Origin of the sequence: Pseudoalteromonas sp. SCQQ13, from assembly GCF_015864415.1 — a bacterium.
GTDB classification, from domain to species: Bacteria; Pseudomonadota; Gammaproteobacteria; order Enterobacterales; family Alteromonadaceae; genus Pseudoalteromonas; species Pseudoalteromonas nigrifaciens.
Window position 1 is genome coordinate 1 of record NZ_JADYXG010000013.1, and the last position, 115,343, is coordinate 115,343.

Consider the following 115,343-nt stretch of genomic DNA (forward strand, 5'->3'; position numbering starts at 1 on the left):
TGTGAAAGTAGGACATTGCCAGGCTCCAAATTGTAGAAAGCCCGACTAGAAATAGTCGGGCTTTTTTACGTCTGCAGGAAAGTGAAGTTCGTACAATTAATGCACACTCACATCCCCTAACACGTAAGTCGGGCGAGCGTAGCGACACCCGACACTCAAATCATAAAAACATCACCACTAGCCAATGAATGTGGTGCATTTGCACTGTGACTCTCCACCGCTGTGGGCACTTACGACATTCTACTGCGTTGTCGCTACGAAGTAGCGCGCCGACTCCAAATCGAGATAGCCCGATTGAAAATAATCGGTTTTTTTACGTCTGCAGAAAAGTAAAATTCAAGTCATTAATAAGTAAAACTCAAAGATAAAAAAATACTATGCTGATAAACTCAAAGTACATTTATTTTAGACTTGTATGAGCATGACAGCATTTTCTAGCCGAGTTTATTTACTGCGACATGGTGAGCTTACGACTAAAGATGTTTTAGCGGGGCATACCGATTTTATATTGAGTAAAAAAGGGTTTGAGCAGTTAAATATCGCCTGTGGCAGGTTAGCAAATATTGATTTAGTTACCTCATCGTCTTTAAAGCGCTGTAGTGAGTTTGCTCGGCAATTTTGTGATTTTAATAAAATACCACTGAATATAACCGACGATATTAAAGAGTTTAACTTTGGTGATTGGGATGGCCAAAGCTATGATGAACTGTGGCAGCATACTAAAACACCGACAATTGGTGACTTTTGGCAAAGCCCTTGGCTCGTGACGCCACCTAACGGTGAAAGCATGGCTCATTTTTATCAGCGCATAACAACGTGGTGGCAGCAATTATTAGTTAATACTATTTGCCAAGGTGCTCGCTCACAACTTGTAATTACGCATGCAGGAGTAATAAAGCAATTACTCGCTATTATTTGTCAGGTGCCAAAACAGTTAAATTATCAAAATATATTTACTGTGGGTTATGGCAAGGTTATTTGTATCGATATATTTTTTGATGAAAATGGCCAAGCTTGGCCTAAAATTATTTTTTAAAAACGCCTGATCCTCTTTTATCACAACGATATCAGTTGTGGGATTTAGCAGTTATCTTTTTACTTTTTTGAAAACGTGAGTTGCTACACAATGTTTAAAATAGCCCCTTTGAATAATCAATTTGACCACCTTATTCACAATAAAATAAATAATAAAACCAAACCCTTAGGGGCACTAGGTCAGCTTGAACTGATTGCATTACAGTTAGTAAAAATACTATCTCAAACGATAAAGAGTGACGTTGAATTTACTGCATTTAAAGCTGAGATTTGTAACCCTACTTTAGTTGTTTTTGCTGGAGATCATGGGATTGCAGCGCAAGGAGTATCAATTGCACCGAGTGAAGTAACTGCACAAATGGTCGCTAACTTTGTCGCTGGCGGCGCTGCTATAAATATATTTTGTCAGCAACTTGGCTGGCAACTTGAGGTTGTTGATTGCGGTATATTAGAAAAAAGCCCTGCTAGCAAGGTACATGATTGCCGACTTGGTAATATAACCGCCCCGCTTAACTTACACATGGCCATGAGCACTGCGCAAGTAAAGCAAGGGTTTAGTAATGCTAAGTCACTGGTTTTACAGCTTAAACAACAAGGCTGTAATACATTGGCTATGGGGGAGATGGGAATTGGCAATACCACGAGTGCCGCAGCTATTATGGCAGCAATATTAAATTTACCTGTGACGCAATGTGTGGGTAGAGGCACTGGCGTGAGTGACGAATTAATTGCGCGTAAAATCAATGTTGTTGAGCAAGCATTACAACTGCATAAAGCACACTTGGCTGATCCAATAGCGCTGCTTGCTGCAGTGGGTGGCTTTGAAATTGTGCATATTACCGGTGCAATGCTAGCGGCGGCAGAGCAAGGTATGGCCGTTATTGTTGATGGCTTTATTTGTAGTGCTGCGGCTATGGTTGCGATTAAAATTAACCCTATAGTAAAAGAGTATTTAATTTTTGCTCATTGTTCTAATGAACAAGGCCATCAACAAATGTTAAGCAAGCTTGAAGTTAAACCCTTGCTACAATTAGATTTACGCTTAGGTGAAGGCACTGGCGCAGCATTGAGCTTACCTTTGCTACAAGCCGCTCTTGGCTTTTATAACCACATGGCAAGCTTTGCAGATGCCGGTGTTGAGCAGGTTGTATAATATGAGTGACAGTTCACTTTTAGATACCCCAAATAATAAATTACAAACCAAGGTCACGCAGTGGCAGTTAGTATTATTGGCGATTAGCTTTTTAACCCGCATTCCGGTTGCTTTGCGTTTTAATGTTACTAATACTCACCTTAATCAAGCCAGTCGCTATTTTGCATTAGTAGGTTTGTTACTTGGTGGGTTGTTGGCACTTAGTTACTGTGTTTTTCAGCTGTTGTTACCGCCGTCTTTAAGTGTGTTATTAATGATGGCTTTTGGCTTGCTATTAACTGGCGCGTTTCATGAAGATGGCTGGGCTGATGTGTGGGATGGCTTTGGCGGCGGTTGGCAGGTAGAGCAAAAATTAACTATCATGAAAGATAGCCGTTTGGGTACTTATGGAGCTGCGGCATTATTTATAATATTACTGATTAAGTTTCAGAGTCTAGTATTACTTAGTACTTCGCTCACAGCCATTATAACTGCGATATTGCTGGGTCAGTGTTTAAGTCGGGTAATAGCAACCAGTTTAATTGTGAGCATGGATTACGTGAGTGAGGATGCCACCTCAAAAGTTAAGCCTATCGCTATGCATTTGTCGTTTAACAGCTTAGCTATTTTAACGCTCACTGCAGTAATTTTATTACTGAGTTTAATTTTCTTAAATATTATTGTATGGCAAACAGCGGTGATTATTATTGCCGTGTTGCTCATTTTACGCAGTGTATTAGTACGCTGGTTTAAGCGCCAGCTAGGTGGTTATACTGGAGATTGTTTAGGCGCGGCGCAGCAGTTATCTGAGGTGATTATTTACTTAACCTTAGTGGGCTTATTATGAGCAACAACCATGCACTTATTTTAGGTGGTGCCCGCAGTGGTAAAAGTCGTTTTGCAGAACAGTTAGCGATTAAGAGTAATAAATCGGTGATTTATCTGGCCACTGCACAGCCTAATGACGATGAAATGCAAGTACGTATAACGCGCCATCAAAAAGACCGCCCAGCAAACTGGCAATTAGTTGAAGAGCCCATAGCGCTTGCCAAACTACTTAAAGCCCATAGTAAAGCTGATAACTGTATATTGGTAGATTGTTTAACGCTATGGCTTACAAACTGTTTATGCCATAGCGACAAGCATTGCTGGCAAACGCAAAAAGCTGAGTTATTAGCTCAACTTAAAAGCTTACCAGGGCAAGTTATTTTTGTAAGTAACGAAGTGGGGCACGGTATAGTTCCGCTTGGCGAATTAAGCCGTACATTTGTAGACGAATCTGGCTGGTTACACCAAGCATTAGCTGCGCAGGTTTCCCAAGTTGAGTTTATTATGGCGGGTTTAGCGCTTACATTAAAAAATAAACAATAAACCCCTCCCTTAGAAACACACTGCTTAGTTATATATTGTACAACCTGCAGAGTAGGCTTTGTAGGTTGTTTTTAACGAATTACTGCTTCAAATATCTTTAACTTTAACCGCAGGATTTCCAACCACCACGGTGTTGGCTGCCACATTTTTTGTTACTATCGAGCCCGCTCCAATAACGGCGTTATCGCCAATAGTTATTCCAGCTAAAATGATTACGCCTGCACCAACCCATACATTATTACCTATACTAATTGGCTGGCTAAAGTTTTCTTTACTTAATCTTTGCTGCGGATCTAGCGCGTGAGATACAGCTAGCAATTGTACATTAGGGCCTATTAAACAGTCGTTACCAATACTAATGGCCGACTCAGGTAGCGGAGAATCTAAAATGGTGCAGTTAATATTTATAAAGGTACGATCACCAATAATAAGTGTACTACCATAATCGCAGTGAAACCCTGCTTCAATAATTACCTCTTCACCGCAATCAAAAAATAAGCTTTTAATACGCTTTAAATTGCCCTTACTGGGGCTTTTATTAAATAAACGGCAGATATCGCCGGCGAGCTTACGCTGAGTTAAATATTCTTTACTGATACTATTAAATAATTGCATATACTTTACTTTATTCGGCTATTACCCCTAGCTTACCGTATTTTAAGTTTTATTATAATTTGATTAAATTGCTTTATTTTTGCTCGTTCACTTGCCATTTAACTAGTTTCGTTTAAAATTGCGCATCTTTCGAAACGAAACTTAATTGCATATCACTTATGACCAAACGAAACACCCAGCAACGACGTCACAATATATTGGCTCAGGTTAATGAGCTTGGTGAAGTGGTCGTGGAAAAATTAGCTGAGCAGTTTCAAACCTCAGAAGTGACCATTCGAAAAGATTTAACTGCGCTTGAAAAAAGTGGCCTGTTACTGCGCCGTTATGGTGGAGCTATTGCATTACCAAAAGAGATAGTAAGCGATGAGATTGATTCTAAGCGTAAAGTGGCTATAGCCAAGGCTGCAGCCGCACTGATAAAAGATCATAACCGCATTATTATTGATAGCGGGCGCACTACAGCAGCAATGATCCCAGAGCTTGCAAGTAAACAAGGCCTAGTTGTAATGACGAATGCTATTAAAGTTGCTAATCGCTTGCTAGCGCTCGAAAACGAGCCAACATTATTGATGACCGGTGGGACATGGGATCCGCATTCAGAATCGTTTCAGGGGCAAGTTGCAGAAAGCGTACTATGCTCTTACGACTTTGATCAGCTATTTATTGGTGCCGATGGCATAGACGTAAAGCGCGGTACTACTACCTTTAACGAACTAGTTGGCTTAAGCCAAGTAATGGCAAAAGCAGCACGTGAAGTTATAGTGATGGTTGAATCAGATAAAATTGGCCGAAAAATCCCAAATTTAGAATTACCGTGGCAAATAGTAACCACCTTAATAACCGACAATGGCTTAGCAGACGATAAACGCAAAGCAATTGAGGCATGTGGTGTAAAACTAATTTGTGCAGAGATTATGGAATAGCCCGTTAACTTGAATTCAGGTTATAAGCGGGCAAATATTTAAAAAATTAATGGAGACACTATGTGTGGAATAGTTGGGGCAGTTGCAGAACGTCCAGTAAATAAAATTTTAGTTGAAGGCCTTAAACGCCTTGAGTACCGTGGTTACGATTCAGCAGGCGTAGCACTGCTTGATGGCAACACCCTTAAAACTGTAAAAGCAGTTGGTAAAGTAGTAAACCTAGAATCAGCACTTGAGCAATCAGGTGTTAGCGGCCATACAGGTATTGCACACACTCGCTGGGCTACTCACGGTAGTGTAACTGAAGCCAATGCACATCCACATGTTTCAAGCGGCCAGCTAGCACTAGTACACAATGGCATCATCGAAAATCACGTAAGCTTGCGCGCCGCATTAAAAGGCGACGGTTACGAATTTTTATCAGACACTGACACCGAAGTTATGGTGCACTTAATTCACCAACTTCGTCAGCAACACAAAACCTTACTCGCATCAGTACAAGCTGCCGTTAAGCAATTTGAAGGTGCATTTGGTACAGTTGTATTTGATAAAGACAACAGCAACGAAATTATTGTAGCGCGCTCAGGCAGCCCACTTGTTATAGGTTTAGGGCTTGGCGAAAACTTTATTGCCTCTGATCAATTGGCACTACTACCGGTTACTCGCAGCTTTATATTTTTAGAAGAAGGCGACGTAGCACGTATTACACGTGACACAGTAGAAATTTTTGATGCCGATGGCAACGCTGTAGAGCGTGAAGTGGTTGAATCAAACATCACTCAAGATGCATCAGGCAAAGGCGATTACCGCCATTACATGCTAAAAGAAATTTACGAGCAGCCACTTGCTGTACGTAATACCCTTGAAGGGCGTTTAAACAACGACCGAGTAGCAATTGACGCTTTTGGCGACAGTGCACAACAAATATTTAAAGATGTAAAACACGTACAAATTATTGCCTGTGGTACGTCTTACCATTCGGGTATGGTTGCACGTTACTGGCTTGAGCAATTTGCAGGCGTAAGCTGTAATGTAGAAATTGCCTCAGAATTTCGCTACCGCCAGTCGTTTGTACACGAAAAAAGCCTACTAGTAACTATTTCACAATCAGGCGAAACAGCCGATACACTTGCTGCACTGCGTTTAGCAAAGCAACAAGGTTACATGGCGTCAATGACCATTTGTAACGTACCTGGCTCATCACTTGTACGCGAATCAGACCTTGCCTTTATGACCAAAGCCGGCGCCGAAATTGGCGTAGCATCTACTAAAGCGTTTACTACGCAATTAGTTGGTTTGTTAATGCTTACTGCGTCTATAGCGCAAGAAAAAGGCCTTGATCAAAGCGCAATTGTTAATGCAATTAAAGTACTACCTGCAAAATTAGAAGAAACTTTACAGCTTGCAGATAGCATTGCCGAGTTAGCAGAAGAGTTTGCCGACAAGCAACATTCACTATTTTTAGGTCGTGGTTCGCAATACCCAATTGCAATGGAAGGCGCGCTTAAGCTTAAAGAAATTTCGTACATTCACGCAGAAGCCTACGCTGCAGGCGAGCTTAAACATGGTCCACTAGCACTAATTGACGCCGACATGCCGATTATTGTTGTAGCACCTAATAACGAACTGCTAGAAAAACTTAAATCAAACGTAGAAGAAGTACGTGCTCGTGGTGGTATTATTTACGTATTCGCAGATAAAGATTCTCACTTTGAATCTGACAACACCATGCGTGTTATCAACGTAAATCACACTGACGATATTATTGCGCCAATTGTTTACACCTTACCATTACAGCTACTGTCGTACTACGTAGCGGTAATTAAAGGCACAGACGTTGACCAACCACGTAACTTAGCTAAATCTGTTACTGTTGAATAACAAGAAGTTAGTGTTATAAGATAAAAAAGACGCGAAAGCGTCTTTTTTTTGCCAGTAACTAAATGCGATTTAAATCACTAACCCCTACTTAATAAGCGTTAAATACGCTAAAATTGCAGGCTAATTTTTAGCAATGAGCCCACACCTTTATGACCTCAGCCACAAGCCCTAGCACTTTTAACGAACTTGGCCTTATTCCAGAGCTATTAGCTCGTTTAACCGACTTGGAATATACCCAACCTACTCCAATTCAAGCTAAGGCTATACCTAGTGTGCTTGCAGGCAGTGACTTAATTGCTGGGGCAAATACAGGCTCAGGTAAAACAGCAACGTTTGCGCTGCCAATACTACAAAAAATGTTCCTTGAACAAGGTAGTAAAAGCGCAGCCAGCAAAGGTAACTTTGTAACGGGGCTTATTTTAGTACCTACTCGTGAGCTTGCTACTCAAGTAGCCGATAGCGTTAAATCGTATTCTGCTAACTTTAATGGCGCAATTAAAACGATTGCTGTGTTTGGTGGTGTATCGGTTAATACACAAATGCAGGCACTTCGTGGTGGCGCTGATATTATAGTGGCAACACCAGGGCGCTTACTCGATTTAATCTCAAGCAATGCTATTAAGCTCGATAAACTAAATACACTCGTGCTTGATGAAGCCGACCGTATGCTAAGCCTTGGCTTTACCGAAGAGCTTGCTGAGTTATTAGCGTTAATGCCTGCTAAAAAACAAACTATGTTATTTTCAGCAACTTTCCCAGAGCAAGTTAAGCTATTAACACAAGATTTATTAAACGACCCTGTTGAAATACAAGTTCAAAGCAAAGACGAAAGCACTTTAGTACAGCGTGTATTTAGCGTTAATAAAGGCGAGAAAACCACTGTTTTAGCGCATTTAATTAAAACCCATAAATGGCGCCAAGCACTGATTTTTGTTAATGCTAAAAAAGATTGTGAACACTTAGCGCAAAAGCTTGAAAAGCGCGGTGTTAATGCACAAGTTTTTCATGGCGATAAAGGTCAAAGTGAACGTACCCGCGTAATAGAAAAGTTTAAAGCAGGCGAAATTGAAGTGCTAATAGCAACTGATATTGCAGCACGTGGTTTAGATATTGAAAAGCTGCCAGTGGTTATTAACTTTAATCTACCACGCAGCCCTGCTGATTATATGCACCGTATTGGCCGCAGCGGCCGTGCAGGTGAAGTGGGTTTAGCGCTTTCATTAGTTGATTATGAAGATTTACATCACTTTAAAATAATTGAGAAGAAAAACAAACTACGTCTTGAGCGCGAGCAAGTGGCAGGCTTTGCAGTGAACCAAGCGAATGTTGATGCCGCACAGGCGCTTAAAAACGAAAAGCCAATGGCAAAACCCGAAGGCACGGGCAAGAAAAAGAACAAAAAAGCAGATCTTGAAGACGATGTTTGGGCTGGTTGGCGAGGTAAATCTAAGTAACCGGAGTTCAAGTTAAGTAATTAGAATAAACATTGATCTAAAAAGCCGACGTTACGTCGGCTTCTTTGTGCTGCATCAGTATTTTATTTATAAAATACGTCTACAGTACCTTTTACTTTTATAAGTAATGGTTGGCCACGACGATCTAGCGCTTTAGGTGCGGCAACTTTGATCCAGCTTTCGCTGATGCAGTATTCTTCAACGTCAAAACGCTCTTTGCCGTTCAGAGTTACACCAATTTCATGTTCGAATACTTCTTCTACATAAAACTTGCTGCGTGGATTAATCGAAAGTTGGTCTGGTAACTCTGGTTTATTTGTATCAGTCATAATTGTGATCTGCATTGAATAGATAGTGCGCTATTGTAGGCAATACAGGTGTTATGCTCAAGCACGACAACAATAAATGCTAATAAAGTTAGCTATTAAATTTCACAGTTAAGCGCGGCGGTTTAAATTAATAACTAACAGTGCAGCTTGTCTGCAATTAATGAAACGTTAAACTAGCCAGTGAAAAGCTCATTTTACGTTGGCGTAAGTCAATACTTTTTAAGGTCACATTCACACGCTCACCAATAGTAAATTTTTGTTTGCTGTTGCTCCACTGTTGTTTGGCAGCATTAAATACAAACTCACCTTGGCTGAAGCTACTCACCGCTACTAAACCCTCAACGCCTGTGCAGTCTAGCTCAACAAAAAAGCCAGCGCTTGATACACCACTAATAGTGGCGGTAAATGTATCGCCAAGGTATTTTTCCATATAGCTACATTTTAAGGCGCTTTCTACTTCACGGCTAATATCGTTGGCTTTGCGCGATTGTGCTGAGCAATGCAAGCTTAATGTTTCTATACTTTCAAGGTTATAAGGGTATGCCTTTTTAGCTAACTTGCTAACGTTAGACGCTTTATTAGCAAACACATTTAAGAAGCTTATCGCCCGCTGTAAACCATTTTGCTGCTTAGCCTGAATTTTGGCGCGAATTGCACGATGGGTTACTAAATCTGCATAGCGACGAATTGGCGAGGTAAAGTGAGCGTAAGCATCGTATGCTAGGCCAAAGTGACCTTGGTTATTAGCCGAGTATTCGGCTTGCGATTGTGAGCGCAGTAATAAAGTACGGATCACGCTGGCATCGCTGCGCTGACTAATGTTATTTAGTAGTTTATTGTAATCGGCTGGCGTTGGCTTATCACCGCCGCCAAGCTGCAGTCTTTTTTCGGCCAGTAGCGCCCGTAGCGTTTGTAGCTTTTTCTGTTGTGGCCCTGCATGTACTCTAAATAATCCGGGGATTTGGTGTTTATCTAAAAACTGTGCGGTACACACGTTAGCGCACAGCATAAATTCTTCAATCATGCGGTGTGCGTCATTGCGCTCTATTGGCTCAATACTGGTAATTTTTTGATTTTTATTCAGATTAAGCTTGAGCTCTTGCGTATCAAAGTCAATAGCGCCGCGAAGTTTGCGCGCTGCGCTTAAATCTAAATAAAGATAATGCAAATTTTTAATCAGTGGCGACACATCAGCATTCAATTCGGCTAATTGTTTAGCTGAGCTAGAACTAGGTTTAGCGATGACAGCATGTGCTTGTGTGTAGGTTAGCCTTGCATGTGAGTGGATCAGCCCCTCTGTAAAATTAGCTTGAGTCACTTGACCATCTTGGCTAATGGTCATATCACACACTAATACTAGGCGATCTTCATGTGGGTTTAACGAGCACAGGCCATTTGATAATGCTTCTGGCAGCATAGGAACAACTTGTCCCGGGCAATAAATAGAGGTGGCACGTTGCTGCGCTTCTATATCTAACACATCATTGGGTTTTACATAATGCGACACATCGGCAATAGCGACCAGTAAACGCCAGTTTCCTTGCTCTGTTCTTTCGCAGTATACGGCGTCGTCAAAATCTTTTGCGTCTTCGCCATCAATAGTAACAAACGGAAACAAGCGGTAATCTACACGCGCTAATTTATCTTGCTCGGTTACTTCATTACCAAGTGAACTTGCTTGTGCTAGTAAATCCTTGCTCCAGCTATCTGCAACACCATGACGACGCAGCGCAAGCTTTGTTTCCATACCTGCAGAGTGAGGCAGACCAAGTACTTCGGTTATTTGCACTTGAGTTGCATGGCGAAAAGTAGGGTACTGGGTAATTTTAGTGTTTACATACTGGCCCACACTGGTGTTTGCTAATTGGCACTGCGCTACTTGCACTTTTTGTGGGCATTTTGTGTTATCGGCTACTAGCACGTAGTCTGTGCCTTGGCGCTTTAATATACCGGCTAAATGGGTGGTTTTATGCTCAATAATTTTTATTAATTTATTGTTTGAGCGTTTATGACTAGCGGCTTCTTGTAGTATTTGCACTATATCGCCTTCAAATACGTGAGCTAACTGGTTCTTAGCGATAAATAAATCTTTTTCGCTGGCGCTATAATTAACGAAACCAAAGCCATCTGCATGTAGGGTAATTACACCACTCACAAGTAAGGCTTGATCAATAACTTGGTAACCTTTGTGTTGGCTAAACATAAGTTGGCCATCGCGTTCCATGGCGCGTAAACGCCTTCTGAGGGCTTCTTTTTGCTCAGCATTTTTTAGCTCTAAGGCATGCGCGATTTGTTCACGGTTAAGGTTTTTTTTCATTTTGCCAAAAAGGCTTAAAATAAATTCACGACCCGGGATCGGGTTGTCATAAATTGGTGATGATAATGGTGCGGTTGGGTTCAAATTCATAAAACTCTCTTAAATTCGCCCAGCGCTTTTACTGTGTATCTACAAACTAGGAATATAAAAGACTTAAGATTGATAAAGATAAGGTGGAATAAAGCATAAGGCGAGACTGACTCGAACAGTGAGTCGAAAATAAATTAAGCTGCATAGTACATACTCAATTTTAAATGTTTAGTAATACCAATTACTTAATGTAAGTGGTAAAAAATTAGCTCACAGACAAATTAATTATATGTGAGCTGTTAATACACTAAAGCGTATTATTTAACAGTGTTTATATACAAACAATGTTTTCGGCTTGTGGGCCTTTTTGACCTTGAGTAACAGTAAACTGTACACGTTGGCCTTCAGCTAAAGTTTTGAAACCGTCGCTAACAATAGCACTAAAGTGTGCAAACACGTCTGCGCCAGATTCTTGCTCGATAAAGCCAAAACCTTTTGCTTCGTTAAACCATTTTACTGAACCAGTAGTTGTATTAGACATAATATGTATCCTAAAAAATTAATATAAGTGTGCCTGAAAAGAGGCGATTGAGCCGGAAAAAATAGTTAACTTGAGGATAACGCGTAGGATTATTACTAAAACAACTCGGTACTAACAAATAAAACAGAACTTCTTTCAAACTAGTATTCTAAATGGGTTATTGCTAACCCATTAAATTGTTATGCAATTAGATGCAAACAATGTTTTCGGCTTGTGGGCCTTTTTGACCTTGAGTAACAGTAAACTGTACACGTTGGCCTTCAGCTAAAGTTTTGAAACCGTCGCCTGAAATTGCACTGAAATGTGCAAACACGTCTGCGCCAGATTCTTGCTCGATAAAGCCAAAACCTTTTGCTTCGTTAAACCATTTTACTGAACCAGTAGTTGTATTAGACATAATATGTATCCTAAAAAATTAATATAAGTGTGCCTGAAAAGAGGCGATTGAGCCGGGAAAAATAGTTAACTTGAGGATAACGCGTAGGATTATTGCTAAAACAACTCGGTACTAACAAATAAAACAGAACTTCTTTCAAACTAGTATTCTAAATGGGTTATTGCTAACCCATTAAATTGTTATGCAATTAGATGCAAACAATGTTTTCGGCTTGTGGGCCTTTTTGACCTTGAGTAACAGTAAACTGTACACGTTGGCCTTCAGCTAAAGTTTTGAAACCGTCGCCAGAGATTGCACTGAAATGTGCAAACACGTCTGCGCCAGATTCTTGCTCGATAAAGCCAAAACCTTTTGCTTCGTTAAAAAATTTTACTGTACCAGTTGTAGTATTAGACATAATAGTATCCTAAGAATTAATAAAAGTGTGCCTTAAAATAGGCAATTTAACAGGGAGAAAACAAGCATATAACTGAGGATAACGCGCAGGATTATTACTAATAACAACGTGGTACTTACAAATAAGCTGGGTTTTCAATCAACCCGATGCAGGCATGTTAGAGTAAGTTAAAACATGTAGCAAGCTTTATATAATTAAAAGTTATATAAAACGGCATGATTATTTTATATCCTTTTGTAAATTAAGGGTTTTATTTTTTCACTTTGTTTTGTGTTTTTAATGCGTTTTGATTTTATAGTAGTTACATTCATAAATTTAGTCATTTAACTTTCATAAAAATTACCTTTATTAGTCATATCTATTTTTTATAGTGCAGCGGTTGATCTTTTTGTGGTCACACATTTTTTAAAAAATAATCACTAAATAATGGGAATTATGGATGAAAATTAAAAAAGTTGCTGCGGCAATAGCGCTAACATTTGCGTTTAACGCAGCTAGTTATGCCAATGTATTACCGCAAAGCCAAAAAGACAGCAGTTGGTATAGTGCTGCGCAAACAAAATTAACAACAAAAACTACCCAAGCGCAGAGTGTTAAAGCCACCAAAGCTAAAAACGTAATTTTATTTGTTGGTGATGGTATGGGGGTATCAACGCTAACCGCCGCACGTATTTTACAAGGACAACGCAATAACCAATCGGGGGAAGAGGGTTACTTAAGCTTTGAGACATTTCCGTATTCCGCACAAGTTAAAACCTATAACGTAGATGCACAAACTCCCGATTCTGCGGGCACTATGACCGCGATGATCTCGGGTGTAAAAACCGATGTTGGCGTAATAGGTGTTGACGAAAATATAGAGCGTGGGGTGTGTTCAACAGTTGCGGGCAACGAGTTACTAACAGCAACAGAGCTGGCAGAAATTAAAGGCCTAGCAACTGGGGTTATTTCAACAGCGCGAATTACCCATGCAACGCCTGCAGCAACGTATGCTAAATCGGCCGATCGTAACTGGGAAGACATTTCAGACATGCCAGAGGATGCAATTGCAGCTGGCTGTGAAGATATTGCCTCGCAACTAATTAACTTTGAAAAAAACCTAGAGGCGCGTTTTGTTGGTACTGATATAGATGGCCTTGATGTTGTTATGGGCGGCGGACGTCGGCACTTTTTACCCAAAAACGTAGCAGCTAATTCAACAGACGCAGTAAGCGCAATAGAAGGGGATCGTACCGATAATCGTAATTTGATTAGTGAATGGCAAGCGCAATACCCTACTGCAACGTATGTTATGGACCAAACCGGCTTTGATAATATTGCCGATGACGCTACTAAAGTATTTGGCTTATTTAACGAATCCCACATGCAATACGAAGCAGACCGCGCAAACGATATTGCTGGCGAGCCTTCACTTACCGATATGACTACTAAAGCAATTGAAGTGCTGGGCAAAAACGACAAAGGCTTTTTCTTAACCGTTGAATCGGGTCGTATTGATCACGCGCACCATGCGGGCAATGCCTATAATGCACTTAACGACACAATAGAGTTGGCCAAAGCGGTACAAGCTGCGGTTGATAACACCAATCCAGAAGAAACCCTCATTTTAGTCACTGCCGATCACAGTCATGTATTTACTATTGCGGGCTATCCCAAACGCGGCAACCCTATTTTAGGTCAAGTTGTGGCCGTGGGCGAAACAGCCCCCAGCCTAGCTGCCGATAACAAGCCCTATACCACAGTTGGTTACGCCAATGGTTTAGGGTTTAGAAACTTAGGTGATGAAACAGATGCCGATGCAAGCTATGCAAGTGCTGCTGTGGCAGGGCGCGTTGAGTTACAAGGGATTGATACAACAACCCCTGGTTTTCATCAAGAAACAACAGTGCCATTGGCCTCGGAAACACACGCAGGTGAAGACATTTCATTGCATGCAACAGGCCCCGGTGCTCAGCTTGCACAAGGCGTAATTGAGCAAAATGTAGTGTTTCATATAATTAATCAAGCTCTTGAACTAACTCAGCAATAATGGCGGCTAACATGAAAAAATTAACGGTACTTTCTTTAGCAGTAACTCTTGCACTAACGGGTTGCTCAAGTGACAGCGATAAAAACCAAAATAGTATATTAACTGTCAATAACGTAATTGCTGTCGGGTCTGAGCAATGTGTTAACGGCGGAGTAACAACACAAACAGGCGAAGATACCAACGGTAATGGAATATTAGAAAGCAGTGAGGCTACATCAAGTAACTTAGTATGTAATGCACCAGCTACGTCGCTTAGCAGCGAGCAGTTAGCATCGCTTACTAGTAATGCTTGGTTTAGCGATGCACAAACCAAGTTAGCAACCACAAAAACAGCAAATGCGAGCATAGTGACTGAGTCAGGCAAGGCTAAAAATGTTATTTTATTTGTTGGCGATGGTATGGGAATTTCGACAATAACTGCAGCGCGTATTTTAGCCGGGCAGTTAGAAGGTGAAATGGGTGAGGAGCATCAATTAAGCTTTGAAACTATGCCGTATTCAGGTTTTGTAAAAACCTATAACGTAGATGCACAAACGCCCGATTCGGCCGGCACTATGACCGCAATGGCCTCAGGGGTTAAAACCGATGTGGGTGTTATTGGTATTGATGAAGCGGTTGAGCGTGGTAATTGTGTGTCGGGCAAAGGACATGAGCTAGTTACCTCACTAGAGCTTGCTGAAATTGCGGGTAAAGCGACCGGTATTATTTCAACTGCCCGCATTACTCATGCAACACCTGCGGCTATGTACGCAAAATCGGCCGATCGTAACTGGGAAGATATTTCTGATATGCCCGCGAGCGAGTCAGCTAATTGTGAAGATATTGCATCGCAACTGGTTAACTTTGAGGCCAACCTAAAAGCGCGCTTTAATGGTGTTGATGTAGATGGCATTGATGTTGTTATGGGTGGCGGGCGTCGTCATTTTTTACCAAAAGATGCTGCGTTTAATTCAGCCGATGCAGTAAGTGCAGTTGAAGGGGATCGTACTGATAATCGTAATTTAATTAGTGAATGGAAAACGCAATATCCAAATGGTACTTACGTAATGGATCAAACCGGTTTTGATGCAATTAGCGATGATGCTACTAAAGTATTTGGGCTGTTTAACGAATCTCACATGCAGTACGAAGCAGACCGCGCAAATGATATTGCTGGCGAGCCTTCGCTTTCGCAAATGACCGAAAAAGCCATAAATGTACTGGGCAAAAACGACAAAGGGTTTTTCTTAACCGTTGAGTCGGGTCGTATTGATCACGCGCACCATGCGGGTAATGCATATAACGCTTTAAACGACACCATTGAATTGGCAAAAGCAGTTAAAGTTGCGGTTGATAACACCAATCCAGAGGAAACGCTTATTGTTGTAACAGCCGATCACAGCCATGTATTTACCATTGCGGGTTACCCTAAACGCGGTAATCCTATTTTAGGTAAAGTGGTGGGCGTAGGCGAAACAACGCCAAGCCTAGCGGCCGATGATATGCCATATACAACGCTAGGTTATACCAATGGTGGTGGTTTTAGAAACCTCGGTAGCGAAACAGATGCTGACGTAGGTTATAACTTTGCACCAGTAACAGGGCGGGTTGATTTAACCAATGTTGATACTACTACCCCTGGTTTTCATCAAGAAGCGCTGGTACCAATGAGCTCAGAAACACACGCAGGTGAAGATGTTGGCGTATATGCTATAGGCCCTGGTGCGCACTTAGTGACAGGCACTAATGAGCAAAGCTTTTTATTTCATGTAATGGACTTTGCCGCAGATTTAGTTAAAACAGCAAACGACAAAGTGGCGCAGTAGTAAGTTTATAAATTGTGTGTGCAAAACAACTCGTACTCTGTGCGGGTTGTTTTTATATTATATTTTGTCATAAAACAGCCATTATTTTTAGCTATGTTAAAAGCATAAGTTAGAGCCATTTAAAAAGAGTACCCAATGAAAAAAGCATTATTAATGATGACCGTATTATTCAGTAGCAGCGCTTTTTCCCAGCAATGCAATGTTAACCCAGCGCTATTAAAAGCAACTTACACTGTAACCAACAATAAAAATAACGAGCCAACAACTCAAGCGCTAACCCTGTGGCGAAACCAGCAACAAGTAGCGCATCAAAACGAAATAACGACCGAACTGTGGCAGCATTTAACTAATAAGCAAATACGGCCAATTCGTTACTTTAATGCTCAGCAGCGGGGTATTGAATACCAACCGTCAGAAGTACGTGGAGTACAAAACTGGAGTGCAAAAAACCAGCTGGTGGATGCGCATTTAATAGCAAAAATGACGTTAGTAAATACTCAGGGTACAGGTTGTGATGAAGTAAAAAACTATGTGTTAAACGAAGCTGAAACTGAGTATAAGCTGGCTTTATTTACACAGTCAAAGTTGGTTAAAACATTTAGTGTCAGCAGTAAAAAAGGCCAAGTAAGCACCTTACTCAGCCTTAATAATGTAAGCAGTAACGAGCAAGCGATAGTTGCTCAGTTTGCTAAATGGGATAACTTTCAAACTACTGACTATGCCGATATAGGCGACAACGAAAACGATCCCTTTTTAGCTAAAATGATTAACCTTGGTTTTATTGAGCATAGCGCCACTGGCTTTTATAACCAGCAGGGGCAAGCTATCCAAGGTGAGCATTATCATTAGATTTTTTGGGCTTGGCAGCGTCCTCTGTTAAGCCCGCAATATAGTCGTTGTCGTCGCAGGTATTTAAATCTTCTTGTGCTTGTTTGTCTTGTTGTAGTACTTGTTTTAAATCTTCCATACGCTGGCGTACAGCTACACCGTAGCTAATATCGTCGCCCCATAATTTTGCTAACTGTAATACACTGGCGCGGTCGTGATCTCTAAATAGCTTACCAGCTCGCTCGGCATCGGGTTTATTGTTACCTAATAACTCGAGCGCTTTAACTGCAAGGCTGATGGCAGAATCAACAGTTTCACGATTAAAGGCATCTACTTTTAAACTAAGTAATTGATAAGCGTGACGACGGTCGATAGCACGTGCAACAATTTTTAACTGCGGGTAGTTTTTTTGCGCAAGCTTAATAATTTCTAATGTTTTATCGGGGTTATCTATAGCCACTACCAGCATTTGTGCTGTTTTTGCACCTGCGGCTTCAAGTAGCTCCTGACGCCCAGCATCACCATAAAATACCGTTTTACCAAAGCGGCGTAATAATTCAATTTGCGTAGGGCTATGATCAAGTACTGTTATTTCGTAACCCTGGGCATGCAGTAAACGCCCCATTACTTGGCCAAAGCGACCGTAGCCCGCAATAATGACATGTTTAGCGCTGCTAATATGCTCGGGTTTATCAAATTCAGGCTTTACGCTGCTATCGCGTTTTTGCAGTTGCTCGTAAAACATTAATAATAAAGGGGCTATTAACATAGAAATAGCCACCACTAAGGTTGTTAATGCGGTTTGTTCGGGCGTTAAAATGCTTAGCGTACTAGTTACACTTAATAATACAAAAGCAAATTCGCCTCCTTGTGCCAAAGCCAGTGTAAATAATAGTTGCTGCTTTTTATTTATTTTAAAGGTAAAAGCCAGCGCAAATAAAATACAGGCTTTAATTACTATCAATAAAACAACTAAGCTAATCACAGTGCTAAATTGATTAAAAAACAGTTCAAAGTTAATCGACGCGCCCACAGTAATAAAAAACAGCCCTAATAGCAGACCTTTAAAAGGCTCTATGTCGGCCTCTAACTCGTGCCTAAATTCACTTTCGGCAAGTACTACGCCAGCTAAAAAGGTACCCAGCGCAGGTGATAAGCCAATACTTTGCATAACCAATGCAATGGCAACCACTAAAAAAAGCGCAAAAATGGTAAATATTTCACGTATATGTGTTTGCGCTATATATCTAAAAATGGGGGCCGATATATATTTACCGCAAGCAATAATGGCGGCAATAACAGCAATCGATGCACCTACTTGTTGCCAAACCGGCCAGTTGGCAATAATTGAATCACTAACCTCGGCGTTGCCACTCAGTGGTGCAAATGCGAGTAAGGGTAATAACGCTAAAATAGGAATAATAGCGATATCTTGAAATAGCAGTACAGAAAAAGCATTTTGCCCAGCTTCTTGTTTTAGCCAGCCTTTTTCTTCTAGGCTTTGCAGTACAATAGCGGTAGAGGAAAGCGCCAGCATTAAACCAATGGCAAGGGCTGTTTGCCAATGCATGGCAAACAGCCAATAACAAGATGCAAAAATAACGGCTGCGGTTAACACTACTTGTAAACCACCTAACCCTAAAATTGAGTGGCGTAATGTCCATAAACGTGAAGGTTGCAGCTCTAAACCAACTAAAAATAGCATCATTACTACGCCAAATTCGGCAAAGTGCATTACATCGGTTTGATCGCCAACCATAGCTAAGGCATAAGGGCCAATAAGTATGCCTGCGATTAAATAACCCAGCACCGATCCGAGTCCTACTCGTTTGGCAATAGGCACAGCTACAATTGCTGCCGCTAAGTAAATTAAAGCTATTTCTAACACGTGTTTTTCCTAGGTGAGTTTTTAAACCCAAGTGGTTTGCGTATAAATAGAATGACTGACACGCTTATAAAATACAATAATTTAAGTGGCTAAAAATGCTGTTTTTTTTAAAATTTTACAGCCTTCAAAGTATTATTAACGCTGACATACCCTAGCTCTGCTTTAATCATAATGAGATTTTTTTCAGGATTAACGCGAATGTTACTTAGATCAATCGTTAAGCAGCAAAAAAAGGATGCGTAATGCATCCTTTATAACTTTCAACTTTTAGCTAGCACTTTTATTAAAAGCGGTAAGTAATATTACCGTATAAAAAGCGGCCATCTAAACTGTATGGCACGTAGGGGGTGTACGGGAATATTTGACCAAAGTTAGAGTAACCAATGTTATCTACAGTTGCTTGTGGGTACTGATCAAACAGGTTGTTAGCGCCTACGGCAAATTTCCATTCATCGTTAGGGCTATAAGCCACTTCAAGATCGGTTATCCATTTTGCATCTAGGTATTCATCTCGGTCGCTGCTTGTAGAAATATCAGCAACTTCGCCATAACGCGTGGCACGCAGTGTAGTTTGCCATTCGTTAAAACTCCAAACAGCCGATAAGTTTAGTTTGCTATCTGGTGTGCCTTCTTCAAAACGGCCCACTTCACGCCGAGCAAATACAACATAGTCATCACCTAACGAATTGAGTTCTTCAGGGTTGTCGTCTATATGGGTGACTTTAGTGTCGTTAAAGTTAACCGCTGCGTTTAAGCGTACGTCGCCTAGGTTATCTAGTTCCAGTAAATAAGTTGCAACTATGTCTACACCTTGCGTACGTGAGTCTATTGCATTGGTAAAGTAGCGTACGCTTTCGGTGTTTAGCTCACCAGCGTTTGCTAAAATTTGCGCAACTGCTGCACCGGCTAGGTTTTCAGAGAGTACAATCCGGTCATCAATATCAATACGATATGCATCAACCGTTAGGCTAAAATTACCTTGAGTGTAGACAAAGCCAGCGGTTAAGTTTACAGAGTCTTCAGCGTCTAGTTTTTTAGCGCCTAATGCTTGTGCTGCTGGAGAGTCACTTGGAAATAAACCTACTTCAAACGCTTGGTTGTTTTCAAGTATGGTTGATATTTGACGATACGAGCTTTGTGCTAGCGATGGCGCGCGAAAGCCGGTACTTGCTGCACCACGTAACGATAAGTTATCGGTAATACTGTAACGCGTTGCTATTTTTGAGGTGAATGTGTCGCCAAAGTCGCTGTAATCTTCATAACGGCTGGCTAAAACCACATTCCACTTTTCTGTTAGGTAGGTATCAAATTCAACAAAAAGTGCTACGTTGTGGCGGCTTTCGTCGGTAACACTTTGCGGACCAAAACCAGATAGTACCTGTGCACCACCTGCTGCAATTGGGTTGCCGTTACTATCAAGCGCGGTAATATAAGAAGCTTCTTCGCCTTGTTCTATTTTGTAGCTTTCGTGGCGGTATTCAGCACCTATAGTAAAAAATACGTCATCTGGTAAACCTAAATCAAATGCTGTGCTGGCATCTCCATTAACAATAAATTGGTCATAAACCAATGCGCCGTTATCAAATTCGGTTTGGCTGGTGGCACCTAAAGATGTATTTAAGCTATTTACTACGCCTAATGCAAAGTCGTTGCGGCCGTAGTTGGTACTTACATCCCATGTCCAGTCGCCTGTTTCACCTTGTAAACCAAGAGCGAGAGAGTAATCTTCTACGTCGGTTTCAATTTGTGGCAAAAAGCCATTAGGGTAAACGTCTAAAATGTTATTTTTATCTACAGCTCGGCGATAAAATCCGCCTGAGTTGCCTTCACGCTTAGAGTAGCTACCAAAAGAGTATAAGTTTAAGCCGTTATCAAAGTCGTAGCCCATGTTGTAAAACAGTGCATAGTCTTCAAGCTCTGCTTTACCAAAGCGGTGATTGTAACGATCGATAGTGAACTCGCGTGGATCTAGGCTACCATCATCAAGGCGGCTATATTGCTCCCGAGGGTCAAAACCAGAGCGCTGGGTAGAGTCGTTATCACGATATTCAATAGACACGTTTACAAAACCGTTATCAGCTAACGAAAAACCAGAATTAGCACTAATAGTACGCGTTGCGCCATCGCTCATTTTACGATCGTCGCCAGTATTAAATGCTAAGTTGCCGTTTGCATCTGCGTACACGCTTTCAAGCTGAGGTACTCCAGCCATTTGAGTATCATATTGTCCGTAAGTTACGCTTACACTGCCGCCCTGCGCTGCATCTTTAAGAATTATATTAATAACCCCTGCAATAGCATCTGAGCCGTATTGCGCTGCGGCACCGTCGCGTAATACTTCTACGCGCTTAATTGCCGATGTTGGGATCATATTTAAATCAACAGCTGTTGAACCACGCCCAACTACGCCAGCTAAGTTTAATAGCGCACCTGAATGACGACGCTTACCATTAATAAGCACTAGGGTGTGATCGGGGGCTAAACCACGCAAAACTGCAGGTTTAGCATGGTCTGTACCATCGCCCATTGTTGCGCTTGGGTAGTTAAAGCTTGGCACTTGGTTTGCAAGTACTTGGCTGATTTCAAGCTGGCCTGTACTGGCCATATCGCGACTGGTAATAATATCAACAGGTACTGAACTTTCAGCAATACTGCGTAAGCTGCGACGAGTACCCGTTACCGAAATTACTTCGATATTTTCTTGTGCTTGACTATCTGGCTCTGCGGCTACAGCTACTGAATAAGGCGTGCTCAATGCAGTAGTAACGGCCAAGCTAAGTGCTAATTTTTTCGCTGAAAAGCGCTGTATGGTCATGTGATCCCCCAAGGGCTGCTATTGTTGAGTCTAAAAGCGCCGCATCTTAAAGAAGCTAATAGGATAGTGCAAAGATCAAAACAAACTAAGTTATGCAAATAGCTAAGGCTGGTGTTTACTTTGCGCTGAACGTACTAATTTAAATAGGTGTGCTTGTGTTGAGTAGTTGCAACCACAGGGTGAATTGAGGTGTTTTTTAATACAATTAATTTAGTAAATGTAAATAAAAAAGGCCAAGTAAATTACTTGGCCTCTTTATTGTTTTTAATGTTTTAATTCAAGAGTTAAGTATTACTCTGGCGCAACGTCTAATGTAGTAAATAACGAGTAACGCACGTTATCTATGCCTTTTTCAGACGACTCTTCGCTCACGCTTGCTTCAATTAAGTATAAACCCGGGTGCTGCCACGTTGTGCTAAAAAAGCCGTTTTTGTCAGTGGTTACTTTAACTTCGCCACGTTCGTTACGGTAGCGTGTATCACCTTTTAATATTGCCAGCTCAACGTTTGCTGCCGGCTTACCAGCTTTGAGCAACTGAAAACGCGCTTGTTCACCAACAAATAAATCGTTAGGGTGAGTTGGGCCGCTAATCTCTAAACCTTTACCAAGTAGTGCAGGCTTAGATGTGCCGTTACGACTTACAAACGTATCAACGGTAGAAAATGCTTTGGTTGTTTTAATATCTGTAGCGTCTGCTGGAATATCTTTACTGTTTTTGCCACCAAAAACACGACGACGCTCACCTTTTGCATCTTTATAAAAGGTCATTAAACGTGGTTCACGTTTCATTGCAATATGGTAAGTCCCTTCGTTGGTTAATTTAACTGCCGCAGAGTTTTTACGCTGTAAAAAGTAAGCGCGAATATTATCGCTAATAGGTTTGCCGTCAGGGCCGATAGCCATCAGTAAATTGTCGTCGTATTGTGCGTCTTTCTCAGTTGGGCGGTATGCTTTGTCGGGAGCAAAAATCTCATTAGAAATACTCGCGTCAATCATTACATAATGCGCTTTATCGCCAGATAAAGAAGTATGCGATGGTACTAACCATTGTGCATGGGCGTTAGCATAGCTTGATGCAAGTGCAGTGACTGTAAGTGCAGTGACTGTAAGTGCGCCAATTAATGCACTTTTAAGTAAATTGATTTTCATAATCGTTCCTTTTTAAATGGTTTTAGCGGATGCTTTATTTGCTGCTATGTATTACTTGGCAATAATAGTGACGAAGCTTTGTGAAAATTCATTGGTACCATCAATCGTGATTTTACCCTCTTGTGTTAGGTCTATTTCGACACGGCTGTAATCTCGGCCGCCTTCTTCGCGTACCACTTCAATATTAAGTAAGTATTTACCCGGTTTTACTGGGTTACCGTCTAAATCATTGCCCTGCCAATTAATGGTGTAAGATCCAGCTCGTTTGGTTGCGCCGCTTATGCCATCGAAGTTAAGGTTACTTTTACCGGCTTTACGCCACCATTGGCGTAAGTCTTTAAACCATTCGGCTTTTTGTACCCAAAGTGCCAGCGTAGTAACGTGTTTGCGCTCGCTTGTTTCTAGCCAAACTGCAACATAAGGGCGGTGATACGGTTGTACGTCTAATTCGGGTAGGTTTAATTCAATTTCTAATTGTGCAGTTTGTGCATGCGCAGTCGCTTGAAAAAACGTCGCAACTAGCAGTAATGCTGCGCTTATAAACACTTTAAATTTAATCATTAATACACTCCTTTTAATTGTGGAACCCAACATAAATAAATAACGACAGGCGTTGCTATGCCTAACACCGTTATCCATATTCCTGCTAAGCGTTTTTTTCTGTTTTGAAATAAAATAATCATGCCGGTAATAGCAAATAAGATCATTAATACAGCTGAGATATCTATTACCCAACTCCATGCTTCGCCACTATGTCGGCCTTTATGTAGATCGCCAATTAGGCTTAAAAAACCACCTGTTTGGTAATCAAGGTTTAGTGTGCCACTTATAAAGTCGAGCTCGGCGTAGGCAAACCCCGCGGGTAATGGGTAGTCGAGCATTACCAGTGCGTCCTCTTTTTCCCATTCAATGCTTTTTACGTTAGTGAGCGCATATTGCTTGGCTAAGTAAGCTTCTATTTCGGGGTAGAGTGTAGGTAAGGTACTTAACTGCGCATTTGCTTTGGCAGCCAATGCACTTGGAATTGGAGTTGATATTTGGCCATTATTTTTATCATTTTTAAGCCAGTCAACATGGTTAAGTACTATGCCGCTAACACAAAATAAAATAAGCAAAAAAAATAGCGCTGTAGAAATATAAATGTGTAAAGCCCGGCTGGTGCTATATAAAGCTCGTTTGTTAATAAACGCCATAATAACTGTAAACTAATTAATATTTACCACATGATAATGATTTGTATTAGCTATTACAAATATACTTACTAAACTTTACATTAAGTTTTTATAAACAGCGGGTATTTACGTTGTTAAAGCGGGATATTCAACTTTTTGGTATGGAAGAGGGTCTTAAAATTAAATAAATCATTACAGCCACTTCAATTATGGCAACTAAAAAAATAACCCAAACAGCAGGAGATGAAGCCAGTAAAAATATAAAACCAACCAGCATACCCAAAGCGGCGCAATATTTGGCTTTAACAGGCACTACTTTATGTGCTTGCCACTGGTGCAGGGTAGTGCCGTATCGTGGATGATTTAAAAGCCAATGCTCAAGTGCAGGCGATGAGCGAGTAAAGCAGGCCAGAGCTAAAATAAAAAAGATGGTGGTGGGCATAACCGGTAGTACTATACCTATAATTCCAAGTACAACTAGCATTAAGCCAAGTACTTTAAACCATACCTTTTTGTAATATATATAGGTTGTTTTTATATTCACTTAGGTTAGTTTTATTAAATTATAGTTAGTTTGATTATAGAGTAATTAATGCCGTAATTTAAGCGCAATTGCAGTTACTTAATACGTGGACATAAAGGAATAAGTAAAATTAGCGCAGCAAAAAGGGCAAACAAAGTTGCCCTTTATAAGTAACTAATTAACTAGCTAATTAACTTACTTGGCTTAAAAGTAATAACCAAGGTTAATATTAAAGCGGCTTTCTGTTTCGCCGTTACCCGCGATAGAACCGCCTACAAATGGCTGATTACGCGCATGTACATAATCGATGTAAGTAAATAGTCCACCGGCGGCAATCGATACACCCGTTACGTTCATCCAGGTATTTGCGCTGTTGTCTGATTTATTGTAAATAATACCGTAGTCGTTATAAAACTGTAGGTTGCTTACCGGCCCCCACTGTACTGGTACGCTATATGCTACGTTAAAGGTGCTGGTAGTAGCATCGGCGGCAATTGAATCATAAAACCCGTATGCGCCTACAGCCATGCGATCTATATTATCAACATTGTAGTTATACTCACCGTGTTGTAGTTGAATATTCCAGTTATTAATATGGCTATTTAAGTGCAGTGCCCAAGCATTGTAATCACCCGCACGATCGGTCCCATCATGTAAGCCACCCGCAAGTGCTGAAATACCTACTTCAGTGGTTATGCCTTCACCGTGTTCAAAATGGTATGCATAACGACCTGTAAAGGTATTGTATTCGCCAAGCTGTTTTGCAGGCTCTGCGTAAATACCTTCACCGACAGGGCGGCTTCCAACAATATCGTACGAATAACGATGGCTACGATCTTCTACATAACCGTCAACACCACCAAGTTCATCATTTTTGAAAAAGCCAAGGTCTAGTTGCCAGTTATCGCTAACTTTACGTTTAAACATAATACCTAGATCGTGATCATCCTCTAGGCCAATATAATAGTTAGTACTAAAAAAGTAATTATGTGAGTTATACGGGTCGTTACCAAATGGTACTTTAGTAATACCTGCTTGTACTTGCCACTCATCATTAAGTTGATAACCAGCCCACGCCGACTTTATAACGGTCATGTAATCAAAAAAGCGAATTTCACCGCCTAAAAGTACACCACCAACTTCACCTGAGAGGTTTAAACGAAAAATATCAAAATCAAAGTCACCAAGGCGGTCTTCATTACCTTCACTATACGAGGTAACACTGTAGTTAGTACGAATAGCACCACCTACGGTTATACCAGCAGATTCTTTCTCTTCAGCTTTAGTGGCAGCAACCACAGTTGTTTGTTCCGCTTTTTTACTTATTTGAGCAACTTGTTGTTCGTGTTGCTCATTAATTTTCTGTTGTTTGGTTTTTTCAGCTGCTAATTGCTGCTCTAGCATCTGCATTTGCTGTTTAAGTTGCTTAAGCTGAGTTTGAAGCGTGTCTAGATCTGCGGCGAATACATTGCTCGACGCACCAGCTAGCATGAGGGCAAGTGTTAATTTCGAAAGTTTAGTCATAAATTGCTGCTCAGATTTTGATTGAAAATTTAAGATGTAAAAGCACATCCTGTGTAAATTTATTATTTAGGAGCTTGAGTAAGCGCACCCACTTCTAACAGAGGCGATGCATCAAGTTTATCTGCATCCATCATTGCGGCAATGCGCTGCATTGACGACAGTAATAGGCTCTGCTCCCACTCTGCAAGTGCCGAAAACTTAGCAATAAAATGCTCTTGTAGTGGTTGCGGTGCTTTATCAAGTAACTCCTTTCCTTTATCGGTGAGGTATAAACTCACTCGACGCTTATCCATTTGGCTACGTACCCGAGTTACTAAGTCTCTACCTTCTATCCTATCAAGAATATTAGTAACGGTTGCCGGGCTTAAATTTACATTTTGAGCTATACGGCTTGCTGTTATCCCATCTGTATGGGAAACCTCTTGCATTATAAGCAGTTGTGGCCCAGTTAAGCCTGAAGTTTTATTCAGTTGCTTAGAGTGTAAATCGATCGCACGAATCACTTTACGTAAAGAAACCAATAACTCGTTATGTTTTTGCATTTAGCTAATCTCGTTAAAAGGGCGCAATGGTTTGCCATAATCGCGAAATGTTACACATCAAGTAAATTGAATTCAAATGATATATTGCATTTTAGCCTGCTTTTTGTGGTTTTTATTAGTTTGAGCAGTAATTAAAATTTGTGTTTTTTAATTTTTAATCTATGTCTGTAGTGTTTTATTCGCTAATGGCTGTAGTATACCTTTAAGCCTATAGAGTATAGATAATGAGTTTTTTTTATCAATTTATAAGTATTGCTAATTTACTGAGGGTGACATTTATAAATAAGTATTAGTACAAAGTAATTATTTATAAATACCTCGCAGGTATTACCGAGTGAAAATAAAGCGATCGATATTTAAATTATTTCGCTTATCATGTAGATGATTTATAAGCTTACTTGACTATTTAGGTGCACATTTAACACTACGTGCCAGCATTATAGGAAATAATATGAAGTTATCACCTTCCGTTAGTATTTGTCATACTGACACCGGTTTAGAATTTATTAATATAAATAGCAGCCATTGCGATGCAAAAATATTTTTGCAAGGCGGGCAAATTACCGAGTTTACCCCAAAAGGTAAGCAGCCATTGTTATGGGTATCTCAAGAAGAAACATTCCAAGAAAATGCCAGTATTCGCGGCGGTATCCCAATTTGTTGGCCTTGGTTTGGAGCACACGATAACAATGATTTTCCGGCGCATGGTTTTGCTCGAACGAGTTTGTGGCAGGCCGATGAAGTGCATGAAACCGAATACGAAGTTATTGTTAGCCTTAAATTACCCATGAAACTAGTTAATCTTGATTATTGGCCGCATCAATCAAGCTTACGAGTTGAGTTTGTACTAAACGAGCAGTTACAAGTGCGCTTAACAACCACAAATTTAAGCAATACACCGTTTAGCTTTTCGCAAGCGCTGCATACTTATTTTCCAACATCAGATATTAACAATACCAGCGTTGATGGTTTGCAAGGTGCGCAATATACTGAATTTGGCGAAGCTCCAGTAATGCAAAGTGATGTGGTTAGTTTTGCCCGCGAAACCGACATGGTTTATACCCAAGCAGCGCCAGTGCAAACCATTAATACTCCCGAGGGTATAATTAGTGTGGGCCGAGAAAATTCCAGCTCTTGCGTATTGTGGAATCCATGGATAGAAAAATCAAAGCGTTTATCTAACTTTGCTAATACTGAATATAACAACATGCTTTGCCTTGAAGCAGCCAACGTATTAAATGATGCCGTTACGCTCGCGCCAAAACAAAGCCATACCTTAATTACCATCATTAAATGGCTGAGTTGAGCCTTGTATTTATATAAGTAATAGTGAGTTTAAACAATAATATGGTGTTTAATAATCAACAAATAACCAACTTACCACAACATAGTAATATTGAGTTTAAGCCATTGGCGGCTAACGCTTTGCTGCATGTGCAACTTAATTGGCTGGCGTTTTATATTCCTTTAATAACCGGCTTAGTGGTGGCGTGTTACTTAAATGCTGCTTTTGCTAATCTAGCGCAAACGTATTTGTTGATTGGCATGCCAATAATTATCATATTATCAATGTTTTATAATGTAGTGAGTATAAATCTGCAAGGGGTAGCAATGCGCACCCACGATATCGCGTTTAAAAAGGGAATTATTTGGCAGCAAATAGTTATTTTGCCGCTAGCGCGAGTACAGCATATTGAGGTGCACCGCGGGCCAATTGAGCGCAAACTCGGCTTAGCGAGTTTAAAGCTATACAGCGCTGGTGGCATGAGCGCCGACCTGCAAATTAGCGGCTTAACTCACGACGATTGTAAAAATATGCGCCAGTTTGTACAAAACTACCGCAACGACGATAATATCGCACAAGCAACCCCTGCAGATGAGTAACGCTGGTAGCGCAAGTAGTTTACATTGGCAAGCTGTATCGCCTTGGGCGTTAGTGTATTTTGTTGTCCATTTTATGGTGCGAGTTATAAGAGATGGCATATTTAATTTGCTACCTATTGCGATTGTGTTTGTAACTCAAGTTGAAAACAAACTATTTTGGGGACAAATTGCCGGAGCCGTCGCGCTTGTTGCTTTGCTTATTTACTCTTTTTTATATTATAAAAGCTTTCGTTTTTGTATTTCTGAAGAACACGAAATTTTACTCAAAAAAGGCGTATTTAAAAAAGAGCGTTTAACCCTTAAATTTGCTCGCGTACAAAACGTAAATATTGCTGAGCCGTTTTATTTTACCCCTATTAACTTAGTAAATTGTATTTTTGATGCCGCAGGTAGCGTAGCGCAAGAAGTGGTACTGCCGGGAATAACCAAAGAACACGCACAACAAATGCGTAAACAAATTTTTGCTTACAAAGCCCAGCAGCAAGATACTGTAACTGACAATGTAGATCACCAAGTAACAGCACAAAGCAGTCTATTTATTAGCAATAAAGAAATTGCTAAGTTTGGTTTAATATCAAATATGGCTATTTTAGCCTTTGCAGCTATTGCGCCATTTATAAATGTTGTTATCGATTTTTTAGAGCAAAAGCTGATTGCTAAAATGGAGGGCTTTTACCAGCAAGAGCTAGGTATAGTGGCCAATGCTGCCATGTTTGCGGTGATCACCTTAATTGTTTTGTTGGTGATTATTGCGGTGTTGTTATCGGTTGGCATGTCGTTGATTCGGTTTTATAACTACGAGCTGTATTTTAAAGGACAAAAGTTTAAACGCATTGCTGGCTTATTAGAGCGCCATCAGTTATCTATGAGCTTAGATAAGGTGCAATCAATTGTTATAAAACAAAACTTAGTTGCCCGACTATTAAAACGCTTTACCGTTGAATGCTTGCAAGCGAGCAGTGGTGGTATGGTAGCAGGCGTTGCTGCTAAAAATAATAAACAAACCTTGCTCTTACCGGTATTAAACGCGGCACAAGTAAACAGTGTTTGCCAATGGATTTATCCTTGGTTTAATAGCAAAAACCTCGCATTTACAGGCGCAGAGCGCGCACTACTATATAAAAACTTAGTTTTTTATGCGCTTTTACCGAGCATATTAGTATTTGTTTTTTGCTTAGTAGCTGAGTTTAATATGTGGCTTAGTTTAGGTGTATTTGTTGCATTTGCTGGTTTAGTTACCTTGTCGTATCAGCGTTATGGCTATTACTTACATGAAGATAATGGCCGGTATTATATGGTGGTGCGCAAAGGCTTGATTGGCGTACATTATCGGGTGTTTGAACTGTATAAAACACAAAGTGCCCGTAGTATAAGTACCTACTTAATGCGTCGCTCAGGGTTAAAAAGTGTGTATATACAACTCGCCTCAGGTTACGCTTTTATGCCCTATATAAAGCAGCAAGATGCTGACTTTATAATTGATTTTACACTTATGCAGGTTGAATCTGATCCCCGTAGCTGGATGTAGCTCTACTAAAAGCATGTGTAGTTTATAGTTGCACATGTTTTATTACACTTTATTACTGCCAACTAAAAGTAATTAGTAATAACCTAGGTGCAGTTAAGGGATCATCTAAGGGACTATAATGAAAAAAACACTTATCGCAGCGGCTTTATTACTTACCGCGCCGAGCTATGGCAACGACTGGCAAACCATTCATACCGAGCACTTTAATGTGCATTACAGTATTGAGCATACCGACTTTGCCAAATCGACTGCTGTAGAGCTCGAAATAGTACGTACCAAAGTGCTTGAGCAACAAAACCGCGCACTCGATAAAACTGTAGATGTAGTGGTGTTTGATCCCTTAAATGCAGCGAATGGTTTTGCGCTACCTACCTCAAATAACCCGATAATGGCACTTTTTACCACGCCGCCACAATCAGATACTGTTATATCAAATACCTCAGGTTGGCAGCAGTTATTGGTATTGCACGAGTACATTCACTTAGTGCATTTAGCACAGCCAACACGTAATAACTGGCAGCAAAAAATACGCAGTCTATGGGATCTATACGATCTAACTTACAGCAATACCCCTCGTTGGGTTGCCGAAGGTTATGCCACGTTAATTGAATCTAAAATGACCGGTCGTGGGCGCTTATTTGATAACTACTCAGAAGCAATATTAGTAGAGTTTGCCCAGCAAGGAGCGTTGCCCAGCTACTCACAGTTAAATAGTACCGAAGGTGGCTTTATGGCCAGCTCCATGGCGTATTTAATTGGTAGCCGTTTTTTAAATTGGTTAGAGCAAAACTATTCAGAGCAAACGCTCGATAGCGTTTGGACACGCATGCAAAGCGTAAAAGTGCGTGATTTTGATCAAGCATTTAGCGGCGTGTTTGGGCAAAGTGCCGCTAAGCTGTACCGCCGTTTTTTAGCTGAATACACTTACAAAGCTATGGCCAAAGAGCAATTAGAACCTAAGCTTAATAGTGAGCTGTGGCTACAGCTTAGTTTATATGCAAGTAACCCTGCGCTTGCAAAAGATGGCAGTAAGCTGGCAATTGTAGAGCGTGATAAAAACGATAACACTAAGCTTATTGTGTACAGCACAGAGCAAAATACTAAAGCCGAAAATAGCTTTAATAAAGCACAAAAAAAGCTATTAGAAAATGATCCCCTAGATATTGCTGACACTGCACCTGGTGTATTTAAGCGTGAGCAAAAACAAGTGCTTAACCAAATTAACCGAGCCGGCATAGCTAACCCTCAATGGATTAATAATACCACGCTTTACTTTAGTGCTTTTAGTACAGAGGAATCGGGGAGTTATAATCGTGTTTCTGATGTTTTTAGCTACAACACTGAAACCGGCAATATAGAGCAGCTTACCGAGCTTGCAGGTATTCGCCGTTTTAGCGTAACCAGCGATGGTGAAACCTTATATGCTGAGCAAGTAAGAGGTGGTTACTCAGAATTAGTGAAAGTAAATTTAACCACTAAAGTCGTCACTGAGTTATTTAGTAAAAGTTTAAAAACGGCGTATGACTACCCAATATTAAACCCTGATGAAACTAAATTAGCTTACTTATCAGCATCTTTAAACGAAAATTGGCAATTATATATACAAAATACGGATGGTGAGCACCGTCAATCAGTGGCTATGCCAAACGGGTATCAATATTTAAGCCAACCAAGTTTTAGCCAAAATGGAGAGTCGCTTTACTTTATTGCTGGCTTAAATAGCGCTACCGATATTTATAGTTATCATATTGCAAGCAAAACACTCACTAAACTAACTCAAGGGCAAGAAGCGGTTGCACATCCCGTTGAAATGGCTGATGGCTCATTACTTTATTTCTCGATTAGCGCAGATGGCCCCAATGTAAAACAACTAGCGAAAACACACCAAGGGAATATGGTTAGTGATATTGCAACCACTAAACATGCGCCACTGCTTATGGTTAATCAACACACACTTCCAAAAGCTAACATTTACACTAACCAAGTAGGCACACAAAGTAGCTACAATGCACTTGAGCAACAAGCCACTTTTGCACTAGGCGCGCAGTATTATTCGGCTGCAACCAGTTTGTTGAATTTAGGGGTTAAAAGTAGCGATTTATTAAAACAGCTCGACTTACAGGCAGGGTATAGCGCCGACTTGCACAATGGTGCTTTGCATGGTGGTTTTGTGCAGGCAAAATACAGTGCATTACCAGTAAAATTCAAACTTAGCGTGTTTGATTATAATTTAAATACAGCACGCCAATATAAATCCTTAAATCAAACAAGCTTAAGCGCCGATATTACTGCGCGCGGTGGTTTTGCTGCAATAAGTTACCCTCTTAAATTTGGGCAGTTAAACTTAACGCCAGAGCTTGCTTATAATTACACTGACTACAAACAAAACCATAAAAGCTGGACGCGCTTAGGCGTTACTCAAAGCTGGCAATATGACCGCCAAGACTTTGTTATAGGCCAAAGTACTTATGCGAGCTGGTACGATGGCAGCAGCAAAAGTAATAATTGGCAAGGTTACGATTTAGCCGCCAAAATTTTTGGTAAAGCATTTGGTATTCCTCTTTATGCAAGCCTTGAGCAAAAGCAACGTGATGATGGCAGCCTTGCATTAGGTGGCTTTGGTTCAAACCTGATTAATCAGCAACAAAGTAGCGAATTTGTACTTTCATCTGAGCTGCCTTTTTACAGTGCAACTGCAAAGCGTTATCAAGGTTATGGTGCTGGGTTTAGCTTTAAAGAGGGGTTACCTTGGCTTTATTACAAGCAACACCAACTTGATAGCATGGTATATGCACAAAGTTACGGCTTAAAATATCAAGGTGATATTAGCTTTGGGATGGGGCCTGCAGGTATAAATGATTTAACGTTTAATTTGGGCTTATCGCGCGTAGAAGGCGATAGCTTTGCAGATGAAATGCGCGCGTGGTTAAGTTTTTATTATTCGCTTTAGCGTTTTTAAAAGCAAAGGTAAAAATAATTAATAACGGGGTTTGAGCGGCGATTTAAGTGCCGTAAAACCCACATTTACTTTGTCATACTTAACGACAGTAACTTAGCTTGATACACATTAAGCTTTTGTTTGTCGCGTTCAAGTTCGATGGCTTTTTCAAGTAAGCTTTGTGTTTGTTGAGTTTTACCTTGCTGAAAGCGTATTTTCGCCAGCTCTAAATACAGATCGGCTATATACGGTGCTTTTACTATTGCTTGCTCAACATGTTTGTTAGCGCTATAAATATTTCCTGTTTGTAACTCATTTTTAGCCAGTACTAATAACTCATAAGGATCTTTTTCTATATTTATTAGTTGTAAAGATAACTGCTGCGCAAGCTGAGTATCACCAAGCTTTTGAGCTAATAATTGATAGTTACTAATTAAATTTATGCTCGCATAATTGTTATTTAATGCTGCTTGATAAATATTTTTCGCGCTTTGTAAGTCGCCAGCATGGCGGTGTAATATGCCTGCTAAGTTAAATAGCTCAGGATCTTTAGGGGTGTAGTTATTAGCTTGCAAAATAAGAGAATATGCCATGTTTAATTGTTTGTTTGCTAATGCGCTAGCGGCTAAATTGCTATAAAACTTAGCGAGTAAGTCATTATGGTTAGCACTACCTGAGTAAATACTGTCTCGAGTTGGGAAGTAGTCGATTAACGTACCTGCGCGGGTTGTTATTGTGCTTATTGGATTTATGTTTTTAGCGGTACCTATTTCTTTAGGGGCATAAACCATAGTTCTAAAATGGTTAGCTACATACACTAAGTTACTTTCTTTTGCGTAAACAGGCTCGCTGGTCATTTCTTGAAAACTCGTATCTAAACCAAGAATGCGAGCATAGCTTTGGGTAAGCACCGCTAGGCTAATACAGTTTCCTTGCGCTCGATTAACTGTTTGTGTAGAAGTGAGTGTATCGCCGTGATATGTAAAGTTAGTTAGTTGGTTTTCAAGGTAATTATAAACAACTCTATCGGTACGAATCCCAGATAATAGCTGTTTTTTGGCATACGCTAAAAACTGCTCTGTCTCGACCTCAGACAGCTCAAAAATAGCTTGTTCAGATAAAGTGGGTTGCTGGCTAAATAAAGCATGATTAATTACTTGTGTAAGCGGTATAGTTTGCAGTATTTGCTTTTGATTGTTAGTACTGCTGCAGCCGGTTATTAATGAAAAAATAGTAATTATCACAAGCGTATAAAATTTCATAAACTCACTCCATTGATACAAAAGTAAGTAGCTTAAATAGAGTTAATTACTACTTTACCTAACATTATAATGAGTTTGTTTTTTAATCAAGGGTTTGCTGTGCGGCGTTTATTTAAACGGTTTTGTCGTGACTGCTTTTTGCGTGCACGTCGGGTAAGCCATAAATAAAAGCCAGTACCTGCAAGCCATACAGGGCTTAAGCCAATAACAGCCCACAGCACCTTACTTACAAGCCCTGCAAAGTAGCCAAAGTGGAGCTTTCTAAAGCTATCAATTACTTGCCAGCCAATTCCTACTTCGCGAATATCCCAGTTAGCCATGTGCTCGCCAGTTAGCTTACTGTAAGTAATTGTATTGGCGTATTCACTAGCCAGCGGATTGGTTGTGCTTACTTCACCAAATAAGGTAATGTTTTCGTCTGGCTCTAATGGCAAAACTAAAAAAGTACCGTTAAAAGTAGAGATTTGTTTTTTGCTGTCATCGAGTATTTGCTGCAACGAAATGTCGTGACTGTATAAGGGGTTGGTTAGTACATAATGCTCTTCTTGTGCGTGTTCTATCACTTCGTGATACCACACAGCCCAGTTAAAGTAGCCGCCAGTAATGGCTAAAATAATAATAATGGGTGAGCCTAACACGCCGGTCATTTTATGAATGTCGCTAAGCACTATTTGTAGTGTTGCACGCCAGCGTACGCTAAATAAGCGTCGCCAAAATTTGCGATAAATAATCAGGCCGCTAATACCCAATACGAGTAAAAACACCGCAAAAAAGAACCCTAATACAGTGCCCGTTTGCCCTGGTAAATTTTTAAAATCGTTAAGTAAAAAGGTGTAATGCAGCTCTAAAAACCAATCGGTGAAATAATGGCTGGTACCCACAGGCTCTGACAAAATATCACCTGTGTATTGGTTTAAATGTAACTTAGCCCATTGCTCTGTACCGCGCTTTATTAAGTAAACCCGATCAGCAGTATCATCGTTAAATATTTCCCAACTAGCTACTATATAATTAGGGTAAGTACGCTCTGTTTTAGCGATTAACTTATCAATAGGTAGTCGCTCAGGTAATGCTTTTACCACAAAGTGGCTATTTGGCATTAGCAGGCCATCTATTTCACTTTTAAATACTAAAACACTCCCTGTAATGCTAATAACAATAAGGGGGATGATAGCAATAAGGGCAACCCAGCTATGAATTTTAAACAGTGTTTTTCGCATATATAAAGCAAGAAAAGATGACAAGTATTGCGCATGATAACAATTATCAATTGCAATTCAAGTTTTGCAGATGGTTATGCTAAAAACAGCAAAAGCGTGAACTTAAGCTAACGATTTTTGTATAGCTAAGTTGCCAGTTGCTAAAAAAATATTTTCAATTTAGTTGAGTAAAATCTAGTCGCCACTACAATGCCGCTATAATATAAAATCCTTTAAAAACATATGTTTATTATATGTTTCCATTTTAATTCCTATTAACACTTACGTAACGAGCGAGGTTGCTTTGGCACATTTTCTGCCTGTATTGTCTTCATTTATTTTAGTCTTTAGTTTTTTACCACTGCTAAATAAAATTCGTAAAAATCGCAGCGTGTCGGGTTTATCGCTGTTGATGATGACCTTTGGTGTTGCACAAAGTACGTACTTTATTGCCTTTAATCTGTATTTTGAGCGCTTTTATATGGCGCTGCCATTTATAGTAACAGGTATATTAAGTGGTTCTATTTTATACTATTTTGCGCGTTATAATGCTGAACGAAAAGAGCGTGTTCAGTTACTGTGTATGTTGGCTTTTTCGCTTATTCCATTTACGTTATTAGCTAACCCAGTACTTGATACAGCTAAGGTACTAACGTGGTTAACCTTTGTTGGTTTGGTAATGAGCTCGGTGCGTGTAATGCCACAAACGTATAAAACTATTCGCAGTGGTGATATTAGTAATTTAAGTGCACGTTATTTTAGTTTGCAGTTTGTGGCGGGTATTTGTGGTTTATTTGCCGAGTTTGCTATGGCTACGCAAAGTATTGCGCATATTTTAACGTTTGTGATGATTTTACTCACCAACGCTGCGCAGCTTGGTTGCATTCAATATTATAAAATGCGCCCTAATACGGTATAACGTTTAAAATAGTAGTGATAATTTAATTTAACTGTGGCAGGTTTAAGCTATTCGTAATTATAAAGTTTAAACCATGCAATTAACTATTCATCAAATAGATGCGTTTACTAATGAATTATTTAAAGGCAATTATGCCGCAGTGATCCCCCTTGATACGTGGTTAAGCGACGATTTAATGCTAAAAATTGGCGCAGAAAACAACGTGTCCGAAACCGCTTTTACTTGCCAGCAAAGCGATGGCAGCTTTGCTATTCGCTGGTTCTCACCTTTGATGGAAATTGACTTTTGTGGCCATGCCACACTGGCAGCTGCTTATGTGCTTTGTGAGCAGCATAATTTAGCGCAAGTGCGTTTTTATGCTGCTGCCGTGGGCGAGTTAGTCGTTAATAAAAATAGCGATGGTAGCTTTGCCATGACCTTTCCAAAACAAGCACCGGTTGTTGTATTAAATGCCCCTTCTGCACTGCTAAATGGTTTATCAAAAGCACCCACAAAAGTGCTAAAAAACCGCCAAGCTTATTTTGCTATTTACGATAATGAGCAAGATGTAACTCAGCTTAAAACCGATTCGCAGTTACTAAAAACATTATTTCCGCTCGATGTGGTTGCCAGCGCACCTGGAGATGAATACGACTTTGTGTCTCGCTACTTTTGGCCTGCAAGCGGTGGCGATGAAGATTATGTAACAGGCTCTATTCATACCGGCCTTGCCCCTTATTGGGCTCAGCAATTGGGTAAAACTACGTTAAGCGCTTATCAGGCTTCGAGCCGCGGCGGGCAGTTACTATGCGATGTTGGTGATACATATGTAACGATCACAGGGCATGCGGTAAGGTATTTAACCGGCACTATTTTTATTTAGCAAAGCGCTACATACTTTCTAAATTGTGTATAAATAAACCATGCTATTACTCTTGCGCTGCGAATAAAACGCTTTTATTTAAAAATATAATTTTTGAAAGTTAGCACAGGCGACGCAGCCGCCACTATATACTTATTACTCCAAACCGCGCCTCTATTATTTATTCTTGTTTAAAGTTATTGATTTATAAACTTAAAAATTACAGCTTTAATTTCTCTATAGTATTACTTGTTATTCTTTTTATTAATTGAGAGTTATTTTAGAAATAGTTACTTACAAATGCGTCGTTAATATTTGGTTAAGCTCTGTTATTATGTTGTTAGTGAGTTTTTGAGGTAATTAAGTTATGCAAACAAGAATACTTAAATGGGTTTTTCCTTTTGTTGCACTTGCCATTGGCATAGTGAGCTTTATGGGAATTAACGCTATTGCAGAAGAATCAGCAGAAAAAAAACCAGTAGATACACGCCCTACCGTTAAAGTGGAAAGTGCTTTGGCAAATAATCATCAGGTTATTATTAATAGTTACGGTGAAGTAAAGCCGCTTGAAAATACCCAATTGTCGGCGCAGGTGTCGGGTGAGGTATTAAGTTGGCATCCTAACTTTATTGCCGGTGGTGTAGTTGGCCGTGGCGAAACCCTATTTACTATTGAAAAAGATAATTACCAAGCAGCCGTTTTAATGGCTGAAGCTGAGCTTGCACGCGCACAAGCAGGCTTAATTGAAGAACAAGCACAAGCGCAAGTAGCAGCAGACGAAGCAACACGCTTTCCTGGTAAGGCCCGTACAGATTTATTTTTACGTAAACCACAAGTTTTGAGTGCACAAGCGTCGGTTAAATCGGCGCAAGCTGCCTTAAAGCGTGCGCAACGTGACTTAGAAAATTGCGAAATAACTGCGCCATACGATGCGCTCGTTATTAGTCGTAATATTGGTGTGGGTCAGTTTGTATCTATGGGTTCGCAAGTGGCCGAAATTAATAACATAGAAACCGCAGAGGTGATCATTCCTATTGCCGGCTTTGATAGTATTTTTTTACCAGAGCGTATTAAAGGTATTACTGCAACTGTGATTCAAAAAGGACTAAATAGCTTTACTCGTGAAGCAGTAATAGACCGCGATTTAGGTATTGTAGATAGTGCTACCCGCATGAGTAGTTTAGTGGTGCGAATTGACGACCCTTACGGTTTAAAAAGCAAACAACCAGCAATTAAATTTGGCAGCTACGTACAGGTAAGGTTTGCAGGCGCTATGCTCAGTAACATTTACCGTTTACCGCAAGCATTAGTGAATAATCAAACGGTATGGATAGTAAATGAGCAGCAGCAACTTGAGCCGCGCAAAGTAACGGTTATTAGAGAAGAAGGTGAGTTTTTTTATATTAACAGCGGTTTAAATGCAGACGATAAACTCGTTGTTACCTTGCCAGAGTATCCGCAAAAGGGCATGGAAGTAAAAGTGGCTGGTACTAGTACTAACAGCGCAACTGAAAGCTCAGAGACAAGCAACTCTAATACTCAGCAGTTGTAAGGTAGCAAAATATGAATGAACCAATAGAGCAAAAACAAACGGGTATTATTGCCTACTTTGCAAAGAATTCGGTAGCTGCCAATTTAATGATGTTTTTTATCATTGTAATGGGGATTATTAGTTACTTTACTATTCAGCGCCAAATGTTTCCTAATGTAGAAATTAACTACATTAATATTGAAGCTAACTATCCAGGTGCATCGCCACAAGAAATAGAAGAAAGCATTCTCATAAAAATAGAAGAGTCGCTTAAGGATGTAACCGAAATTAAAAAAGGCGTGTATCGTGCGTTTCGTAATGGTGGCCGTGCGAGCTTAGAAATAAATACTGACGTTAAACTTACCGACGTGCTCGATAAAGTAAAACTTCGCGTAGATGGTATAGCCACGTTTCCTGGCGGTATGGAGCCGGTAACAATTAGCCAAGTAGAGTTTAGACAAGACGTAATAGGCATGACCTTAGTAGCCGACCTGCCACTGAGCGAGCTTAAGCCAATTGCAAACCAAATAGAGAGTGAGTTATTGCAGCTTTCTAATGTATCGCTAGTTGTTAACGATGTGCCACTTGATGAAATAGCCATTGAAATTGAACCCGATACGCTGCGCCAATATAACTTAACCTTAAGCGATGTAATGACTGCAGTACGCAGATATTCAGCTAACTTTTCGGCAGGGCAGCTAAAAACTGACTCGGGAGTTATTTCGGTACGCGTAGAAAATCAATTTTATAGCGGCGAAGAGTTTCGAAAAATACCGGTAAAAATTGGCGAATACGGTGCAAAAGTATTGTTGCAAGATATTGCCGTAATTAAAGACCAATTTACCGAAGGTGAGCGCTACTTTAAGTTTAATGGGCAAAATGCGGTGTATCTTTCGGTTAAAGCAACCCAAGAGCAAAACATGATCCCGGTTGCCGAGTCGGTTAAAGCATTTATAGAACAAAAAAATAATCAGCTGCCGCCCAGTATACGGTTAGAGCCATTAATGGATATGACTTACTATCTAAATGCTCGCCTTGATATGATGAAAGCTAACTTGTTTCAGGGCGCTATTTTAGTGGCAATTATGTTGTCGTTATTTTTGCGTTTTAAACTGGCGTTGTGGGTAATGCTAGGGCTGCCAGTGTGCTTTTTAGGTGCAATGATGATGATGCCGGTATTTGGTATTAGTATTAATATTATTTCGTTATTTGCGTTTATTATGGTGCTGGGAATAGTGGTGGACGACGCCATAGTCATAGGAGAGAGCGCCTACACCGAAATAGAAAGAAGTGGTGGTGGTGTTGAAAGCGTAGTGCGCGGCGCTAATCGTGTTGCAACGCCTGCGACCTTTGGCGTATTAACCACAATTGCAGTGTTTGCACCATTTACCTTATCGAGCGGCCCAGAAAGCGCGTTTTTTTACGGTATAGCGGTAGTGGTAATGCTGTGCTTAGTATTTAGTTTGGTTGAATCAAAACTAATTTTACCGGCGCATATTGCTCATACGCACTTTGCACCTATTAAAAAAGGCAGTTGGCGCGATCGCTTTAATACCCGTTTTTTTGGCTTTGTAAATGGCCCGTATAAACGCTTTATTGTGCGCTGCGTAGAATGGCGCTGGACGGTGATGTTTGCATTTATAGCAATGCTTATTCTTAGCGTTGGGTTAATTACCTCAAACAAAGTACGTACTGTACCCACCCCTAAAGTACCGCACGACTTTCCACAAATACGCGTAGAAATGAATGACAATGTTTCAGACATACAAACCATTGCAGCTATTCGCGACATTGAAGCTATGGTGCTGCAAGTTGATGAAGCAACAGAGCGTGAATTTGGTAAAAAAATGATCCGCGATATCTTGGTATTTAACCAAGGTAGAACAGAGTCACAGTTATTAGCGCCATTAGTTGATGAAGACTTGCGTCCGTATAACGCCTTTGAGTTATCGCGTCGTTGGCGTGAGGCTATGCCAACCATAGCTGGCGTTAAGTCGTTAACTATTCAAGATGATGCTGGCGGCGGCGGTGCCAACGGTAATGGTGAGTTTGGCTATTTATTGTATGGCTCAGACATAGACACGCTAAATAATGCAGGGCGTCGTTTTATTCAATTACTGCAGCAACAAAAAGGTTTGTTTGATATTAGCTCGACCATTGATCCTGCTAGTAAAGAAGTGCAAATGAGCTTAAAACCGGTTGCTTACGACTTAGGTTTAGATCTTTCGAGTGTTGCCACCCAAGTAGGTGCTAGCTTTTATGGTGGTGAAGCGCAGCGCGTGATCAGAAACGGCGAAGAAGTACGTGTAATGGTTCGTTACCCTAAGCTTACTCGCGAAGCATTTTCATCACTTAAACATGCAGTGATCACCACACCACAAGGGCGTGAGGTATTACTCGGTGATGTAGTTGAGCTAACCGAAACACCAGGCATTAGTTATATTCGCCGTGAAGGAGGCTATCGTACAGTTTATGTATATGGCAGTATCGACGAAGAACAAATAGAGCCAGGCGAAGTAGTTAAACAAGTTAAAGAGAACTTATTACCGCAGCTTAAAGATGAGTTCCCTACAGTTAAATCTGAGCTTGGTGGCGCAATAGAGGAACAACAAGCGCAAGCAAGTGAGCAAATGATGTTTTTTATTGGCGGCATGATCCTCGTTTATATTTTACTGGCTGTGCCATTAAAAAGTTACTCGCAACCGCTTATTGTTATGTCGGTTATTCCGTTTAGCTTAACGGGGGCTATTTGGGGGCATTATTGGTTTGGTTTAGATATTAGTTTAATGTCGGGCTTTGGTTTAATAGCCGCCGCAGGGGTAGTAATAAACGACTCCCTAGTTATGACCGATTATGTAAACCAAGTGCGCCGTAACGGCGTAAGTATTAAAGATGCCGTTATTGAGGCAGGCTGTGCGCGTTTTAGAGCTATATTACTCACCTCAATTACTACTTTTGCAGGGGTATTACCTATTATGTTTGAAACCAGCCTACAAGCTAAATTTGTTACCCCAATGGCAGTGGCGCTGGGCTTTGCTGTTATGTTTGCTACTTTAATAACACTGATATTAGTACCGTGTTTATATATTATTTTAACGGATATAGGCGCGTTATTTAAACGACCGTTTAGTAAAAAAACCACTAAAGCTACAATTTAAAATAGCATTGTAAGTAAGCAGCAAAGTAAAAAGCCAACCGTAATCAGGTTGGCTTTTTTGTTTTATATAGAGCTTAAGCATTAGATTTAAATTCTGGTTACATTCTTTTGTTTGATTGTTGCAAGCTTGCGAATTATAATCTTCATCTTATTAATAAACTGAGCTAATATTTAGTTTGCATTTGTTTGTTTATTGCTCTAAATGTCTTGGCTGTGTATTTGTGTATTACCAATGCAAGGTTTGGATTTTAAGGTGTTGCTGTGTTTATGCATACGTCATTGGTCTGTGGAAAATGGACACCAATAGGTTGCTTAAATCAGGATGTCCAATTATCTATTGGCGATTCTGTGGTAGTAACCTTTTATGACATGCAAGGAGAGCTAGTCGATTTATCATTTAGTTATGAAGTGACGGTATCTGAGCAGGGAGGGCCTAATGCGTGGCCGCGCCTAATAGCAGAATATATTAATGTGCATGTTCCCTTAGTTAGCGCAGGGCGCATGACCGATACAGGGCTAGTAGTTGCTTATCGTTATAATCAAATATTTGCACTAGAATCAAGCGGTATTTGTAAAGCGGATGTTAGTTTTAATTGTTTGACTAAACGCAATGTGTCGGTAATAAAAAATAGCGCAGAATACGATAGCGTTTATCCCGCTGGTGGCGATAACTATAATGCGGGCATAAAAGTATTGCAGCCCAAAACAGGGCATATTTATCAGTGTAAAGCATGGCCATTTAGTGAATATTGCCGTGTTAATGGTGAGCAAAGTGCCATGTTTGAACCCGGTGTGGGTAAAAGCTGGGCTATGGCTTGGCAGCAAGTAAAATAAATAGCTTGTATACAGTTTTGAATTGGAATTATTTCTCAAGGTGTTTTTCTTAAGATATTCTTCTTGAGGTACTCTCTTCCCAAGGTGCTCTCTTCCCAAGGTATAAAGACAACAATAAAAATTGCAGAAATTTTAGTAATTGTACTTATACCGTTTAGCCCGCTCAGCAATGAGTGGGCTTTTTTATTTTTATGTTAAACTGGCAAATATTGTTATTTTTTAATCGGTTTATTTGTGTCTACTTCTGATTTTTCTTTGGCCTTGCTGCCAAGCTTCCCTATTGCTGAAAAGCAAGCCTATACCCTTAACACACACGATAAAACACGTATCGATAATTACTATTGGATGCGTGATGACGAACGTCAAAATAAAGATGTATTAGCGCATTTACATGCTGAAAACAGCTATTGTGAAGCGCAATTAGCGCCAATGCAGCCATTGCAAAACATTCTTTTTGAAGAGCTAAAGGGCCGTATTGTAAAAGACGACAATACAGTACCGGTTAAAGATGGCAAATACTGGTATCACTCTGAAGTGCGTGGCGATGACGAATATTCTCGTCATTATCGCAGTAGTGATATGAGTACTAGCGATAAGCAAATTTTATTAGATGTAAATAAGCTAGCGGCCGGATTTGAATTTTTTGAGCTAGGCGAAGTAGCACTGAGCCCGTGTGAGCAATTAATGGCGTACTCAGAAGATACTGAAGGGCGTCGTATTTATACCGTGCACTTTAAAAATATAACCACTGACGAAATGCTCACCGATAAGTTAGAAAACACCGAAGGCCAAGTGGTTTGGGCTAACGACAATAAAACGGTTTTTTACGTTAAAAAAGATCTAAAAACATTATTAGGTTACCAAGTATTTAGGCACGTGCTGGGTACAGAGCAAAGCCAAGATGTAATGGTGTACGAAGAGCAAGACAGCAGCTTTTTTATGGGGCTGGGCAAAAGTCGCGACGAAAGCCTTATTATTATTGATTTAGCCAGCACCGAAACTAACGACACTTGGGTACTTGATGCTGACCAGCCAAACGGCGAGTTCAACGCATTAATGCCACGCGAAGAAGGCCATGAATTTGACGTTGATAAGCTTGGCGATACTTTTTACATAGTGACGAATTGGCAAGCCAAAAACTTTCGCTTAATGACCGCAACCATTCAAACTATTGCCGACAAAACCCAGTGGCAGCAGCACACAGCTCATCGCGATGATGTACTGCTTGAAGGTGTTGAATTATTTAACGACTTTTTAGTATTAAGTGAGCGCGAGCAAGGGCAAGCCCGTTTTGTGGTTGTTAATAAACAAGGTGAACGCATGACATTAGCGTTTGAAGATCCTTGCTACTACGCCGCCATAGCAATGAATCCAGAGCCAGAATCACGCAGTGCCCGTATTTACTACTCAAGCTTAACTACGCCTGGCTCGCTATACGATGTTGATTTAACTACAGGCGAAAAAACCTTACTAAAACAACAGCAAATATTAGGAGACTTTAACGCCGATAATTATCAGTCAGAACGCCTAATGATAACTGCACGCGATGGCGTAAAAGTACCTGTATCTGTTGTTTACCGTAAAGAGAGTTTTAAAAAGGACGGTACTAATCCGTTGTTTCAATATGGCTATGGTGCTTATGGCTATACTATTGATCCTAGTTTTTCGAGTACATCATTAAGCTTACTCGATCGCGGCTTTGTGTATGTTATTGCGCATGTGCGCGGCTCAGAAATGTTAGGCAGGCAGTGGTACGAGCAAGGTAAAAAACAACATAAACAAAACAGTTTTAACGACTTTATAGACGTTACTAAAGCGCTGGTTGAGCAAGGTTACGGCGATAAAAATAAAGTATTTGCATCGGGTGGCAGTGCGGGTGGTTTATTAATGGGAGCCGTGGTAAACCAAGCACCTGAGCTTTATTGTGGCGTTGGTTGTCATGTGCCATTTTTAGATGTGCTAACCACTATGTTAGATGAAAGTATTCCGCTAACCACCAACGAATACGACGAGTGGGGTAACCCTAACGATGCGCAATTTTATGATGTAATTGCAGCCTATTCGCCGTACGATAATATTTGCGCGCAAGAGTATCCGCATATGCTAATAACCACTGGGCTGCACGACTCACAGGTACAATATTGGGAGCCGATGAAGTGGGTAGCTAAAATGCGCGAGCTAAAAACCGATAATAATATTTTAGTATTTAAAACCGATATGGATGCCGGACACGGTGGCGCATCTGGGCGTTTTAAAAGCTTAGAAGAAAGAGCGCTCGAAATGGCCTTTTTTATCGCCTTACTAAATAATTAGGCAACAATTAAAAAGTGCACAAATAAAAACATCGCCACTGTAAAGTAGGCGATGTTTTTATTTTATAGCTGCTTAAATACAGCGGTTAATGCATTTAACTTTTATTAATCTAAGTAAGCTTTTAACATCCAAACAAGTTTTTCTTGCTCTGAAATATAATCACTCATTAGCGCGGCTGTACCTTCGTCGTTTGCATCGGCTGCTTGGCTTAAAATTTCGCGCTGCATTTTAATCAACACACTGTAACCTGCAAGTAAGTTCTCTACTGCAGCTACACCGTCGCTAATACCTTTAGCTTCTTTAATTTTACTTACTTCTAGGTAATCTGAAAACGCATGCAGTGGCGCACCATCTAGCGTTAAAATACGCTCAGCAACTTCATCTACTTTTAAAAGCAATAAGTTATAAATTTCTTCAAACTTAATGTGTAGTTCAAAAAAGTTACGGCCTTTAATATTCCAATGAAACCCACGTGCGTTCATGTACTGAATTTGATAGCTGCTCAGTAGCGAGTTTAATGACTTAATAATGTCTTCACTTTTTGCACTGTTTAAACCAATAGCATTTACCTGTGACATAGCTTGTTCCTTAAATAACCGTTAATAACGTTAACTGCTAATGAGTATTGCCTATCATCAGCCGTTAGTAAAATAATTTAAATAGATGGGATTAATAGCTTAAATAAATCGTGTACTTACATTACTTATAAAAATAATAAATAGATCATTAATAGTAATGGGTCGGATTAATTAAAATACCACCCCTGAAGGGAAAATATATTTTCAACACTACAAATCATGATCCAAAACAAGCTTTAAACAAGTTAAGTGCGCCGCTGTCGCATTAATTGATTTAGGTCAAAAATCATTCGACTTGATAACGCATAATAAGGAGGTAGCAATCATTAGGAGAAATAAAGTGAGCACAAAAACAGCTAAACAACATAAAGCTGAATTGATCGTAACGGGTATCGCCGTGGTAGTGTTTTTAATTGGCGTAATAGCGCATTTAGCCAGTGCCAGCTTTGCTAACTTTGATACTTTTGGTTATATAGCCGCACCTATACCACTAGTATTAGGTATTATATTTTTAATTAGTTATAAAATTGCAGCAGCGGCAGAAGATTAATCGTCTTCGTTTAAGCGCTCTAAAATATAATCGAGTACTTGGCGAGAGTAAATCATACTGGTATGGCTTAAATGAAACACTTTATGTTCGGCCATACCTTTGAGCTTGGTTTCATCAAGTAATACAGTGCCATCAGAGCAACTGCCTTTAACAATAAGCGGCATAAGCCCTATGGGTAAATCACCAGCAATACTGTAAAGTTTGGCTTTAAAAGGCCAATTACCGTTTTTAGAAAGTAAAAACTCTACGCTATTTTTTAAAAAAGATTCAAACCCTTTTTGCTGCATTTTTTGCGCAATATGGCTGCCTTTATGTGGGGTGCCTAAAGTAATTACTTTTTCAACATGTTGGCTTGCAGGCGAGTTCGCCTCAAGATACGCACGAGCAACAAGCCCGCCCATAGAATGGCAAACAAAAGCCGAAGGCTGATCGCCTATAAACTCATCTATTTGCGCAAAAATAGCATCGCGATTAGGAGTGAGCGTATTGTAAGTTAGGTTTAACACTTTTACGCCAGAACTTTTTAAGCGAGAGCACAACGGGCGCATCACAAAGCCAGACATATATAAGCCGTGTAAAACAATAACCTGCTTAACCTTCATACGCCCCTCACCTTGGTGTTATCACATTAACTGCTGTGGTTTTATTTCAATATTGGTCGTGTCGGTATTAACCCACATCTCGCCATCTTGAATAGTAATAGCAAGCTTTATATTACGATCAACCAAATTGGCCAAAGCTTGGGTAACACCATAATCTAAACTAAAGATACTAAGGTTTTTAAAATCACGTAATTTAGGCTGCTGTTTTTGCCACCAAATAGCTTGGTTGTTTTCGCCATAAGTGTAAAGCACCACTTTTTTAGCTTTATTACAGGCTTTTTTAAGGCGCTTTTCGTCAGGTAAACCCAGCTCTATCCACAGCTCTATTTCTTCACTGTAGTTTTTATGCCACAGCTCGGGCTCATCGTCAGAACTTAACCCTTTGGTAAATTCTAAACCATCACAGCTATTGAGTGCAAAAGCGAGTAAGCGGATCATCAAACGTTGTTCGGTTTCTGAAGGATGCTGGGCCAAGGTTAAATTAAAATCTTGGTAAACGTGACGGTCCATATCGCTAAGCGACAACTGCACTTTCATAATGGTGGATTTAAGAGCCATAACTACTTATTTGAAAAAATTTGCGCCAGTATAGCGCAATTAAATGAATTGCCTGTGAAAATAGCAAGAAATTTACAATAGTGTTTAACTGCTGCCATATCAATTTACTGAGTAAGATTAATAATTGTTAGTTATGTTTTATAGAGGTTGATTGGGTTTTATTCATGGGATTGAATTTTTTGTTTTTAGTTTGTATTGGGCATGAGGTTATTTTATTAGTTGCATACCTTATAGGCTGAAAAATAAAGAAAATTTGCTCAATGTAGCCACATACTTTTTATCCGAGCGTAAATAAGATATTTTTCTATCAAAGCTTTAGCGCGATAGCATGATTAAAATTTCAACGGCTAGTTTATTTTAAGAAGAATTAAATCCTCTTTGTGTAGTAAACTGACACTATTAGCCAAGTACAAAAAGTGTAATTGTACTCTTTAGTACCCCACACAGTACCCATGGCGTTATGGGTTAGAATAAAAGGTTTGCAAATCAAATGAGTAGAGCAGGAATACAGTGGTTCCCTGGGCGCTGGTATTAACTTCCGCTGATGTACGCTGTAGGTATTTTGTTTAATATAAATCAATGGTTTAATGTTATTTTGTTCCGTCACCTTCCTTAGTTTGATTACTGAATCCGAGTTTGCCAGTACCCCACTCAGTACCCCCGTTTATAAAATTACTATATACTCATGTTATTAATTGAATATATGGGCTATGCGAAATATGCGTTTAACTGATCGTAAGATAAAGTCTATTGTGGCTACGGGTAAAGAGCAAACCTTCTCTGATGGTAACTGTTTAGTGTTGCGCGTTAGAGCAAATGGAACTAAATCTTGGCGGTTTAAATACACAGTTAATACAAAAGTTACCAAACTTTCTTTAGGTACTTACCCTGCAGTTACTCTTGCTGAGGCCAGAAGTGTGGCAGTAAACTATATGCAGCTTTTAGCTAAAGGCATTGCCCCTAAAGAATACGAAAGTACTAAAAAGATTGAAGCGAGTAGGAAGCTAGCTAATACATTTTTAGCTGCCGCAGAGCTTTGGTTTGAACGAAAACAGCCTACTGTGACCGCCCATCACGCAGCTAGAGAATGGCGAACGCTTGAAATGTATATATTCCCTAAGATGGCAGATATACCGCTAGAAAGTATTACAGCGATTGATACCATTGAGATCCTCAGACCACTGGAGACTGACGGTAAACACTCCACAATTAAGCGTATTTGCCAAAGCTTAAACCAGATCATGGATTACTCAGTAAACCATGGTTTTATTAATGCCAATCCACTAGCAAAAATTATAAAAGTATTTACTAAAAATACTGTCGAGCATATGGCAACGATTAGACCTGAAGAGCTTCCAGGCTTTTTAACCGCTTTGAATAACTCTCAAACCATACAAAATAAAACCAAGCTTTTAATCTTGTGGCAATTGCACACAATGACTCGCTCAAAAGAAGCTGCTGGCACTAAGTGGGCAGACATTAATATTGAAGAGTCTGTTTGGGTGATTCCTGCTGAAGAAATGAAGCGAAGAAGAGCCCACAGAGTGCCTTTAACGGCTGTTACTTTGGCAATACTTGAACAAATGAAGCCCTTAAGTGCCCATCATGAGTATGTTTTCCCAAGTGAACGAAATGAAGATAGCCATGCAAGCACCTACACGGTCAATGCAGCTATAAAGCGAAGCTTAGGCTACAAAAATAAGCTGGTGGCCCATGGCTTGCGCTCCGTTGCTTCTACAGCGCTTCATGAAAAAGGTTATGATAGCCTTTTAGTTGAAGCATGCTTAGCCCACACAGACGAAAATGAAACAAGAGCGGCATATAACCGCTCGGACTATTTAGAGCAACGCAGGCCAATAATGGAGTGGTGGAGTGAGTTTATAAATAAAAGTATCTAATTTATTTTAATTTATCTTCAATTTCCTTAAGCATTTCAAAATTAATTAGATTTCTATTTTTCATTTCTAGGTAGGTGTTTATTATAATTTCTAGCTCTAAGTTTAAAGGGCGTTCTTCTTTTTCTGCAGAAAGTCTTAGAGCATCAATCGTTTTTTTTGAAAGCATGTAATTAGCTTGCTTCTTAGATGTGTTTTTATTCCTAGATTTGTATAGTCTCCAGGCCGCAGCTGCGTCTCTTTTTTTTAGTACTATAGAGGGGCTAGGCGATGAGAAAAGTGTATGGATGCATTTAACATCTTGCTCATGAGAATTTTTTGTACCGTAATTATTAAACTCTCTTTTCTTTATTAAATAATTATAAAACCACGTTGCTTTACCTTTTGTTTCGTCGTTACACCAAGAGCAACCAGCCCCCTCAGAGCACTTTGTTAATTTCATCATAGAGTACACCTGTTTAAATAAAATAAATAAATATAGCGCATGTTGTTTTTAGTTGCTAGATGCATGTCAATATTTGAACCTAGCATTTAACAAGATTATATTACTATACATGATTCTAGACTATGCTCTAGGATATGTTCCAGACTACGCTATAGACTATGTTTTAGATTCGTTTATAGTATTGGGTTTGGTTTTGTGTGGTTTTTTGATGGATATTATAAAGAATCTTGGTTATAAACAGTTTTTAGCATTAGCTTACTTTTTTAGTGAGAATGAAAAGTTTTTCTTAAATCATTCATCAATAAAAAGTATTGCCAATTCATTCGGTATTGATAGTTACTCATGTAAAGCGGCTTTAAAAAAATTAGAAGCAGAATCACTACTTAATATCAACACAATTTATACTCAATCTCAAGGTGGTATACGGAAGGAATTTATAAAAAATGAAACTCTAGTTCAAAGCTTCTTGCGTGGTATTTTTTCAGGTGGAGAATCGTTTTTTATAAAAGATATCTTAGATGTTAGACGGGATAAAACGTTAAGTAATTTACAGCGTGCTCTTATTTTGATTATGAAATATTCAGAGCATACAAAATACCATACACGAATCATTGCAGTGAAAGAACTGGCACGAACTTTAAGCATAACAGAAAGTAGGGTTGTAGCTGGTATTCAAAAATTAAATGGCGAAATGTTAAGCTCCACTTGGGGAGGGAGCAGAGTAATAAGATCTTATAAAGCAATTTATATGAGCTCGAAATTAACGTGGAACTTTAAGTTAGATGAACAAAAGGCAAAAGGTGCTGCAACTATTGACCTAAAGACTTTGCTATATAACAGTAATATCCTTATATATTTGTATGGAGAACTAGGAGCAATTTTTAAAAGCTTAAAAATAAAAAGAACAGAACTATTAAATGAGGACTTTACGCTTACAGATGAACAGCAAGTAACGTTTGGTCATAAGATTGATTATAGGTTTTACGGGAGGATAGGCGGAGCTGATTTAATTAGTTTTTTAACCTTTAAAAATACTAAGTTGATATTCAAGGTATTAGAGGCGATAAAAGGAAATAATGATAGTAGGCATTATATCAATGAAGGGCTTGGGAAGTGTATTAGCGGTGTGTTGGTGGAGAATAAATCATTGCTTGAGGCTTACTCTAAAGAGGTGGTGAAAGGCATGCGATTAGACTCCACTCAACGGGTTGGAGAAAGAGGAACTGTATTATTTATTGAAATGTTAGATCATATATTTTCCGACATTATTAAATCTATTAAGAATACCGTTATGTATTTGTTACATGAAAAATATAAAACGGAAGAAATTTATTTTTCGTCTAACAACCCTTTACACATGAAAGGTGAGCCAAATGTTTTTATTGCTTACGGCACAGTGCAAGCAAAAAATATTCTTTTAAAGAATAAGCCACTTTCAACATCTAATTTACTAGGTTTTAATCTGTGGAAAGATAAAAACAGATCTCAACTACTAGGTACATTATTGATAAAGTTTTATTAATTACTCATATGTAACTCCAGAATGATGTCTCGGTAATTCACAGTGCTGTGTATGCAAATTTTGTAAAAAGCTGAATCAAACTTTAGCTTTTCTAAGTTGAAGCATGTCGGATAGGTAAGATATACCTATTTAACTGAGTTATTTATAAGCACTGATGATGTAATAAAATATATAAGTGCCTCTTTGTATACTTACAAAACAAAGAGTACTAAAAATGATCAACCAACCAATATATAACCCTTCATACCAACAACGTATCGAATCTATATTAGATTATGCTATTGAGCAGAACTCTAGATTGAATGTTGTAAGATTTGACTTATACCTCCCAGATTATTATCAATGCGAAGATACACCACGGGCGTTAGCAGATAACCTAATGCCTAGGTTCTTTGCATCATTAAAAGCAAAGATCATTAGTGACGCTACACAGCGCAGGCGGTTAGGTCGAAGAGTTCATGACACTGACTTGTATTATGTCTGGGCGAGAGAGTTTGGAGAGCTTGCTGGTAAAGAGCATTATCATATTGCTATTTTTATTAATAAAGACAGGTTCCACTCCTTAGGTAGCTATGACTTTAATTCTGGTAGCTTAGCCTCCTTAATTATACAAGCATGGGCTAGTGCACTCGCTATCCCTGCTTATGAAGCACAAAGCCTTGTAAACTTCCCTGACAATGCGTGTAATTGGATTGAAAGCAATTCTAAGAACTACTCAACACAAAGAGATACATCTGTATCCCGATTAAACTATTTAGCAAAAAATAAGACAAAAGTTTATGGTACTGGTAAGAGAAATTTTGGAACCAGTTACATACCTAAACAGTATTAATGACTCACTGTTAAAAGCGCCCCAAGTAGGGCGCTGGTTTATTTAATATCATCTTCATAGATCTTCTGAATTATCTTCAATATAGCAATCGTATGAATAATGATTTTTACCGTGTTTTTATTTAACAATAGACCCTCCTATTAGTTCGTATCGCCTAAATTAAGTAATTGTCTTTCAGCAAAAGAAACACATGTTTCACCTACGATTATGTGGTCAAGCACTGTCACGTCTATTAGCGCTAAAGCACTTTCCAACTTCTTTGTAATGAGTTTATCTGCCTGTGATGGCGTGGGATCGCCTGAAGGATGGTTATGAGCAAAAATAACGCTGGTGGCGTTTTTATTAAGCACAGACTTAACAACCTCCCTTGGGTATACCGAAGCTGCATTAATAGTTCCCAAAAATAGCTCTTGATAATCAATAATCCGATTCTGGCTATCCAAATACAACGCTGCGAATACTTCACGCTCATATACACCTAGTTTTGCCTTTAAAAAGTTTATAGCCGTAGACGGGCTGTTAAGCGCTCCTAGGCGAGCATATCTTTGTTGCATTATTTCAGCTGCTCTTTCTAAAATTTTATCTTCTAAACATTTAAATTTTGATTCGTATTGCTTGCTTTTAATTAAAGCCATTATTAGGTCCTCAGGTGGATGATGAATACCCCTAAGTGATATATGCCTTCAATATTTTGGATTTAGCCACCAGCTCAAAAAAGTAACTTTCTACGCAACTCACATATCTCTTGAACCTATAACGGAGATAGAAAAATGCGGTTAATCAAATTAAAAGAAGTTATTCAAAAAACATCACTTGGCCACTCAAGTATTTATAAGTTTATTGCTGAAGGGTCTTTTCCTAAGCAAGTATCACTAGGGGCTAAGTCAGTAGCTTGGTTAGAATCTGAAGTTGACGATTGGATAATGGAAAGGTTAGGGGAAAGGAATATTTAGTGATTGATTCGCTTTATGGCTTTGAAGGGAGGAAGTCCCTGAAATCCGCTATGGCATATATTCTAACTTATGGCATGCTACTTACCTTTAAACATAAGGACGTGTGATATGAACTCTTTTTATAGTGACTTAGAAAAACAGCTTTCAGGCATGGATGGCGGGAACATCAATGCGCCTTTATGGCTTTCAGGTCTAGAATGGGGTAGCGCTGATGAAAAAGTTACCTTAGGGATAACGCGACCAACCCACGACGTAGCTGGCTATTGCGTTCCTTATCTTTCCGATGAGTGGAAAACTGAAAACCTAAATTTTTACAAGTGGCAATTCGACCAAAAAATAGCAAAAATTCTTTGTAAGGCCTTTGAATATGAAGATGAGTATAAGCAGTACATGAAAAAGCACTACTGCAATTTTGATTCGAATGAGTTTAAGTTAAATCTGTTCCCACTTCCTTGCAAGAATATGAATACTTGGACTGAGGAACATGTCGAATTCACTAAAACTAAGATTAAATATCACTATCAAACACACTGTTCAATTACTCGGTTTAAATTGTTTAATGCCTTAGTAAAAGAGTTCCAACCAAAAGTCATACTTTGCTTTGGGTTAAAGTATGTTGAAGAATATAAAATGGCATTTTGGGGTGATACCTATAATGAAAGCGAATGCACAGAAGAACGAGTATTTCTAGGGATCAAAAACGAGTTAAGAATACTTAAAGGTCACGGGTTGCCGGTATTGGTACTTGCGCCTTTTTTAGGGCGAAACTTAGTTGCTAATGTTGAGCTAGATAAATTGGGGCAAATAATAAAAGATTACCTTTGAAAGTACTCAATTATTTGATCTTTTAAACTTTGGACGTCAACTCATTAAGTGTCAATGGTGGGTGAATTTTATAAATTCTAAGTCATGAAGGTAAGGAAGGCGTTTTAGTAAAGATGATTTAATCAAATCATCTTTACTATACTAATTATTTTGTATGGATAAATTACATTTTTATATCGCGCAATATTGCCTTAATGTTTTTTATTAAGGCTTTTTCTTTAATATTATTTGTATGGTCAGCTTTTAAAAGTTGGTGGGCTATGCTGTGGCATGTTGGGCACAATGTAACTAAGCTATCGATAGATACTTTGCTTTCCTTAACCATACTGATTGGGTTGAGGTGGTGGCATTCGACCACTTTATCTTGGTAGTGAAAGTTACAAGCTTTGCAAGAATATTTATCGTATTTTTTTCTTTCGTTTGCTATCGCTTTATTTCTGGATCTCGCTAAGACTTTACGTTCTCTCAGAACCCCTTCAATTATTATTTGATCTGGTTTTTCAATATCTTCAAGCTCTATATCATCAAATATTGAAGGCTCTTCTAATATGATTGTATTTAAAAAGCTCTTAATTTTATTCGGTTTGTTTTGTTTCCAAATATCGGCTAAGTTTATTCGCGATATGTTAAGAACATTTAAAGATCCTTCATCTGCAATTAACATATTTACTTCATTACTATCTGTGTAGGTCCAGAAATCAGTCAAATTGAGCCTTTTATCCCCTCTTGTCTCAGCTTTATATAGAGAAGCTGATGATTTTACTGATTTATCTAATGTATGAAAGTAAACATCTTTTGTTACCTTTTGATCCTTACCTCTTTCTTGATCCTTGTAGCTATGAAATCCAACTCTATGAAAGTATTCACTGATAATTTTCGTTGCATCAGTAATTTTTTTGTCCTTCATTGTTTGAGTTGTTGCTAGGAGAGAGAAGTCAACACCTTTACTTTCTATAAAGTAAATAGACTCTTTTTCTTTTATTGATAAGTTTTCGGGTTTAATTCTATTTGCTTGTGTCATGTGAGTCCCTGCTTGATTTTTTATTCATCTTATCTGATGAATGAAGTGACTTCCATGCTAAAAGCATTAATAATCAATATTTTGAACTTAACGATTGTTTTATTTGCATTAGTAACTATAGTTTCTCAGTAAAATATTTAGGCTTGGCTATTAGTAAAAAGGTTACAGAGTATAAGTGCCTGTGAGTTTAAATAAAAACTATCGTGATCTTATTTAATATTGTCCTGGATTTAGGTTTGGGGTTGAGTTAAACTATCAGCAATTAAAGTTTCGGAGTGTTTATTTGTGCGGCATATTGAGCTGTTTGCTGGCTGTGGCGGCCTTTCATTAGGTTTAGAAAGTGTGGGTTTTGAGTTTGTCTTAGGCAATGAATTATCACCTATGGCAGCTGAGACGTTTGCTTATAATTTTTTTAATGAAAACTTAAGTGATCTAGCTAAATCTCAAGCAAAGCCGGAACGAGTGAAGTGGATTAATAGTCGTAATGATGACTTGAATGCTAGGTTACGAGAAAACCCTTTTGAGTTTCCTACTATTGATGAGAATGGTTATAGCGATTTACCTGTTGATGTTTGTGAATACGAAGGCAAGTTATTGGTTGGTAGTGTCAGAGAGCTAAACATCCTTTTATCACAACGACCTGAGCTCGCTGATGCGTTACATAATAGTTTCGGGAAAGATGAATTAACACTTGTTTCAGGCGGCCCACCTTGTCAGAGCTTTAGTATGGCAGGTGCACGTAAAAAAGATTGTGAAAAAAACACCTTACCTTTGGAGTTTGTTTTTTTTGTAAATAGTACTCGGCCGCGCTTTGCGTTGCTTGAGAACGTAACAGGTATTTTAAGAGCATTTCAAGACGATGACGGTAACAAGTACCACGCATGGTATGAAGTCGCTAAAGCTTTTGCTTCTATCGGATATGTGCCGCTTTGTCTTCACGTTAACGCTCGCTATGTAGGTATTGCACAAAATAGACCTCGTTTTATTCTTATAGCTATTCGACAAGATGTTCATGCTGATATTATAGAAGCGCAGCATCTGAATGCTCAAAGCCTTAGTTTACTCGCTTCATCTTTACCGTTTTTTAATATGGTACAAGAAGAAGGTGCTGAATTGGAGTTTGGCCATTTAGATTACTTTGATGTAGATAAACAACCAGAGGTATTCGAAGAAAGCTTTTTAGCTGAACTTGTCAATGGGACTCAGGTTTCTGTTAGTGAGGCAATAGATGATCTACGAGGTGAAGGTATAGAGTCATCTAACTTTGTTACTCAACTTAATAGCACCTTTGAATTGCCAGATAGAGGCGTTACCCCCAATCACGATAAACGTGCGAATGGTGAACTTGTACAAAGGCGCTTTAGGCTTTATCAGGTGTTACAACAAGTCGGTAGTAAAGCTATAAGCAAAGAGGTATTCGCTATTTTAAAAAGCGAATCTACAACCCTTAGCAATAACGCATGGGCAGCACTATCTCAGTATGAGTATTTAAATTTAGATGGTGAATTAGAGCTTATTAAAAGCCTTCAAGAGTTTATTAGTTATCTGAAACTTCACCCAACTAAAAAGCAAACTCAAAAAGCATTGTCCCCTAATTTACCTGCTCCGGCAGCTTTATCTATTCCTGATGATGCATGTCATTATCATGAAGATGAACTTCGTACACTTACCGTAAGAGAAATGGCGCGCATACAGTCTTTTCCTGATAACTTCGAGTTTCGTTCTAAAGTCACTACTGGTGGTAAAATGAGGCGCTACGAAGTACCTCAATATACTCAAGTTGGTAATGCGGTACCACCGTTGCTGGGTAGGAAATTAGGAATGATTATTGAACAATTAAATACCTAAAGTATTAAAAATAAAGCCTCTACTAGCGGGTAAAGTACAACCAAAGTGCCTTATCCGTTCTCAATCTATGTCTCCAATGTGAGCGTCCGGTAAATTGCGTCTGACAAATTAATCTCAACTTAAGTAAGTTACAACCAAACAATTATTTGGAGTAACTTATGAGAATTATGCGCAGCTCAGAGCAATGGCAAACCATCATCCATGAACAACAATCAAGTGGTTTAACCATCATTGATTATTGCCGGCAACATCAATTATCAATGACTAGCTTTTATGCGGTAAGAAAGAGACTCGGCCTATCATCGAATAATTTCGTTCGCGCCAAAATTACACAGCAAGTCGAAATAGTTGATGAACAACCACCCATCACGTTAACTGTTGGTAAGGCAAACGTTAGTTTGCCAGCCACAACCTCTGCAACGTATTTAAGCCAGTTACTACGCGAGTTTGTTCAATGAAAATGTTTGTTGAGCCGTCAGAGGTTTTTCTGCATCGGGATTTTGTCGACTTTCGAAAAAGTATTAATGGCTTAGTGAGTATTGTTGAAGATGAGCATGTTCGCGATGCCTATACCGGTACGTTGTTTGTATTTTGTAACAAGGCCAAAGATAAGCTGAAAATTCTATACTGGGATAAAACAGGGTTCGCGCTTTGGTATAAACGACTTGAAAAGCAAAAATTCAAATGGCCAAGTAAACTATCGAGCCAGGAATTTGAATTAACCTATCAACAACTGGGTTGGTTGTTATCTGGATATGACGTGCTTGGCCATGAACCGCTGCACTATCAGTCACCGATCTAACTCGATCTTTTATCAGTCAACGATCGTGTACGCAAGTCCTTATTCTATATGCGTTACAAAGCAGAATCATCTGTCTGTTCTTGCTAAACTCGATGGATGAAAATTGATACTAACTCACTCCCTGACGACCCAGAACAACTCAAGCAAATGTTGCTTGAGTTGCAGGCTGAAACTACCCAAGAGTTAGCGAAAAAAGATAAAATCATCAGTGAACAAGCTATTCAAATTAATCAGTTTATTGAACGCTATGAAATTGCCAAGCGTAAACAGTTTGGTAAAAGCTCCGAGCAACTCCCGGGTGCGGGGGAAACCTTCAATGAAGCGGAAGAAATCATTGATGAGGCCGATAAAACGTTATTAGCTGCGGCTGATAGTCACAGTAAGGTCACCATTAAAAACAAACCGACGCGCAAGCCACTGCCAAAAGAATTACCTCGAAAAGTGGTGACAATTGATTTATCCATTGATGAATAAGTGTGTGATTGTTGCCAAGGTAAGCTGCATAAAATTGGTGAAGCTCGTAGTGAAAAACTTGAGTTTGTTCCTGCGTACATCAAAGTGATAGAGACAGTTCGACCGAAGTATGCCTGTAAAAGGTGTGAGCAAACTGGCACAGAAAATTCTATAAAAGTTGCATCTGTTCCAGCAACACCCATTCCTAAAGGCATTGCCACCAGTAGTTTGCTGAGTCAAATCATCAGCGCCAAATATCAATATGGGTTGCCGCTATATAGGCAAGAAAAAATGTTCAATGAGTATGGTATTGAGCTGAGTCGTAAAACCATGTCAGATTGGGTAATACGGTGTAGTGAATTGCTAATGCCATTAGTTAACGAGCTAAAAGCAGCATTGCTTAGTCAAGCGGTGATCCATGCCGACGAAACGCCCTTAAAGGTGATTAAGGCCGATAATAGCAGCAGTTACATGTGGGTGTATTGTTGTGGTAGCGATTCGGTGACCGCCAATAGTTTGCCAAATATTATCCTCTATGATTATCACAACTCTCGTGCCGCAGCTTGTGTAGTTGATTACCTTGGTGACTATGACGGTTACCTGCAAGTCGATGGTTATGCAGCGTACGGAAAAACAGATGCAATATTGGCAGGTTGTATGGCGCATGCACGTCGAAAATTCATTGATGCGAAAACGGTGCAAACGAAAAACAAAACCGGCAAAGCCGATGTTGCCTTAAGTCTTATTAGAAAACTCTACGGCATTGAGGCAAGCTTAAAAGACAAAACGGCCGCAGAAAGATATCAAGCACGGCAGGAAAGTTCAAAACCCATCATCGATAAACTTCACCATTGGATTATCGAAAATAAAGATAAAGTGCCACCGAAAAGTAAACTTGGTGAAGCGATTACGTATTGGTGTAACCAAGAATATAAGCTCATCACTTATTTAAAAGATGGTCGCATAAATATTGATAACAATCGCGCTGAGCGGGCTGTGAAACCGTTTGTGATTGGCAGAAAAAACTGGTTATTCTCCAATACCGCGCGGGGTGCAACGGCTAGCGCCGTGCTCTATAGTATTATTGAAACTGCGTTATGCCGCATGCGGCATAACGCGGTTTATACCGAAAGAAAAACTATGCCGAACACATAGTCCCCAGTTTTATAAGTGTGCTGGTATTACTGTTATTTGACTGCAAAGATCTCGTTTCGATTCGGCATAGTTTAACCTTAGAATTACAGGCTAGGGAAAAAGTTTAACATTTATCGCCCGGTTTATAGTGAAGGTTATTGTGCTTATTAAATGGTGATACTTACATGCTAATACGGCTTCCTTCATTGCCATATGAGTATCTTTGTATCGTTTGTGTCGACTCATGTACAAGCCACATCGCTATTACCGTGGTATCCACACCTATGCTAAGTAGAGCCGTTGCATTGAGCGCCCTTAGCGCTCAATAAGAGTAAATCAAATTTGGTATCACCGGCTAAGATAATTGACGCTAGATACAAAGGTTCGTATGAGGTCACGTTATTGTTTTTTTACACTTGTAGAATGCCAAGAACTCATAATCCATCTCCGTAAATTAATTATTAGTGGGATTACTAGATAACACTATGCCGAAGCAATAATATGCAAGTATCTTGGTATTATAAGGGTCTAGCCAAGTGGTTCGGCATAGTTTTTCTTTCGGCATAAACAGCGAAAGCCAATGGACTGTTGGTCGACAACTATTTGCAAACCTGCCTAGATGAGCTTGCTAAAAAGCCTGAAAGTGTAGAGCACTTGCTACCTTGGAATGTTAATCAAGGCTAGACGTATTTACTCAGATGCTTACTCTCCAATTTAACCAGAACTATACTTCACAGGTACAAGTTTGCAGTTGAACTCCATAGTAAAAAATTAATTTACATATTTTTAATATTAGTATTTTTAGTTAATAGGTTGAGTTTTACTCTATGCCGGGTATATTCAAGATAAAGGTTTGTATAATTTACTAGTACAAAATGCTGATTTAGTACTAGTAAATTAACTTAAAACATAAAAACAATATGGAAATTATATGTCTTTATTTGCGGAATGGAACTCACTTTTACTTGAAGAATACTTTTCTCCGGCTAGAGCCAATCAAGAAGTTTGGATGCCAACAACAAGAAGCGAACTCGAAGGGATTGGTATTCGAAAGGGAGGAGCAAGCGGCCTAATTGAAGCGGTTAAAAGTGGGCCCAAATGCTTGCGCAGATTTAAAGGCAATATTGCTGAAAAAGCGAAAGAGCTAGCGAGTCAACGCGAATGGCCGAGTAAAAGGAGGTATGGCTATATTGATCCTGGGGAAATATCAGAAAATTATAGAGACTCTAAAGCACCCACTTATCTACCCTACCTTGCACTATGGGTTCTTGCCAAATCAGAGTCAGAAAATACAGGTTTTTATTCTACTGTTAGCAGTTTAATAGATGGAGTCTTTCCTAGTAATACAGGCTCACTTATGGAAGCTGTATGGCGTGACTTAGATAGTTGGTCAAACATAAGTCAAAAAGGACGGTTTGGTAGATTTAATGTCAATATTTTGGGTAGTCATAAGTTTGTTGGGATTGCATATGCTCAAACAATAATTACTCATAAAGATTTAGAAGGCTTAAGTCGTTTATTTGGTAGTTGTGGATTGCAATCAGGGCAAACCCTAAGTCAGAATAATTTTTTAAAATTACTAGAAGTTGGCCAGAGTTCGAACTACTTAAGTTTGGGGCTAAAGGATGCTATGGGTAATGAGCATTACATAGAGCATTTAAAGCAATCGCTTAATTCACATCTAGAGTTTTGGGACGGTCAGGTTCCAATCCGTGATAGTTCTAATAGCCACCACTTTGATGGAAAAGCAGTAAACGATGAAAATGATGAACTGACGTTGATTTTACGAATGAAGGATGAGGAAGATTCTTTTGCTTGGGAGATTGGTTGGCGCTTACCAGCAACAATTGCTGGAGTGAATTACGCTATTAAAGCTGGTTGCTCGAATGAAGTTGGAGCAAATTTAGAATTAAGTGGAAGTCACATTTTTACAGTTCCCTCTAATCTTCAATCTGATATGCGAAATGTATTAGGGAAATCTGCAACGGCGAAAATTGATTCACTATTAACTTACTCAGATAGAGAGGGGGAACGTAACGAAAGAAAAATCTATTTAAGAGAGGATAAAATTCGAGTACTAGTTTGGGATAGCCCTGACCCCTTATTAAAAGATACGTTAATAGAACGAGAAATGCCTCTACAAGGCCCTGCTTATCTTCTTTATTTCCCCTCGATATACTCAAATCTAGAGCAGCTTTTAAATAATGAGAAAATAGATTTTGACCCGCTAGACATGCCCGGCTTGCCCGATGAGTGTAACCTTATTTGTATTGCGGATATTTCTAAAGTTACAGCAGAGCAAAGAGCCTTGATTCTTGATGAGGAACCAATCCACCCACCTAGAGCTCGCATCCGATTTGTTGGAGGGAAAGCTATTATTGGATCAGGTAGTAAGCAGTATGCATATTACGATTTACCAATAGTTGAAGTTGAAGCACCTGAAGGGGCAGAACTTAGCTGTACAGGTTTAACCTTTAAAGAGCTTAACTGTGGCGACAAAACATTAATAAGGCGCTTTCAATTTTCCTTAGATGATGAAGGTGTAAATGCTTTCAGAATAGATGTAAGGCTGGCAGAAGAAATATTATGTACTGCCGGGCTTAAGGTTTTAGCGGTTGGCAGCTTGTCCGCATCCAAGAGAACTAAGTTCTCATTAGATCGTTATGGCAAGGTCTTATCAGATGATACAGGACTCTGTGGAGCTACTATAAATAAAGCATTTACTGAAGATTTAAATATTACTTCTTTTCAAACTGCCCCCCTAACCTTTATGAGTTGGGATGGTGAAGATGCTTGGGAGAGTATAGAGCCTAATATTTCAGCTCAATTTTTAGACTCTATTGCTGCCACCACCTATGGCTCAATGAGTTATGGTGTTGCTCGAGATCAAATTAGACGTCTTGCTAATAACGCTAATATTAAAGATGTTGCACCTGCTTTATTGATACGTGAGTTAAGGCGAAGAGGAAATGTTGAGATTGAATGTGATGCTAAAGGTCATATGATACGAGTTTGCTCTGTTCCCCCAACAATTTATAGCTTGCCAATTACAGATAATAGAAACAGGCAGGTTTATGGTGTATGCGGTAGTTTGAGATTACAGCAATGGAAAGAGCTAACAACTCACTGCAATATACTTATCGAGAAACCAAATTCACATATCCTTCCTGTGGTCAGGCTTTACGTTGAAGACCCCGGCTTACTCAAAAAAATAGCTGGGGAATATCAATTTTTAATCGAGGATCTTCCTGTCAGAAAATTATCTCAATGGGTTGGTTCAGTTAAAGAAATGAAGGAAAGTTTGTCTTGGTATCACGAACAAGGCTATTCACCTAATTATCTGGAGAGGCTTAACCCTGGAAATGGAGTGTTTGGTGCTTCGGAAAATATTATGGTTGATCCTAAAAGAGCATTTGAGTTATTCAGATATGAAGATCCACAAGTACAAGGGCTCAGAGTCTATAAATTAGGGGGGAATTTTGAGGGGCACCTTTCTAGGTATAGTTTCATTGAAGATTCCAGATGGGGAGTCTGGATAGCAATAAATGCTTTTGCTGAATTTGTTAAAAATACAATGAATTTTAATGATGCCAGTCCTTGGCCGATTCATTTCGATAAAGAAAGTGGGCGCTTGTGGCTACCAGCTAGAATGGAGCCTCCCTTTATCATAGAGCGAATATTAACACTTTGCTCTGGGAGTGGTCCTCTATTGATTAAAACTGTTGGAGTGCACAATGGTGATTCAATTTCACTACATGATTCTAGTGATAATTTTGTCGTTAAGGTGAGCCTTGCGTATTCTGAAATGTCAGATGGTAGATGGCTTTGCTATCGTTGGGTGCCAGAAAAAATTGCACTGATTGTCGTATCTTTATTAGGCGGTGAGCTTAAAGAAGTAGGGAATAACTCCCACACAATAAATTTTAAGGATGAAAAATGTCAGCTAGTATAGATAAAGATCCTATTGGTGCTTGGGAAGACTTACAAAGCCATTTAAAAAAATACATAAAATCGGCATTTGGCACTAATTCAAAATCCTTTGAAGAGGAAAGAGAGCGCTTACTAAATACTCCTGGTGTTTTTTTTCAAGAACCATTTTTAGAGATGTTGCCAACCTATGCATCAGGGAAAAAGTTAGATGAGCTAAGTATTAAAGACTTACCCGCATTATCTCAAGATGTAATTGATGCTTTTCGTAAAGTAGCTGGGGCTGGACTTATTCCTAGTTATGTAAATTTGCATAAGCATCAAGAAGCAATGTTGAAAAAAGCGATAGCAGAAGAAAGGAAACATTGTGTCGTTGTGACGGGCACTGGTTCTGGAAAAACAGAGGCTTTCTTATTACCAGTAATAGCATCAATAATTAAAGAAGCAAAAGCAAAATGGGCAGCTCCAGCTGCTATAAAGGCAGAGTGGCCATCTAAGATTAAATGGAATGATAGCAGAAGAGATATTAGGCAAGAGACGCGAACACCTGCTGTGCGTGCTTTATTGTTATATCCGATGAATGCGTTAGTAGAGGATCAAATATCAAGACTTCGGGGGGCTTTAGACTCGGAAGAATCCCATAGGGCTATGGATTCAGCGTTAGCTGGAAATAGAATTCGGTTTGGCCGATATAATGGTTCTACACCTGTTTCAGGACATCCTTTTAAGGCAGATGGTAAGGCGAATACATCTAAGAGAAATGAGTTTAGAAAAAAAAATGATGTTGCTAGAGAGGAGCATATTGATTATAAAAAGCGTTTAGAAGTTGCGAAAAATAATTTAAATAAAGCCAAAAGAGATGGGGTTAGAGTTGAGGAAGCTCAAAGTGAGCTTGAGGCTTTCATGGAGCAGCGAGACTTTATTCCAAATATGGATGTTGATGCTTGTGAGATGTTTCATCGCTGGGAAATGCAAGATTCACCGCCAGATTTACTTATAACAAACGTTAGCATGCTTTCTATAATGTTAATGCGCCATAATAAAGAGGAAGTCCTTGGAGACAGAGCTGATTCAATGATATTTGAGTCAACGAAAGAGTGGCTGGCAGAAGATAGAGATAACCATGTATTCCAATTGGTTATAGATGAATTGCATTTATATAGAGGCTCATCTGGAACTGAAGTTGGTTATTTACTCCGGTTGCTAATGGATCGATTAGGATTATCGCCTGATAGTAAGCAGCTTCAAATACTAGCTTCTAGTGCTTCGCTTGATGATAAAGATGAGTCATATAATTTTCTAGGAGGTATGTTTGGCTTAACGGCTGATGAGGCAAAGGGGCAATTTCATATAGAAAGTGGTGAGTCCATCTATCCACCAGATGAAACGCCTCGCTCTATCTCCGAAGAGGTTGGTAACGTCTGCTTGCAATTAGGGGTTGCCCTTAGCATGAATGAGAAACCTAATGATCAACTGGTGAAAAAGTTAGTAACAAAAAGCAATATTGATACGTTAGCGTATAGCTTTTTTGATAACGCTAGCAATCGTTTTACCTCTTTATCATTAGAAAGTTTGATTGAAAAATGGTTTCCTAATTTACAGGCAAAAGATAAGTATATAGCTGTTAGAGGCTTTTTTTATGCATTTGGACAAGCAACAGCAATAAAAAATAGTGGCCAAGGTTATCTTACAGATGTCCTACCCAGACTTCGCTTTCATTGGATGGCTAAAAATATTGATGGGCTTTGGGGAACCGCTGATTTGCCACAAAGTGAGGATAACCACCGAAGAGTTGGACATTTATTGCCAGAACCAATAATTTCTTTGCAGGGTAAGCGTGTATTAGAAGTCTTGTACTGTGAGTGTTGCGGCACTCAGTTATTAGCTGGTTATAAAATGCATGCTGGTGGCACGTTAAATAACCCAAGGTTTGAACTCGCTCCTATGCCTTCAGCAATTGCCAGTATGCCAGAGTCTGCTCCTCAAGGGCGTACAGACGTTCAAAACTATAAAACACTTGGAGTTGTATATTTAGTTCCGGATCAATACCCTAATGTAGATGATTTAATATGGGAACAAGGTTCAACTGAGCGGAAATTAAGAGATGGTCGCGTAGGCAACCCCTGTAAAAAAACAAGCGCGGCATGGCTAAAGGCTACAATTGATCCAAATACTGGTGTGGTTGAAATTGGAGAAGGGGGAGAAAATAAAACAAAATGCTTATGGTTCAATGCTGATGAAAAAGATTGGGATGAAGATTACCAATTACCTGCTATGCCACAAATGTGTCCATCCTGCCAAACAAGCTATTCTGAAAGGCAAGGCGGGAAGCCATCTCCGATACGCGCATTTGCAACTGGTTTAGATCAAATGTCCTTATTACTTGCTAAACATTTAATGAGTATATTACCAAAAGATTTCATAAAGTTAGTTGCATTTTCAGATAGCCGTCAAGCAGCAGCAAAGTTAGCAAATGGCGTTGAATCAGGTCAATGGGATAATTTATTACAATACTTTGTTTTGGATGAAATAAGCAATAGATCTCAAAGTTCAATAGAAGCAATTAAAGGACTGATTCTAGAAAAAATTAAGCTAGATGATGAAGATAGCGTAGATGAGATTATAGATAAAGAAACTGACACTGAGATTCAAGATGAATTAAAAGCATTTACGAACGCTGCTGAGACAGTTATTTACAAACCTAAACGTGCTACACCAAAAGATAAAGAGCAAGTAGATTTAATTAATAGCTATAAACCAGGGTATGTAAAGCTTGACAGTTTTTTACACCCCTTGAATGAGCAAGTTCGAGAGCTACCTGTTATTTGGAAAAGAATGCTTCAATTGGGTTTCAACCCCGGAGGCTCTGGTGTAGATACTAAATACTCTCAGCCGAGAGGGAGTGATGAGTTCGGTTGGGTGGAACTCATTAATTTTCAGAAAATGTCATTAGCAGAAAACCTCACACAAGAGAAAATGAGCTTTTTAATTAATAAAATGGATAGCACGTTACGAAGGAAAGCTTGGAAAGCTATTTCAGGTCGGCTTTTATATAACTTAGAGGCTAAAGGTTTTGGTTATTTAGCGTTACCTCCTGGTCTTAAAATGTTAGGACCTGATGGAGTCTCCCATGAATCATTGAGAGGTATCTCTACAAGCGTACTTCGTATACTCACAGAAGAGTATTTCACAGTGCCTTATGAGTATGATGAACTTTCGCCGAGAGAGGGTTGGGCTCACGATAAACCTAATGAACGATCACAACAAGTTGCTCAAAAGCGAGTAAAGCGTTTTTTAGAAGCATGTTCATCAAAACATAGTACTACTTTCGAACTGCTCAGAGATGCTGTTCGCAACTCAATTGTAGAGGCTGGTCATCAGTGGGGAGTTGTAAGGCTTGATCAGGTATGGGTCCACAGAGTAGAACGAAAAGATACTCCTTGGGTTTGCGATAATTGTACACAGATACATTGGCATTCTTCAGGAGGTGTGTGCTCTAGATGTTGTTCATTACTTACAAATAAAGCGAATAGCGAACAAACAGCTAAGGAAATTGAAGAAGCACATTATTATGCAAATCTTTCTGGAATCTCTTCGTCTGCATTTCGTATTCATGCTGAGGAGTTAACCGGACAGACAGATAATCAAGCGCAAAGGCAACGACATTTTAGAGATGTTTTTTTTGAAAATGAAAAGTTAGATGATGTAGTTCCTCGACTTGTTAATCCAAATATAGATAGTATTGATTTATTATCAGTAACAACAACTATGGAAGTTGGTGTTGATATTGGTGCTTTACTCTCTGTATTTCAAGCAAATATGCCGCCAGAGCGATTCAACTATCAGCAGAGGGCAGGCCGAGCAGGAAGGAAAAAGCAGGCTTTTTCTTCTGCACTGACTTATTGCCGAGGGCAAACTCATGATCGCATTCATTTTGAACATCCAGAAGAAATGACAAGTGGGATACCACCACAACCAAGTGTTTCTATGGGGGAAGATCAAGAAATATTAGCTGAACGTTTATTTAATAAGGAAGTCCTGCGACGAGCGTTTAAAGCAATAGGATTGACTTGGACTGACTCTAGTTTACAACCAGATACTCATGGTGAGATGGGAAATGTGCAAGACTTCTTGGCAGATAATTGCGATCGTCGAGACAGCATAGCTAGTTGGCTATGTCAGAATAATAAAATAGTTCAGGGTGTTGCTGACGTTATAACTCGAGGTACAGAAATTAAAGCAGCTAAACTGTTTGAAAACATAAATGCTTTAATTGCCCGTATGGATAATATAGCGATAAGTGAACAAGATAAAACTAGAGGTTTTGCGAATGCTTTAGCTGATGCGGGTGTACTACCAATGTATGGCATGCCTACGATGGTTAGAAATTTATACTTTGCACTACCAAACAATGGCGGGAAATTCTCAGAAGCAAAGACCTTAGATCGTTCTATTGAGCAAGCTATAACCGATTATGCGCCAGGGGCTGAGCGTGTTTGGGACAAAAGGCTGCTAACGCCAATAGGTCTTGTAGGCTCAATTCATCACAGAAATAGTAATAACTGGGCCTCTAAAAACAAACCTGTTGGTGATGCGGAGTGGCAAATATTTTGCCGAGAGTGTAGAAATTTAAGTGTTGAGCCAATAACTATCGAAGAAGCTAAAAGTAGGTCTGAAGTTGAGTTATGTCCGAATTGTAATTCAGAGGAAGCCAATGCATATCTAGCTGTAGTGCCCAATGGTTTTATGACAGACTTCGACCTTAGTAAACCAGCTAATAAAGGTCAATCTAATGGTAGTGATGGGGTTGTATCGTTTGTTGCTTCTCCGGTAATTATTAGTAGTGAAAGGAAATCGATTGGTGGTGTTTCTTTAGCTTTTTCTAGGCAGCAAAAGGTTTATCGAATTACTCAGAATAAAAAATCAAAGCCTTTTTCTTTTAAAGAGCAAAGTACTTTTCCATGCCCGAATGGTCAGCGGTTAAATGCTGATATGTGGATTAAAGATGAAAAAAATCCAGATGTTAACGCTTCACTTGTTGCACCTAAAACAACTGATTTATTGAGTTTAAGGTTGCTCGACCGACCCGGTATTAAGTTTTTTGATAATCATAAAGACATAGCTTGTCGCAAAGCAGCATGGTTCTCTGCTGCAACAATTCTTCAAAGAGCTATTGCTTTGGAGTTGGATGTTGACTCTTTAGATATTGAGATCGCTTCTGTACATAAATATAGCAATAAAGATGAAGCCGGTGCCGAGCTATACTTATCAGATGAGCACCCTAATGGTGCCGGCTTAGTAGATTGGGCTAGCAAAAAATGGCAAGAATTATTAGCTGGCTGCATTGACCCACTTAATAATCAAGACTTTTCTAAATTAGGAATGTTTATAAAAGATGAGTGTAAGCGAGCACAAAAATTAGGACACGAATGGAGAAGTCCTGATTTACTATTAAAAGGTTTCAGAAATCGCCATTTACACCCAATGCTTGATTGGCGACTTGGTCTGGAACTTTTGTCTGTTATGAAGGACTCTTCTTATATCCCAGGTGTAACTCCATACTTTGAACAATGGGGCCTAGGTTTAAAAAGTTGGCAAGAAGAAGCTTCTGAGCTAGCAATAAATTATTGCTCAGCATTTGGTAATGGCAATATAAAACCTATTAGTAATGGTTCTTTCATTCATGGTTGGATTAATGAGAGTGAAAAGGTCTTAGAATTAGTAACTCACCCTCTATGGGAATTCGATCCTTTATTAAGAGATAATGTGTCTAAGTCTATAGATTCTTTTGCTAAAAAATATACGGGTATTGAGTCTGTGAGATTACTAGATTCCTTCAACCTTTCTAGAAGGATGTCCTGGGTCAGAGGATCATTAGCAATATATGTTCAACACCCAATTAATAGTACTTCAGATAATACTGCTTCAAACGGTTCTATTGATTTAAATATAGATAAGGTTGAGCTAGGTGGTGTATTCGAATTTGAGAGCGAAAGCTGGGTAAGAGTAGCTGAAATTGACGTATGGGATGCTGTTGCTGGGAGTTATATTGTTCGACGTGAAGGGATTGCACCTTTCATTGTTACAGTAGTGTCTATGCCGGGGCGAACACTAGTAAGGAAAAAAGGAAAAGGAACTTTAGATAAGTCCCTTTGGACTGGCTTAAAAGCTGTAGCTCGATACAAATAAGGAATAAATTTATGCCACGCATAATCGGGCCAGTCCCATCAGATAAGTGGGAAAGAGAAGTTCGTAGGCAATTGTCAAAACAATTACCATCTAGTTGGATAGTTATCTGCAATGTATCTTGGGCTTTAAAGGATGATCGAGGATTTGTTCGTGATGGCCAAGCTGACTTTGTAGTGCTTGTCCCTGAAGTAGGGCTTGCTGTGGTTGAAGTAAAGGGAACTAAATTAGTTAGAGTTGATGAATTTGGAAATTGGTACAGACTTGGTGGAGGCTATCAAGATCAACAACGAGAATATTTAATTAAAGAGCCACCGCCAGAGCAAGCTACACGAAATCTTCATGAGATAGCCAAACTTGTAAAAGCAGAGCTAACACATGAGCAAGGAGCTACTTTTCCTGGCTTACATGCTTGGTTGGTTGTATACCCTAATGGTGAAGTCGAAGGCAAGCTTGATACTTATGACAGCACTACGATAGTTACGAAGCAAAGTATGCACAAGTTAGGGAGGGTTATAAAAGAGGCCTTACTTGCGAAAGGTGATGAAAGAACGGGCAGAAAATTTAACTTAGGTTTAGCAAATAAAGCTGCTGAAGCTTTAACTAATCAACGCTTTCGAGTAGTGGCTGTAGATACTGAGCTAGACTCAATAGAAGATGAGAAAAATGTAGATGAGCTTACCCGTCAGCAATTTGCTGCTTTGCGTGGTGCGTTTGACTTACCTAGGGTGGCGATTATTGGCCCCGCAGGATCAGGTAAGACACTATTAGCATTTTGGAAGTTACAGGCCTTACTAGAAGAAGGGAAAAACGCGATTTTCGTTTGTTTTAATAAGAAGTTAGCTGAAAGTTTAAAGGCTCGGAACCCAAGTGTCGCTGGTGCAATTTTTAGTGTTGACTCTTTATTTTGGGGAATAGTTAAAGATCATGTTGGAAGTTATGAAAAGGATTTTTACTCGACGATTTTACCGGAAAGGGTTATAGATACTTTACTCAGAGAAGATGATAAATATGATGCAATTATAATCGATGAAGGGCAGGACTTTGGCGATGATAGAATTGTAGCTTTATATCAACTTCTTAAAGAAGAAAGCTCTCAGTGGTTATACTTTGGTGATAGTAAACAAGATTTATATGGTCAAAGTACAAATGAAACATTGGGTGCTGAAGTAACATTTCGTCTTTATCATAATTGTAGGAATACTGAATTAGTAAATGCAGCCACAAATAAGGTTTGTAGTGGAATAGTAAAACCTATGCCAGGAGTGCCTAAAGGTGAACTACCACTAATAAGTATTTGTAAAACAGAATATATGGCACAAAAAGCTTGGGAGCTTATTCATGATTTAAGTCCTGATGGGGGGGCGGTTATTTTGTCTCCATTCAAATTAGGCAACTCATGCATGAAAGCTTCGACTAAAGCTTTTAATTTAAATTTGACAGAAGATATAAGTAAGCTCAATGAGTCTGGCTTTGTTTACTTTTCTACGATTAAGTCGTTTAAAGGTTTGGAGGCCAAGCATGTCATTATTATTCATGCTGATAAGCCTGATTCAAATATTGCACTGACAAAAGAAGATCTATATGTTGCTTTCACTCGAGCGGTAAGCAGGCTTGATATAATTACAACAAATGCAGAGGCTGGGGCTTGGTTAAACAATCTAATTAGTAGCTCATAAATATTACTAGCAGAAATATAGACTTTGTAAAATGACAAAATTTATATTTCTGCTGATTCATGTGTAATCAATGGATAACACAGCTCTCTAATATCGATAAGAAAAACTCTTTTAAATCGGTGTAAAGCTCACACTCAAAAATTAACCTATTATCGCCAGTATAAATCTCCGGCTCTTTATTATTTCCCTCATTTATTGCTTCTACAATTACATACCTAAGCGTATCTTCCTCTCTTTGCTCTACGTCAGCATAATCTATCCATAATACATAAAACTGTTCGCTCAGTTTAAAGTAAAAGCTAGGGCATAAATCGTTATGCCAGCTTTTATCTATTAGATTAGAGTGATTCTTTAAGTCAAAGCCAAGGTCAAAGCTTTGACCAAACTCCTGTTTATATAACTCCATTTTTTACTCCTAAAAATAAATACTTAAGCAGGTGCAAACGCACCTGCTTCTATGTCGGTTAGTTATAGTGGAAAGCCTAAATCTTTTTCTGTTAGATAGTAGCAGTTATCTTCTTTGTTAAACCCTATAGAGCTTGCGTATGCAGGAGTGCCCTCAATAAAGTATATTTTTAGATGTGGAGCAGGGTTTTGAATGTTCTCTATCTTAACGTTACCTTGAATCAGCTGTCTGCTTGGTATATTCAAGAGTTTTGACACACTTCTTACTATAGTTACGTTGTGCCCAAGTTCTTTAATAAACTTGTCGTTGTAAATTTCTAGCTCAGCCCTAACTATGCCTTTCTTTTTCCAGTCCCTTAAAGGGCCTGACCATATATTTGCTAATAGTTTAGATTCGCTGTTAAATTTGCTGGCTTTCCAAATTCTTACTTTATGCGAACCATCCACATAATGAATAACTATTTCAGCTTTCTGTACTTTAACTAACCTAGATTTAAATTCATCAGCATCTAACCCACTATAGCCACCATCGTATTGCTCTGTAAATGTGAGTTCTGGCTTTAGCTCAGTTGTACTTTCTTTTGAGTTTTCTACTAAATCGAGAAGGCGATTAATAGCTCTGTCAGCTGTGTCATTAAATCCCGCAGCATGTTTTTCTAATCTTTCATAAGTACACTTAGAGATCGAGAAACTAACTAAATTACTATTCATATATAAATACCTATAAATTAAATCATACTTGATTTTTTTTATGATACTTATGCGGAGGCCCCCAGTCAATCATTGTTTTTATCAAATATGATTTTAAATATGGTTTATTATAAACTTATGCAATAGAGGTAGTAAATGCTGTAAACTTAAAGCTATTAGTTGAGGTGATAAATCGAAATTATTCACCCAGTACCCCACACAGTACCCCATGGCGTTATGGGTTGGAATAAAAGGTTTGCAAATCAAATGAGTAGAGCTGGAATACAGTGGTTCCCTGGGCACATGAATAAAGCCCGCAACGAAATTAAAGAAATAATGCCGCAAATGGATGTGATTATTGAGGTGCTTGATGCGCGCATTCCTTATAGTAGCGAAAACCCTATGGTGGCGACGCTGCGTGAAGGTAAACCGGTAATTAAAATTTTGAATAAAGCCGATTTAGCTGATCCCAAAATGACTCAAATATGGAAAGATTACTTTGAGCAAGAAAACGGCGTAAAAGCAATTGCTTTTGGTAATGATAAAGCGGCTGAAGTACACCGTATTAATGAGCTGTGTAAAAAGTTAGTGCCTCACAAGGTGGGTGCCGATAAGCAAATTAAAGCCATGATTATGGGTATTCCTAACGTGGGTAAATCTACGTTAATTAATGTGTTAGCTGGGCGTATAGTTGCTAAAACAGGTAACGAGCCTGCGGTAACTAAAGCGCAGCAACGTATTAAGCTTGAAGACGGCATTATGCTTTACGATACGCCGGGTATGCTATGGCCAAAAGTTGAAAATGAAAACTCGGGTTACCGCTTAGGCGCAACTGGCGCAATACGCGATACAGCACTTGAGTATGAAGAAGTGGCGAGCTACACAGCTGAGTATTTAATAAAGGCGTACCCTGAGCTACTAAAAACACGCTACAAAATAGATGAACTACCAGAGAGTGACTGGGAGTTTGTTGAATTAGCGGGTAAAAAGCGTGGTTGTATTCGTGGTGGTAACCAAATAGACACTTACAAAATGTCGGAAATTTTAATTAACGAACTACGCGATGGCATTATTGGCCGCATTACTATGGAAACCCCACAAATGCGTGAGGAGGAAGAGATAATGGTTGCTGGTTTACGTGCGGCTGCGGCGGCTAAAAAGCAAGCCAAAGAAGACGAAAAGTTACAACGCCGAGCGCGAGCGCGTAAAAATCGTCGTTAATAATTAACCTGAATTTAGATAACTGAAAGTAATTTAATAGCTAAATTACAGACATAAAAAAAGCCCGTAAGGGCTTTTTTAGTTTCATATCTACCGTCACCGATATGAGCAATGTAGCAAGTAAAATAGTAGGGCGGTTACTCGTTATCAACATCAAGGGGCGTTGTGTTGAATTTACAAGTAACCATAGCAGTTAACGTGCGCTACACGTTGTTCCAGGGTCGAGAAACAAATCAGTTTATTTCGTAACAAGTTAGGATGTACTCCCTTCTTGTTGATAGTGATTATCAATTAGATTTGGGCGCGTGTCAACACTCAAATGCAAATAGTTCTTATTTATTTTTATCGTGCATATTTTGAATTGTTAGCACTAAAGTGGGTGCTGCTTTTTTCTGCAAAAACACATATGCTAGTTAAATAATTATAAAAATAATTAAAAGAATAAAACTATGTTTTCTATTTGGTCGATTAGCTTAATTGCCGTGGTGTATTTAGGCATATTGTTTGCTGTTGCAGGGTGGGCCGATAAGCGTAAGGTTTTACCTTTTAAAGGCTTAACTTATGGTTTGTCGTTAGGGGTTTATTGTACCTCGTGGGCTTTTTTTGGCACTACCGCACAGGCTGCAAGTAATGGCTGGTGGCTCGCCCCTACTTATGCGGGCACTATTATATTATTTATTTTTGGTTGGCAGCTATATTGCCGCATTGCGCATATTTGTCGGCAACAAAAACTTACCTCAATGGCCGACTTTATAGCCACTCGGTATGGACAATCATCGAGTTTGTCGGGTTTGGTGTCGCTTATTTCGGTGATTGCAATTGTGCCGTATATTTCTTTGCAGCTCAGTGCTACGGCGCAAAGTATTAACTTGCTTACCGACCGAGCACCCACGCAAAGTAATGCGGTGTGGGCCGACAGTACTTTTTATATCACCTTGCTTTTAGCTTTATTTGCTATTTTATTTGGTGCTAGGCGGTTACGCCCAAGCGAGCATAACCCAGGGCTTATCGCCAGTATTGCGTTTGAGTCGGTGGTAAAGTTACTGGCATTTATTACAGTGGGTTTATATGTTTGCTTTGCACTATTTGATAACCCAGTCGCCTTATACGAAAAAGCCTATGAGCTTAAACTACCCACCCAAGTTACCGCTACGCAAAGCCCTGTTTATGTATATGTTGCGCACACCTTACTAGGGCTTTTAGCTACGTTATGTTTGCCGCGTCAGTTTCATATGAGCTTTATTGAAAACAATAACGACAATGAACTGGCCAAAGCGCGGTGGATATTTCCAATTTATTTACTACTAATAAATTTATTTATTTTGCCTATAGCTTACGCCGGCTTGGTTTACTTTAATGGCAATGATATTGGCCACGATTCTTTTGTATTAGCATTGCCTATGGCGGCAAACAATACGCTGGTAACGTTATTGGCATTTTTAGGTGGGTTTTCGGCAGCAACCAGTATGGTGATTGTATCGTCGATTGTATTATCGGTAATGATCACTAATGATTTTATTAATCAGTTTATTTTACGTCGCTCGCAGCTTACCTCAAGTAGCCGTGGGTTAGATAAAAACAACTTATTACATGCGCGCAAAATTGTTATTGTGCTCATTTTACTACTTAGTTACTTTACTCACCGAGTACTTGGAGAAACCAGCACTTTAGCCACAGTGGGCTTAATGTCGTTTACTTTAGTGGCGCAGTTTGCACCTGCCATGATAATTGGTTTGTGGTGGCGACATGCCTCTTGCAGAGGCGCGCAACTGGGTATTTTAACCGGCTTTGTTATTTGGGGTTATACCTTACTATTACCAAACTTGGCCAGTGGCCTGGGTAGCCAAAGTAGTTGGCTAACAGAAGGGCCATGGCAAATAGCTTGGCTGGCGCCTACCGATTTATTGTCGCTTGGTTTGGAGAGTATTAGCCAAGCGTTATTGCTATCTTTAGGTGCAAATTGCTTAGTGTATTTATTAATGCCCTTTTTTAGCCAAGCCACTCTTGCTGAGCGATTACAAAGTAATAAATTTATTGCACAACCCCATGATTCACGCCTAGACACTACATTGCATCCGTTGAGTTATCATGACCTGGGGGCTTTATTGCAGCGTTTTGCTGAAAAAGAGGCCAGCCAATCGTTAGTTAATCATTATTTTCCTGATGATAAAAGCCAATGGAAAAGCCCGGCTAAAGCCGAGTTAGAGTTATTGGTAGAGCGTGAAATGTCGGCAGTAATAGGCGGTGCATCGGCACGGCTTATTTTAGACGTAGCTAAAAATGAGCAACGCCAACCATTAGAGCAAGTGGCCGAATTTGTAGATGAGGCCAGCCAAGTACTTAAATTTAACCGCGATCTTTTACAATCTACAATTGAAAACATTCAACAAGGTATAAGTGTGGTGGATAGTGAATTGCGTTTAGTGGCGTGGAATAAAGGCTATAAACGTATGTTTACTTACCCAGACGATGCTTTATATATTGGCCGCCCAGTAGCCGATATTATTCGCTTTAATGCGCTGCGAGGGTTATTTAATAGCGGTAATATTGCCATTGAAATAGATAAGCGCTTAGCGTATTTAAAGCAAGGTAGTGCTTATAAGTTTCAGCGTTCGCACAGCGATGGCCGAGTGTTCGAAATGCAAGGCAACCCACTGCCCGGTGGTGGCTTTGTAACTACTTATACCGATATTACCGAGTTTGTAAAACAACAAAAAGCACTAACGCTAGCCAATGTAAGCCTAGAGGAAAAAGTAGCAACTCGTACCGCAGCATTAACGCAAGCTAACCAAGAGTTATCGCAGGCAAAACAAGTAGCCGAGCAAGCTACTGTGAGCAAAACCCGCTTTTTTGCGGCGGCCAGCCATGACTTATTGCAACCATTTAATGCCGCCAGCTTGTTTTGTTCTTTAATGAACGAAAAAGCACAAAGCTCTGAGCTAAAAGCGCTAGCACTCAATATTAAAAACTCATTAGGCAGTGCAGAAGAACTGCTTAGCAGTATTTTAGAATTAACCAAGTTAGATTCTGGCTCATTTAAAGTGCAGGCCAGCGAGTTTGATGTTAGTAGTTTAATAGAGCCGCTACGCAACGATTATTCGGCATTAGCAGCAGAAAAAGGCCTTAAATTTATTGTAAAGCAATGCGATGTACGCATACATACAGATAAAGCACTGTTGCGGCGGGTATTACGTAATTTACTTAGTAATGCCATACGCTATACCGAGCGCGGCGAGGTACGCTTAAAAGTGTTGCTTGAAGATGACAGCCATGTGTCGTTTGTTATTGAAGATACCGGTGTGGGGATTGCCGCAAGCGATCAGCAAAGTATTTATCAAGAGTTTAAGCAGCTGGGCGAAAAGCCCAATGCCGAAGGCCTAGGGTTAGGACTGTCGATCACTAAGCGTATTTGCGACTTACTGCAAATACCTTTGGTTATGGGTTCTGAGCTAGGTAAAGGAACGCAATTTACGCTCACGATGGCATGCACAGTAAGTAAAGCGGTACAACCTACTCAGCGGGTAATGCTTAACCCCGATACCGAACTAGGTCGCTTGCGTATTTGGCTGCTTGATAACGATAAAAATGTGCTTGATGCACTTAAGCAACTACTGCAAAACTGGGGCTGCGAAATAGCCACGGCAACTAATTTAGCTGAGCTTGAGCAATTAAAAGCAAGCGCTGCATTACCACAACTACTTATTATTGATTATCAGCTCGATGATGGTGTAACCGGGCTTGAGGTGCTTAATAAGGCGCTGCTTACTAACTTGCCGGTAATTGTAAATACAGCAAATCATGATGAAAGCATACGTGAGCAAGTGCTTGATGCAGGTTATCCGCTATTGTATAAACCGCTAAAAGCACCGGCATTAAAGCGTATGATTAAGCGACTAACCAAGTAAGTTAACGTGTAGTGTTTGTGGGCTAGTTTACTTCTAACTTACCGACTTGCGATAGCTGGTTAAATAAAATGCCAGCTTGGGTGCGGTTATAAACGTTGAGTTTGCGTAAAATAGCAGAAACATGCTGCTTAATAGTGGTTTCTTGAATCGACATTTCAAAAGCTATTTGCTTATTCAGTAAACCGTCGGCAATCATGGCAAGTACGCGGTATTGTTGCGGGGTAAGCTTTTCGAGATTTAGGGCAAAGCTGCTTTGCTCGTCATTAACAACTACGTCGGTTAAATCAATATCTGCGGGCAGCCAAGTGTCGCCATTGAGTACATGGCCAATAGCTTCGCCTATTATATCGAGCGATGATGATTTAGGAATATAACCTGCGGCACCTAAGCTCATAGCTTGTTTTATAATGCTGGGAGTTTCGTTGGCAGAAACCATAATTACTAAAATGTCGGGGTAATGATTACGTAGTTGCGATAGCGCTTGTAGGCCATTAGCACCGGGAATGGTTAAATCTAAAAATATAAGTTCTATTTCTGGGTGTATTTTGAGTAAGGCAAACAGTCCGTCTATGTCGCTGGTTTCTTGTATATGTTCTTCAGGAACGCAGGTTGCGGCTGCTTGGCGTAATGCACTTCTAAACAACGGGTGGTCGTCGGCAATTATGGTATTCACAGCAAAAGACATTCCAAATATTCTCCAATACATTTAGTTATAAGTGATTTTGCACAGTGAAACAAGGTTTGTCTGTTGGGGATAACACAGACAAACCTTTCACATAATAAAGACTAGAAGCGGTAGCCAACAGTTAACGACACAGTACGTGGGTCGCCAAAGTAGCCAATTAAGGTATTATCACCGCCTAAACCAGGCTGGTATTTGCTTACATTCGTTGGATCACTCGGATCGGGTGCTACAAACTGGTAACCGCCAATCATGTATTCTTCATTGGTGAGGTTTTTACCATATACACCAGCGGTCCAATGGCCGTCTGCGCTGTACCAAGTAACGCCTAGATTAAGCAGTCCGTACGCGTCTTGAGTTAGTAGGCTGTCTTCTTCAAATAAGGCGTAATCACCACGGTGGTAGTAATTACCATTAACTACAAAGTCGCCCATATCTGTGTACATGCGGTACGTAGCGCCTAAGTTAAAGGTTAAGTCTGGCGTGTTTGATACGCTAAAGCGATCAGATTTATCAAAGGCTGCGCCGGTATTTGGGTCAAAATCAATTACGTTATCAAAGCTACTGTCTATATAACCAATTGAGGCATTAAAGCTTAGTGACTCAGTAGCAACATAGTTAAGCTCTATTTCTACGCCATCTGATGTTGATTCGCCAATATTACCTAAACGTTGGTTTAAGTCAGATCCGCTGTCCCCTGGGAGTACCGAAATATACTGGCGGTCTTTATGATCAAGGGTAAACAAGGTTATGTTTGCGCGTAAGTTATTATTCCATTCGCTTTTCATACCAAATTCAAATGAATCAACAGCTTCTGGCTTTGCTGCTGGTTCAGGCGTGGTGGCTCTTGGGTTAAATGTACCCGACTTAAAGCCTTGGGCGTAACTGGCAAAAAACATAATATCGTTACTGTATTGGTACTCAACGCCCGCTCTTGGGGTAAAGCGCGACCAATCTTCGCTATCATCTAGTACGGTAGGTACAAGTTGTCCTTCTGGACGAACATAACCTGGGATCCAGCCCGACTCAGGGTAAACAGTGTCGAATATGAGGCCATTATTTACAATCGCTTCTTTGCTGTCTTTGGTATAACGTGCGCCTAGGGTCATTGACCATTTGTTATCAAAGTCGTAAGAGCCTTGAATATAAGCGGCTTTACTTTTTGAGTTACTACAACCACTTACTTCACGAGTTAAACCTGGTAAATTTAAAGATTTACCAAATTCTTCGAGTATGGCTTCAAACTGGCCACACGACTCGCCATCGTAGTAATACAAGCCCGACACTAATTTATAGTTATCGCCTTGATGATTTAGCTGTATTTCGTGAGTGGTTTGCTCATCTTCATATATAGCGGGTACATCAAAAATACGCTTTGAGGTGTTATCAAAGTCGATATTGGTTGGCGAGTAACCATCTCGGCTGGCGCCAACATATTTAATGCTTGTGCTGTCACTCATATCCCAACGTGCGGTAAAACTATAACCTTCAAGCTCTACTTCGTTCCAGGTAGGTAAGCTGGTGTAAGAGTCGTATACGCTGTCGGGTACTGGAGCGTCAGTGAGTATACTAGGTAGTAAACGATAGCCGCCTTTTGAGTTTGAGGTGTCTTTGGTTTTATCCCAAGCAAGTTTAAAAAATAAGTCATCTGTTGGCGTGTACTCTAGGGTAACGCGGGCTGCGGTTACGTCTTTGTTGTAGTTTTCACGATCTTGATTGGTTAAATCTGAGGTTAAAAACTCACCAAAGCCATCGCGGTTTAAAGTAGCAAAACCAAAGCCAACATAGAGCTTTTCATCAATAAGCGGTAGTTGCCCGGTAACTTTTAGATCTTTTTGACCATAACTACCTACCGTGCCTTTAATGTTAAGGGTTGCATCGCCATCCATTTCTTTGGTGACGTATTTAATTGCGCCGCCAATAGTGTTTTTACCATATAGCGTGCCTTGCGGGCCGCGTAGTACTTCAATTTGTTGCACGTCGAGCAGGTCAAGTACCGCGCCTTGTGGACGCGCTATGTATACGTCATCTATATAAATACCTACACCGGCTTCGTATCCCCATAGCGGATCTTGTTGGCCTACACCCCTAATAAATGCAGTAATAGTTGAGTTAGTACCACGGCTAGATTGCAGTGTAGTGTTAGGCGAAAATTGTTGTACTTCGGTCATTACACTAATACCGTTTTCAGCCAGTTCTTGTGCGCCAATAGAGGTTACTGCTACCGGTACTTCTTGTAAGTTTTCTACCGTTTTACGCGCCGTTACTTCAATGCGCTCTAGCTCGCCTTTGTTAACTTGGTTAGTTTGTTGTTCTGCTGCATAACTATTTGCACCGATCAGCGCCAATGACACAGCGAGTGTAACGGGTGCGACTTTTTTATTGAGCTTTATCATGTTGATTACCTTTTATTGTTGTGATTAATGCCAACGGAATAAATACCAGCTATTTATTTGCCTATACCTAAGTGCCGTTGTTTAAGCCTCGCCATCGCTAACTACTAAGATTGCTGCAGACCTTTACTCATTGCTCATGTCACCTGTTAACTACTTTAGAAGATTGTTACAAAAAATGAATTAGTACCATAGTGCTATACCTAGGTTAAACCCATATATAACAATGCCTGCAAGCCTAAATATAACTATGTAGTACCATAGTGCTATGTATTTAATTACAAATAAGCAACAATATAATTAACATTACTGCGATGTCACCTCATCTTTGTAATAACAATAACTTTAGGAAAGCTTATGCTGAGCATGATAGGGCTAGTAGGTGGTTTAATACTGCTGATTATTTTAACTTTGCGCGGGGTAAATTTATTTATAGCCGCACCGCTATGCGCGTTACTTGTAGCACTGAGTAGCGACATGGCAATTTTTCCTGTCACGGCCGATATTAATTTTATTAATGCTTATATGGATGGTTTTGCTAGTTTTTTAAGTGCATGGTTTTTTATGTTCTTGCTGGGATCACTATTTGGTAAGTTTATGGAAGACACCGGCGCTGCCGATAGTGTGGCCAGTTATATAGTTGGCAAATTAGGTATGAAACATGCTGTTTTAGCAATAGTGATAGCGTGTGCGGTATTAACCTATGGTGGTGTTAGTTTATTTGTAGTGGCTTTTTCGGTGTACCCGATGGCGCTTAGCTTATTTAAAGACGCAAACCTGCCACGGCGCTTTATTCCGGCTACGCTGGCTTTTGGCTCGGTTACTTTTACTATGACCTCGGCAGGATCGCCCGAAATTCAAAATTGGATCCCAATAAAATATTTAGGCACCTCACCCTATGCCGCATGGGAAGTAAGCCTAGTGGTGGCTATTTTTATGGCGACATTTGGCTATTATTGGCTCAATAAAATGATAAAAAAAGCGCTTGCCAATGGTGAGCATTTTGAAGAGCGTGATGACGATCCAAGCGTGGTTGATCGTAAAAGGCCACACCCTATTACTGGGCTTATTCCGCTATTAGTGGTGCTGCTATTGTCATTCACTTTACATGATACATTACAACAAACCGCGCTTATTATTGCCCTACTAGGTGGCGTGCTGAGTATTATGGTAATTAACTTTAAGTACTTTCATGATCTGGCTGGCGCTGTAAATGTAGGAACAACCGGGGCATTAGTGGCAATAGGAAATACAGCCGCGGTGGTTGGGTTTGGTGCAGTTGCCAAAGTGTCACCAGCATTTACTGCCGCGGTTGAAGTAATGACCCATATGCCAGGTAATGAGCTAGTAGGCGCGGCCGTAGCGGTAAGTGTAATAGCGGGGCTAACGGGTTCTGCCTCAGGAGGGCAAGTTATTGCATTACCACTGGTTGCTCCAGGATATATAGATATGGGGGTTAACCCAGAGCAACTACACCGCGTGGTAGCTATTAGTTCAGGTGCGCTAGATACCTTGCCGCACAATGGTTATGTAGTTACTTTGATCCGCGCTATTTGTAAAGAAACACATCAGCGTGCTTATTGGTCTATGGCTGCGTTAACAACCGTAGTACCGCTAATTGGGGTTGCATTAGCAATTGGCTTATTTATTTTCTTTTAAGGGATAACAATGAAAACTAAATTAATAATGAGTGTACTGCTGTTAATAGTAAGCACAGTTGCTTATAGCAATGATAAAATAGCGCCTATGTTGGTTGAAAAACAACATTTTACCACTAAAAATTTTACTACTGTGTCGGGAGTTACGCTTAGCCAAGTAGACGTAGGCTGGGAGAGCTACGGTACTTTAAATAAAGCTAAAGATAATGTGGTACTAATTACGCATTATTTTTCGGGCACGTCGCATGCAGCTGGTAAATATAAAGCCGATGATGCCTTGGCGGGTTATTGGGATGCGTTAATTGGCCCAGGTAAAGCAATCGACACTAATAAATACTTTGTAATTAGCTCAGACACTTTAGTTAATGCCAATTGGCACGATCCTAATGTAATTACGACTGGCCCTGCATCAACTAATCCGGCAACAGGTAAACCGTATGGCCTTGATTTTCCGGTAGTGACCATTACTGATTTTGTTGAAGTGCAAAAACGCTTACTCGATAGTTTAGGTATTAACAAACTGCATGCCGTAATAGGTGCCTCAATGGGATCGTTTCAGGCACTGGAGTGGGCGGTACGTTATCCCGAGCAAGTAGAGCGCTTAGTACATGTAATTGGCGCAGCAACCATGGATGCATGGACTGTGTCGGCACTAGAAAAGTGGGCTATGCCAATTCGTTTAGATAAAAACTGGCAGCAAGGTAATTACTATAATAAAGAGCGCCCGCTTGCAGGGCTTACCGCTACGCTACTAAACATTACCCAAGATGCTATGCATCCGCTTATTTATAACGCCAGTTTCCCACATTTTGAGGTGCTAGATGACGGCGCACTGCAAGATATTCGTACTCTACCAAAAGTAAACCAGGTTTTAGAGGCTAGAGCATTAGCTAAAGCTAAGCTACAAGATGCAAACCATGTGTTGTACTTAGTGCGAGCATCGCAGTTATTTACCGCAGGTAGATCAGCCAATTTAACTGATGCCCTAAAAAAGGTGCAGGCAAAAACCTTATTGCTACCTGCCACTAACGATTTATTACTACGTCCCGAAAATGTCCGCAAAATGCACTCAATAATGGATGAACTAGGTAAGGAGGTTACTATTTCTGAAATTGCGGGAGGCTGGGGTCATTTAGATGGGCTGTTTTCGATTGCGCCTAAAGCGCAGCAAATTAGTGAGTTTTTAGCCAACTAGGAGGCCTGCATGAGCAAAACAATTTTAATAACCGGTGCAGCCAGCGGTATTGGCTTATATATAGCACAGCAATTAGCCGTAGCGGGTCATCATATTATAGTAACCGACCTAAATGCAGCGCACGCAAAAGAAGCGGCAGAAGATATTGTTACTAAAGGCGGAAAAGCCCAAGGTTATGCATTAAATGTGGCCGACAGCGAGGCAATTACCGTTTTTTTTAAGCAGTTACCGCAAGCTGTTGATGTACTTATAAATAATGCCGGCATTCAGCACGTAGCAAAGCTTGAAGAATTTCCGGCTGATAAATGGCAATTTTTGCAGCAAGTAATGCTAGTTGGGCCCGCAATGATGACCCAAGCGGTATTGCCTAAAATGCGGGAACAAAATTTTGGCCGAATTATTAATATTGGCTCTATTCATGCCATGGTGGCCTCTAAATATAAGTCGGCCTATGTGGCCGCCAAACATGGCTTAATTGGCTTTAGTAAAACCATAGCGCTTGAAACAGGAGATGCCAATATAACCATTAATACCGTGTGCCCCGCGTATGTGAAAACTCCGCTAGTAGAGCAGCAAATTGCCGCACAAGCCAAAGAGCATGGTTTATCTGAGCAACAAGTTATCGATACTATTATGCTAGCACCCATGCCTAAAAAAGCCTTTATTGGTTTAGATGAAATACACCATACGGTAACCTTTTTAATGGCTGATGCGGCGCGAAACATTACCGCACAAGCTATAGCAATAGATGGCGGCTGGACCGCACAATAGGAGCTAACAATGGCAGGATTCGATAAAGTAGTAAGCAGTTACAGCGAAGCAATGGCAGGGCTTGAGGATGGCATGACAGTGATTGCCGGTGGTTTTGGCTTGTGCGGTATACCGGAGGGACTTATTGGCCAAATTAAACGCCAAGGTATTCGTAACTTAACTGTGGTGTCTAATAACTGTGGCGTAGATGGTTTTGGTTTAGGCGTGTTACTAGAGGATAAACAAATACGCAAAATGGTGGCCTCGTATGTGGGCGAAAATGCCTTATTTGAGCAGCAACTACTTAGTGGTGAGCTAGATGTAGAGCTTACTCCACAAGGTACACTGGCTGAAAAAATGCGCGCTGGTGGTGCAGGTATTCCTGCTTTTTATACCGCCACTGGAGTAGGCACGCCAGTGGCTGAGGGCAAAGAAACGCGCAATATTAATGGTCGAGACTACTTGTTAGAACACAGTATTACCGGTGACTTTGCCATTGTAAAAGCCTGGAAAGCGGATCGCTTTGGTAATTGTATTTATCGCCATACCGCGATGAACTTTAATCCTATGGCCGCCACCGCAGGTAAGATAACTGTACTCGAAGTAGAAGAAATTGTAGAGCCTGGGGAGTTAGAGCCAAGCCAAATACACACTCCCGGTATTTATATCGATCGGGTTATAAAAGGGGTGTTTGAAAAACGCATAGAAAAAGTGACCACCCAAGCAGCAAAGCAATAAGGAGTAAGCTAATGGCATTAACACGTGAACAAATCGCCAAGCGAGTCGCGATGGAATTACAAGATGGCTATTACGTTAATTTAGGCATTGGTATTCCTACCTTAGTAGCTAACTATGTCCCCGATAATATTGCAGTAATGCTGCAATCAGAAAATGGCCTACTGGGTATGGGGCAGTATCCTGCTGCCGATGCGCTCGATGCTGATATGATAAACGCCGGTAAAGAAACCGTTACTGCCGCCACTGGCGCAGCAATTTTTAACTCAGCCGAAAGCTTTGCGATGATCCGCGGCGGTCATGTTGACTTAACCGTATTGGGTGCCTTTGAGGTTGACCAAAACGGCAATATTGCTAGCTGGATGATCCCCAATAAGTTAATAAAAGGTATGGGCGGTGCGATGGATTTAGTAGCTGGTGCAAAAAACATTATTTGTACCATGACCCACGCTAACAAGCATGGTGAGTCAAAATTACTCAGTGAGTGCAGCTTACCGCTCACCGGTGTGGGGTGTATTAATAAAGTAATTACCGACTTGGCCTTACTGGAAATTAAAGATGGTGCATTTCATTTATTAGAGCGCGCCCCCGGAGTGAGCGTAGAAGAAATTCAAGCGAAAACACAGGGGCGTTTAATTATCCCTAAAAACACACCCGAAATGACATTTTAAATAATAGCTTATTAATTAAGCCCGCATTGTTGCGGGTTTTTTTATAACTTAAAAAGCTACCAATTTATTTATTATAAAACCACTTTAAATATAAAGGCACTATAAATCAAAGAGTAATGCGCGGCTAGTTTTGTCCTTTTTGCGCATGGTTTTTATGCACAAAAAGCGCGTAAAGATCATCAATGCACCTTACCGTCTAAATATTTAGTTAATTTCACGTTAACAATAAGCTGCGCTTTAGATAGCAGTTTGTAGTCGCTTATCTACCTGACAATAAATACACCAACACAGCGTGGAGACAACAATGAAAGCAAGTAACACACAACTCGCTTTGGCAGTAGCTGCCGCATTAGCGAGCACATCAGTTTTAGCCAATAACGATACCGATAAATTACAACAGCAATTAGATGCATTACAAAAAGAAGTCAGTGCATTAAAAAAATCGAGTGGTTTTAATTTAGAGTTTGGTGGACGCGTACAGCTTGACTACAACTATTTTGATGGCGCTTACAATGCAGATAATGGCGGCTCTGGCGGCAGTGATTTTTTTCCGCGACGTATTCGTACTTACGTTGCTAGCGAGCATGGTAATTGGGATCACAAGTTATTACTCGAATTTGGCGAAGGCACAGCTGAAATTGTTATGGCACGTGTACGTTATGCGTTTGATAACGGGCTTAAAATTAAAGCAGGTAAAATTCGCGAAGATATATCGCTTAATGCATTAACCAGCTCAAAACATATCAACACTATTGAGCGTAGTAGTTTAGCAAATACCTTCTCGCCATTTTTTCGTTGGGGTGCATCGGCTTACCAATACTTTAAAGATTCGGGATTTCGCTACGCAGTGGGTGTTTATAAAAATGATGCCTTTGGCGCAACGGGTAATGATGAAAACGACAGGCTAACTTTGGCTGCAACAGGGCGCGTAACGTGGTCAAGTGCTGCACCGGGTGATGTGATTCATTTAGGGGCGTGGCATTCATATCGTGATATGGGCGGCAATGAATTAGGTGCGCGTTTTGCTCGTGGAGAAGTTCGCGAAGCTAATACTAGGCTTGTTGATTATGCCGCTGGTGGCGTAACCGCAGCACTTGATAGCTTATCGCAAAGCGGACTTGAATTTGCTTACCAAGCAGATTCTTTAACCCTTGAAGCTGAATATGCAAGCCGCTCGTTAAACGCAGTTAATAGCGCAGACTTGCTAGATGGCGAGCGCTTTGATGGTTTTCATGTATCGGCAAGTTACTTTTTAGGTGGCGAGCAGCGCCAATACAAAGCAAGTTCAGCATTATTTGTACAACCTAAAAACATTAAAAATGCATGGGAGTTAGTTGCGCGTGTTTCACAAATGGATGCAACTAGCAGCTTACAAGGGACGCAAGCAACTACTTATACATTAGGCACATCTTATTACATCAGTAGCGATATTAAGTTTATGGGCAACCTTATTTACAGTGATGTGACAGGCCCTGGTACTACAGCTTTGGTAGGCGATGAAGACTCTGGTATGGGCTTTAGTGCGCGTATGCAGTATTTATTTTAAGGAATCATACAATGAAATTATTTAAGTCACTTAAATCACTAAAAACCACAGTACTTGCAGCATCGCTGGTACTTAGCAGCCCATTTGTAATGGCCGACATTCACTTTTTAGTACCTGGCGGCCCTGGTGGCGGTTGGGATACAACAGCACGTGGTGTAGGCGAAGGTTTAGTTAAGTCAGGTATTGAAGATAATGCGTCTTTTCAAAATATGTCGGGTGGCGGCGGCGGTCGTGCTATTGCTTACTTAATTGAGTCGGGCACTAAAAAGGGCGATATTTTAATGGTTAACTCAACACCTATCGTATTGCGTGCATTAACTGGTCGCATTCCTTATAGCTACCGCGATTTAACTCCTGTTGCCAGCATGATTGCCGATTATGGCGCATTTGTGGTGCGTAACGATTCGCCATTTAAAACGTGGCAAGATGTTGTTAAATCAATCAAAGAAGATCCAAGCTCAGTAAAGGTAGCGGGCGGTTCTGCGCGTGGCAGTATGGATCATTTAGTTGCAGCGCAAGCAGTTAAAGCGGCGGGTATTGATGGTCGACGTTTACGTTATATTCCTTACGACGCCGGTGGTAAAGCAAAAGCTGGATTACTATCAGGCGAAGTTAACTTACTTTCTACCGGCTTAAGTGAAGCACTAGAAGTAGCTAATGGTGGTCAAGCACGCATTTTAGCGGTTACCTCAGGTGGGCCGTTACCGGATTACCCAGAAATACCTACCCTTAAATCTCTTGGTTACGATATGGAATTTGTAAACTGGCGTGGTTTTTTTGCAGCGCCGAACTTACCTGCTGAAAAATTGGCAGAGTACACCAAAAAACTGCGCAAATTACAAAGTACTCCTGAGTGGGAAGTTGTCCGTGCACGTAACGGTTGGTTAAATTTATTCCAAGAAAAAGAGCAGTTTATTAAGTCATTAGAAGCGCAAGAAGCGCAGCTTAAAGTAGTGATGGAAGAGCTTGGCTTTATCCGTACATTGCAATAATCGAGGTTTAAAATGATGAATCGCGAATTACTAGGGCCAAGTTTATTCTTGGCGCTATTTACCCTGTACGCCGTTGTTGCATGGCAAATTCCACTTTTACCGTTTGAAGAATACGAAACGGTTACTTCTGCAACTCTACCTAAAGTATATGCCGCGTTTGGTATTGTGGTGTGTTTACTTGCTATTGCTACAACATTACTTAAACCAAGCGAAAAAGAAGCTACCGATGAAAACCTCGAAAAATCACATGTACTGCGTACTATTAGCTTATTAGTGCTAATGGTGATTTATAGCGCCATGTTAGAGCCGGTTGGGTTTTTAATTTCGACCAGTACATTTTTGTTAGCAGGCTTTTTTGTAATGGGTGAAAGGCGCAAAGGTATTTTATTATTTGCATCGATTCCGGTTGCTGTGGTGTTTTGGTTTTTAATGACTCAAGTGCTAGGTATTTACTTAGTTCCGGGCGATTTGTGGAGTTAAATTATGTTTGATGGAATTATGCTTGGTTTGTCGACCGTGCTCGACTTTAATAATTTAATGTATGTGATTGCTGGCTGCCTAGTGGGCACTTTTATTGGTATGTTACCGGGGTTAGGGCCAATTACTGCGATTGCATTAATGATCCCGATTACTTATAGCATAGGTGCCGACTCAGGCATGATTTTAATGGCAGGTGTTTATTATGGTGCCATTTTTGGTGGTTCTACTTCATCTATTTTAATTAACGCACCAGGGGTTGCGGGTACGGTGGCATCCTCCTTTGATGGCTACCCACTGGCAAAACAAGGCCATGCAGGTAAAGCATTGGCAATTGCTGCCTACTCCTCCTTTATAGGGGGCACTATCGGCGCTATATTGTTAATGGTTGCCGCACCTTTATTAGCTAAAGTATCGCTGAGTTTTCAATCACCAGATTATGTAGTGCTGATGTTTTTAGGCTTAACCGCAATTGCAGCGTTTTCTAATAAAGGACAATTTTTAAAAGCGATGATGATGACGGTATTTGGGCTAATGCTTGCTACTGTTGGCATCGATCCTTCATCGGGCACCGACCGATTTACTTTTGGCCAAGCGGACTTACTTGATGGTATTAGCTTTTTATTAGTGGCTATGGCAACCTTTGCATTAGCAGAAGCGTTAGTTAACGTAGTAAAACCAGAGAAAAAAGACGCCAAAAATATTAACGATTCAGATACGCCGCAAATAGGTTCAACTAAGTTAACTAAAAGCGAGATTAAAGAAATAGCGCCAGTGATTGGTCGCTCGTCTATTTTGGGCTTTATTGTCGGTGTGTTACCGGGCGCAGGCGCAACTATTGCAAGTTTTATGGCTTATGCAACCGAGCGCAACTTAGCACCGAAAGGCTTAAAAGAAAAATTTGGTAAAGGCTCATTACGTGGTTTAGCTGCACCCGAATCGGCTAATAATGCGGCATGTACTGGCTCATTTGTACCTTTGTTAACGCTAGGTATTCCGGGCTCAGGTACTACGGCTATTATGCTAGGGGCATTAATTGCCTATGGTATACAACCAGGGCCAATGCTTATGCAAGAAAACCCCAGTGTTTTTTGGTCTGTTATTGTTAGTATGTACTTTGGTAATATAGTGCTGCTTATTTTAAACTTACCGCTTATTCCTTACTTTGCAAAAGTATTAGCTATGCCCAAATCGGTACTCACAGTAATGATTTTGTTCTTTAGCTTAATTGGTGTGTATTTGGTGTCTTTTAATACCTTTGACTTATTTATGATGGTGGGATTTGCCTTAGTGGCGTTGGTATTACGATTATTAGCTTTTCCTATGGCACCTTTATTACTCGGTTTTATTTTGGGTGATATGATAGAACGTAATTTCCGTCGCTCTATGATGATTTCTGATGGTTCATTGAGCTTTTTATGGGATCGCCCACTTACATTGAGTATATTTGTTATTTCAATTTTAGTGCTTTTATTTCCGTTAAAAGATTACTTAATGCAGCGCCGTGCAGATAAAGCTGCGCTTCAAGAGCAGGCTTAACAGAGTCATAAAATGAAAAACACCAACCCGCTAAGCCCATTGCAACATATGGTTAAAAAACCTAAACGCCTAGAAACTCGGCTAATTATTTGGGTAACCGGTTTATGTGTATTACAAGCATTGTTGTTTGGCGCGTTGGTGTATCAGCTTACGGCGCAAAGCTTACATAGTCACATTGGCGACAAAGCATTGGCCGTTGCCAGCAGTATAGCCTCACGCGTTGATGTTATAAAAGCACTGCAAAATCCAAAAGATTTATTGGCTATTAACGAGGAAGTAGAAGAAATAAGGCAACTCACTGGAGCCGACTTTATTGTTATTGGCGATGAAAATGCATTGCGTATTGTGCATCCTGATGAAAAGAAAATTGGCAAGCGTATGGTGGGTGGCGATAGCCAAGCTGCATTAAAGGGTGAGCGCTATATTTCGCTTGCCCGTGGCAGTTTAGGAGAGTCAATTCGCGGTAAGGTGCCTGTTTATTCGAATAATAACCAAATAATAGGCTTGGTATCGGTCGGGTTTTTAGTGCAGTCAATTGACCCTCTTATACGTTCTCGCAGTATTGAGATTTTAATTTGGGGCTTAGTGGTGGTGGGCTTAAGTATTGTGGTGGCTATTTATATTGGTCAGCGGGTGCGAAATGCTATTTTTGGTTTACAGCCAGATGAGATTGCGCGGTTGTTTTCAGAACAAAATGCTATTTTAAATACGGTGCGTAACGGTATAATTGCGCTCGACCCCGAGGGGAATGTACGTAAGTTGAATCAACGTGCTTGCGAAATTTTAGATAAACCTCTTGCTTATACTCACCAATCCCTCACGCTTGCTGATTTACTTCCTGAGCATGCTGAATTTTTGCTGCGTAACCAGTCACGCGAAATAGTAGGGTTTGAACTATTTGCCGCCGATAAACGAATAATATTATCGCGCTTTGCTTTGCAGGTACAAGGCCAAGCCGATGGCATTTTACTTAGTATGCGCCCCTCTGATGAACTCGAATATTTAAGCCAACAACTTACTAAAGTGCAAGCGTTTGCGGAGCTGTTAAGAGTGCAAACTCATGACTATTCAAATAAGCTCAATTTAATTGGGGCGTTAGTGCAAATGGGCAAAAATGAGCAAGCGATTGAAATTATAGGTCAAGAAAGCCAAGGATCGCAGGCGCAAATACATAACTTGTTAGAGCGAATACAAGATCCTGTGCTTGCAGGTTTGTTAGTTGGTAAATACCATAAAGCAAGAGAGTTAAATGTGGTGTTAACGCTTAACCCTGATAGCTTGCTTGGTGAAATAACTCGCAAAGATATTTTAGAGCGGGTGGTATCTATTTTAGGTAACCTAATCGACAACGCGATTGATGCGGCCATTCGAGCATCAGATACTCGTGCTGCTAAAGTGCGGGTAACGGTTGATGAAACCAGCAAAACGCTACTTTTTGATGTAGAAGATAGCGGTTTTGGTTTAGGACCTGATCATAATGTGATATTTACCCCACAATATAGCTCTAAGTCGGGGGCGGAACATGGAATTGGTTTGTATTTAGTTAAAACTAATTTAGATTCGTGCGGTGGGAGTTTAGAAATAGGTGAATCAGATCTACTGGGTGCGCGCCTCAGTGTTTATATCCCCAAATAATAAGAGTAATAAAACATGACGTACTCAGTAGTGATAGTGGAAGATGAAGTAGAGGTTGCGCAGTTATTAGCACAATATTTACTGCTACCCAATGGTGTTGCAGGAAACAACACACCCAAGCAAAGTCTCAGGCAAGGGCAGTATCAGGTAGTGGGCATTGCCGGTAACTTAGCTACGGCAAAGGCTTTGTTGCAGGCAGTTAATCCAGATTTAGTGTTACTTGATATTCATTTGCCCGACGGTAACGGCTTAGACTTATTGAGTGATTTGCGCCGCTTAAACATAAAAAGCGAAGTGATGTTGCTCACAGCGGCAAAAGAAGTGGAAATACTCGAAAAAGCAATGCAGTTAGGCGCCAGTGACTTTTTAGTAAAACCACTCATGTTAAGTAGGTTAGATCAAGCTCTGGCACGTTTTGAAGCTCGCCAACAATGCTTTTCGGCTGCTGTTGAGGTGACGCAGTCTATGGTTGATACCCTATTTGGTTCAAAAGAGCGTGTTAGTACCACAACACGCTTACCCAAAGGAGTCGACTCGCTTACCTTAAAAAAAATAATAACTGCATTTAATGAACATAAAGAAACAGCATTTACAGCTCAGCAAATGGGTGATTTAGTGGGTGTAAGCCGATCGACTGCTCGCCGATATCTAGAATATATGCTTGAAGCGGGGCAGGTTAGAGCTGATCAAAGCTATGGTAGTATTGGTCGTCCAGAGCGTTGCTATAAAATATGCCAATAAAATAAAGAGTACAGAGTAAGGTAAGGCCTCATTAGGTAAATAGATCGCTCGCTCGCACTACAAAAAATAGCTATTTCAAAGGATGGATCATTTTTTTTATATAATTGGCTGCATTTTAAGCGACTTCTATGGTGATGTTCGCTTTAAGTGATGTTATACTCTGGCCGAATAATTTTTCGACTTTATTAAGAGTAAACTAATGGCAGATTTATCGAAGTACAGAAACATTGGTATTTTCGCGCACGTTGATGCGGGTAAAACTACCACCACTGAGCGTATACTAAAGCTTACTGGTCAAATCCACAAAAGTGGTGACACGCACGATGGCACATCAGTTACAGATTTCATGGATCAAGAGTCTGAGCGCGGTATTACTATTCAGTCTGCGGCTGTAAGCTGTTTCTGGAAAGATCACCGTTTTAACGTTATCGATACTCCTGGACACGTTGACTTCACTGTTGAAGTTTACCGTTCACTTAAAGTATTAGATGGCGGCATCGGTGTATTCTGTGGCTCTGGTGGTGTTGAACCACAATCAGAAACTAACTGGCGTTATGCGAATGAGTCAGGTGTAGCACGTGTTATTTTCGTAAACAAATTAGACCGTATGGGTGCTGATTTCTTCCGTGTAACTAATCAAGTACAAAAAGTACTTGGTGCAACTCCATTAATCATGACTTTACCAATCGGTAGAGAAGATGAGTTTGTTGGTGTTGTTGACGTTCTAACCAAGCAAGCATATGTTTGGGATGCGACTGGTCTTCCAGAGAACTACACTATTGAAGACGTTCCTGCAGACATGGTTGACCAAGTTGAGGAATACCATGAGTTACTTATCGAAACTGCTGTTGAGCAAGACGATGAGCTACTAGAAACGTACATGGAAGGTGTAATCCCTTCAATTGAAGATGTGAAGCGTTGTATTCGTAAAGGTACTCGTGACCTTGCTTTCTTCCCAACATACTGTGGCTCAGCATACAAAAACAAAGGTATGCAGCTTATTCTTGACGCAGTTGTTGATTACTTACCATCTCCTACAGAAGTTGATCCTCAACCTCTTATGGATGAAGAAGGTAATGAAAACGGCGAATTCGCTATCGTATCTACAGACCTACCATTTAAAGCGTTAGCATTCAAAATAATGGATGACCGTTTTGGTGCGTTAACATTCGTACGTATTTACTCAGGTAAACTAAACAAGGGTGACACTATCCTTAATGCGTTTACTGGTAAAACTGAGCGTGTTGGCCGTATGGTTGAGATGCAAGCAGATGACCGTAATGAATTAGCTAGCGCACAAGCTGGTGACATCATTGCTATCGTAGGCATGAAAAACGTGCAAACTGGTCACACATTATGTGATCCTAAGCACCCAGTAACACTTGAGCCAATGGTATTCCCAACTCCAGTAATCTCGATTGCTGTACAGCCTAAAGATAAAGGCGGTAATGAGAAAATGGGTGTTGCTATCGGTAAAATGGTTGCAGAAGATCCATCTTTCCAAGTTGAGACTGATGAAGATTCAGGCGAAACTATTCTTAAAGGAATGGGCGAGCTTCACTTAGATATCAAAGTAGATATCCTTAAGCGTACTTACGGTGTAGACCTTATTGTTGGTCAACCACAGGTTGCTTACCGTGAAACTATCACTAAAGAAATTGAAGATAGCTACACGCATAAGAAACAGTCTGGTGGTTCTGGTCAGTTCGGTAAAATTGATTACCGTATTAAGCCAGGCGAAGTTGCTTCTGGTTTCACGTTTAAATCATCTGTTGTTGGTGGTAACGTACCTAAAGAATTCTGGCCTGCAGTTGAGAAAGGCTTTAAGTCAATGATGGGCACTGGTGTTCTAGCTGGCTTCCCAGTACTTGACGTTGAAGTTGAGCTTTTTGATGGTGGCTTCCACGCAGTGGATTCATCAGCAATCGCGTTCGAAATCGCTGCTAAAGGTGCTTTCCGTCAATCTATCCCTAAAGCGGGTGCACAACTTCTTGAGCCAATCATGAAAGTTGACGTGTTCACGCCGGAAGATCATGTAGGTGACGTAATCGGTGACCTTAACCGTCGTCGTGGTATGATGAAAGACCAAGAGCCTGGTTTAACTGGCGTTCGCATTAAAGTAGACGTACCGTTATCAGAAATGTTCGGTTACATCGGTTCATTACGTACAATGACATCAGGTCGTGGTCAGTTCTCTATGGAGTTCTCACATTACGCACCATGTCCTAATAACGTTGCTGAAGCTGTAATCGCTGCAGAAAAAGAGAAAAAAGCTGCTAAGTAATTAGCACCTTAACTCTTTAAAAAAACCCGCACATGTTGCGGGTTTTTTATTGCCCATAATTTATTGCATAAAGCGCACTGTTAATTACCTAATGGTATAAAAGTTACAAATAATTAAAATAAAAAATTAGTAAAACATATTTATAAACAACTAGTTGACATTGTTTTTGTCATTACTAAATAAGTAGTAGTAACAATTGAAATAGGCTCAGTGCTGATGTAGGATTCGCGAGAACAAGCCTCAACTGAGGATAGATTGCATATGTGGAAGTCTCCAAGTGGGATATTGATTATATTTATTTTTATATAAGACGTTTACGAACATGATTAAGTTAGTGCCTAATTGGTCTCTACAACTGTTTAAATATATTACTGTTATAGGCTTATTTCTTTTAATACCTATATTTTCCACCGTTACTTTTAGAGTGGCGATAATCGTGTTGATACCAACACTACTCACATTTTTTATTGTTAGTAAGATGAACTTACAGCTATTACATTGCTACAAGCCTGGCATATGTTATAAACGAATATTTGGTGAGCGTTATATTAGTAGAGAAGAGATAAAATCTATTTCCTTTAAGTCATTTTTTATTAATACTATTTTTAAAGTATCTCTATTAAATGGTAGAAGTATATATTTTTACAATTGGAGATTAGATGAGAAAACTCGTACTGCCATTTATAAATTATACAGTGATAAAGTAATTGGTTAATTATCTATAATTACGAGCTTGCTTTGTTTTGTAAATATAACCTAATCTAGTAATAAAAAAGGAGCTATTTGTAGCTCCTTTTTTATTTTAAAGTGTGGCGCTAGCTAAGCTTTTTAATTAGCTTTTCTTTTAGCGCTTTCATCTTTGGCGAGCGTGACTTATTAAAGCTTTGTATTGGCATGGTAACCAAGTGCTCTTTTGGCAATGCGGGTATAGTTAAAGGGCATTGCCCTGCGGTGGGTACCGAAATCTCTTTAAGGTGCACTTTAAGTGCCTCTAGCATGGTATCGTTATCTACTTCACTAGGGCAGATAAATATACCTAGATTTCTGAGTTTAACCCCCAGTTTTATACTGCTTGAATAACGCACTATAGGTGCAGCTAGTACTAAACCTAGTAATATAGGTGATAGCCACCAAAAAAATACCGGCGTGAAGTAATACGCTGTGCTACCCCAAGCAATAGCGACCAAAGTAGAAAATAACGTATAACTAAACGCTTCTTTCCATGGCACCATACGGCCTTCTCGTGGTTGAGCATCCCACTTAACTTTTTTGCCTAAAAACACACAAACAACAAAATAAGCATGAAACACCATCATTAATGGAGCCATGACAATAGCAAAAACTGTTTCTATAATTGCGCCTAACGTAAGCTTAATAGCACCACCGAAGCGGTTTTTTCTGTGCACCAAGGTTACGATTATACCCATTAGTTTTGGTAGCAATAAAATAACAATAGTAAGATAGAGCAGAGCATCAATTAAATCGGTTTTAGCTATTTGCCAAGTAGGGAACAATTGATAAGCGCGGTTAAAATAAACGTCGCTATTTAAAGCACGTGTTACGGCATCAACCGTACTTAACGCGAGCATAAGTAACCATATTAATGACGAAATATAAGCGGTAGCGCCAAGTAAAAAGTGAAATTTGCTCATCAGCTTTAACTTTGGTGACGGGAGTAATCCAATGTGTTGAATATTACCCTGTACCCAACGTCTGTCGCGCACGGCATAATCTAAAATATTACTTGGGACTTCTTCATAGCTGCCTTCAATATCTGCAAGTAGTAATACTTCCCAATTTGCACTGTGTAGTAATGATGCTTCTACAAAGTCATGGCTGAGTATTTCACCACCAAAAGGAGCATTGCCTTTAAGTGTGGGTAAACCACAGCAGTCAATAAATGCGCTTACTCTAATTATGGCATTATGGCCCCAGTAGTTTGCTTTATCGGTTTGCCAAAATGCCGATCCTGTTGCCAGCATAGGGCTATAAAGTACCGAAGCAAACTGTAAAAAACGACCAAAAAAGGTATCTTGGCGTACCGGAATAGGAATGGTTTGAATAAGTCCTACTTGCGGGTTGTTAATCATGCTTGCCGTTAGCTCTAGCATGCATTTACCTGTCATAACGCTGTCGGCATCAAGCACAATCATATGATCGTACTGGCTTCCCCAGCGCTCACAAAAGTCGGTTAAATTACCTACTTTACGGTGTTTATTATCTTCGCGGCGACGATAAAACAACTGCTTTGATGTCTCGCCTAGGCGCTCACACAAAGCATGCCAAGCACTTAGTTCATTTTTAGCTATTGTTGGATCTTGTGTATCACTGAGTAAATAAAAATCAAAGTTGGCTAATTCCCCAGTCTCTTTTAATGACTGTAAGCTCACTTCAAAGCCTGCAATAACACGGTGTGTATCTTCGTTATAAATAGGCATTACTATGGCAGTTTTTTGCTGAGAAAATGCCTGACTATCAAGCTTTATAGGTTTTATGCGCCTAAGGGTAAGCGGATCAATACGCAGTAACTGCAGTACAAACCCTATAGTACCACTACAAAATGCGGTAACAATCCATGCAAAGGTAATTGAAAATAATGCCAGCAAAGCATATTCAAGTGGTGTCATACCATTTGAGTTTAAAATTTCAAACATAATAGAGATGCCATACGCAGATATACCAATTGCGGCAATGGCAAATAACCAAATACGAAGTGCCTTAAAGGGCATAGATATTTTGGTGGTTTGTTTACTTGATGTCATTTGGATACCAAACATAACTCCATACCTCGCTAATTTCTTTATCATGCAGCTTTAACGATAAGCGCATGTCTACAGGTTTGCCGTTTTGTGGAGCTATTTTAAAAGCAACTCGCCAGCCTAATGAATCAGGTAATTTTTGCACAGTTACATCTCTAACCTCACCCGTTGTTAATTGGATGTCGGCATTTAAATTTAACTTTTCTGAAAGCTTATTTATATCAGGCCCAGCAAAATCAACCGTAAATTGGCGATGGCTTTTAGGTGGCGGATTATCTTCACCCGGTAATGCCGCGCTACCAATGCGAGTGCGAACTGCGCGTGCCTTATCATGCTGAGTTAAGTAAGCATTAAAGGTGGTCATTTTATAGCTTAGCTTTAACGAATCGCCTGCTTTAAATGGTTTTTCAGGTACCCAGTAGCTCACTATGTTGTCGTTTGTTTCTGTATCTGTCGGTATTTCTACCAGCTCTACTCGACCATTTCCCCAGTCACCTTCAGGCTCTATCCACAGGCTAGGGCGGTTGTGATAATGCGCTTCAATATCAAAGTAATTATTAAATTCACGATCACGTTGCGCTAAGCCAAATCCCTTAGGGTTCTCGTATGAAAAAGAGGTTACGCTAAGTTGCGACGGATTATTAAGCGGACGCCAAATCCAGTTGTTATCCTGAGATTGGGTTAACAGTCCGTCTGAGTCATGCACTTCTGGGCGGTAATCGTCAAAAAACTTAGTGCTGTTTTCGCCGTGATAAAACATGCTTGTTAGTGGTGCTACGCCTAATTTTTTCACGTCTTTACGGGCAAAAATTTGCATATCTACTTTAACGCTGGTGTTGGTGGTAGGGTCAATACTAAACTTATAAGCGCCGGCAACCGATGGGCTATCAAGCAGTGCAAAAATGATAATGTTAGTTTGTTCTGGCTGTGGTTTTACTAGCCAAAACTCTTTAAACACAGGAAACTCCTCACCAGACGCTTCAGCAGTATCAATTGCTAACCCTCGCGCCGATAGGCCATACACTTGATTAGGCCCAACAACTCTAAAATAAGAAGCACCTTGAAACACCATTACTTCATCTTTGTACTCAGTGGTATTAATTGGGTAATGCAGCCTAAATCCAGCATGGCCTAATTGTTTATTGGCAACACTCTTGGCTATTTCATCTTTTAAAGGTGCTGCAGTACCATCGTACTGATAAAAGTCAGTACTAAACGGCAAACGGCTAAGTTTAGAATCGCTATCAACTGTATTAATTGTTACTGGTGTTTTATATAAAAAGCCGGGGTGAAACAACTGTAGCTCGTAAAGACCTTCGTCTTTCCACATTGACTTGTCTTGTTTAAAACGAATAGAGCGATAATCTTGATACTCAATATTATTTAGCGCATCTAGCTCGATGTTTTTAGGGGCAATATACTCCTCACTCGCTAATTTTTGAGCGCGGGCGCTGATCACATCAAATAAACTGTCTTGCGGGATGGCAACGTCAAGCGTAGCGGAAAATGCTTGCTGAGCTGAAAAAACAAGAAACAAGCTAAGTAATGGTACTGAGGCTTTTTTCCATGTTGATATTAGGTGAATTGGTGCTTTCATTTTCGTTCCTTTATAAAAACATGACTTATTTTTACAGTTAAGATTAATATCGATTTATTAATTTGTTTCATTGGTACTTTTAATAATAAACGTATAAAAAGGCTCAAGTATGCTTTGTTGTTTTCAGGCTAAATACGAGAGTGAGTAGATTTAGTACGGATAGTACACAAAGTTTACTGAAGCTTGTCTGAATTACATTTGTATATATTAGGTTTTAATTGGTACAAAATTAATCCCAATTAAATAAAGCAAAGAGGAGGGCTAATACTGGTTATGTAGGTAGCAGTTTTTGTTGAGTTATAGCAGCGTAAAAATGATGTAGCACTATTTAAGTTTGTAATTAAAAATAAAGTAAGGCGGGCTTGTTGCCCGCCTTGTAAGGCTTACTTTTTAGCTAAGTATTGTGCAGCTTGCTTAGCAAAATAGGTAAGAATACCGTCGGCGCCAGCACGTTTAAATGCCAGTAGCGACTCCATAATAGTGGCCTCTTCAGCTAACCAGCCGTTATCAATCGCAGCTTTGTGCATAGCGTATTCCCCACTTACTTGATAAGCGAAGGTTGGCACGCCAAACTCATCTTTAACTCGACGTACAACATCCAAATATGGCATGCCAGGTTTAACCATTACCATGTCGGCGCCTTCTTGCAAATCAAGCGCGACCTCGCGAATGGCTTCGTCAGAATTAGCTGGATCCATTTGATAGGTTTTTTTATCAGCACCCTTTAAGTTACCGGCAGAGCCTACCGCGTCTCTAAATGGGCCATAATAGCTTGAGGCGTATTTAGCTGAGTAAGCCATAATGCGAGTGTGAATGTAGCCATCGGCTTCAAGTGCCTCGCGAATAGCGGCAATTCTGCCATCCATCATGTCAGAAGGGGCAATAACGTCAGCACCTGCTCGGGCGTGCGACAGTGCTTGCTTAACTAGTATGTCAGTTGTGATGTCGTTAATTACATAGCCACTTTCATCAATAATGCCGTCTTGTCCGTGGGTGGTAAATGGGTCTAGCGCGGCATCAGTAATTACACCTAACTCAGGGAATGCTTCTTTTAATGCACGTACTGTACGTTGTGCTAAACCATCATCGCTATACGCTTCTTCAGCATGTAATGACTTTTTGTCGGCCGGTGTTACCGGAAAGATAGCAATGGCGGGCACACCGAGCTCAACCAGTTCTTTGGCTTCTATAAGTAGTAAGTCAATTGATAAGCGCTCGATACCGGGCATTGATTCAATTGCTTCACGACGGTTTTTACCTTCGAGTACAAATACCGGATAAATAAGATCATTAACGCTAAGCTGGTTTTCAGCCATAAGACGGCGTGAAAAATCATCGCGGCGCATTCTGCGCATGCGAGTATATGGGAAAAGATCTAGACCAGATTGGGCCATATTTATACGCTCCTACTTTGGGATTGTGGGATTGGAAAATTAATCACTTGGTTACGACCATGCTGCTTGGCAAAATACAGTGCTTTGTCGGCACGTTCGGTAAAAATTTCAGGATTATTTATATCTTCAGCAACGCTAGTATACACTCCCGCGCTGATTGTAAATGAAATAGTAGTGCCAGCCACATGCACATTATTAGTAGCAATAGCGTGGCGAATTTTTTCAGCAATGGCTATCGCGCCATCATTTTGGGTATTGGGCAATAGCACCACAAATTCTTCGCCGCCGTAACGTGCTACTTCATCAAGCGGGCGTTGTAATTGCTTTTTAATAGTATCAGCAGCAGTACGAATAACCTGATCGCCAGTTAGGTGGCCATAGGTATCGTTTATTACCTTAAATTTGTCTATATCAAGCATAATAACACTTAATGGTGTTTGTTCGCGACGCGAGCGGCGCAACTCCATCACTAATTTTTTATCAAAAAAGCGCCGGTTTTTAATACCAGTTAAGGGATCTTCCATGTTTAGCTGTTCAAGCTCACGGTTTTTTTCTTCTAGTTCTCTTAGTGTTACTTGTAACTCAAAAGTACGCTCATCTACTTGTGTTTCGAGCTCTTGACGCACGCTTTCTTGTAAAGATAGCCGCTCATGTAATAAGGCATCTTGGGCAGCACTTTTGGCTATTAAGGTTTGTTGAGTAGTTACTTGTTCATCGCGCTGTAAAATAAAGAGTTTCATTACCGCATATCCAAGGGAGAAAGCGCAGCTAAGAGAGCAAATAAACACAAAAGCCACTCTACTGTTTGTAAATATATAAAGCCCTGAAACAGTAATAATAAAATAAACAATTGCGGCTAAAAAGCTGCATAAAGCTAGCAAAAGTGCTTTTTGGGGTTCTGATGGGTTTTGGCGAATACAAAGTAAGGTTGTTACAACATAGTAGCCTAAAACAATGGGAGTGGTAATAAGGCAAAATAAGGTGACAACAAGTGTGGGAAAAAGCCAAATAAACGCAATAAGCAGTGCATATATAGCTATTATAATTTTTTGCACTTTAAACCATGTAACGGTTTTAGGCTGACATACCTGTTGCTGTAGAGGTAAGAAAAGTACAGTTATCAGCATTACCAACATGGGGATCATAAGTTGTACTGTGCTCGCAGAACGTGTGTGGATGAAACTAAAGCCACAAATAAAATATAATAAGATGCTGAGCATTAATGTTATAGCGCCCGTGTAAGCAAAGTATTGCTTACGCGAAAAAGCATATAAAATAAGACAGCTAATCGCTAAAGAAAAAACAAAGCCAATTAACAATCCGTAAAGCAAATTAAGCTTACTTTTATATGTAAAGAGCGCATCTGCCTGCCATAAGGTTAAAGGCACGCGTAACCCTGAGCTATTGCTCACTTTAACAATAACAGTGGTATTACTGTGGGCAGGAAGCGTTAATTTTACCAGCAAAGGTTCGTTTTTTATTTGTTGTTGTGGCAGTAAAGGAGGAGCATTAATATTTATTGAGGAGGATCGTCGCTTATCGAGTAAGTGATATACCTGTACTTCATTTAATAGCGGATTATCGATAGAGAGTATTGGCGTTACACGCGTATTGAGCGTATTTTTAATTATAAATTGGATCCAAACAGGGCGTTGTTCAATCCCTAAATTAAGTGGTTTGTTGGTTAACGTTTGCCACTGTTTAAGATCGCTCTGCTGGGCGGTTGCTATGGATGTAGGCGCAAAAGAATAATAAATAGAGTTAATTTTTTCAGATGTAAACTGCTCATCTATCTCTATCGTATTAGCGGCTGCTAAACCAGCAAAAAGGATAGTTAATAAGCTTAATAACACCCCAATAACTTTCATTACTTAGCTTTTAAACCAAAAACATTATAAAAGTTTAGAGTAGTTTGCTGCGCTATTGCCTCAGGAGTAAGGTTATATAATTGGGCAATTGTTTCGCACACATAAGTTAATAATGCAGGTTCATTACGGCGAAATTTAGGCTTTGGGCTAACGGTGCGCGGAATCAAAAAAGGCGCATCAGTTTCTATTAACAGTTTATTAAGAGGGATACTGGGGATTAATTGTTGTAGTTCTTTTCCACGGCGTTCATCGCAAACCCAGCCGGTAATGCCGATATAAAGCCCTAACGCTAAGTAGCTTTTTAATGCCTGAGCGTTACCTGTAAAGCAATGTAATACGCCGCGTACATTAAATTCTTTTAAAATACTGAGCATGTCTTCGCTGGCATCACGTTCATGCAAATATACAGGTAAGTTTAGCTGTTCAGCTAGGGCAAGCTGGCGTCTAAGTACACTTCGTTGTACATCGCGAGGCGAAAAATCACGGTTATAATCAAGGCCGCACTCCCCAATGGCTATAACTTGTTTATGGCTTGCAAGTTGAGTGAGTTGTGTCTCAAGCTCATCAGTAGCCGATTTAGCATCGTGAGGATGTACGCCTGCTGTAGAAAATTGCTGATGCTCTATAGCCAGCTCAAGCGACTGCTCACTGGCTGCTACATCGCAGCCTATAATCAGCATATGCTTTACTCCCGCAGCATTAGCGCGGGCAATAATATCTTGATGCTGTTTATCAAACTGATGGTTAGTTAAATTAACCCCAGCATCAATTAAGCTGTATGGCATTATTGAGTACGTTTAACGCGTATAGAGCGGTTTTGACCTTCTTTTTTTAATAAAAAAGAATTAAATACACCACGACTAATAACCACGTTGTCATCTTCTTTTAGCGTTATGCCGTCAGATCCAATTTGGCGCCATTGTTGGCCGTTTTCTAGAGTAATAATTAACTCACCATAAGCTGCTTCTTTAATGGCTGATACAGTTGAGCTAATAGAGCTGTCATTTTCTTTCGCAATATTTTTATGCTCTAAACCAAACTCTTCTGCTTGTGTTACCGCTACAGCAACAGGTGCGGTGGCTTCTGTATTTGTTGGTGAGAGTGTTTTATTTACAGTAGGCTTGCTCAGCGGTTTACCGGCAACCGTATTATCGTAACAAAGCAGGCGGTTAAAGTCGTTTTCAATAAAGCTACATGCTTGCAGTGCTTGCTCGTTAATAGCTGTGGCTGCAAAAGTCGGTGCGCTTAACAAAACTAATAGTGAGAGTAGTTTTTTGTTCATGTTATTCCTCAGGTTCTTGTTGTGGTTTAGCGGTATAAAATTTAGCTAAAATTAGGCCTAGCTCAAACAAAATAAGCATAGGTAGCGCTAATAAAGTTTGTGACAATACATCGGGCGGTGTTAAAAACATCGCTACTACAAAAACACCCACTACAATATAGGGACGTTTTTCTTTTAAGCTTTGCGTTGTTGTAGCGCCGCTCCAGCACAGCAGCATAATGGCTACTGGAATTTCAAAAGCGACACCAAAGGCAAAAAATAGTTTTAGTACAAACCCTAAGTAGCTACTAATATCCGGTGCTAAGGTGAGCATTGCAGGACCCGCACTGGTAAAAAAGCCTAAAATAATTGGCAGTACTACAAAGTAGCAAAAGGCAATACCACCATAAAACAAAAAGATGCTTGAGGCGAGTATTGGCATTAACATGCGTTTTTCGTGCTTATACAATCCCGGAGCTATAAAACCCCAAACCTGGTGTAATATCCACGGAATAGAGGCAAATAATGCGACAAATAACGTTAGTTTAAAAGGGGCAAAAAATGGCGCTGTGACATCAGTTGCTATCATGGTTGCAGTGCTTGGCAAATGTGAAATTAATGGGGCTGCAACAAATGTATAAATGTCGTTTGCAAAATACACTATTGCAATAAAAATAACTAAAATGCTTAATAGTGATTTAATCAGCCGATCGCGTAATTCAATTAAATGCGCGACAAACCCCGATTTTACTTCCTCAGCCATTATTTTTTATACCATTTAGTAAGTTGACCACAAAATGAGAAATTAATTTCACTTTGTATCATCAATATTTTGCTTATTAGAGGGATCGATTTGATTTTTTTTATAACTGTGGGTCACAGACTGAGCGGCCTGTTGTAGTTCAGTTAGTGAACTTTGTAGTTCAGGACTTAAATCGGTTAAGTTTTGTTGCTCCGCTTTTTTAAGGTTTTCGTGTAATTCGTGCACACGCAACTCTTCGCTCACTTCAGCTTTCACTGAGTTAGCAAGCGACTTTGCAGTTTTTATCCATCGGCTTACCGTTCTAATTGCTACAGGTAAACGCTCTGGACCAAGCACCACTAAACCAACAATTAAAACAACAATTAGCTCCCACATCCCCATGCTAATTAAACCTTGTTATTGTCTTTATTTTTTTCAGTATGGGCAGAATCAAGCGGTGCACTTTCTTCTGATTTTTGAATCTGCTCTGGCTTTTCTTTATCTGTATTTTTTTCGTCAGACATTGCTTTTTTAAAGCCTTTAACTGCTCCACCTAAATCACCACCAATACCGCGTAATTTTTTAGTGCCAAACAAAAGTACAATAATTGCTAATACAATCAATAACTGCCAAAGACTAATACCGCCAAATCCCATGTTTATCTCCCGTTTTCATAATTATAAAGTGTATATTTTAAATACTAATTATACGCCTAAAAACGTAAATAGCACTTAGTTTATGTGCTACGCCATGCTGCTATAAAACCAATAATAGCGCTACTTATAGCGATACTTGCAGCAATTAAATCGTGCTGTAAATAAAATAATGCAGCAATAACCATAGCCGCACTGCTAAACAAACCTAAAACCAAAGGTTTATGAGATCCCTTCGGAGCCTGTACTTGAATTTGTGGTGGGCGTTTTAAGCTTTGATAAATTAGATCGGGCAGCTCTGGCATTTTTTCGGCCCAAAAGGGTAATTGTGCATACATTTGCTTTATAACCGATAACGGACCAACTTGTTGCTTAACCCAGTCTTCTAAAAAGGGCTTAGCGGTTTTCCATAAATCTAATTGTGGATAAAGCTGGCGGCCTAAACCTTCAACATACAGTAAGGTTTTTTGCAGTAATACCAATTGTGGTTGTACCTGCATATTAAAGCGCCTTGCAGTATTAAATAAATTAACCAATACATGACCAAACGAAATTTCAGCTAAAGGCTTATTAAATATAGGCTCGCAGACAGTGCGAATAGCAAATTCAAACTCTTCAATACTGGTGTCGGGCGGTACCCAACCCGAGTCCACATGCAACTGCGCAACTTGGCGATAATCACGATTAAAAAAGGCTATAAAGTTTTCCGCTAAATAGCGTTTATCTTCTTTGTTTAAGGTGCCCACAATACCGCAATCTATACCAATATATTTAGGGTTTTCGGGGTGCTCACGAGAAACAAAAATATTACCTGGGTGCATGTCAGCATGAAAAAAGCTGTCTCTGAACACTTGGGTAAAAAACACTTCAACGCCACGCTCAGCCAGTAGTTTCATATTGGTGTTTTGCGCTAATAAAGCATCAGTATCTGATACCGCAATACCATAAATACGCTCCATTACTAATATATTATGGCGGCTGTAATCGCTATAAACGGTAGGGATGTAAAGCGAATCTGAGTCTTCAAAGTTACGTTTAAGTTGAATGCCGTTTGCACCTTCGCGCATTAAATCAAGTTCATCAAGTAGAGTCTTTTTGTACTCTTTTACTACTTCCACAGGACGCAGACGTTTTGACTCGTGGTGTACTTTTGCTAACACCTTAGCGAGCTTTTCCATTAAGGCTAAGTCGGCGTTAATTTGTTGATTAATGTTAGGGCGGATTACTTTAATAACTACATCTTGCTCTATACCATTTGTGTCAACTAACGTTGCGGTATGTACTTGTGCTATTGATGCCGACGCCAGTGGTGTTTGTGAAAACTCACTAAAACGCTCGCTTATGTCATTAATTTCGAGAGCTTTTTCTATTATTTTTTGTGCAAGTTCGCCGGGAAAAGGTTCAACCTGATCTTGCAAAAATGCCAGCTCTAATGCAATTTCGTGCGGCAGTAAGTCACGACGCGTAGAAAGCATTTGGCCAAACTTAACCCATACTGGGCCAAGCTGTTGTAGGGCTAAACGTAATCGCAGCCCGGCGGGCTTATCTTTATGCTGATTACGCAGCCAAAATAAACTACCTCGGGCTATTTTCGCAAACCAAGGGATTTTATGTTTTGGCACTAACTCATCTAATCCGTAGCTAAGCAGTGTTTTAGTGATGTAATACAGTCGTGCAGTTGACACAAAAAATCCTTAGCGGGTAGTCAAAGTGGTTAGTAAGGCATTAATACGTTGTTCTATAGCAGCAACTTGGCCTTTAAGCTCACGGTTTTGTTGTTTAAATTGTTTAAGCTCTAACGGATGAATGGTAATTGCCAATTCATCTTGGCATAAGCTTGTTAGGGTGCGGCTTAACTGCGTTTTTGCTTTATTGCCGTGTTGCTGGAGCGTTTTGAAGTGTAAATATAATTGCTGTGCGGGAGCATCACCAAGGTGCGATGAAAGCTGCTCAGGCCAATCTATATCTAGTGTTGAAAATGCATTGCTATAGGTTTGAGCTATGTTTAAATCGCCTTGTAAATCAAGTTTGTCTTGGCGAATTAGCTGGGTAAGCATGGCTGGGTTTTTTAGCGCAAGCAGGGTGTTAAGGTCGGCGCTAATCATGCAATCTGCGTCTGTATCACTGGTTGCGCTATATAAATGAAGTTGCTTGTCGCTAAACACTAGCAGCAGCTTTAGCTGAGAGCCCCTAACATCAACGACTAAGCGCTGATGCTTAACTGCTGCCAACTTTCCCGATAGGCTTGTATCGAGTTTAAGTGCTTGATTAAGTATTCGCTCCACGAGCGAAAGTACTAAGTTGGGTAACATAAAAAAATCAGTTGAGGGAGCCTCAGTAGAATTTTTTTCGGTTGCTTGCTCAAGCGCCATAATTATTTACCTTAGTACTTAAAGCCACGATGCAGCGCAACAATACCACCGGTTAAGTTTTGATAAGTGGTTTGCTCAAAGCCTGCATCAGACATCATGCTTTTAAGCGTGTATTGATCTGGATGCATACGAATCGACTCAGCTAAATACTTGTACGATTCGCTGTCGTTTGCCACTAACTTACCCATAGTTGGTAATAAGTTAAATGAATAAAAGTCGTATGCCTTACTGAGTATTTCATGCTCTGGCTTTGAAAACTCTAATACCAGTAAGCGCCCGCCTGGTTTTAAAATGCGGTACATTGAGCGTAATGCTTTGTCTTTGTCGGTTACATTACGTAAACCAAATGCAATAGTGATCAGATCAAAGCTATTATCTGGGAATGGTAAGGCTTCAGCGTTCATTTGCACGTAGTCAATATTGCCAACTAAGCCTAAATTATGGAGTTTTTCACGGCCCACTTTTAACATAGACGAGTTAATATCACCGAGTATAACCTGACCGGTTTCTCCGACTAGTTGGCTAAATTTTGCAGTTAAATCGCCCGTACCACCGGCTAAATCTAAAACATGGTGGCCTTTACGAACGCCAGAGCTGGCTATTGTTTGACGTTTCCATAAACGATGTACCCCAAAAGACATTAAGTCATTCATTACGTCATATTTTGCCGCAACTGAATGAAATACGTCTGCAACCATTGAGGCTTTATCGTTTTCGGCTACCGTTTTATAGCCAAAATGCGTGGTCTTTTGTGGTGTTTCGCTCATCATTAATCTCTATTGTGGTAATGAAGACTAGTGTACTTGATTGTGCCCTGAAGGTGCAATTTGAATATGATTTATCAGCTAATTAATGCTCCGCAGTAAAGCTATTTTGCCCTAAAGAGCGTGCTTTAAATGCCGCATTAGAAGCACTTTTAGTTAATTGCTCAAAGTCAGCTTGTTGTTGCTGTGCAATCCCCAAAGAGAGCTTAATTGCAGGTAATGCCAGCGCGTTTTTTGAGCTGATAAAGCGCAGCTTTGCAACACCAGCGCGTACTTTTTCTGCAATTAAATTGGTTGTTTCACAATCTACGTCGGTAAGTAGCACAGTAAATTGATCTTTTGCAGTACGCCCCGCTAGGCCGCTTTGAAACACATATTTTTGTACTTGTTTAGCCACTTTGCTTAAAATTGCTTCTGCGATTACATCGCCAAAGTTATCAATAAAGTGATCTAAATTGTCTATTTGAATAGCAATAGCACAAACCGGTTTATGTTGATTTGCCCATATTTGCACTTGCTTGGTTAAATAATGGCGTTTATACAAGCCAGTTTGACTATCAATAATATGTTGTTTACGCAGGGTGTTAAGCTGCTTTTTAGTTTTTTCGTGGAGTTGTTTAGCATTACTTAATTGTTGTTTAAACTGTTTGTGTTGCGTTAACAGTGTTGCTGTTTGCTGATCTAGCCTTGTAAGTGCGATCCGGCTATTTTTAATGTTATTTTCATCAAGCGAATGCATACACTCGCTAATATGGCCGGCAAAATTAATAAATTGTTTTTCAGTGTGTTGTGCGCTTTTAGACAGCGAGTTAATTACCCCATTAACATTCTCTATCATCGACACTTCAGTGGCATGGCCTTGATTTAAATGCTCAAAATAGAGTTGCTCGGTAAATAAACTGTCAATAAGAGTGTTACTTGCAATAGCGCGCTCAATGGCGCTATTAAGGTCGTTGTTTACTTGGCTAATATAAGTATAAACAACCTGATAATTAAGTGGTGTAGGTGGCAAAACATGGCGCTCTAAAAATACACACACTTTTGTCATTTTATCTTGTGCTACAGCCATAGAGTCATGGAACATCATTTGCAAATACCAACTAAATACATATGCGTATTAATTTATAAACTCATCCAATGAAGCGTTTCGCATCCAAGCACTTGTACCATAATCATTATATCGGTTATTTAAAAGTAAAAACGACAGTTAGTTATCTAAATTGTAACTTTAGCAACATAATGGCTGCTTTTATCATCAATTACTTTTTGTTTCATTCAAAAGCATGTTTTATTACTGGTTATTAAATACCAACCTGCTTATATCAGTCGTATTAGTTTTTGCGTGCTTGGTCGTATTTATCTTGCTATTTATTTAGCCTGCGATAGGTTTACAAAATCTATTTAATTGTGAAGCTATATAATAATGAATCAACTTTTATCTCGACCATTACGCCACTCGCTACTGGGAATTACTTTTTTATGCACCTTAAGTGCATGCCAAACAACCTCACTTAATGCCGATAAGCAATTTACTCAAGTTGCCGAAAACATTGTGCAAAATAGACAAGATGCTAGCCCTTATAATAATAATCCTCAGGGTGTAGATGGCTACTTACTACCTAACTTAACTGCCGAGTATTTAGCGCAAGAATATAAAAAAAATACCCAGCTACTTGCCGATTTAGATACGGTAAACATTGATAAGTTAAGTGATGAAAATCGGATTAACTTTAGTATTTTGCGTGCTCAAGTGCAAAATAGCGTGGATGAGTATGTATTTAATGCCCACTATATGCCGCTTACATCTGAATATGGGTTTCATTCAAGCTTGTCGTTTATGGTTAAAAGTTCACAATATAAAACGTTACAAGATTATAAAAATTATTTAGCGCGATTAGCTCAGGTACCACGCTTTTTTGAGCAAAATGTTTATTGGATGAAACAAGGTTTAGCAATAGGGTTAACGCAGCCTAAAGCTGTACTTAAAGGTTATGAAGATTCAATTAGTGTTTATATTGTTGATGATGTAACACAATCTGAATTTTATCAGCCATTTTTAACGAATACTGCAGGCTTAAGTAGCAGCGAATTTTATGAGCTGCAACTCCAAGCTAAAACAATAATTAAAGAACAAGTAATAGCAGCATATAAAGATTACCTCACCTTTTTTACTGAAGAGTATCAAGCAGGTGCTCGAGACAGTATTGGTATTTCGGCAACGCCTAATGGGGCTGCTTTTTATGCTAATCGCGCCAAGCATTACACCACTACAGATATGACCCCAAAAGAAATTCATGAGTTGGGCCTAAAAGAAGTGGCACGTATTCGTAGCGAAATGGAAGAGGTAATAAAAGAAGTTGGTTTTAAAGGCACGTTCGCTGAATTTATCCACTTTTTACGTACTGATCCGCAGTTCTACGCAACTACTCCAGAGCAGTTACTAAAAGAAGCTGCTTATATTGCTAAAAAAATGGATGCGCAACTGCCTAGATTATTTCATACCTTGCCGCGCAAACCTTATGGCGTAGTGGCTGTTCCCACCAATATTGCTCCTAAATATACTACAGGGCGTTACTCGGGTTCGAACCGCGACGATCAAGCTGGTTATTACTGGGTAAACACTTATGCGCTAGATAAGCGACCTCTTTACGCGCTAGAGGCGTTAACGCTGCATGAAGCTGTACCAGGGCACCATTTACAAATATCACTTAATGCTGAGCTAGAAAACTTGCCGAGTTATCGTCGTGATGCTTATTTATCAGCATTTGGCGAGGGGTGGGGGCTTTATTCTGAGTACTTAGGAATAGAAGCTGGGTTTTATCAAGATCCATATAGCCGTTTCGGACGTTTAACCTATGAAATGTGGCGCGCTGCACGTTTAGTTGTTGATACGGGAATGCATATGTATGGCTGGAGCCGTGAACGCGCGATGAACTTTATGGGCGATAACACTGCTTTGTCGTTGCACAACGTTAAAACTGAAACAGATCGTTATATTTCATGGCCTGCGCAGGCGTTATCGTATAAAATTGGAGAATTAACTATTAAGCGCTTACGTAAAGAAGCGGAGCAGGCCCTTGGCCAAAAATTTGATGTGCGAGAGTTCCATCATCAAGTGCTACGCCATGGTTCAGTACCGTTATCTGTACTTGAGCAGCAAATTCGTTTGTATATTAAAAACGAACTAGCTAAACAGGATATTTAATTAATCCGCATCAATCGTAATGGCTTATATTAGGGTCTGTTTATCTTTCAAGGTTAAATTTGCAGCAGTGTGTTTGGTATTTAGGCAAGGCAGAGCCTATGTGGTGTGGTTACTCCCCATAAATAGGCGATAACGTAGCATCAATGGCAAACATGCGCTGCCCGAAGGGTTCTGCCTAGGGGCGATTGACTCTTTGTTGCCTACATGGATGTAGGTAAGGGGCGTGAGCAGGACGCGGAAGCTTTGCTCGGTTTTTACTTATTCTTACATGGATGTAAGCCAGTAGAATAACGCAGGAGCAGTTATCGAGCCCACTAGGTTACAAACCTCGCGCCGTGATTAAATCGCCCCTAGTTTGAACAAATTTCAATCCGCAAAGGTCAACAGACCCTAGGGTTATAAATTAATAAAATGCGCATATCATCTATAATAAGTGATATGCGCATTTGTCTATTGAAGCCATTTTCATTTATTGGCGAAAAAGTACTGCAGAGGGGTTTTGAGTGAACAATTTTATAGTTCTAAGTATTAATGTATTTGCGAGCCTTTTTATTGTTGTATTAGGGTTTATAGTTTTATCGGTTATTATTTTTTATTTTAGAGATATAACCCAAACAAAGCATGCAATTAGGCGCAACTATCCGGTAATTGGTCGGTTTCGATATTTTTTTGAGCGCCAAGGAGAATTTTTCCGCCAGTACTTTTTCGCACTTGATAGAGAAGAAATGCCGTTTAATCGTGCTGAACGTAGTTGGGTATATCGCGCTGCAAAAGATGTTGATCATACTGCTGCGTTTGGCTCGACTCAAAGCCTTGAAGTAACCGGTACAGTGATGTTTATGAACTGTGCATTTCCTACTTTAGATGAAGAAGCGCTCGATCCTAGTAATGTGACTTTAGGCCCTTACTGTAAAACACCTTACACCACTAATTCAATATTTAATATTTCAGGTATGAGTTTTGGTGCTTTGTCAAAACCTGCAGTACGTGCTTTATCTAAAGGAGCTAAGCTTGCTGGCTGTTGGTATAATACCGGTGAAGGCGGTTTAAGCCCGTATCATTTAGAAGGCGGGGGAGATATTGTATTTCAAATTGGTACTGCTAAATACGGTGTGCGCGACGATAATGGCAATTTAAGCACTGCTAAATTAAAAGAAATAGCAGCTCACGAACAAGTAAAAATGTTTGAAATAAAGCTAAGCCAAGGCGCTAAACCAGGTAAAGGCGGTATGTTACCAGGGCGAAAAGTTAACGCTGAAATTGCAAAAATACGCGGTATTCCCGAAGGGCAAGATTCAATTAGCCCTAATGGCCATCTTGAAATTAAAAAGCCGTCAGATATTCTTGATATGTTGGCAACCGTACGTAACGCAACCGGTAAACCAACCGGCTTTAAAGCGGTAATTGGTGAGTATACTTGGTTAGAAACTCTTTTCGCTGAAATAAATCATCGCGGTGTTGAGTCAGCGCCCGACTTTATTACTATTGATAGTGCAGACGGTGGCACAGGCGCCGCACCACAGTCATTATTAGATTCAGTGGGCTTACCACTGCGAGAAAGCTTGCCATTAGTAATTAACTTGTTAGAAAAACATGGGCTCAGAGAGCGAGTAAAGGTTATTGCCTCAGGTAAGTTAATCGTACCCTCTAAAGTTGCATGGGCATTAGCACTGGGGGCTGATTTTGTTGTATCTGCTCGCGGCCATATGTTTGCACTAGGGTGTATTCAAGCAATGCAATGTAATAAAGACACTTGCCCTACAGGGATCACCACGCACGACAAGCGCCTGCAACGTGGCTTAAATGTGGCAGACAAAGCACAGCGTGTGGCAAACTATAATAAGTATGTGCACTATGGAGCGGGCTTAATCGCGCACTCGTGCGGCGTATCTAGTGCGCGAGAGTTAAAACGTGAACATGTGCGTATAGTTCAAGAAAGTGGTCTTTCAGAGCCATTAGATAAAATTTACGAAAATTATAAATAACACAGTGAGCATTAAATATATGAGTGCTTAAGCGCACTAAACTAAGCTGCTTTTTTATGCACTCAATATTTATTAGGTCATTAATTAAGGCCCATTGTTACGTAATATAACAATGGGCCTTAATTTTATTTATTTATTTATTATTTGCTTGAATGCCGGTAATTTTTAAACGCTCTAATTCACAGCTAAATAAAAATTCCAGCACTTCTAAATGACGACGAACTTCATCAATATTTCGCCCTACAGCATATAAACCATGGCCACGTATAAGCACTCCGTGTTCAATAGGAGTGTGTAAATGATGGTCGCTTACCAATAAACTTAAATGGTCTATGTCTTGGTCGTTATTAAAAATAGGAATGCTTAGGGTTTCTAAATGCGAGGTAAAACCGGTTAAAGCTTTTTGCATTTCGTAGCCAGTTAAATCGAGTTTATGACTTTTTGTTATTTGCGAAAGCACGGTAGCCGCAACAGAATGCGTGTGCAGTACACATTGCGCTTCGGGAATTAGCTGATACAAGCTCAAGTGCAGTTGTGTTTCGGCTGAGCGTTTTTTTGTTCCTGCCAAAGGCTTGCCTTGTAGATCTAGCTGTAAAAATTGCTCATTGGTCAACTTGCCTTTATCTTGGCCACTAGCTGTTATTACAAAGCCCGACTCAGTTCTTGCTGAAAAATTCCCACCGGTTGCGGGTATCCACTCTTTTTGGCTAACCCACTTCCCAGCTTCAATAAGTTGCGAAATAGCGGTATTGTTGTTTTGCATATATTCCTCACAAACGAGCATCAGTTAATTGTATTTAGACGGCTAAACTTCTATCTTAAGTGATGGTAGCACCGCTTTGCGTGCAAAACCACAATTAAGGATATAGAGTGTTAATAACTAAGCTACCAGCATAAGGTATGTTTTATCAAACTCTAATAACAATTAAGTTGGTTTAGCTAAAAACACTAAAAACTTAAAAGAGGGCGGCACAAAACTATGTCAACTTTAACACTTACATTATTGCAAAGCTCACTACACTGGCTCGATAAAGACGCTAATTTAGCTATGTTTAATAAGCAGCTAGATGCAGTGACTCAGCAGTCAGACTTGATTTTACTGCCCGAAACCTTTGCCACAGGCTTTGCAATAAACTTAGATTGCGCTGAGCCTGAAAACGGCAAAGTACTTACCTGGTTAAAGGCGCAAGCGCATAAACATAATGCAGTAATTGCAGGCTCAGTATTTGTTACGCAAGGCAGTAAAAAGGCCAACCGGTTTTATTGGGTGCAGCCCAATGGAGAAGTAGACTTTTACGATAAGCGTCATTTGTTTTGTTTAGGCAACGAAGGCGACTTTGTAGTAGCAGGACAAGCGCGCAAAGTGTTTACTATTAATGGCTTTAAGCTATTACCACAAGTGTGCTACGACCTACGCTTTCCGGTATTTCAGCGCAATAACAACGATTACGATGTAATGATTAATATTGCTAATTGGCCCGCAGTGCGACGCCATGTTTGGGATACATTATTAATGGCGCGAGCGATGGAAAATGTATGTTATGTGGTTGGGGTAAATCGCATTGGTGATGATGCCAATGGTGTTGCTCACAATGGTGGCACAGCGGTATATGACTTTAAAGGTGATGCTTTAGTAAAAGCTGCAGATAATAGCCAAGCGCTAATAACCATTACTTTGCACAAAGCACCATTAAATGACTTTAAGGCTAAATTTCCGGCGCATTTAGATGCGGATGCTTTTAACTTAGTATAAAGCAGCTTAAATTAGCCAGCGGCTAATTAAGTGTTAAAATAGCCGCTGATATTTATTGGCGGCAGCACTATGAACAACTCTTTAATCACTCCAGTTATTTTAGCGGGCGGCATTGGCTCTCGTTTATGGCCGTTGTCGCGCCAAGCAATGCCAAAACAGTTTTTACCCTTACTCGATGCTGAACCTACTGGGCAGTCGTTATTACAAAATACCCTAACACGGGTAACCGGTAGGGTATTCAATCGAGCTATTTTAGTGTGTAACGAACAGCACCGATTTATTGCCGCTGAGCAAGCTGCTAGTGCAAATCCGCGCGTATTACTTTTAGAACCCACAGGTAAAAATACTGCCCCAGCAATTGCTTTAGCTGCGCATTATGCGCTACAAAATGGCATAACAGGGCCACTGTTAGTTATGCCAGCGGATCATCATATAAATAATTTTAACTTACTCACCGAGCAGTTACACGGCGCGACAATATTAGCTGAGCAAGGTAAATTAGTTACCTTTTCTATTACGCCTACCGAGCCACACACAGGTTACGGGTATATAAAACAA

Annotated in this window: 90 protein-coding genes and 2 pseudogenes (1 of these 92 running past the window's edge); 52 read left to right on the top strand and 40 right to left on the bottom strand. The window is 40.0% G+C overall.

Annotation, left to right across the window (positions count from 1 at the left end; all coding sequences use genetic code 11):
- The first annotated feature begins 415 nt into the window (after window positions 1-415).
- The 4 genes from I6F41_RS11545 (at window position 416) to cobU (ending at window position 3,538) form a co-directional block, all read left to right on the top strand.
- On the top strand, window positions 416-1,036 hold the full coding sequence (locus I6F41_RS11545) for a histidine phosphatase family protein (RefSeq protein ID WP_231613526.1): 621 nt from the start codon (window positions 416-418) through the stop codon (window positions 1,034-1,036).
- A gap of 90 nt (window positions 1,037-1,126) precedes the next feature.
- Window positions 1,127-2,188, top strand: a complete 1,062-nt coding sequence (gene cobT, locus I6F41_RS11550) for a nicotinate-nucleotide--dimethylbenzimidazole phosphoribosyltransferase (RefSeq protein WP_011329622.1) — start codon at window positions 1,127-1,129, stop codon at window positions 2,186-2,188.
- A 1-nt stretch (window position 2,189) separates the two neighbouring features.
- Window positions 2,190-3,014 carry an adenosylcobinamide-GDP ribazoletransferase gene (locus tag I6F41_RS11555; protein ID WP_197108495.1) on the top strand — a complete coding sequence of 275 codons (825 nt, stop codon included), beginning with the start codon at window positions 2,190-2,192 and terminating at the stop codon, window positions 3,012-3,014.
- Complete coding sequence (gene cobU / locus I6F41_RS11560; RefSeq protein ID WP_182678602.1) at window positions 3,011-3,538, top strand: bifunctional adenosylcobinamide kinase/adenosylcobinamide-phosphate guanylyltransferase; 528 nt, start codon at window positions 3,011-3,013, stop codon at window positions 3,536-3,538. The genes I6F41_RS11555 and cobU overlap by 4 nt, the downstream gene beginning before the upstream one ends.
- 87 nt (window positions 3,539-3,625) lie before the next feature.
- Here the strand turns inward: cobU and I6F41_RS11565 are convergent, their stop codons facing one another.
- On the bottom strand, window positions 3,626-4,153 hold the full coding sequence (locus I6F41_RS11565; RefSeq protein ID WP_011329619.1) for a sugar O-acetyltransferase: 528 nt from the start codon (window positions 4,151-4,153) through the stop codon (window positions 3,626-3,628).
- Window positions 4,154-4,311: 158 nt separating this feature from the next.
- On the opposite strand from I6F41_RS11565, the gene I6F41_RS11570 reads away from it, so the two are divergent.
- From I6F41_RS11570 to I6F41_RS11580, 3 genes are all read left to right on the top strand, one after another.
- On the top strand, window positions 4,312-5,076 hold the full coding sequence (locus tag I6F41_RS11570; protein ID WP_086993160.1) for a DeoR/GlpR family DNA-binding transcription regulator: 765 nt from the start codon (window positions 4,312-4,314) through the stop codon (window positions 5,074-5,076).
- 60 nt (window positions 5,077-5,136) lie between these two features.
- Window positions 5,137-6,957, top strand: a complete 1,821-nt coding sequence (glmS, locus tag I6F41_RS11575) for a glutamine--fructose-6-phosphate transaminase (isomerizing) (RefSeq protein ID WP_011329617.1) — start codon at window positions 5,137-5,139, stop codon at window positions 6,955-6,957.
- 149 nt (window positions 6,958-7,106) lie between these two features.
- Complete coding sequence (locus tag I6F41_RS11580; RefSeq protein WP_182684134.1) at window positions 7,107-8,411, top strand: DEAD/DEAH box helicase; 1,305 nt, start codon at window positions 7,107-7,109, stop codon at window positions 8,409-8,411.
- Between the two features lie 83 nt (window positions 8,412-8,494).
- Here I6F41_RS11580 and I6F41_RS11585 read toward each other — a convergent pair whose 3' ends face one another.
- The 5 genes from I6F41_RS11585 to I6F41_RS11605 all read right to left on the bottom strand — a co-directional run bounded on the left by I6F41_RS11585 (window position 8,495) and on the right by I6F41_RS11605 (window position 12,422).
- Window positions 8,495-8,740 carry a DUF3297 family protein gene (locus tag I6F41_RS11585; protein ID WP_172459242.1) on the bottom strand — a complete coding sequence of 82 codons (246 nt, stop codon included), beginning with the start codon at window positions 8,738-8,740 and terminating at the stop codon, window positions 8,495-8,497.
- Between the two features lie 157 nt (window positions 8,741-8,897).
- Entirely contained in the window at window positions 8,898-11,147 is a 2,250-nt protein-coding gene (gene rnr / locus I6F41_RS11590) for a ribonuclease R (protein ID WP_197108496.1), read from the bottom strand.
- A gap of 271 nt (window positions 11,148-11,418) precedes the next feature.
- Window positions 11,419-11,628, bottom strand: coding sequence for a cold-shock protein (locus tag I6F41_RS11595; protein WP_011329604.1), 210 nt, complete (start codon window positions 11,626-11,628; stop codon window positions 11,419-11,421).
- 187 nt (window positions 11,629-11,815) lie between these two features.
- Window positions 11,816-12,025: a cold-shock protein gene (locus I6F41_RS11600; RefSeq protein ID WP_007377377.1), complete on the bottom strand. Its 210-nt coding sequence runs from the start codon at window positions 12,023-12,025 to the stop codon at window positions 11,816-11,818.
- Between the two features lie 187 nt (window positions 12,026-12,212).
- Entirely contained in the window at window positions 12,213-12,422 is a 210-nt protein-coding gene (locus I6F41_RS11605) for a cold-shock protein (protein ID WP_011329603.1), read from the bottom strand.
- Window positions 12,423-12,861: 439 nt separating this feature from the next.
- Here I6F41_RS11605 and I6F41_RS11610 point away from each other — a divergent pair, with 439 nt between their 5' ends.
- The 3 genes from I6F41_RS11610 (at window position 12,862) to I6F41_RS11620 (ending at window position 17,105) form a co-directional block, all read left to right on the top strand.
- On the top strand, window positions 12,862-14,451 hold the full coding sequence (locus I6F41_RS11610) for an alkaline phosphatase (protein ID WP_197108497.1): 1,590 nt from the start codon (window positions 12,862-12,864) through the stop codon (window positions 14,449-14,451).
- 11 nt (window positions 14,452-14,462) lie between these two features.
- Window positions 14,463-16,256, top strand: coding sequence for an alkaline phosphatase (locus I6F41_RS11615; protein WP_192531615.1), 1,794 nt, complete (start codon window positions 14,463-14,465; stop codon window positions 16,254-16,256).
- A 135-nt stretch (window positions 16,257-16,391) separates the two neighbouring features.
- Window positions 16,392-17,105 (top strand): hypothetical protein, encoded by a 714-nt coding sequence (locus tag I6F41_RS11620; protein ID WP_011329600.1) that lies wholly within the window; start codon window positions 16,392-16,394, stop codon window positions 17,103-17,105.
- On the opposite strand, the gene I6F41_RS11625 is transcribed toward I6F41_RS11620, so the two are convergent.
- The 8 genes from I6F41_RS11625 to I6F41_RS11660 form a co-directional block, all read right to left on the bottom strand.
- Window positions 17,080-18,972: a monovalent cation:proton antiporter-2 (CPA2) family protein gene (locus I6F41_RS11625; RefSeq protein ID WP_011329599.1), complete on the bottom strand. Its 1,893-nt coding sequence runs from the start codon at window positions 18,970-18,972 to the stop codon at window positions 17,080-17,082. The two genes, I6F41_RS11620 and I6F41_RS11625, sit on opposite strands and share 26 nt — an antisense overlap.
- Before the next feature lie 283 nt (window positions 18,973-19,255).
- Window positions 19,256-21,787, bottom strand: coding sequence for a TonB-dependent receptor plug domain-containing protein (locus tag I6F41_RS11630; protein WP_182684138.1), 2,532 nt, complete (start codon window positions 21,785-21,787; stop codon window positions 19,256-19,258).
- Between the two features lie 291 nt (window positions 21,788-22,078).
- Window positions 22,079-22,936, bottom strand: a complete 858-nt coding sequence (locus I6F41_RS11635; protein WP_197108498.1) for a DUF4198 domain-containing protein — start codon at window positions 22,934-22,936, stop codon at window positions 22,079-22,081.
- A 51-nt stretch (window positions 22,937-22,987) separates the two neighbouring features.
- Window positions 22,988-23,497, bottom strand: a complete 510-nt coding sequence (locus tag I6F41_RS11640) for a DUF2271 domain-containing protein (RefSeq protein WP_089368903.1) — start codon at window positions 23,495-23,497, stop codon at window positions 22,988-22,990.
- Window positions 23,497-24,129, bottom strand: coding sequence for a PepSY-associated TM helix domain-containing protein (locus tag I6F41_RS11645; RefSeq protein WP_011329595.1), 633 nt, complete (start codon window positions 24,127-24,129; stop codon window positions 23,497-23,499). Before I6F41_RS11645 ends, I6F41_RS11640 begins: the two co-directional genes overlap by 1 nt.
- Before the next feature lie 127 nt (window positions 24,130-24,256).
- Window positions 24,257-24,652 (bottom strand): YbaN family protein, encoded by a 396-nt coding sequence (locus I6F41_RS11650; protein ID WP_041454623.1) that lies wholly within the window; start codon window positions 24,650-24,652, stop codon window positions 24,257-24,259.
- A gap of 183 nt (window positions 24,653-24,835) precedes the next feature.
- Window positions 24,836-26,155 carry a porin gene (locus I6F41_RS11655; RefSeq protein ID WP_182684139.1) on the bottom strand — a complete coding sequence of 440 codons (1,320 nt, stop codon included), beginning with the start codon at window positions 26,153-26,155 and terminating at the stop codon, window positions 24,836-24,838.
- A 62-nt stretch (window positions 26,156-26,217) separates the two neighbouring features.
- Window positions 26,218-26,697 (bottom strand): MarR family winged helix-turn-helix transcriptional regulator, encoded by a 480-nt coding sequence (locus I6F41_RS11660; protein ID WP_011329592.1) that lies wholly within the window; start codon window positions 26,695-26,697, stop codon window positions 26,218-26,220.
- 451 nt (window positions 26,698-27,148) lie between these two features.
- Between I6F41_RS11660 and I6F41_RS11665 the strand changes: the two genes are divergently transcribed.
- From I6F41_RS11665 to I6F41_RS11680, 4 genes are all read left to right on the top strand, one after another.
- Window positions 27,149-28,003 carry a D-hexose-6-phosphate mutarotase gene (locus tag I6F41_RS11665; protein ID WP_197108499.1) on the top strand — a complete coding sequence of 285 codons (855 nt, stop codon included), beginning with the start codon at window positions 27,149-27,151 and terminating at the stop codon, window positions 28,001-28,003.
- Between the two features lie 44 nt (window positions 28,004-28,047).
- Window positions 28,048-28,581 (top strand): PH domain-containing protein, encoded by a 534-nt coding sequence (locus I6F41_RS11670; protein WP_182684161.1) that lies wholly within the window; start codon window positions 28,048-28,050, stop codon window positions 28,579-28,581.
- Entirely contained in the window at window positions 28,574-30,109 is a 1,536-nt protein-coding gene (locus I6F41_RS11675) for a PH domain-containing protein (RefSeq protein WP_197108505.1), read from the top strand. The genes I6F41_RS11670 and I6F41_RS11675 overlap by 8 nt, the downstream gene beginning before the upstream one ends.
- A 118-nt stretch (window positions 30,110-30,227) precedes the next feature.
- Entirely contained in the window at window positions 30,228-33,059 is a 2,832-nt protein-coding gene (locus I6F41_RS11680) for a TolB family protein (RefSeq protein WP_197108506.1), read from the top strand.
- 74 nt (window positions 33,060-33,133) lie between these two features.
- Here I6F41_RS11680 and I6F41_RS11685 read toward each other — a convergent pair whose 3' ends face one another.
- Window positions 33,134-34,309 carry a tetratricopeptide repeat protein gene (locus tag I6F41_RS11685; protein WP_011329587.1) on the bottom strand — a complete coding sequence of 392 codons (1,176 nt, stop codon included), beginning with the start codon at window positions 34,307-34,309 and terminating at the stop codon, window positions 33,134-33,136.
- A gap of 86 nt (window positions 34,310-34,395) precedes the next feature.
- A complete protein-coding gene (locus I6F41_RS11690) occupies window positions 34,396-35,529 on the bottom strand; it encodes a PepSY-associated TM helix domain-containing protein (RefSeq protein ID WP_182684142.1) in 1,134 nt (377 codons plus the stop codon).
- 283 nt (window positions 35,530-35,812) lie between these two features.
- Here I6F41_RS11690 and I6F41_RS11695 point away from each other — a divergent pair, with 283 nt between their 5' ends.
- The 6 genes from I6F41_RS11695 (at window position 35,813) to I6F41_RS11720 (ending at window position 45,103) form a co-directional block, all read left to right on the top strand.
- Window positions 35,813-36,427 (top strand): PQ-loop domain-containing transporter, encoded by a 615-nt coding sequence (locus I6F41_RS11695; protein ID WP_011329585.1) that lies wholly within the window; start codon window positions 35,813-35,815, stop codon window positions 36,425-36,427.
- Window positions 36,428-36,500: 73 nt separating this feature from the next.
- Window positions 36,501-37,289 (top strand): PhzF family phenazine biosynthesis protein, encoded by a 789-nt coding sequence (locus I6F41_RS11700; protein ID WP_089368898.1) that lies wholly within the window; start codon window positions 36,501-36,503, stop codon window positions 37,287-37,289.
- A 346-nt stretch (window positions 37,290-37,635) separates the two neighbouring features.
- Window positions 37,636-38,820, top strand: a complete 1,185-nt coding sequence (locus I6F41_RS11705) for an efflux RND transporter periplasmic adaptor subunit (RefSeq protein WP_011329583.1) — start codon at window positions 37,636-37,638, stop codon at window positions 38,818-38,820.
- Window positions 38,821-38,831: 11 nt separating this feature from the next.
- Entirely contained in the window at window positions 38,832-41,957 is a 3,126-nt protein-coding gene (locus I6F41_RS11710; protein ID WP_179807659.1) for an efflux RND transporter permease subunit, read from the top strand.
- 266 nt (window positions 41,958-42,223) lie between these two features.
- Window positions 42,224-42,790, top strand: coding sequence for a chitin-binding protein (locus tag I6F41_RS11715; RefSeq protein ID WP_182684162.1), 567 nt, complete (start codon window positions 42,224-42,226; stop codon window positions 42,788-42,790).
- A 234-nt stretch (window positions 42,791-43,024) separates the two neighbouring features.
- Window positions 43,025-45,103: a S9 family peptidase gene (locus I6F41_RS11720; protein WP_182684143.1), complete on the top strand. Its 2,079-nt coding sequence runs from the start codon at window positions 43,025-43,027 to the stop codon at window positions 45,101-45,103.
- Between the two features lie 104 nt (window positions 45,104-45,207).
- Here the strand turns inward: I6F41_RS11720 and I6F41_RS11725 are convergent, their stop codons facing one another.
- Window positions 45,208-45,681, bottom strand: coding sequence for a Dps family protein (locus tag I6F41_RS11725; RefSeq protein ID WP_011329579.1), 474 nt, complete (start codon window positions 45,679-45,681; stop codon window positions 45,208-45,210).
- Window positions 45,682-46,021: 340 nt separating this feature from the next.
- Between I6F41_RS11725 and I6F41_RS11730 the strand changes: the two genes are divergently transcribed.
- Window positions 46,022-46,231: a hypothetical protein gene (locus I6F41_RS11730; protein ID WP_011329578.1), complete on the top strand. Its 210-nt coding sequence runs from the start codon at window positions 46,022-46,024 to the stop codon at window positions 46,229-46,231.
- Here I6F41_RS11730 and I6F41_RS11735 read toward each other — a convergent pair.
- Window positions 46,228-46,833: a DUF7379 domain-containing protein gene (locus tag I6F41_RS11735; protein WP_086993140.1), complete on the bottom strand. Its 606-nt coding sequence runs from the start codon at window positions 46,831-46,833 to the stop codon at window positions 46,228-46,230. The genes I6F41_RS11730 and I6F41_RS11735 overlap by 4 nt on opposite strands.
- A 21-nt stretch (window positions 46,834-46,854) precedes the next feature.
- Window positions 46,855-47,391: a YaeQ family protein gene (locus tag I6F41_RS11740; RefSeq protein ID WP_058374423.1), complete on the bottom strand. Its 537-nt coding sequence runs from the start codon at window positions 47,389-47,391 to the stop codon at window positions 46,855-46,857.
- 719 nt (window positions 47,392-48,110) lie between these two features.
- Here I6F41_RS11740 and I6F41_RS11745 point away from each other — a divergent pair.
- Window positions 48,111-49,289 (top strand): tyrosine-type recombinase/integrase, encoded by a 1,179-nt coding sequence (locus tag I6F41_RS11745; RefSeq protein ID WP_197108508.1) that lies wholly within the window; start codon window positions 48,111-48,113, stop codon window positions 49,287-49,289.
- 1 nt (window position 49,290) lies between these two features.
- On the opposite strand, the gene I6F41_RS11750 is transcribed toward I6F41_RS11745, so the two are convergent.
- Entirely contained in the window at window positions 49,291-49,731 is a 441-nt protein-coding gene (locus tag I6F41_RS11750) for a hypothetical protein (protein WP_197108509.1), read from the bottom strand.
- Between the two features lie 208 nt (window positions 49,732-49,939).
- Between I6F41_RS11750 and I6F41_RS11755 the strand changes: the two genes are divergently transcribed.
- The gene (locus I6F41_RS11755) at window positions 49,940-51,253 is read left to right on the top strand and encodes a hypothetical protein (protein WP_197108510.1); all 1,314 of its coding nucleotides are present in this window, start codon (window positions 49,940-49,942) and stop codon (window positions 51,251-51,253) included.
- Window positions 51,254-51,467: 214 nt separating this feature from the next.
- Window positions 51,468-52,085, top strand: coding sequence for an inovirus Gp2 family protein (locus I6F41_RS11760; RefSeq protein WP_197108511.1), 618 nt, complete (start codon window positions 51,468-51,470; stop codon window positions 52,083-52,085).
- A gap of 140 nt (window positions 52,086-52,225) precedes the next feature.
- Here the strand turns inward: I6F41_RS11760 and radC are convergent, their stop codons facing one another.
- Window positions 52,226-52,720, bottom strand: coding sequence for a RadC family protein (gene radC / locus I6F41_RS11765; RefSeq protein ID WP_197108512.1), 495 nt, complete (start codon window positions 52,718-52,720; stop codon window positions 52,226-52,228).
- 135 nt (window positions 52,721-52,855) lie between these two features.
- Between radC and I6F41_RS11770 the strand changes: the two genes are divergently transcribed.
- Both I6F41_RS11770 and I6F41_RS11775 read left to right on the top strand, forming a co-directional pair.
- A complete protein-coding gene (locus I6F41_RS11770) occupies window positions 52,856-53,038 on the top strand; it encodes an AlpA family transcriptional regulator (RefSeq protein ID WP_197108513.1) in 183 nt (60 codons plus the stop codon).
- Window positions 53,039-53,146: 108 nt separating this feature from the next.
- Window positions 53,147-53,863 carry a hypothetical protein gene (locus tag I6F41_RS11775; RefSeq protein ID WP_197108514.1) on the top strand — a complete coding sequence of 239 codons (717 nt, stop codon included), beginning with the start codon at window positions 53,147-53,149 and terminating at the stop codon, window positions 53,861-53,863.
- A 163-nt stretch (window positions 53,864-54,026) separates the two neighbouring features.
- Here I6F41_RS11775 and I6F41_RS11780 read toward each other — a convergent pair whose 3' ends face one another.
- On the bottom strand, window positions 54,027-54,884 hold the full coding sequence (locus I6F41_RS11780; protein ID WP_197108515.1) for an HNH endonuclease: 858 nt from the start codon (window positions 54,882-54,884) through the stop codon (window positions 54,027-54,029).
- A 285-nt stretch (window positions 54,885-55,169) separates the two neighbouring features.
- Between I6F41_RS11780 and I6F41_RS11785 the strand changes: the two genes are divergently transcribed.
- From I6F41_RS11785 to I6F41_RS11815, 8 genes and pseudogenes are all read left to right on the top strand, one after another.
- Window positions 55,170-56,732, top strand: coding sequence for a DNA cytosine methyltransferase (locus tag I6F41_RS11785; protein ID WP_197108516.1), 1,563 nt, complete (start codon window positions 55,170-55,172; stop codon window positions 56,730-56,732).
- 158 nt (window positions 56,733-56,890) lie between these two features.
- Window positions 56,891-57,190, top strand: coding sequence for an IS66 family insertion sequence element accessory protein TnpA (gene tnpA, locus I6F41_RS11790; RefSeq protein WP_197108518.1), 300 nt, complete (start codon window positions 56,891-56,893; stop codon window positions 57,188-57,190).
- Window positions 57,187-57,534 carry an IS66 family insertion sequence element accessory protein TnpB gene (gene tnpB / locus I6F41_RS11795; RefSeq protein WP_197108520.1) on the top strand — a complete coding sequence of 116 codons (348 nt, stop codon included), beginning with the start codon at window positions 57,187-57,189 and terminating at the stop codon, window positions 57,532-57,534. Before tnpA ends, tnpB begins: the two co-directional genes overlap by 4 nt.
- Window positions 57,535-57,681: 147 nt before the next feature.
- Window positions 57,682-59,082: pseudogene (tnpC, locus tag I6F41_RS11800) on the top strand (IS66 family transposase); the annotation flags it as partial.
- A 618-nt stretch (window positions 59,083-59,700) separates the two neighbouring features.
- Window positions 59,701-59,805 (top strand): annotated as a pseudogene (locus I6F41_RS18200) (hypothetical protein); the annotation flags it as partial.
- Between the two features lie 247 nt (window positions 59,806-60,052).
- Complete coding sequence (locus tag I6F41_RS11805; protein WP_197108522.1) at window positions 60,053-63,073, top strand: hypothetical protein; 3,021 nt, start codon at window positions 60,053-60,055, stop codon at window positions 63,071-63,073.
- Complete coding sequence (locus I6F41_RS11810) at window positions 63,058-69,237, top strand: DEAD/DEAH box helicase (RefSeq protein WP_197108524.1); 6,180 nt, start codon at window positions 63,058-63,060, stop codon at window positions 69,235-69,237. Before I6F41_RS11805 ends, I6F41_RS11810 begins: the two co-directional genes overlap by 16 nt.
- Window positions 69,238-69,248: 11 nt before the next feature.
- A complete protein-coding gene (locus tag I6F41_RS11815) occupies window positions 69,249-70,913 on the top strand; it encodes an NERD domain-containing protein (protein ID WP_197108526.1) in 1,665 nt (554 codons plus the stop codon).
- Between the two features lie 67 nt (window positions 70,914-70,980).
- Here I6F41_RS11815 and I6F41_RS11820 read toward each other — a convergent pair whose 3' ends face one another.
- Both I6F41_RS11820 and I6F41_RS11825 read right to left on the bottom strand, forming a co-directional pair.
- The gene (locus I6F41_RS11820; RefSeq protein ID WP_197108528.1) at window positions 70,981-71,319 is read right to left on the bottom strand and encodes a hypothetical protein; all 339 of its coding nucleotides are present in this window, start codon (window positions 71,317-71,319) and stop codon (window positions 70,981-70,983) included.
- 62 nt (window positions 71,320-71,381) lie between these two features.
- Window positions 71,382-72,029, bottom strand: a complete 648-nt coding sequence (locus I6F41_RS11825) for a hypothetical protein (RefSeq protein WP_197108530.1) — start codon at window positions 72,027-72,029, stop codon at window positions 71,382-71,384.
- A gap of 246 nt (window positions 72,030-72,275) precedes the next feature.
- Here I6F41_RS11825 and ylqF point away from each other — a divergent pair, with 246 nt between their 5' ends.
- Together ylqF and I6F41_RS11835 are read left to right on the top strand one after the other, a co-directional pair.
- Entirely contained in the window at window positions 72,276-73,229 is a 954-nt protein-coding gene (ylqF, locus tag I6F41_RS11830) for a ribosome biogenesis GTPase YlqF (RefSeq protein ID WP_011329575.1), read from the top strand.
- Between the two features lie 449 nt (window positions 73,230-73,678).
- Window positions 73,679-77,134, top strand: coding sequence for a PAS domain-containing hybrid sensor histidine kinase/response regulator (locus I6F41_RS11835; RefSeq protein WP_182684144.1), 3,456 nt, complete (start codon window positions 73,679-73,681; stop codon window positions 77,132-77,134).
- Window positions 77,135-77,156: 22 nt separating this feature from the next.
- On the opposite strand, the gene I6F41_RS11840 is transcribed toward I6F41_RS11835, so the two are convergent.
- Together I6F41_RS11840 and I6F41_RS11845 are read right to left on the bottom strand one after the other, a co-directional pair.
- A complete protein-coding gene (locus I6F41_RS11840; protein ID WP_011329573.1) occupies window positions 77,157-77,819 on the bottom strand; it encodes a response regulator transcription factor in 663 nt (220 codons plus the stop codon).
- 101 nt (window positions 77,820-77,920) lie between these two features.
- The gene (locus tag I6F41_RS11845; RefSeq protein ID WP_182684145.1) at window positions 77,921-80,212 is read right to left on the bottom strand and encodes a TonB-dependent receptor; all 2,292 of its coding nucleotides are present in this window, start codon (window positions 80,210-80,212) and stop codon (window positions 77,921-77,923) included.
- Between the two features lie 354 nt (window positions 80,213-80,566).
- Here I6F41_RS11845 and I6F41_RS11850 point away from each other — a divergent pair, with 354 nt between their 5' ends.
- The 12 genes from I6F41_RS11850 (at window position 80,567) to fusA (ending at window position 94,432) form a co-directional block, all read left to right on the top strand.
- Window positions 80,567-81,868: a GntP family permease gene (locus tag I6F41_RS11850; RefSeq protein WP_011329571.1), complete on the top strand. Its 1,302-nt coding sequence runs from the start codon at window positions 80,567-80,569 to the stop codon at window positions 81,866-81,868.
- Window positions 81,869-81,877: 9 nt separating this feature from the next.
- A complete protein-coding gene (locus I6F41_RS11855; RefSeq protein WP_182684146.1) occupies window positions 81,878-83,062 on the top strand; it encodes an E22 family MetX-like putative esterase in 1,185 nt (394 codons plus the stop codon).
- 9 nt (window positions 83,063-83,071) lie between these two features.
- Entirely contained in the window at window positions 83,072-83,833 is a 762-nt protein-coding gene (locus tag I6F41_RS11860) for a 3-hydroxybutyrate dehydrogenase (protein WP_182684147.1), read from the top strand.
- Window positions 83,834-83,842: 9 nt separating this feature from the next.
- On the top strand, window positions 83,843-84,550 hold the full coding sequence (locus tag I6F41_RS11865) for a CoA transferase subunit A (protein ID WP_011329568.1): 708 nt from the start codon (window positions 83,843-83,845) through the stop codon (window positions 84,548-84,550).
- Window positions 84,551-84,561: 11 nt separating this feature from the next.
- Window positions 84,562-85,218, top strand: a complete 657-nt coding sequence (locus I6F41_RS11870; protein WP_011329567.1) for a 3-oxoacid CoA-transferase subunit B — start codon at window positions 84,562-84,564, stop codon at window positions 85,216-85,218.
- 304 nt (window positions 85,219-85,522) lie between these two features.
- On the top strand, window positions 85,523-86,764 hold the full coding sequence (locus tag I6F41_RS11875; protein WP_182684148.1) for an OprO/OprP family phosphate-selective porin: 1,242 nt from the start codon (window positions 85,523-85,525) through the stop codon (window positions 86,762-86,764).
- Between the two features lie 11 nt (window positions 86,765-86,775).
- Window positions 86,776-87,756, top strand: coding sequence for a Bug family tripartite tricarboxylate transporter substrate binding protein (locus I6F41_RS11880; RefSeq protein WP_089368889.1), 981 nt, complete (start codon window positions 86,776-86,778; stop codon window positions 87,754-87,756).
- Between the two features lie 12 nt (window positions 87,757-87,768).
- On the top strand, window positions 87,769-88,236 hold the full coding sequence (locus I6F41_RS11885) for a tripartite tricarboxylate transporter TctB family protein (protein WP_089368888.1): 468 nt from the start codon (window positions 87,769-87,771) through the stop codon (window positions 88,234-88,236).
- 3 nt (window positions 88,237-88,239) lie between these two features.
- The gene (locus tag I6F41_RS11890; protein ID WP_089368887.1) at window positions 88,240-89,772 is read left to right on the top strand and encodes a tripartite tricarboxylate transporter permease; all 1,533 of its coding nucleotides are present in this window, start codon (window positions 88,240-88,242) and stop codon (window positions 89,770-89,772) included.
- A gap of 12 nt (window positions 89,773-89,784) precedes the next feature.
- Entirely contained in the window at window positions 89,785-91,407 is a 1,623-nt protein-coding gene (locus I6F41_RS11895; RefSeq protein ID WP_182684149.1) for an ATP-binding protein, read from the top strand.
- A 15-nt stretch (window positions 91,408-91,422) separates the two neighbouring features.
- Window positions 91,423-92,148, top strand: a complete 726-nt coding sequence (locus tag I6F41_RS11900) for a response regulator (protein WP_182684150.1) — start codon at window positions 91,423-91,425, stop codon at window positions 92,146-92,148.
- A gap of 199 nt (window positions 92,149-92,347) precedes the next feature.
- Window positions 92,348-94,432: an elongation factor G gene (fusA, locus tag I6F41_RS11905; RefSeq protein ID WP_011329565.1), complete on the top strand. Its 2,085-nt coding sequence runs from the start codon at window positions 92,348-92,350 to the stop codon at window positions 94,430-94,432.
- 815 nt (window positions 94,433-95,247) lie between these two features.
- On the opposite strand, the gene mdoH is transcribed toward fusA, so the two are convergent.
- The 13 genes from mdoH to I6F41_RS11970 all read right to left on the bottom strand — a co-directional run bounded on the left by mdoH (window position 95,248) and on the right by I6F41_RS11970 (window position 108,911).
- The gene (gene mdoH, locus I6F41_RS11910) at window positions 95,248-97,209 is read right to left on the bottom strand and encodes a glucans biosynthesis glucosyltransferase MdoH (protein WP_182684151.1); all 1,962 of its coding nucleotides are present in this window, start codon (window positions 97,207-97,209) and stop codon (window positions 95,248-95,250) included.
- Window positions 97,181-98,788 carry a glucan biosynthesis protein G gene (locus I6F41_RS11915; protein ID WP_182684152.1) on the bottom strand — a complete coding sequence of 536 codons (1,608 nt, stop codon included), beginning with the start codon at window positions 98,786-98,788 and terminating at the stop codon, window positions 97,181-97,183. The genes mdoH and I6F41_RS11915 overlap by 29 nt, the downstream gene beginning before the upstream one ends.
- Before the next feature lie 383 nt (window positions 98,789-99,171).
- On the bottom strand, window positions 99,172-100,182 hold the full coding sequence (hemB, locus tag I6F41_RS11920; RefSeq protein ID WP_011329560.1) for a porphobilinogen synthase: 1,011 nt from the start codon (window positions 100,180-100,182) through the stop codon (window positions 99,172-99,174).
- 2 nt (window positions 100,183-100,184) lie between these two features.
- A complete protein-coding gene (locus I6F41_RS11925; RefSeq protein ID WP_182684153.1) occupies window positions 100,185-102,050 on the bottom strand; it encodes a sensor domain-containing diguanylate cyclase in 1,866 nt (621 codons plus the stop codon).
- On the bottom strand, window positions 102,050-102,835 hold the full coding sequence (locus I6F41_RS11930) for a TatD family hydrolase (protein WP_182684154.1): 786 nt from the start codon (window positions 102,833-102,835) through the stop codon (window positions 102,050-102,052). Before I6F41_RS11930 ends, I6F41_RS11925 begins: the two co-directional genes overlap by 1 nt.
- Entirely contained in the window at window positions 102,835-103,332 is a 498-nt protein-coding gene (locus I6F41_RS11935; RefSeq protein ID WP_011329557.1) for a hypothetical protein, read from the bottom strand. The genes I6F41_RS11930 and I6F41_RS11935 overlap by 1 nt, the downstream gene beginning before the upstream one ends.
- A gap of 1 nt (window position 103,333) precedes the next feature.
- On the bottom strand, window positions 103,334-104,074 hold the full coding sequence (tatC, locus tag I6F41_RS11940; protein WP_086994406.1) for a twin-arginine translocase subunit TatC: 741 nt from the start codon (window positions 104,072-104,074) through the stop codon (window positions 103,334-103,336).
- A gap of 48 nt (window positions 104,075-104,122) precedes the next feature.
- Complete coding sequence (tatB, locus tag I6F41_RS11945) at window positions 104,123-104,455, bottom strand: Sec-independent protein translocase protein TatB (RefSeq protein WP_008467380.1); 333 nt, start codon at window positions 104,453-104,455, stop codon at window positions 104,123-104,125.
- Between the two features lie 5 nt (window positions 104,456-104,460).
- Window positions 104,461-104,709 (bottom strand): Sec-independent protein translocase subunit TatA, encoded by a 249-nt coding sequence (tatA, locus tag I6F41_RS11950; protein ID WP_008467382.1) that lies wholly within the window; start codon window positions 104,707-104,709, stop codon window positions 104,461-104,463.
- An 80-nt stretch (window positions 104,710-104,789) separates the two neighbouring features.
- Window positions 104,790-106,391 carry a ubiquinone biosynthesis regulatory protein kinase UbiB gene (gene ubiB, locus I6F41_RS11955; protein ID WP_011329555.1) on the bottom strand — a complete coding sequence of 534 codons (1,602 nt, stop codon included), beginning with the start codon at window positions 106,389-106,391 and terminating at the stop codon, window positions 104,790-104,792.
- Window positions 106,392-106,400: 9 nt separating this feature from the next.
- A complete protein-coding gene (locus I6F41_RS11960) occupies window positions 106,401-107,078 on the bottom strand; it encodes a ubiquinone biosynthesis accessory factor UbiJ (protein ID WP_011329554.1) in 678 nt (225 codons plus the stop codon).
- An 11-nt stretch (window positions 107,079-107,089) separates the two neighbouring features.
- Window positions 107,090-107,845 (bottom strand): bifunctional demethylmenaquinone methyltransferase/2-methoxy-6-polyprenyl-1,4-benzoquinol methylase UbiE, encoded by a 756-nt coding sequence (gene ubiE / locus I6F41_RS11965; RefSeq protein WP_197108534.1) that lies wholly within the window; start codon window positions 107,843-107,845, stop codon window positions 107,090-107,092.
- 82 nt (window positions 107,846-107,927) lie between these two features.
- Window positions 107,928-108,911, bottom strand: a complete 984-nt coding sequence (locus I6F41_RS11970) for a GGDEF domain-containing protein (protein ID WP_041454617.1) — start codon at window positions 108,909-108,911, stop codon at window positions 107,928-107,930.
- Between the two features lie 354 nt (window positions 108,912-109,265).
- On the opposite strand from I6F41_RS11970, the gene I6F41_RS11975 reads away from it, so the two are divergent.
- Window positions 109,266-111,047 (top strand): DUF885 domain-containing protein, encoded by a 1,782-nt coding sequence (locus I6F41_RS11975; protein ID WP_182684155.1) that lies wholly within the window; start codon window positions 109,266-109,268, stop codon window positions 111,045-111,047.
- Between the two features lie 503 nt (window positions 111,048-111,550).
- On the top strand, window positions 111,551-113,032 hold the full coding sequence (locus tag I6F41_RS11980; protein WP_182684156.1) for an FMN-binding glutamate synthase family protein: 1,482 nt from the start codon (window positions 111,551-111,553) through the stop codon (window positions 113,030-113,032).
- Between the two features lie 133 nt (window positions 113,033-113,165).
- Here I6F41_RS11980 and I6F41_RS11985 read toward each other — a convergent pair whose 3' ends face one another.
- The gene (locus I6F41_RS11985; RefSeq protein WP_179807649.1) at window positions 113,166-113,795 is read right to left on the bottom strand and encodes a methylthioribulose 1-phosphate dehydratase; all 630 of its coding nucleotides are present in this window, start codon (window positions 113,793-113,795) and stop codon (window positions 113,166-113,168) included.
- Window positions 113,796-114,011: 216 nt separating this feature from the next.
- Here I6F41_RS11985 and I6F41_RS11990 point away from each other — a divergent pair, with 216 nt between their 5' ends.
- Together I6F41_RS11990 and I6F41_RS11995 are read left to right on the top strand one after the other, a co-directional pair.
- A complete protein-coding gene (locus tag I6F41_RS11990; protein ID WP_086994424.1) occupies window positions 114,012-114,785 on the top strand; it encodes an amidohydrolase in 774 nt (257 codons plus the stop codon).
- A gap of 69 nt (window positions 114,786-114,854) precedes the next feature.
- A protein-coding gene (locus tag I6F41_RS11995) for a mannose-1-phosphate guanylyltransferase/mannose-6-phosphate isomerase (protein WP_182678390.1) crosses the window boundary here: on the top strand, window positions 114,855-115,343 show its 5' end (the start). Its footprint extends 939 nt past the window's final position; only the first 489 of its 1,428 coding nucleotides appear in the window; it begins with the start codon at window positions 114,855-114,857; its stop codon lies beyond the right edge, outside the window.

Excerpts from the sequence above, each read along its gene's own strand:
- I6F41_RS11845 (WP_182684145.1), bottom strand. The coding sequence starts at position 80,212 with ATGATAAAGCTCAATAAAAAAGTCGCACCCGTTACACTCGCTGTGTCA.
- I6F41_RS11755 (WP_197108510.1), top strand. The coding sequence starts at position 49,940 with ATGGATATTATAAAGAATCTTGGTTATAAACAGTTTTTAGCATTAGCT.
- I6F41_RS11925 (WP_182684153.1), bottom strand. The coding sequence starts at position 102,050 with ATGAAAGTTATTGGGGTGTTATTAAGCTTATTAACTATCCTTTTTGCT.
- tatA (WP_008467382.1), bottom strand. The coding sequence starts at position 104,709 with ATGGGATTTGGCGGTATTAGTCTTTGGCAGTTATTGATTGTATTAGCA.
- I6F41_RS11760 (WP_197108511.1), top strand. The coding sequence starts at position 51,468 with ATGATCAACCAACCAATATATAACCCTTCATACCAACAACGTATCGAA.
- I6F41_RS11840 (WP_011329573.1), bottom strand. The coding sequence starts at position 77,819 with ATGTCTTTTGCTGTGAATACCATAATTGCCGACGACCACCCGTTGTTT.
- I6F41_RS11855 (WP_182684146.1), top strand. The coding sequence starts at position 81,878 with ATGAAAACTAAATTAATAATGAGTGTACTGCTGTTAATAGTAAGCACA.
- I6F41_RS11685 (WP_011329587.1), bottom strand. The coding sequence starts at position 34,309 with ATGAAATTTTATACGCTTGTGATAATTACTATTTTTTCATTAATAACC.
- I6F41_RS11775 (WP_197108514.1), top strand. The coding sequence starts at position 53,147 with ATGAACTCTTTTTATAGTGACTTAGAAAAACAGCTTTCAGGCATGGAT.
- I6F41_RS11740 (WP_058374423.1), bottom strand. The coding sequence starts at position 47,391 with ATGGCTCTTAAATCCACCATTATGAAAGTGCAGTTGTCGCTTAGCGAT.
- I6F41_RS11565 (WP_011329619.1), bottom strand. The coding sequence starts at position 4,153 with ATGCAATTATTTAATAGTATCAGTAAAGAATATTTAACTCAGCGTAAG.
- I6F41_RS11635 (WP_197108498.1), bottom strand. The coding sequence starts at position 22,936 with ATGAAAATCAATTTACTTAAAAGTGCATTAATTGGCGCACTTACAGTC.
- tatB (WP_008467380.1), bottom strand. The coding sequence starts at position 104,455 with ATGGGGATGTGGGAGCTAATTGTTGTTTTAATTGTTGGTTTAGTGGTG.
- cobT (WP_011329622.1), top strand. The coding sequence starts at position 1,127 with ATGTTTAAAATAGCCCCTTTGAATAATCAATTTGACCACCTTATTCAC.
- I6F41_RS11880 (WP_089368889.1), top strand. The coding sequence starts at position 86,776 with ATGAAATTATTTAAGTCACTTAAATCACTAAAAACCACAGTACTTGCA.
- I6F41_RS11935 (WP_011329557.1), bottom strand. The coding sequence starts at position 103,332 with ATGAACAAAAAACTACTCTCACTATTAGTTTTGTTAAGCGCACCGACT.
- hemB (WP_011329560.1), bottom strand. The coding sequence starts at position 100,182 with ATGGCCCAATCTGGTCTAGATCTTTTCCCATATACTCGCATGCGCAGA.
- I6F41_RS11700 (WP_089368898.1), top strand. The coding sequence starts at position 36,501 with ATGCAATTAACTATTCATCAAATAGATGCGTTTACTAATGAATTATTT.
- I6F41_RS11665 (WP_197108499.1), top strand. The coding sequence starts at position 27,149 with ATGAAGTTATCACCTTCCGTTAGTATTTGTCATACTGACACCGGTTTA.
- I6F41_RS11690 (WP_182684142.1), bottom strand. The coding sequence starts at position 35,529 with ATGCGAAAAACACTGTTTAAAATTCATAGCTGGGTTGCCCTTATTGCT.
- I6F41_RS11660 (WP_011329592.1), bottom strand. The coding sequence starts at position 26,697 with ATGCAAAAACATAACGAGTTATTGGTTTCTTTACGTAAAGTGATTCGT.
- I6F41_RS11555 (WP_197108495.1), top strand. The coding sequence starts at position 2,190 with ATGAGTGACAGTTCACTTTTAGATACCCCAAATAATAAATTACAAACC.
- I6F41_RS11915 (WP_182684152.1), bottom strand. The coding sequence starts at position 98,788 with ATGAAAGCACCAATTCACCTAATATCAACATGGAAAAAAGCCTCAGTA.
- I6F41_RS11745 (WP_197108508.1), top strand. The coding sequence starts at position 48,111 with ATGCGTTTAACTGATCGTAAGATAAAGTCTATTGTGGCTACGGGTAAA.
- I6F41_RS11715 (WP_182684162.1), top strand. The coding sequence starts at position 42,224 with ATGCATACGTCATTGGTCTGTGGAAAATGGACACCAATAGGTTGCTTA.
- I6F41_RS11890 (WP_089368887.1), top strand. The coding sequence starts at position 88,240 with ATGTTTGATGGAATTATGCTTGGTTTGTCGACCGTGCTCGACTTTAAT.
- I6F41_RS11835 (WP_182684144.1), top strand. The coding sequence starts at position 73,679 with ATGTTTTCTATTTGGTCGATTAGCTTAATTGCCGTGGTGTATTTAGGC.
- I6F41_RS11820 (WP_197108528.1), bottom strand. The coding sequence starts at position 71,319 with ATGGAGTTATATAAACAGGAGTTTGGTCAAAGCTTTGACCTTGGCTTT.
- tnpB (WP_197108520.1), top strand. The coding sequence starts at position 57,187 with ATGAAAATGTTTGTTGAGCCGTCAGAGGTTTTTCTGCATCGGGATTTT.
- I6F41_RS11600 (WP_007377377.1), bottom strand. The coding sequence starts at position 12,025 with ATGTCTAATACAACTACTGGTTCAGTAAAATGGTTTAACGAAGCAAAA.
- I6F41_RS11930 (WP_182684154.1), bottom strand. The coding sequence starts at position 102,835 with ATGCCATACAGCTTAATTGATGCTGGGGTTAATTTAACTAACCATCAG.
- I6F41_RS11850 (WP_011329571.1), top strand. The coding sequence starts at position 80,567 with ATGCTGAGCATGATAGGGCTAGTAGGTGGTTTAATACTGCTGATTATT.
- I6F41_RS11960 (WP_011329554.1), bottom strand. The coding sequence starts at position 107,078 with ATGGCGCTTGAGCAAGCAACCGAAAAAAATTCTACTGAGGCTCCCTCA.
- I6F41_RS11595 (WP_011329604.1), bottom strand. The coding sequence starts at position 11,628 with ATGTCTAATACAACTACTGGTTCAGTAAAATGGTTTAACGAAGCAAAA.
- rnr (WP_197108496.1), bottom strand. The coding sequence starts at position 11,147 with ATGAATTTGAACCCAACCGCACCATTATCATCACCAATTTATGACAAC.
- I6F41_RS11750 (WP_197108509.1), bottom strand. The coding sequence starts at position 49,731 with ATGATGAAATTAACAAAGTGCTCTGAGGGGGCTGGTTGCTCTTGGTGT.
- mdoH (WP_182684151.1), bottom strand. The coding sequence starts at position 97,209 with ATGTTTGGTATCCAAATGACATCAAGTAAACAAACCACCAAAATATCT.
- cobU (WP_182678602.1), top strand. The coding sequence starts at position 3,011 with ATGAGCAACAACCATGCACTTATTTTAGGTGGTGCCCGCAGTGGTAAA.
- I6F41_RS11585 (WP_172459242.1), bottom strand. The coding sequence starts at position 8,740 with ATGACTGATACAAATAAACCAGAGTTACCAGACCAACTTTCGATTAAT.
- I6F41_RS11780 (WP_197108515.1), bottom strand. The coding sequence starts at position 54,884 with ATGACACAAGCAAATAGAATTAAACCCGAAAACTTATCAATAAAAGAA.
- I6F41_RS11975 (WP_182684155.1), top strand. The coding sequence starts at position 109,266 with ATGAATCAACTTTTATCTCGACCATTACGCCACTCGCTACTGGGAATT.
- I6F41_RS11630 (WP_182684138.1), bottom strand. The coding sequence starts at position 21,787 with ATGACCATACAGCGCTTTTCAGCGAAAAAATTAGCACTTAGCTTGGCC.
- I6F41_RS11680 (WP_197108506.1), top strand. The coding sequence starts at position 30,228 with ATGAAAAAAACACTTATCGCAGCGGCTTTATTACTTACCGCGCCGAGC.
- I6F41_RS11805 (WP_197108522.1), top strand. The coding sequence starts at position 60,053 with ATGTCTTTATTTGCGGAATGGAACTCACTTTTACTTGAAGAATACTTT.
- glmS (WP_011329617.1), top strand. The coding sequence starts at position 5,137 with ATGTGTGGAATAGTTGGGGCAGTTGCAGAACGTCCAGTAAATAAAATT.
- I6F41_RS11645 (WP_011329595.1), bottom strand. The coding sequence starts at position 24,129 with ATGGCGTTTATTAACAAACGAGCTTTATATAGCACCAGCCGGGCTTTA.
- I6F41_RS11860 (WP_182684147.1), top strand. The coding sequence starts at position 83,072 with ATGAGCAAAACAATTTTAATAACCGGTGCAGCCAGCGGTATTGGCTTA.
- tatC (WP_086994406.1), bottom strand. The coding sequence starts at position 104,074 with ATGGCTGAGGAAGTAAAATCGGGGTTTGTCGCGCATTTAATTGAATTA.
- fusA (WP_011329565.1), top strand. The coding sequence starts at position 92,348 with ATGGCAGATTTATCGAAGTACAGAAACATTGGTATTTTCGCGCACGTT.
- I6F41_RS11990 (WP_086994424.1), top strand. The coding sequence starts at position 114,012 with ATGTCAACTTTAACACTTACATTATTGCAAAGCTCACTACACTGGCTC.
- I6F41_RS11895 (WP_182684149.1), top strand. The coding sequence starts at position 89,785 with ATGAAAAACACCAACCCGCTAAGCCCATTGCAACATATGGTTAAAAAA.
- I6F41_RS11885 (WP_089368888.1), top strand. The coding sequence starts at position 87,769 with ATGATGAATCGCGAATTACTAGGGCCAAGTTTATTCTTGGCGCTATTT.
- I6F41_RS11675 (WP_197108505.1), top strand. The coding sequence starts at position 28,574 with ATGAGTAACGCTGGTAGCGCAAGTAGTTTACATTGGCAAGCTGTATCG.
- I6F41_RS11985 (WP_179807649.1), bottom strand. The coding sequence starts at position 113,795 with ATGCAAAACAACAATACCGCTATTTCGCAACTTATTGAAGCTGGGAAG.
- I6F41_RS11545 (WP_231613526.1), top strand. The coding sequence starts at position 416 with ATGAGCATGACAGCATTTTCTAGCCGAGTTTATTTACTGCGACATGGT.
- I6F41_RS11725 (WP_011329579.1), bottom strand. The coding sequence starts at position 45,681 with ATGTCACAGGTAAATGCTATTGGTTTAAACAGTGCAAAAAGTGAAGAC.
- I6F41_RS11870 (WP_011329567.1), top strand. The coding sequence starts at position 84,562 with ATGGCATTAACACGTGAACAAATCGCCAAGCGAGTCGCGATGGAATTA.
- radC (WP_197108512.1), bottom strand. The coding sequence starts at position 52,720 with ATGGCTTTAATTAAAAGCAAGCAATACGAATCAAAATTTAAATGTTTA.
- I6F41_RS11655 (WP_182684139.1), bottom strand. The coding sequence starts at position 26,155 with ATGACTAAACTTTCGAAATTAACACTTGCCCTCATGCTAGCTGGTGCG.
- I6F41_RS11900 (WP_182684150.1), top strand. The coding sequence starts at position 91,423 with ATGACGTACTCAGTAGTGATAGTGGAAGATGAAGTAGAGGTTGCGCAG.
- I6F41_RS11570 (WP_086993160.1), top strand. The coding sequence starts at position 4,312 with ATGACCAAACGAAACACCCAGCAACGACGTCACAATATATTGGCTCAG.
- I6F41_RS11580 (WP_182684134.1), top strand. The coding sequence starts at position 7,107 with ATGACCTCAGCCACAAGCCCTAGCACTTTTAACGAACTTGGCCTTATT.
- I6F41_RS11610 (WP_197108497.1), top strand. The coding sequence starts at position 12,862 with ATGAAAATTAAAAAAGTTGCTGCGGCAATAGCGCTAACATTTGCGTTT.
- I6F41_RS11825 (WP_197108530.1), bottom strand. The coding sequence starts at position 72,029 with ATGAATAGTAATTTAGTTAGTTTCTCGATCTCTAAGTGTACTTATGAA.
- I6F41_RS11620 (WP_011329600.1), top strand. The coding sequence starts at position 16,392 with ATGAAAAAAGCATTATTAATGATGACCGTATTATTCAGTAGCAGCGCT.
- I6F41_RS11705 (WP_011329583.1), top strand. The coding sequence starts at position 37,636 with ATGCAAACAAGAATACTTAAATGGGTTTTTCCTTTTGTTGCACTTGCC.
- I6F41_RS11815 (WP_197108526.1), top strand. The coding sequence starts at position 69,249 with ATGCCACGCATAATCGGGCCAGTCCCATCAGATAAGTGGGAAAGAGAA.
- I6F41_RS11735 (WP_086993140.1), bottom strand. The coding sequence starts at position 46,833 with ATGAAGGTTAAGCAGGTTATTGTTTTACACGGCTTATATATGTCTGGC.
- I6F41_RS11875 (WP_182684148.1), top strand. The coding sequence starts at position 85,523 with ATGAAAGCAAGTAACACACAACTCGCTTTGGCAGTAGCTGCCGCATTA.
- I6F41_RS11810 (WP_197108524.1), top strand. The coding sequence starts at position 63,058 with ATGTCAGCTAGTATAGATAAAGATCCTATTGGTGCTTGGGAAGACTTA.
- I6F41_RS11640 (WP_089368903.1), bottom strand. The coding sequence starts at position 23,497 with ATGATTAAATTTAAAGTGTTTATAAGCGCAGCATTACTGCTAGTTGCG.
- I6F41_RS11770 (WP_197108513.1), top strand. The coding sequence starts at position 52,856 with ATGCGGTTAATCAAATTAAAAGAAGTTATTCAAAAAACATCACTTGGC.
- I6F41_RS11710 (WP_179807659.1), top strand. The coding sequence starts at position 38,832 with ATGAATGAACCAATAGAGCAAAAACAAACGGGTATTATTGCCTACTTT.
- I6F41_RS11970 (WP_041454617.1), bottom strand. The coding sequence starts at position 108,911 with ATGGCTGTAGCACAAGATAAAATGACAAAAGTGTGTGTATTTTTAGAG.
- tnpA (WP_197108518.1), top strand. The coding sequence starts at position 56,891 with ATGAGAATTATGCGCAGCTCAGAGCAATGGCAAACCATCATCCATGAA.
- I6F41_RS11615 (WP_192531615.1), top strand. The coding sequence starts at position 14,463 with ATGAAAAAATTAACGGTACTTTCTTTAGCAGTAACTCTTGCACTAACG.
- ylqF (WP_011329575.1), top strand. The coding sequence starts at position 72,276 with ATGAGTAGAGCTGGAATACAGTGGTTCCCTGGGCACATGAATAAAGCC.
- I6F41_RS11605 (WP_011329603.1), bottom strand. The coding sequence starts at position 12,422 with ATGTCTAATACTACAACTGGTACAGTAAAATTTTTTAACGAAGCAAAA.
- ubiE (WP_197108534.1), bottom strand. The coding sequence starts at position 107,845 with ATGAGCGAAACACCACAAAAGACCACGCATTTTGGCTATAAAACGGTA.
- I6F41_RS11865 (WP_011329568.1), top strand. The coding sequence starts at position 83,843 with ATGGCAGGATTCGATAAAGTAGTAAGCAGTTACAGCGAAGCAATGGCA.